The following is an 86,891-nucleotide window of genomic DNA, read 5'->3' as shown; positions in this document are numbered from 1 at the left end:
TCGCCTTTGCCGTTTGGCGCACCGGCAAACCGTTTGATCCGCAACGCATACCCCAGTCGCTTGACAACAAACCATAGAACCTTTGCCGGGCCACTCGCGCCGTCCCCACTCCAAGCGCCGCAGGCGCGCCAGAGAGGGGGGAAGCCGCGTCAGCGGCGCAGGGGGGAGTACCGAATTCAGCCGTGCAAGTCGTCCCGGCGCGCGATTTCCAGCAGGCGTTCCAGTTCGTGCGGGTGTGTGCGTTGGTTGTGGCGGTGCCACAGCGCAATTACGCCCATGAAGCCGGCCACCAGCACGCCGAAGGCGGTGATGGCCATGAAGGCCGACCAGCCCATGGCAGTGGAGAAGCTGTAGAGCGCGCCCAGCAGCAGAATGCAGGCCTGTTCGTTGAAGTTCTGCACCGCAATCGAACGGCCGGCGCCCATGAGGTTGTGGCCCCGGTGCTGCAGCAGGGCATTCATGGGCACCACCAGGAAGCCGCCCAGGCCGCCCAGCAGCACCAGGAACGGCGCGGCGACCCACACGTTGTCGATGAAGTTCATCAATATGACCAGCACGCCCATGGCGATGCCCAGCGGCATGACCCGGGTGGCCTGGTCCAGCCGCATGCGCATCGACGCCACTACCGCACCTACCGCCGTGCCCAGGGCCACCACCCCCACCAGCGAGGAGGCTTGCGTGGTGCTGTAGCCCAGCGCGGCGCCGGCCCACGCCAGCACGATGTAGCGCAGGTTGCCCGACACGCCCCAGAACAGGGTGGTGGTGGCCAGTGAGATCTGGCCGAGGCGGTCGCGCCACAGGCGCGAGTTGCAGCGCCAGAAATCGGGCAGCAAGGCCAGCGGGTTCTTCGGCATCATCCGGGGCGTGACGCCGGTCAGCGGAATGCGGGTGTTGAACCAGGCCGCCAGGGCGTACACACCCACCAGAGCGGCCACCGCAGCTTCGGCCGGTGTGGCGATCCCGGTGTCAACCCATGGCACATTGATGGACAGCAGCAAGCCCGACAGCCAAGGACCCACCAGCTGCCCACCCAGCAGCACGCCCAGAATGATCGACGCAATGGTCAGGCCTTCGATCCAGCCATTGGCCTTGACCAGTTGGGATGGCGGCAGCAATTCGGTGAGGATGCCGTATTTCGCCGGCGAGTACGCCGCAGCCCCCAGCCCCACCAGGGTGTAGGCCAGCAAGGGGTGCACCCCGGTGAGCATGAGCAGACAGCCCACCACCTTGATGGCGTTGCTGATGAACATGACCTGGCCCTTGGGCCTGGCGTCCGCAAACGCCCCCACAAACGGCGCCAGCACCACATAGAACAGCGCAAACAGCGGCACCAGGGCCGCGCTCTGCCATTCGGGCGCCCCGCGTGTGCGCAGCAGTTCGATGGCGGCCACGAACAGCGCGTTGTCAGCCAGGGAGCTGAAAAACTGCGCCGTCATGATGGTGTAGAAGCCGCGCTTCATGGCGATGAATTTAGGGCCCGGGTGGGTGGGCAGAGGGGGTGTGCGGCGGCGCTTTTGTGCGAAAGTTCGACGTCTGGTCTCCAGCGATGGCGGGTTATAGCACGCCAAATGTGACAGCTTGTAAGCGCGGGTGTGCCGAAATGGACATCTGCGCAGGCCTTTTGTCTGAAGCAGGTCACGATCCGTCCGGCATTGAGACTTTTCCAACAACCCCGGTTCCATCTACCCACCATGCCGCGTCCCATTCTGGCCACCGTGCACCCCGAGGCCCTGCGCCACAACCTGCAGCGTGCACGCGATTGTGCGCCCGACGCCCGGGTGTGGGCGGTGGTAAAGGCCAATGCCTACGGTCATGGCATCGAACGCTGTTTTGACGCGCTGCGTTCGGCCGACGGCTTTGCGCTGCTGGACCTGGCCGAAGCCGAACGCCTGCGCGCATTGGATTGGCGCGGTCCGGTGCTGTTGCTGGAGGGCGTTTTTGAGCCCCGCGATCTGGAACTGTGCTCGCGGCTGCACCTGTGGCACACGGTGCACTGCACCGAGCAGATCGACTGGCTGGCGGCGCACAAGACCCAGGTCCCCCACCGTGTGTTTCTCAAGCTCAATTCGGGCATGAACCGCCTGGGCTTCAAGCCGGCCGCCTTCCGCGCCGCGTGGGCACGTCTGAACGCACTGCCCCAGGTGGACGAAATCTCGTTGATGACCCACTTCAGCGACGCAGACGGCGCCCGCGGCATTGCCCACCAGCTGGCGGCCTTTGAGGCAGCCACCGCCGACCTGCCCGGCGAGCGCAGCCTGTGCAACAGCGCGGCCATCCTGCGCCATGCCGCCGTCGCGTTGAAGAGCCGTTCCGGTGAAGCCGCCACCGAGGTGCTGGCGTCCGACTGGGTACGCTCCGGCATCGCCACCTACGGCGGTGCCCCTGACCATCCGAACCGCACCGCCGCCGACTGGAATCTGCAGCCTGCCATGACCCTGAGCAGCCGCCTGATCGGCGTGCAGGAACTGGAGACCGGCGACACCGTGGGGTATGGGTCGGCCTTCACCGCAGACCGGCCCATGCGCGTGGGGGTGGTGGCTTGTGGATACGCCGATGGGTATCCGAGGCACGCGCCCACCGGCACGCCCATCCTGGTGGACGGGGTGCGCACGCGGGTGGTAGGGCGGGTGAGCATGGACATGATCACGGTCGACCTCTCGCCGTTGGACGAAGCGGGTCACGCCTGCGGTGTGGGCGAGGAAGTGGTGCTGTGGGGACGCAGCGAGAGCGGGGCGGTGCTGCCGGTGGACGAGGTGGCGCATGCGGCGGGCACGATTTCTTATGAGCTGCTTTGTGCGGTGGCGCAGCGGGTGCCGTTTGCGGCGGGAGAGGGCTGAGGGGGCTGGAAGGAAGTCCCCCCGCGCCGCCTTCGGCGTGCCTTGCAGGCCGCGACATCGTCAGAGCCGATATCTCTTCGGGCTGTCCAAGTCTGCGCAGGCAGACTTGGAGCCGCAGCCCTCAGCCCCTGGAAGGGGGCGCACCCAGTGGCCCGGCAAGCCGGTTCCACGGGTGCCCTGGAAGAACACCTCCTCGCCGTAGGGCGCTATGCCACGTCCTCCCCCAGCGGGGATGAGAGAGAAGCCACCTGTGTTCCCGGTGACGCCCATTTCTGCGCCCTCCATGGACGCCCCCCAGTCTGCACATCACGACCATCGGAGATCTCCATTACTGGGTCCCGAAACGCTGCTTGAATCGCCACTGACTTGTACCCCTAGGGGTATACGTGTATACTCCTGACTGTACAGGAGAACACCATGTCCAGCCCCGCGCATTTCCCTCTCAACGGCCTACTCCCCAGCGCAGTTCGGGCGTTCACGCCCAACGTGTCGCGCACTTTCGTGTCTGGCGCCTTGTCGCTCGCGCTGTTGTCTGGTGTGCTGCTCTCGATGGGTGGCATGGCGCATGGAGCCGATCAGGCCAGGGTGGTGGAAAGCGCGCAGGTACCGGTGGTCACACTGGGCTCGCGTGCCGTGGGCTCGGGGTTGGCACTCGACGGCAGCCTGCAGGCGGTGCGGCAGAGCACCCTGTCGGCCCAGGCCAGTGGGCGCATCGCCGAACTGCGGGTGAAGGCGGGCGATCGTGTCAAGGCCGGGCAGGTGCTGGCGGTGGTCGATGACCGCGCCACGCAGGTCGGTGTGGCGCAGGCCCAGGCGGGGTTTGCGCAGGCCGACGCCCAGTTGGCCAACGCCCGTGCCCACTTTGAGCGCACCCGCGAGCTGCGGGAAAAAGGCTTCATGGCCCAGGCCGCGCTGGACACGGCACAAGCCCAGTTGCGCGCCGCCACAGCGGGGGTGGCAGCCGCGCGCGCTGGCCAAGCACAGTCGTCGCTGGCACAGGGCTTTACCCGACTGACCGCGCCTTACGATGGCTGGGTGCTGCAAACGCATGCCGAAGCCGGCACGCTGGCCATGCCAGGTTCGCCGGTGGTCACGGTCTACGCGCCGCAACCGATCCGCGTGGTGGTGCATGTGCCAGCGTCCCAACAGGCGCTGGCGCTGGTCGCTCAGCGCGTGGAAGTGCTGCTTCCCGGTGCCGAGGGCCGTTGGGTGACGCCAGAGAAACGCACCAGCCTGCCGGCGGCCGACGCCGTGTCGCAAACCGTTGAATGGCGGCTGGACCTCAGCGAGGCCGACGGTGCCGACCAGGTCCCCGGGCGCAATGTGCAGGTGCGCTTTGTGGGTGCAGCAGTGGCCAATGCGCCGCAACGGCTTCTGGTGCCCGCATCGGCGGTGCTGCGTCGCGGCGAATTGACGGCCGTGTACCTGGCCATCGCAGAAGGACAACCCACCGCCTTCGTGCTGCGCGCGGTGCGCCTGGGTGCGGACCATGGCGACGCGGGTGTGGAAGTGCTTTCAGGCCTGCGCCCCGGTGACCGGGTCGCGCTCGATCCGGTGCGCGCCGGGTTGAGTAGCGCGCAGGTGGCCCAGTGAGTTCGATCACACCTGAGAACACGGCCATGAACCACTCCAACGCCACATCCACCGCACCTGAAAAGCTTGGCTTTTCCGGCTCGGTGGCGCGCATGTTCCAGAGCAACGCCATCACACCGCTGCTGGCGTTGGTGGCACTGTTGCTGGGCCTGTTCGCCGTGATGGTCACGCCACGCGAGGAAGAGCCTCAGATCAACGTGACCATGGCGAACGTGCTCATCCCGTTCCCCGGCGCGTCGAGTGCCGACGTCGCACAGATGGTGGCGGTTCCGGCCGAACACGTGTTGTCGCAGATCCAGGGTATTGAGCACACCTATTCGGTGGCCCGCCCCGGCATGGCGGTGCTCACCGTGCAGTTCCAGGTGGGGGTGCCCCGCACCGAGGCGCTGGTGCGCCTGTACGACGTGCTCAATGCCAACCAGGACTGGCTGCCCCAGGGCCTGGGCGTGATGGCGCCGATCGTCAAACCCAAAGGCATCGACGATGTACCGGTACTGGCCGCCACGCTGTGGAGCCCCGACGCCGACAGTGCGCACGACCTGGAGCGTGTGGCCCACGCCTTGGAGAGCGAACTCAAGCGCGTGCCAGGCACGCGAGAGGTCGAAACCATTGGCGGCCCGGGCCGTGCGGTGCACGTGTGGCTGGACCCGGCTCGACTGCGCGAACGTGGCGTGAGCGTGCAGGCCCTGCATGGCGCTGTTGCGTCGGCCAACCAGGCCATGCCAGCGGGCACCGTGGCCAATCCGGACGCCGCTGCGCGAGAGCCCGGCATGCTCAGCGTGCAGACGGGCGACTTCCTGCAGAACGAGCAGGATGTGGGCGACATCGTGGTCGGCGTGAGCCAGGGACGTCCTGTGTACCTCCGTGAGGTGGCGCGGGTGGAGGCCGGGGCGAAGCTGCCCCAGAACTATGTGTGGTTCACGCCTGGTGCGGCCGCCGACCCGGAACAGGCCGCACAGGCCGGCCAGAGGTACCCGGCCGTCACGATCACCGTCACCAAGAAGCCCGGTGAAAACGCGGTCGACGTGGCGCAGGGTGTGCGCGAGCGCCTGGACAACCTGAAGAACAGCGTGATCCCCGACAACGTCGAGGTCAGCATCACGCGCGACTACGGCCAGACGGCCGCCGACAAGGCCAACAAGCTGATCCAGAAGCTGATCTTTGCCACCGGCAGCGTGATCATTCTGGTGGGCCTGGCGCTGGGCCGGCGCGAAGCCATCATCGTGGGCGCGGCCGTGATCCTCACCCTGACCGCCACGCTGTTCGCCAGCTGGGCCTGGGGCTTCACGCTGAACCGCGTGTCGCTGTTCGCGCTCATCTTCTCCATCGGCATCCTGGTGGACGACGCCATCGTGGTGGTGGAGAACATCCACCGCCACCGCGGCCTCACGCCCGACGCGCCGCTCGCCGAGATCATTCCGCGCGCGGTCGATGAAGTGGGCGGCCCCACCATCCTGGCCACCTTCACGGTGATCGCGGCCCTGCTGCCCATGGCTTTTGTGAGCGGGCTGATGGGCCCGTACATGAGCCCGATCCCGATCAATGCCAGCATGGGCATGGCGATCTCGCTGGCCATTGCGTTCACCGTCACGCCATGGCTGGCCTTGAAATTGACCAAGACGTCGGGCAGCAACGCCCATGCGCACGGCCCGAGCAAGTTGAACAGCGCCCTGCAGCGGCTGTTCACCCGCGTGCTCACGCCGTTCCTGCAGAGCGCGAAAAAGCGCTGGTTGCTGATGGCGGGCATTCTGGTGGCGCTCATGCTTTCCGTCGGCCTGACCCTGGTGCAGTGGGTGGTGCTGAAGATGCTGCCCTTCGACAACAAGAGCGAGTACCAGGTGGTGCTCGACATGCCAGCCGGCACACCGCTGGAAGACACCGCCGCCGCGCTGCAGGACATGAGTACCTGGCTGGCCACACAAAAAGAAGTGGCGAATGTGCAAGGCTACGCCGGCACCGCCAGCCCCATCACCTTCAACGGCCTGGTGCGACAGTACTACCTGCGTGCCGACGCCGAAGGTGGCGACCTGCAGATCAATCTGGTGGCGGCAGGCGAGCGCAGCGAACAAAGCCACGCCATCGCCCAGCGCCACCGCATTGAACTGGAGAAGATCGCCGCAGCACACGCCGCCCGCATCAAGGTGGTCGAAGTGCCACCAGGCCCGCCCGTGCTTTCGCCCATTGTGGCCGAGGTGTACGGGCCCGACGAAGCCGGCCGGGCCGAACTGGCACGCCGCGTGGCCAAGGCCTTTGGCGACACGCCAGACATCGTCGGCATCGACACCACGTTGAAAGAAGACGCACCGCGCGCCTTCCTGCGCATCCAGCGCCAGCGCGCCGAATCGCTGGGCATCCCGGCGCAGGTGATCGCGCAGACGGTGCACGCCGCGCTCTCCGGCACCGACGCTGCCTACTTGCACGACGGTCAGTCGCGCTACCCGGTGCCGGTGCGTCTGCAGCTGCCGCGTGATGCCCAGGTGGGGCTGGACAGCTTGCTGGCCCTGCCCATGCAGGCCGCGGGCGGACGCATGGTGCCCTTGTCTGAACTGGTGCAGGTGGAGCGTGGCGTGACCGACCAACCCCGCTTCACCAAGAACCTGTTGCCGGTCACTTATGTGATGGGCGACATGGCGGGCGCGCAGGACTCACCCCTGTACGGCCTGTTCGCCATTCGCAGCCAGCTCGACGCTGCTGCCTTGCCCAACGCTGGTGAGCTGGGCGAATACTGGATCAGCCAGCCCGATGACCCCTACCGCCAGTACGCCATCAAGTGGGACGGCGAATCGCAGATCACGTACGAGACCTTCCGCGACATGGGCGCCGCCTACGGCGTGGGCCTGATCCTGATCTACCTGCTGGTGGTGGCGCAGTTCCGAAGCTACATCACGCCGCTGGTGATCATGGCGCCCATTCCGTTGACGATTATTGGCGTGATGCCCGGCCATGCATTGTTGGGTGCGCAGTTCACCGCCACCAGCATGATCGGCATGATCGCGCTGGCCGGCATCATCGTGCGCAACTCCATCCTGCTGGTCGACTTCATCGAGCTGGAGACCGCGCGCGGCCTGGCCTTTGCGGACGCGGTGGTGCAGTCTGCCGCGGTGCGCGCGCAACCCATTGCGCTGACCGGCCTGGCCGCCATGATGGGCGCCTTCTTCATCCTGGACGACCCGATCTTCAACGGCCTGGCCATCTCGCTGATCTTCGGCATCGCCGTGTCCACCCTGCTCACCCTGGTGGTGATTCCCGTTCTTTACTTCACTGTTTACAAGCGATGACCCCCTGCGCCGCTTCGCGTCTTCCCCCTGGAAGGGGGACCACACCAGCAGCCCGGCAAAGCCGGTTCTGCGGTGTGCGCTTGACCGAAACCCCTCACCCTTTTTTTACCTCAACAAGGAGTTTTCTTATGACCGTCGAACGTTACATACGCATCATGGCCGGCTTTGTCGTCATGCTCTCGCTCGCACTGGGCTTTGAAGGCAGCCCCATCTTCGTGAACCAGTGGTTCCTGGCCCTGACCGCCTTTGCCGGCTTCAACCTGTTCCAGTCCGGCATCACCGGATTCTGTCCACCCGCTTTTCTCTTCAGGTGGCTGGGGGTACCGGAGGGTGGCAGTGCATGTAGGAAGTGAGGCCCCCCTGCGCCGCTTCGCGTCTTCCCCCCAAAGGGGGGACGCACCCCGTGGCCTGGCAAAGCCAGTTCCACGGGTGCCCTGGAGGGGGCGCGCGCTCCGGAGAAGTGAAGCCCCCCTGCGCCGCTTCGCGTCTTCCCCCCGGAGGGGGGACGCTCCCAGTGGCCCGGCAAAGCCGGTTCCACGGGAGCCCTGGAGGGCTTCCCCTCGCTGCCGTCGCTTGGGTGGTGCTCTGCTACCTTTTTGCCTTGCTGAAGTCACCGCTGTCTTCTCTGTCCAAGGATCGACATGTCCCACCCTGCACCTTTGAAATTCCTCATGCCCGGCTGGTTCGCGCTGGTCATGGGTTTGTGTGGGCTGGCGTTGGCCTGGCACCGTGCGCAGTTCGTGCTGGGCGACATGGCTGCAGGCGTGGCGTTGTTGGTGGGTGGTGTGGCTGCTGTGGTGTTTGTTGTTCTGGCGGGGGCTTCGTTGCTGCGCGCCTCGCGCCATGCGGATGCTCTGGCCGAAGATCTGCGTCACCCTGTGCGGCATGCCTTTGTGGCGGCCGTGCCGGTGTCCTTGCTTCTGCTGGCCACAGTGGGCGTGGCGCTCGATGGCGCCAATGGTCCGCTGGCGCTGTTGTGGCGTGTGCTCTGGTGGGTGGGCAGCCTCACGCAGGTGTGGGCGACCTGGTGGGTGCTGAGTCGCTGGATCGCCCCTGCCGCCAATGCCGCGCCCGCTCAGGCGCCGGGGCAGACCGGGCTGTGGCCCGGGGTCACACCGGTGTTGTTGATTCCCGTGGTGGGAAATGTGGTGGCGCCACTGGCGGGCCTGCCCTTGGGCATCGAAGGCTGGTCTGCCGCGCAGATGGGTGTCGGGGCCTTTTTCTGGCCGGTCGTGGTGACCCTGATGCTGGTGCGGCGCCTGTCGCACAGCCCTTTGCCCGAGCGCCTGGTCCCCGCCTGGTTCATCACTGTGGCACCGCCGGCGGTGATCGGTCTCGTGTTGCTGCAGATGGGGGCGGCGTTGCCGCTGGTGCAGGCGCTGTGGGGGCTGGCGCTGTTCTTCCTGGCCTGGGTGCTGCCGCTGATCCCGCGCATCATGGCGCAGCCGTTTGGCGTGGCGTTCTGGGCGCTGTCGTTTCCGCTGGCTGCGTTCACCACGCTCACGCTGCGCCTGGCCGAACACCAGCCTGAAAGCGCCTGGCATGACGGGCTGCAGGGCTTGGGCCTGGTGTTGCTGGCGGTCACTTCCATGGCGGTGCTCTGGCTGTGTCAGGCCACCATTCGTGGCCTGCGCAGAGGATCGCTCCTGGTGCCCGAGCCGGTGGCGCAGATCGTACCGCCTCCATCTGCCTGAGGATGCAGCCCCAACCGCCGATGGGTCGCGACGGTCAGTCGCGGCTTTCCGGCACCTGGCGCCAGCTGAAGGCGAGGGTGTCGAGCATGTCGACCTCGCCGTCAGCCAGATGTCCGTCGGCGCGGGCAATGGCTTCGCAAAGGTGCCACACCCGTTCCTGCAGTTCGGGGTCCTGAACTTCGGCAATCAAACGCTGGCGGGTGGTGTCGGCCAGGTGGGTGGAACTGGTCCACTCACCGCCGGCGTCGGCCAGCAGGTCGGTGCAGAAGTCGTTGATCACGGTCTGCATCGCCGAGGGGGAGAGGCCGAGCTGGGTCGGCGCATTGTGCCGGTCCAGCGCCTTGATTTCGGCCATGGAATAGCGGCCATCGGCCACCAGCACCATGGCCAGCAGGCGCGCGGCAGCTTCGGGGCTGTTGAGGGAGTAGGGACGCATCAAAGATTTCCTTGGCTGAGAGGCTGAGACACGGCCAACCTCGGGATCAGGCCGGTTGGAGCCTGTGGGCGCTCAAGGGTTCACGCCATCTGGACGAAGGTCGCACAGCCACCAAGGGTTCGCTGTGCTAACGGGGGGACACCGGGGTGCTCCCGGGCGGACAGGTGAACTGGCAGCCGGGTGGCTTGCGGCCGACCCAGTCACCGTTGGAACACTGGATCACATCCATGGTGCAGGCCACGCCTTCGACCCCGGGGGGCAAGGCAGGCGAGGGCGCTGGCGCCGGAGCCGTAGCGGGCGGTTCGGCTGGCGCGGTGCCCGCAACCTGGGGTGCACAGGCGCCGAGCAGGTTGGCGAAAGCGATCAGGGCGGCGGACCCGGCAAGCCTGAGAGCCCGGGATGATCTGTGCGGTCGCCGGACGGGGCAGGCTGGGGAAATCATGGGGGCGTGAGAACCGTTCATGGTCCCGATTGTGCGCACAAATTGGCGCCAGAGCCCGGCGCATTGTGTCGCAAGATGTGCCCTCTGAGACTCGTTTTTTGTCCCCCTGGTCGGGGCTCGTCTGATCTGATCACGTTGATGCCGATGCACGAATACACCCCCGCAGGGGCGATGCCATGGACCGTGGCCAGCCCGTTTCGCATGCGCCCCGGGCTTGCCCACCTGACGGCAGAGGCCGTTCCCCCGGCCTTGTTTCTGCGCGATGCGCTGGCGCCCACCTATGCCAGGCAAAAGGCCAGGGTGCTGGCCACCAGGCGGTCGCAGGCCGTGCTGGGTGAGCCCGATGCCGCCGTGTTGCGGGCCGTGGCCGAAGCCTACGCCGCACAGACCGGCGTGGCGCTGGCGCCCGATCCCGACGCGCTGGCCCTGGGCATGCAGGAGGATTTCGTCGTGCTGCACGACGAGCCAGGTGAGCCAGCGAGCGCTCAGGCGCCCACCACCCTGCGCACCCGCTTCCTGTCGGTGTGCTTCCCATCCAACTGGAACCCCGCCCACAAGCTGGGCCTGGACTTCGCCGCCATCCACGCCCCCGTGGCCGACAACGCACTGCTGCAGGCGGGCGCGAGAGGCATCGTCGACATGGCGTTTCGCCAGGCGCCCATGCTGCGCCATGTGTGGCTGCTCACCCCCAGCGCGGAGCTGCCGCAGCACCCCGACACGCGTCGCCTGCGCTGGGACGATGCGCTGGCCCAGGCCGATGCGCCCAACGCCTCTGGCCGCCTGATCGACCAGCTCTGTTTTCGCGTCGAACGCCAGACCACGCTGCCATTGCCAGCACTGCGGCGGGGCGTGTTCTTCATCCGGGTGATGGTGTGCCCGCTGAACGAGTCGCTGGCCGTGGCACCGGGCCGTGCCGCCGAACTGCACGCGGCGCTGGCTTCCATGAGCGAAGCGGTGTTGGCCTACCGCGGCATGACGGCCGTGCGTGAAAGGTTGCTGGTCGAATTGGTGAACAATTTTTAGCCGACGCGCGACACGAACCGAACGAAGAAACCGCCCATCCAGAGACATCAAGGATCCGGCTATGCCGGTCCAAGATGTCGCCCCCTTCAGGGGGCCGGCGCCGACGGCGACGCAGGGGGTGGTCCATAGGCCAGCGGCAAGGTCACCGAAAAACACGAGCCCCGGTCCACGTCGGCATGCACTTCGATGCTGCCTCCGTGCAGCTCGGCGATCTGCCGGCTGATGGAAAGCCCCAGTCCGGTGCCTTCGAAGTCCTTGCGCAGGTGCAGGCGCTGGAACGGCTGGAACAGTTTGGAGAGGTGTTCAGGAGCGATGCCGATGCCGTTGTCGCTCACAGTGATACGCGCCATGTGCCCCTCTGTCTTCACCGTTACCTGCACCTCGGGCGTGCGCCCATTGGGCATGAATTTGAGGGCGTTGGCCAGCAGGTTCTGGAACAGCAGCGAGAGCAGGCTGGCGTGGCCCATCACCTTGGGAAGGGGCGCGATATGCAGGGCGCCACCGCTGTTCTGCAGCCGGGCGGCGAGCGCGTCGCGCAAGTCGTTGAGGATGGTGTCGAGCGCCACCGGCGTGTGTGGTTCGGCTTCGCCTGCCTGCTGCAGCCGCGCGTAGCGCACCACGTCGTCGAGCAAGGTGCGCATGCGCTGCCCGGCCTTGAGCACCAGTTGCAGGTAGCGCTGGGCATCTTCTGGCAGGGCCTGCGCGTGGTCTTCCACCACCAAGCCGGTGAACTGAACCATGGTGTTGAGGGGTTCGCGCATGTCGTGCGAGGCCATGCGCACGAACTGCAGCAAGCCTTGGTTGGCCAGGGCGAGATCGTCGGCGGTCTGCTTCAGCCGGGTGTGGCTGGCGCGCAGGTCGTTCATGGCCTTGGCCAGTTTGCGGCGGTCTTCTGCCGACATCTGGCGCAACTCGTCGTTGGCCAGCTTCAGGCGCAACTGGGTGCGCACCCGTGCCTGCACGATGGCGGGGCGCAGGGGCTTGGCAATGAAGTCGGCGGCGCCCTTCTCCAGCCCGGCCTGTTCGATTTTTTCTTCAGTGCAACTGGTGATCATGATCACCGGCAGATCGACCAGCAGGGCATCGAGTCGCATGGCATCGAGCACCTCGAAGCCCGAGATCCCGGGCATCTGGGCGTCGAGCAGCACCAAGTCGGGTGGCGTCTCTTGCATCAACCGAAGCGCGTCGGCGCCGTGCGTGGCAAAACGAAGTCGGCCCAGGCCCTGCAGGGTCTTGGCCAGTGCCTGGACCATGCCGGGGTCGTCGTCAACGATGAGGATGCTGGGCAGGGGGGCGGTGTCACCCGCGTCCGGCGAAGGCGCGCCGCCCATGGGCGAGGCGGCCCCAGTGGACCCGATGGACTCGGGAAAGGCGGTGTCGGATGAGGTGGTCATTTGGCAATCTCGTCGGCCAGCAGCGCAGCGGCACCGGCAAAGTCCAGGTCATTGAGTTGTCGGTTCAGTCGTTCATGCAAGGCATCGCCCAGCCGTTCGCGCAGAGCCGGTGCATGGCGCTGCACCCACTCCAGCGCGGCCAGATCCTGCTGGGCCAGCAGCGCACTGAATTCAACCAGGTCTTCTCCGGTCAAGGGGGCGTGTTCGGCAGCCGACGTCGCCGCCGGGGACAGGACATCGGTTTCCAGAAACGGGGCCGCGGCCACAGACAGGTTGTGAAGCGCACGCCCGATCACCAGCCAGTGCGGCAGCAGTTGGTCCACGGCTTCGCCGCCGCGCAGACAATTCTCGAATTCGCCGGCCGACTGGTGGAGCGCTGTGGCGGCCATCAAGCCGGCCGCGCCGCGCAACTTGTGTGCCTTGCTGGCGAAGGCGGTGCGTTGTTCAGGGCTGATCGGGTCGGGCAGCGTGGTTTGTGTCCATTCGCCAAATTCATTGAACAGGCGGCGCAGCGAGGAATGCAGCAGTGCCGGGTCGCCACTGAGGCGCTGGGCAGCGAGCCCGCTGTCGATGCCTTCGATGTCGGGCCAGTTCGCCGATGCGGTGGCGGAAGCGACCGGGTCGGCCTGCCGCACGGCGAGGGCCTGACCGGTGGCGGCTTCGATCACCTCGCGCACGGTGCGCACCAACAGCTGAGGCTCCAGCGGCTTGGTCAGGAACGCGTTCATGCCGGCGTCGATCGCGCGTCGGCGCTCCTCGGCCAGCGCGCCTGCCGTGAGCGCGATCACGGGCAATTGAAGCAGAGCGGTGTGCTGGCGCAAGCGACGGGTCGCCTCCAACCCATCCATGTCGGGCATCTGCACGTCCATCAACACCACGTCAAAAGCGTCAGGCATGGCCTCCAGCTTTTGCAGCGCCTGTCGCCCCGAACTGGCCGTCACCACGGCCGCGCCTTCGCGGCTCAGCAGGTGCGAGGCGATTTCCAGGTTGATGTCGCTGTCGTCCACCAGCAGCACACGCACATCGGGCAGCCACAGCGTGTGCTGACCCGGCATGGTGCGCAGCGGCATCACCCGATCGCTGTTGCCTTGCCGCGTGACCACGCCGTGGTTCACGGCGTTGAACAGCACCGACGCGTTCACCGGCTTGGTCAGGATGTCGCTGGCCAGTTGCCGGGTGTCCAGCTGCATCAGTTGTTCGCGTTCCGAAGCCGACACCATCAGGGCGGCCGGCAATTTCTTAAGTCCGATGCGCTCGGTCAGTTCGGCCAGCGCCTGCAGGCCGTCGATGCCGCCCATCTGCCAGTCCACCAGCATGGCGTCAGGCAAGGGCTGGCCCGATGCCGCCCGCTGCGTCATCCATTGCACCAGTGCTTCGCCCGAATCGCACACGTCGGTGCGCCAGCCGAAGGCACGTGCCATGTCGACCAGCGCGCGCCGGTCGTCTTCGGCGTCGTCCACCACCAGGATTTCCAGGCTCGCCTGGCGTCGTTCGCCAGGGATGGCGCCATCGGCCTCGGGCAGGCTCAGCGGGAGTTCGAACCAGAAACTGCTGCCTTCACCGACCACGCTGTGCAGGCCCACGCTGCCGCCCATGGCCTCGGCCATCTGCCGCACGATGGAGAGGCCCAGGCCGGTACCACCGAACTGTCGTGTGGTGGAGGCGTCGGCCTGGGTGAACGGCGTGAAGAGCCGGGCCTGCACTTCCGGCGAAATGCCCACCCCGGAATCCTGTACTTCGCCACGCAGCCGCACGCTGCCCGGTGGGTCATCTGCCTTGGCCGGCACGCCGCTCAACCGCACGCGTACACTGCCGTGCTGTGTGAACTTGAAGGCATTGCCCGTCAGGTTGTTGAGGATCTGGCGCAGTCGCATCGCGTCACCCACCAGCACGGCGGGCAGTGTCTCACTGCGCTCAACCACCAAGTGCACGCCCTTGGACTTCGACTGTTCTCGGAAGAGGTTGTCGAGGTCGTTGACCAAGCTGTCGAGGAGGAAGGGTTCCGGCAGCAGGGTCAGTTCGCCGGCCTCGATCTTGGCGAGATCGAGCACGTCGTTGACGATGCCCAGCAGCGAGCGGCTGGCCATGAGGGACTTGTCCAGCAACTGTTGCTGGTGCGCGCTGAGCGGCGTGTCGGCCAGCAGATGGGTCAGGCCGATGACCGCGTGCAAAGGGGTGCGGATCTCGTGGCTCATGTTGGCCAGGAATTCGCCCTTGGCCTGTGAGGCGGCCTCGGCCGCATCGGTGGCGCGCACCAGGTCGGTGATGTCGATGCGGAAGCCCACCGTGTGACCGTCGGGGAGCTGCCGTTCGATGACGCGCACCACCCGTCCATTGGACAGGCGCTGCACGAAGTACGCGTCACCCGAGCGGTGGGCCGCCATGCGTTCGGCAATCCAGTCGTCAAGACTCTCGTCACCCAGGACCTGAAATCCGCGCTCGGCGGAGGTGCGGATGATGTGCTCAAACTGCTGGCCCGGCAGAAGAACGTCGCGGATGCCCTCATAGAGGCTGCGGTACTTCTCGTTGCACAGCACCAGTCGGTCATCCGGGTCGTACAGCACGAAGGCCTCGTCGACGGCTTCAATGGCGCCGCGCAGCAGCGCCTCGCTGCGCGCGATGTCCTGCTCGGCGCGCTTGCGCTCGCTCATGTCGGTGTAGGTGGTCACGAAACCGCCGCCCGGCATGGGTGTGCCGCGCACCTCCAGTGGCGTGCCGTTGGGGCGCACGCGCTCGAAACGGTGGGGCACTGGGTGGCGTGCGCGCTCCAGCATTTCCTGGATCTTGGGTTCAACCGGACCATCGCCGTACTCGCCGCGCGAGGCATTGAGGCGCAGGATGTCCTCGAAGGACGGGACACCCTTCTCGAACAACGACTCCAGACTGAGCAGGCTCACGAATTGCTGGTTCCAGGCCACCAGCCGCAAATCGGCGTCGAAGGCGCTGAGCGCGCAGGGCATGTTCTCCAGAATGCTCAACTGCAGCTCGTTGATGCGGCGCATCTCGGCGTCCATGGCGTGGCGCGCGGTCACGTCCTGCAACGCACCCACAACACGGATCACCTCGCCTGTGGTGTTGCGTATGGCCTCACCCACGAAACGCACCTGGAGATGGCGGCCCTGCGCGGTGACGAAGGGCACTTCCATGTCAAAGGGCGTGCCTTCCTTGCGAACGGCCCGGAGCGCCGCCACCACACGGGGGAGTTCGCTCTCAGCAAAGAAGTCGAGCGGCCCGTTCGGTTCCGGCTGGTAGTCGGGATAGACCTCGCAGATGTCGTACATCGGTGGGGTCCAGGTCACGCTCCAGGTCGCCAGTTCGAACTGCCAGCCGCCGATACCGGCCACCCGGCCCGTGCGATCCAGCAACTCCTCGTTGCTGGCGAGGCGTTCCTGTGCCTGGTGTGCCTGTGTCACGTCCGTGTGGGTGCCGTGCAGCCATTCGGGCCGGCCATCGGCGGTGCGGCTGGTGAGGCGACCCCGGTCGAGGATCCACACCCAGTGGCCATCCTTGTGGCGCATGCGCAATTCGCATTCGTACTGATCGGTCACACCATTGAAATGGCTTTGCAGCCGGGCGTCTGCGCGCTTCTGATCTTCGGGATGCGCCAGGGAAAGCCAGATGTCGTGCGAGAGGGTGCCCAGCTCGGCCAGGGTGTACCCCAGCATTTCTGCCCAGCGCTCGTTGTAGAGCTTTTCGCCTGTCTGCACGTTCCATTCCCACGTGCCTGCGTGGGTGCCGCGAAGAATGTTGTCCAGCCGCTGCCGCTCTGCCTGCAGGCTGGCCGTGCGTTCCTGCACCTGCTGCTCCAGGTGGGTATTGAGTTCGACCACGCGCCGCTGCGCCGCGCGCTCTTCGGTGATGTCACGAACAATGGCGGCTGCACCCGCCACTGTGCCGTCGTTGCCCGTCAGTGGCGAAAGCGTGATCGAGACCTCCACCCGCCGGCCGTCGCGGGTGCGGCGCCAAACCTCCAGGGGTGCGCGGTCCAAGGCCGCGGAGGAGCGCCCGAGGATCGGGCGTGCATCCGGTTCAGCGTCTTCGGGCAAGGTCAGCGCGTCCAGGTGCTGGCCAATGGCTTCTTCAGCCGTGTAGCCAAACAGCTGCTCGGCGCCGCGGTTCCAGGACAGCACCACACCGGCGGTGTCCAGGCCGATGATGGCGTCGGTGGTCTGGTCCACGATCGCGGCCAGACGCAGCCGCTCGCTGCGGGCCTGCAGCGCACGTTCCATGCTCACCCAGTACAGGTAGAGCATCGTGACACCGGCCAAACCGATGATCAGCAGCAACAGCGCCGTGTTTCGGACATCGGCCCATGCCGCCTGGTACAGCCGGGACACGGGCACCGTCACCATGAAATGCAGCGTACCGACATTGCCCAGGCCACTGCCCTGCAGCACGGCCTGTGCGCCGAAGACCTTGCCGTTGGGTCCGCTCCATCGCGTCAACGCCCTCTCTCCGACGTTGTTGTCTGTGCCCCCTTCGACGACAGCGCGGAATTCGTCGGTCCATTTGTGAGGCAGGCCGAACTCGAACCCGAACACTTTGCTGGCGTCGGGGTGCACCAGGTAGTCGCCCTGTGCATTGGTCATGTAGATGTCCAAGCCAGACGCGTTTCTCTGCACAAACCCATCCAGAGCGCCGCGGACGTCAACGTCCAGCACGATCGCACCGATCGCCCGACCCTGCTCGTCAAACACCGGCGTGGCGTAGCGGACGGTGGGCCAGTGAGGCACGGAGAGCGCGCCGTGCTGGCGGTGGAGTTCAATGTCGGAAACCAGCACCCCGCCTGGTGGCTGCCGCAGTGCCCCTGCCAAAAACGCCGTGTCGTGGGCCGACAGGCTTCCGGCCGGTACCTGGATGCTCATGGCGGCGCTGTCGCGCTGCTCCACACGGACCAGCTCTTTTCCGTTGTCGGCCGCATGAAGAAAGCGCAGCCTGCGCACCTCGGGCGAAGATCCCAGGTAGCCCGTGAAAATCTGTTGCAGGCGCTGCTCCCATTCGGCGGATGTTGAACCCCCGGTGGGGTCGATTCCCTTGTTCTGCAGCGCACGAACCAGGCCTTGCACCGGTGGCGTGCTCGCCAGGAAGCGCAGGCTCCTGCTGCGAAATTCACGCCTTTCTTCCGTGAACTGGGCCATGCCGTTGACGACCCGCCCCAGGTCGGCATCGGTGGACCGAAGCTGCTTGTCGAGCTGGTACTGGTATTGCCAGACGCCCAGTGCGACCACCCCCAGCCCGTAGACCAGCAGCGACCGGATGGCGAGCGGGCTGCGCGCAAAGGCCAGCGGCGACAGGCTGCGTTGTCCACGCGACAGCGAGCCGAATTCGCGCTGCCGCAGTGCCGCTTCGCGCGTCCGGCGGTTCTGGCCGACCATGAAGAGCAGCAGCGCCAGCACGCTGGTGACTCCCGCACCACCGAGCCCCACTTCAATCGGCGACGTCAGGTGGCTGGCCCGCACCAAGGCTGGCGTGGCGTTGGCGGTGAGCGTCCAGGCCTGGCCGTAGACGTTCAGGAACATGCTCGCAGGCGCGATCTGCATGTTGTCGACCTGACCATGCACCGAGGTGAAGAACGGCGTGTTGCCTTCGAACTCCGACACGCTCAGGTTCAGTTCGTGTGCGCGCGAACCCAGGTCGGCCAGCACGTCGTCGAGCAGAAGCGGGGCATACACCCAGCCCACCGTGGCCGCTTCGCGCGCGCCGGGTGAGGTCGGAACCTGCCCGGTGGCGTACACCGGCAGCAGCATCAGCAGCCCCTTGCCGGGCTCGCCGCTGGCCTGTACCAGCGTGATGGGCGCCGTGATGCGTGCCTGAGCCGCACGCGCCGCGATCAAGGCCGCTTCGCGGCGATGGAACTCGGAGGCAATGTCCAGCCCGCTGGTCCCCTCATTGCCCTGTTCAGGGTAGATGTATTGAATGACAAAACGGTCGGCCTCGTTCGGTGCGAGTTCGCTGATCGTGAAGTCGGGTCGTCCATCCGCCCGTGCAGCGGCAAGGAAGGCCGCTACGTCGGCCTTGGGCACACGCCGGATGAAGCCGAATCCCCGGGCGCCGGGGAATTCGGTGGTGGCGTCGCGGCTGTCCATGTAGGCCTCGAACTGCTGGCGGGTCACGGCCACGCCCCCTGATGCAGCTATCGCGCCGCGTGCACCGCGCAGTCCATATTCATAGAGCGCAAAGCGCTCCTGTATCTGTTCGGCGATTTCAGCGGAGACACCGCGTACGCGCTCGTCCAGCGTCACCTGGTTGGCGCGCTGGATGGACCAGGCTGCCCAGCCGCTGAGCAGCAGGCCAACACACCACAAAAGGATGGACCCCGCACGAAAAGGGTCGGAAAAAGGCTTCAAGGGTCGCTTCTCCAGGCACTGTGTGCCTCGTTGTTCCCCCCCTCCGGATCGGTTCACCTCTCGCATGGACGGCACCCGGATGAGGGGTCGGCGCCTGCCATGAGCGTGGGTTCATTGCACTCTAGCAGTGGGCACCGCCCGCCAAACGTGAAATAAGGCAGCAAACGCGAGGGCAATTGCGGGTCTGGTGCCGTCTGGAGGCGGCAGATCACCGCTCAGGGTGCTTGGCCCTGAAGCGCAGACCACGAAGGGCGCCTGGCCGCTCAGTCGGGGATGAGCGCTGCCAACTGGGCCGCTTCCGACCGACCCAGCGGTTTGGTCAGGAAGCCCCGCACGCTGGGAAAGCGGGCGGCGCGTTCCCGGTCGAGTGCATCGCGCGACGATGAGAGCAGGGCCACCACGGTCTGCCCCCGGTGCTCGGGGGCAAGGGCCTCAAAGGCCTCGAGAAAATCGAAACCGTTCATCACCGGCATGTTGATGTCCAGCAGGATCAGGTCCACCCCGTGATCGGGTGTGCTGCTCAGGTAGTTCAGCGCGTCCTGCGCCTTCTGGTGCATGTGGATGTCGTACTCGACGCCACAACGTTTGAGCGCGATCTGGGTGAACATCAGATCGTCTTCGTTGTCATCGATCATCAGGATTCGCAGCGGCATTCGGCATCGCCTACAGGTGGAGAAAGGGATTCGCGTGGGATCGTCCCGTGCATGACCATCCGGGAACTTCCTGGCATATACCCCACGCGCTGCGTCACGACAACGACTCTATCGGGTTTCCGGCCCACGGGCGAGCGCGATAACCCTACTCATCAGTCGTGCACCATCGGCACCCGTACCTCGGCACGCAATCCCCCCCAGGGCGAAGTGGCCAGGCGCAGCGAGCCGCCATAGAGGTCGAGCAGTTCGACCACGATGGACAGCCCCAGGCCCGATCCGGGCCGGCTTTCATCCAGCCGTTTGCCGCGTTGCATGGCCGCCTGGCGCGCATCGGGCGCAATGCCGGGGCCGTCGTCGTCGACCTGGAGCAGGGCGTGGATGCCTTCTTTTTCCCAGGCCAGTGCCACGCGGGCGTTGGCCCATCGGCAGGCGTTGTCCAGCAGGTTGCCCACCACCTCCTGCAGGTCGTGCGCGTCCATCCGAACCACCAGCGGCGGGCTGTCGCGCTGTGTGAGCACCAAACCCTTGTGCAGCGTGCCCAAGGTGCTAACCAGCGGCGGCATGAGCGCGTCCAGCGCCGCGCGGCTGCGCCCGCCGTGGGCACTGGCGCCCGCCCTGGCCCGCATCAGGTGAAGATCGATCTGGCGCTGCATCTGTGCCACTTCTGCCTGCAACACCTCCTTGTGCCTGGTATCGGCCTGTTGCGACAGGTTGTTCAGCACCGACAGGGGCGTCTTGAGCGCGTGGGCCAGGTTGCCGGCCTGCGCCTGGGCGCGCGTCACCAGCGCCTGGTTGTCGGACAGCAGGCGGTTCAGGTCGTCCACCAGAGGCTGCACTTCTGCCGGAAAGTGGCCTTCCAGTCGCTGACGCTGGCCCGCACGCAGCTCGCCGAGGGCGGACCTCAGCTGCGCGAGCGGCGTGAGACCGAGCTTCACCTGCAGCGTGACGGCCAGGATCAGCACGGCCGCCAGCAGCAGCAAGGACAGCGCCAGACTGCGTGCAAACGAGCTGCTGGCCTGGGCCAGGTGGCTGGCATCGGCGCCGGCCGCGAACACCACGTCGCCGTCGAGCCCTGGCAGCTGCACGCGGCGCATCCAGATCGCCAGGGGCTCGCCGCGTGGTCCGGTGTGGGTCATGCGCGCCAGCTGGCCCACCCCGAGCTCGTCGACCGCGGGGGGCTCGAAGCCGGGCTCCTGGTCCCACCAGGAACGCGACTTCATCACCTCGCCGTCGGGCAGGAAGATGAGCCAGTACAGCCCGCTGGCGGGTTGGCGGAACAGCGGGTCGGCCGGTTCGCGGCGCAGGCGGATCGCCGCGGCGGGTTCGGAAGGCGCGCCTGCGGCAGCAGGCAGGGGTTCCACGCTGGCACTGGCCGCGCCGATCAGGTCGTCCAGATGGCGCTGCATGCGCTGCGCCAGATCAACTTCCACATAGCTGCGAAACAGGCCATTGATGCCAAGCGCGGCCACGGTCAGACCGATCACGATGAGCCCGCTGGCGGCCCACCAGAGGCGGCCTTGCAGCGAGATGCGCGGCAACAAGCGGGAGATCGCGGGCCGCGCCGGGCCTTCATGGCCCACGGCGCCGGGCGGGGTAGGGGGGTCGTCGGGAACGATGCGCAGCGGCATGACTCAGGGCGCAGCGATGCGAAAGCCGAGGCCGCGCACGGTGGTGATGAAGCCTTCCGGCAGCTTGCGGCGCAGGCGCCCGATGAACACGTCGATGGTGTTGCTGTCGCGTTCGGCGTCCTGTTCGTAGAGGCGCTCTGAGAGTTCGGTGCGCGAGAGCACGGAGCCGGCGTGGTGCATGAGCACGCTGAGCAGTCGGTATTCGTGCGAGGTGAGGTCCAGCGGCCGGTCGCCCACGCTCACGGTGCAGCTGCGGGTGTCGAGCTGCACTGCGCCCACCGTGATCACCGGGTGTGCCTGACCGGCCGAACGCCGCAGCAATGCGCGTACCCGCGCCAGCAGTTCTTCCATCTGGAACGGCTTGGCCAGGTAGTCGTCGGCCCCGGCGTCGATGCCGTGCACCTTGTCCTGCCACGAGCCCCGCGCGGTGAGGATGAGCACCGGCATCTGCAAACCCTGCTCACGCCAGTTGCGCAGCACGCTCAGTCCATCGCGCCCGGGCAGGCCCAGATCGAGCACCACGGCATCGGGCGCAGCTTCGCGACCCAGGTGTTCGGCGTCCACGCCCTTGTCGGCCAGGTCCACGGCGTAGCCGGCGCCCTGCAGGGCATCGCCCAGCTGGATCAGCAGGCGGGGGTCGTCTTCGGCCACGAGAATGCGCATGGTGGAGTGGGGTGGGTGATCGATGGGCTCAAGGGCTCAAGGGCTCAAGGGCTCAAGGGCTCAAGGATAGGGCCGGCCGTCGCGACCGAACACGGTTTCCAGGCGATGCCCCTCCACCTCCAGCAGCGTGCCTGTGCCGGCGTCGTAGCTCAGTTCCACCACGCGGCCGTCTTCCAGCAGCAGCTCCAGTTCGTAGCGCGCGCCCTGGCGTTTGCGTTCCAGCTCGACCTCGATCACGCGGCCGCCAAAGTGCTTTTTTGCGTGGTCCGTGATGTGGGTGAGCGGCAGTATTTCACCGTTGCGCACCGCTTCCGCCAGACCGTGGTGGTGATCGCGCGGCTGCGCCGTGATCGGCCACAGCAGGCACAGCAGCGCCGTGACCAGTGCAAGGGTGGCGCGCCCCGGACCGGACGATCGAGTCTGATGGGGCTTTGAAGAAAGAAGCGTGACAGCGAGCATCCGCTCAGCATCGCACAGCGGGCGTGAACGGCTCGTGAACGCGGTGTTCACAATGCGTTCAGCATGGGGTGGGCAAACTTCACTGCATTCACACCCGCCACAGGAGTTCACCATGCGACACACCCCGGTTTCCACCCGTTTCCTTCCCAAGACCCTGCAGGCCGCCACGCTGGCCAGCCTCATTGCGCTGGGTGCGGGTACCGCACTGGCACAGACCGCCGCCACCACCACTAGCGGCGGCGCGAACATGAACTTTGGTCAGATCGCCGAAGCGGTGCAGAAACAGGGCTTCACCGAGATTCGCGAAATCGAGCGCAAGAGCGACAAGCTGTTCGAGGTCGAGGCGCGTGATGCTTCCGGCGCCAAGGTCGAACTCTATGTGGACGCCCGCAGCGGCGAAGTGCTCAAGACCGAAGTCAAAGGCAAGCGCAAGTAAGTCACTGCGTCTTGCGCTGCACGAACAGGTTGCGCTTGGCGTCTTCGGGGTAGGCAAAGGTGACCGCCCCGTTGCGCACCAGTCCCATCACCAGCATGTTCTCGGTCACGGCGTCCTTGCTGGCGGTGCTGAACGGTTTGTCGTAGGTGGCCACGACACCGTAGTACACGCGCTTGATGTCTTCCAGCTGAGCCTTGATCGCCGGGCCGGTGAGGCGGCCGTCGCGAATGCCGAACAACGAATACGTCAGCAGATACACCGCGTCGTAGCCCTGCGCAGACGCCATGGGTACGGCCATGCGGCTGTCCTTGTGCATGCGCTTGTAGGCACTCAGAAACGCCACGCGCCGTTCGTTGCTGGGTTCGGCGATGAAGGTCTGCACCGTCATCGTGCCTTCGGCTGCCGGGCCCGCCGTGTCGATGAAATTGGGGAACGAAAGCGTCCATGGCCCCACCAGCGGCGCAGTCCATTTCACGGCTGCGCGGCTGCGCGCGATCACGGCGTTCTCAGGCCCGACGGTGTAGGCAATGATCACGTTCGCACCGGCGGCGCGCGCGGCCTCCATTTCGGTGCTAAGGTCCTTCACGCCGAGCGGGAACGAGGTCACGTGCACCGGTTTGAGGTTGGATGCAGCCAGTGCCTTGACCACGTCGTTCTTGCCGGACTCGCCATAGGGCGTGGCATCAGCAAAGATCGCCACCTTGTTCAGACCACGGCGCAAGATGTCTTTCACCATGAACGGCGCCTTGATGTCTTCGCTTGGCGAGACGCGGAAGATGTAGCTCGCGGCAGGCTCCACCTGCTGGGTCACTGGCGAGCCTGCAGCACAGGGAACGATCAAGGGACTCTGGTTGGACTGGAACACCGGAATCGCCTTGATGGCGACACCGGTGTTGCAAAAGCCAATGGTGGAAACCACTTTGTCCACCTTGACGAGCTCTTCGCTCATCTTCAGTCCGGTTTCCGGATCACCCTTGTCGTCCTTGACCACCAGCTCAATCGGCCGCCCCAGGTAGCCACCCACCGCGTTGATTTCCGACACCGCGATCTCGATGCCGTTGAGCATGGCCTGGCCGAAGTCGGCCGAGCCACCGCTCATGGGCCCGATGATGCCCAGTTTCAGTGGCCCCGGGCTTTGAGCCATGGCGCCCAGCGAACACAGGGCGGCAAGCGAGAAGACGCAGGCAGGTGCCTGGCGCTTGAGGATGGTCATCAGGGTGGGGAGCATCGCGTCTTGCCTCGGGTAGAGCCTTGGAGAGGCCCCTGTTGAAAGTGCGCGGATGGTCGCATTTGCGACACCGCTTGCCCATGGGCACTAACCCGATTCACCCCACAAGTTCACCGAAACCGTGCGATTCGCCACGTCGGCACCGGCACCGGCACCGGCACCGGCACCTGGTCTGGGCCGTTTGCCCATCAGGCCGCAGACAGAGCGCCAGAGCGCAGCAGGCAATACCCATTCAGATGCCAGGTAGATTCCAATTGGAATCCATATGGATTCCAATTGGCGTATATTCAGGTCTTCGTTCAAACCCACCAGCCGCCATGCCACTGCCCATCACCGAACCCAGACCCCGCGTGGGCGACACCGAAAAAATGACCATCAACATGGGTGTGGTCGACCTCGGGCAGATCGACCTGCTGGTGCAGGAGGGTTTTTATTCCAACCGGTCCGACCTGATCCGCACGGCGGTGCGCAACCTGCTGGCCGTTCATTCAGACACTCTGCGCCAGACCGTGGCGCGCCGCACCCTCACGCTCGGGCTGCAGCAGCTTGGCCGCGCGGAGCTGGAGCGTGCGGTGGCGGCGGGCGAGCGGCTGAAGATCCAGGTCGTTGGCCTGGCCCGCATTGATGACGATGTGACGCCCGAACTGGCGCGGGCCGCCATCGAATCCGTCACGGTGCTGGGTGCGTTCCAGGCCAGCCCGGCGGTGCGAAAGGCGCTCTCCGACAGGATGACATGACCCCCCGCAGCGCTTCGCGCTACCCCCCAAGGGGGGCGATACCTGTGGCCCGGCGAAGCCGGTTCCGCGGTATCTCTGGACCAAGTCATTTCGCTCCGGGTAGCGCGCTTTTCATTTTCTTCCCCTACCCACACGACCCCCTGCTGAGACCCATCCATTGAAACTTCCACACGCCCACACGGGCACGCTCGCCATGAACATCCAGGACACCATTGAGCAGGCGCTTGCCAGCGCCGGGCTCGACACCAGAGGTGGCCCCATGCAGGGGGTCACCGAGACCATCCGTCAGGCGCTGGCTTCTGCCGGTCTGGTGGCAGGGGCTTCCACGGTGCCGTCGGCCCGCGCTGCCAACGACGATGAGGCGCGCACCTTTGACGTCGAGGCCCGCGATCTGGGTGCTGTGCCCGTCAGGCCCGCGGCCAGGCCCGGCCCGCGCACGCAGGGACAGTTCCTCACCCGCAGCCACACCGGCCCTGCCGGCAGCCGTGCCTACAAGCTCTATCTGCCGCCGCAGGCATCGCAGGGGAACGTCGAGCCAATGCCGCTGGTGGTCATGCTGCATGGCTGCACCCAATCGCCCGACGACTTCGCCGCCGGCACCCGCATGAACCGCCTGGCCGACGAGCACGGCTTTCTGGTGGTCTACCCTGAACAACCCACCGGCGCCAATCCGTCGCGCTGCTGGAACTGGTTCCGCAGCCAGGACCAGGTGCGCACCGGGGGCGAACCCGAAATCATGGCCGGCATCGTGCGGGCGGTGCAGGCGGAACATGCGGTCGCACCGGGCCGCGTGTATGTGGCGGGGCTTTCGGCCGGTGCTGCCATGGCGCTGGTGCTGGGCGAAACCCATCCCGAAGTCTTCAGCGCCGTGGGCGTGCATTCCGGCCTGCCGTATGGCTCAGCCAGCGACATCCCTTCGGCCCTGGCCGCCATGAAGGGGCGCAGCGCGCAGGGTGCTGCCCGCGCTCGGCAGGCCGTGCCCACCATCGTCTTTCACGGCGACCGCGACCACACGGTGCAGCACCGCAATGGCGAACACATCGTGCAGCAGGCCGTGGCCTTGCATGCGGCACAGACGCCACTCAACATGCGCACCGAAACCGGTGTGTCCACCGGCGGGCGCCGCTACCAGCGCACCACCCATGCAGATGCCACCGGCAGGCCTGTGGTTGAGGCGTGGACGCTGCACGGCGCCAGTCACACCTGGGCTGGCGGCGATGCCAGCGGCAGCCACACCGATTCCACCGGTCCGGATGCATCGGCGGCCATGCTGGCGTTCTTCATGGCGCACACAGGGGCCAGCTGAAGACCGCCTGAAGCGGGGATGGGGCAGTGCCCGTCAGTTCGCTCAGCCAGGCGAACCGCTTGTGCCCATTGGGGCGACCGGCAGCGTCACCCGGAAAGTGGTTCCGGTGCCCAACTCGGTGGCCACGTCGATGCGGCCATCGTGCGCCTGGACAATGCCATAGGAGAGTGACAGGCCCAGCCCGGTTCCTTTGCCCACGGGCTTCGTGGTGTAGAACGGATCAAAAATGCGCGTCAGGGTCTCCTGTGCAATGCCGCACCCCGTATCGCTCACCTCAAACCAGACGCCCTGCACATCGTTCGCGTCGCCCTCAATGCCTGTTCGTACCGTGATCGTGCCGCGCTCCGTTCCGATGGCATCGGCCGCATTGATCAACAGGTTCATGATCACCTGATTCATCTGCGATTCGATGCACGCGACTGGCGGAATGTCACCGTACTGTTTGACAACATCAGCCCTGTACTTGATTTCGTTGGCGAGGATATTGAGCGTCGAGTCGAAGCAGCGATGCAGGTCGGCGACCCCCCAATCTGAAGCGTCATCGACGCGGGAAAAATCCTTGAGGTCCTGGACGATCTTCTTCACGCGCGTGAGGCCCTCCCGGGTCTCTGCCATCAACGCGCGACTATCGCCCAGCATGTCATCGAGATCAACTTTTTTGCGCAGACTGTCAAGCCGCGCGACAACGAGCGGATCGCCAATAAGGTGCTGGGCGTCGAGGAAGGCGGCGATCAACTCATGAAAAGACGTCATGTACGCGTCGAGCGTATTGAAGTTTGAAAAGATGAACCCGAGTGGATTGTTGATTTCGTGCGCAACGCCGGCGGCGAGTTGCCCGATGGCTGCGAGCTTCTCCGATTGCATGAGTTGTTGCTGCGCCCTGGAGAGTTTTTGATTCACCTCGGCCAGTTCTGCATTGCGCAGCCGAAGCTCGGCCTCAAAACGCTTGCGCTCGGTGATGTCGCGCGCAAGCCCGACCAGCCCAGTCACCCGCCCTTCGGCATCCCACAGCGGCACCTTCGTCGTCTGCAGCCACCCTGTCTCGCCGGTCTCCAGGTTGGGAACCAGCTCTTCAAAGGCAATCAGAGGCTCACCAGTTCGCAACATCGCTTGCTCGACCTCGAAATAAGCGGACGCGATTTCTTTGGAATAGAAATGGAAATCGTCCTTTCCAATCAATTCTTCCGGGTGGGCCTTACCCATGAGCCTGGCCACGGCCTTGTTGGCCAGGATGAAGCGGCTCTGCGCGTCCTTCGCGTAAATCCGGTCCGGCATGATGTCGATGAGCGCCTGAAAAACGCGCTCCTGTGTGTCTGGAGGCGCATCGTCTCGTTCCGCACTGTCATCCGCTCGAACGGCCTCTTCGCGCGTTTCACGGTTGCTGGGTGTTGACACAACAAGTTCCTCCGCCGAATGGTTGATGCGGCATCTCCTGGTCAAGACTCAGGAAATGCAAGCCCATGCAGGTCAGTATGGCACGGGTGTGGGGTATCCGAACCCCCGGATCCCCACCGCCAACGCCAACGCCATCGGACCCTTGTCCCCATATTGCTTCGATGCCGTCTGCCGCGCGGACGCCTCGCCGATCGAGTTGAACCCCTTATCAACCCGCCTGGGTATACAGCGCCCGCGTCGCCGCCAGCTCGCCCAGCACGCGCTGGCGCAGCGCTGCGGGCGCCAGCACCTTCACCTCGGCACCATAAGACAGCAGGCGCCGCGCCCCATGCTCGATGGACTCGATCGGCAGCACCACACACACCCAACCCTCGCGCCCTGCTTCGGGTGGTGCCGCCTCATCGTCCACCCGCGCGAACGGCGTGCGCGCATTCACCAGCCAGCCCATGGCGCGTGGCGACACCAGCACCCGCGCCTGCAGCCGCTGCAGCTCCGCCTCAAAGCGTGCCGCCGATGCCTGCCAGTAGCGCGCCAGATCAAAAGTCGCCGGGCGCCTGAATCGCGTGTTCAGGGTGCGCAGGGCCTGCACCGCAGCCAGTCGGTAGGTGCGCACCTCGGGCTGCCCCTGGGTGCGTGCCGCCATGTACCAGGTGCCCGCCTTCAGCACCAGGCCCAGCGGCTCCAGCTCGCGCTCGGCCTGGCCGCGCCAGCTCTCGTAGCGAACGGCTAGGCGCCGCGCGTTCCACACCGCTTCGGCCACCTCGCGCAGATGCGCCGGTGTCTCTTGCGCGCGGTACCAGTCCACCGGGTCGATGTGCAGGCGCGCACCCACGCGGTCGGCCTGCACACGCCATTCGGCCGGCAGGCTCGCCACCATCTTCAGCCGCGCCGAAGCCGCCGCCGCGCCCAGGCCCAGGTCGGTCGCCGCGCCTGGCAGCCCGGCCAGCAGCAAGGCCTGCGATTCCGGCTCCGTCAGCCCCGTGAGCTGCGTGCTCCAGCCTTCGCGCAACTGAAACCCACCCTGGCGTCCGCGCTCGCCCCACAGCGGCACGCCCGCCGCCGAGAGCTGGTCAATGTCGCGCAGGATCGTGCGCACCGACACCTCCAGCGCACGCGCCAGCGCCAGCGCCGGCGCCGTCTGGCGGCCATGCGCTTGCAACAGCATCAGGATCGACAGCAGGCGGCTTGCTTTCAACTCAGGTCTTTCAGTCTTTTTGAGTGGCGGGTTTTATACATGACAGAGGGTGGCATGTTAAGGGGAGCAAGCTCTCCCCATCGCAACTTTCACCCGCACACCCCATGGACTGGCTCAGCTTCCCCCTCACCCATACGGCCCACCTCTGGCTCTTTTTTCTGCTCGTTTTCGGCATCATCGCGCTGCCCGGCCTGGACATGGCCTTCGTGCTCGGCAGCTCGCTGGTGGATGGCCTCAAAGGCGGTGTGGCCGCGTTGTCGGGCGTGGTCGTCGGTGGCGTGGTGCACACCGCCATGGCCAGCCTCGGCGTGGGCCTGGCCTTGCAGACGATGCCGCAGCTGTTCAATGCCATGCTCTTTGCGGGCGCGCTTTATATCGCGTGGATCGGCTGGCAGCTGGTGCGCGGCGCCGCTGCGCTGGGCGAAGTGAGTGCGCAGGCCTCTCGCCCGCTGGCCGCCACTTTCCGGCGCGGCTTGTTCACCTGCCTGCTCAACCCCAAGGCCTATCTGTTCATGATCGCCGTGTTCCCTCAGTTCGTGCGCACGGACCATGGCTCCCTGGCTGTGCAGGCTGTGGCCTTGGGCGCCATCATTGCGGTCACCCAGATCGGCGTGTATGGCGCCGTGGCGCTGGGTGGCGTGCGCGTCAAGGCCTGGCTGCGCGGCAGCGGGCGCGCCCAGGTGCTGGCCGGGCAGAGCCTGGGCTGGCTGCTGGTGATGGGTGGGGGGTGGACGCTGTGGCAGGGTTGGCAGACCGCGGGGGGGTGAACTTCACACCGGCGATGGCCCACTGATGGAATGGCCGACCCGCCAACGCTGCGCTTCAGTGCGCAAGCGAATCGCTGCGAGATGGAGCAACGGGACAGTCGCTCAGACGCTGCCGCCACGCGCGGCGCACCCTTGCTGGTAGGCCTCATGGATTTCTTTGGTCCTGGCCTCAGCGATCGCCATGAAAGCCGGCCCCAGGCCCGCCATCTTGTCTGGGTGGTAGAGCTGGAGCTTTCGCTCGTAGGCCTGCATGAGCTCCTCCGGCGAGGCCCCGGCATCCACCTCGAGCACCTGGTGCCAGTGAAGAGGTGCGTCACCGGGGGTGCTGGCGACGGCGACGCTCCGTGCGCTGTTTTCCTTGTGGTGGACCTCCGGGCCAGCTGGTGCGCCTGCCTGGTTGTGAGACGAATTGCCCGGCAGCTTGTCCATGAAATGTTTGACTGTCAGGTATCCGACGAACGCAGCAATGCCCAGGAACCACCAATCGCTGACCTTCAGATCGTCAAACATGACCTGGCCCTCTGAATCCATTGCTGCGTGGTGCTGAGGTGAATCAACGCTGCAGCCCCCAGTGAACCGAGGTCGCCCGCCCTTGTGTCCACAGGGTCCGTTACCTGAGGCGCATGCTCGTCCTCCGCGACCTCATAACCCTGGGTCATTTCCAGCATGTCCAGTCGATTCTTCATCTTCAGCGTGAATGCCATGCGCTCGTCCTCGTCCTGCATGCGCTTGAGCTCGCGCAGCCCGAGTCCAAGGGCCGAGACCGCCACCCGCTTTTTGTAGATGAGGCGTTTGCCGAGGTTCATCAGGTAGGCGGGTACAAAAAAGGCCTCGACCGCAGAGGAAAATGCCTCGGAGCGTGTGAGCTGCAGCCGCGAGCGCCACAGAATGAGCGCGCTCGTGGCGATGGACCAGACGAGAACGTGGAGACCGACGAAGGCCACCAGAGCCGGTGTGAATCCGATCTGGAAGGACAGGGCCGCCAGGAAGACGACCAGCACCAGGTAGGCGTAGCCCAGTGACGAAAAGGCATTGAGGGTGGGTAGGGCGGCGCTCACCAGGGTGCGGGTTCTGCGCCACTGGCGAGGGTCAATGTCGCCGAAGCACCTGGTGGTCACCAGGCCTCGGTCGAAGAGGTTCAATGGGTTGAGCAGAACCACTTCCCTGCCGGCGGCCGTCAAGCGCCCGGAAGCGTCGTACCGCAGTTGACCTCGCCGACCGAACCTCAGCAGGTCGCAACCGTGGGGAACGATGATCAGGTTGTCAAAAAAGAAGAATGCCGCCACCACCAGCCAGAAGAGGGCTGCCTCACTGGGCATGGTGTGCCGTCATTGGGATTCTTTCTTGCGGCCGAGAAATTTCTTGATACCCCCCCACAAGGCAGCAATGCCGGCCAGGAGGGCGATGCCAATGGCCTTGAAACCGCCCTTGCTGGTGGCCACGGCGGCGGCGCCACCCAGCACCAGTGCGCCAAGGCCGTAGGCGGCAACCTTGTCGCCTTGCTTCCAGTCGCTGTACTTCTCGCCATCGACGTAGCTGAAATTGGCCATGGCCAGTTTGAAGTCAGCGAGGTCCTTCTCCACGTTCTCCGGCGAGCTGGCGACCAGCGTGACGTTCATGTAGCCGCTGCGTCCCAGAATCTTGGTGCTCACATTGGCCAGGATGGACTGGTCGGCTTCATCACGGAGAAGGGTGGCCCACTCCAGGCGGTTGTTGGCGGTGTCGTACCGAGGGGGGATGGCCCAGCCCGTGATGGTGAGGGCGTTGTAGCCGGCCTTGCGTCTTCTTTCGGATTCGGCCGCGTTGCCTTCCTTCAGGGAAGCCAGCAGCGCATCTGCATCGATCTTCTCGTCATCCTTGATGTATCCCTCTGCGGAAAAGCTGAGGATGGCAAACCAATCGTCTTCAGTGGGGGCCACCGTGTAGGCCGAACCGCGGGGTGGGTTGCCGTTGAGGGTCAGGAATTTGTCGGTGTTGGCCGCGTTCAGGAACGTGTGGTTCTGTGTGGCGACAAACGTGGCTTTGCCTGCAATGTCACCTTTCTGGCCAAGCTTGTACCAATCCAGCGACTGGAACTGACGTGCCAACTCTTGCTGCTCTTCTGTGGCCTGCGCGAACGACAGGGTTGGTGTCGTGACCGCCGCTCCCAATGCACAGCACAGCAGCGCTGCGCCCACGACGGATTTGTACCTGAGCTTCATGGAATTTCCCTCCCGATAGTTATTGACCAGACTTGCGTGGAACGTGTGTCTGAATGTATGTCGCATGGACCCCTCGTTTATCGAAGCCTTGTTGGTCCGCGTCAAGGGGAAGTGAGAAGATGACCATGCAAGTGTTGCAAGACGGCGCAGTTGAACGCCATGGCTGAGAGAAATGCCGCAGCTTTTCCCCCAAATTGGGGATGGAGTATTGGGGAGATGTGCGAAATGGCGACGGCGGCCAAAGCGCAGGCGAATCACGAATGGGCTGCCGTCCCATTCGCCAACACTAATTCAAGGATCAGCGAAAGTGATCCCGGTCTCAGCCACTTCCGCGCATGGAAGCGACAGAGGCTTCAGCATCCTGTCGTTTGGCAATGGCTGCCACTTCCTTTGAGACGATGGTTTTCCCAATCGGTGAAAGGGCAATGCCTGCCAGCTTGAGGTGTTGAATCCCGAATGGAATGCCGATGATGGTGATGAAACACGCGAGGGCAGAGATCACATGCCCGATGGCCAACCAGACGCCTGCAAATACGAACCAGATGATGTTGCCGACCATCCCAGCCCCTCCGGTACCGATATCGCCTTTGCTGGTGAGCGTTTTCCTGTCGATTGCCTCTTTCCCGAATGGGAAAAAAGAGAATTGACCGATGACAAAGCAGGCCCGCCCCCAGGGAATGCCGACGATGGTCACAAAGGCCAACAGCCCAACGAGCCACCAGCCCAGCCCCATGAAAACCCCGCCGAGGATGAACCAGAGAAAGTTGCCAATAGCGCTCATATTCCACTCCCTTGTCGATTGACCAAAATTATCTTGCGGCCGATCTTACGAGTTCTGAGCCTTTGCGTAGCGAGTGGAATTTCCCCACAGGCAACCAGCGCAGCCCGCGTCCTGCGGATGCCCATGAAGCGCATGGCTGGGTGGGCAATGAACGCGGCAGATGCCGGTCAGAGTGTGGCCATCAGGCGGGCCACGCCCGCCAGGGCTGCGTCACGAGCGGCTGCAGGCGCCGTGCTTTCCGCCAGGTAGGCGCTCACCAGCAAGGGCGCCCGCCCAGGGGGCCAGGCGATGCCGATGTCGTTCGCGTCGGTGCGGTTGGTGCCGGTCTTTTCACCGATCGACCAGTCTGTGGGAACGCCTGCCCGCAAGCGCTTGTCGCCGGTGGTGTTGGCCTTCAGCCATTCGATCAACGTCGCACGCGAACCTGCCGTGAGCGCATCGCCCACCAGCAGCTTGTGCAGCGTCTGCGTCATGGCGCGCGGTGTGGTGGTGTCCAGCATCTGTGCGCCAGAAGGCAGATTGAGTTCGGGCTCGGTGCGGTCGAGTCGGGTGACGGTGTCACCCAGGCTGCGGACATAAGCCGTGAGTGCGGCTGGCCCGCCGTAGCTGGTCAGAATCAGGTTGGCCGCCGTGTTGTCGCTGGTGGTGATGGTGGCTTCGCAGAGTTGGGCCAGTGTCAGCCCTTCACCGCCCACGTGCTCTTCCGTCACCGGTGACCAGGTCACCAGGTCTTCACGCGCGTAGCGGATGCGGCGCTGCAGTGATTCCTGTCCCTGTTCCACCCGCGCCAGCACCAGCGCACTGGCCAGCAGCTTGAACGAGCTGAGCATGAGGAATCGCTCGTCTGCGCGGTAGCCGAATTCACGGCCGGTGGCGGTGTCGATGATGCAGACCCCCAGGCGAGCCTGGGCGGCGGCCTCGAGTGCCGCAACCTGCTTTCGAAAGCCACCATCGTCTGCCTTACCCCAACTATTCGTTGGGAATGCGGCCAGCATGTGTGCCAGCGAAAAAGCGGTGGCGATGCCGAAGTGTCGTCGTTGAATCATGGGTTCCTTCCTTTGATGAAGCGCTGATGGTAGGGATGCATGGCTTTTGATTCAAACGGGAATAATCTGCCTTTGACCCAAGAAAAACTCATGCCATCATGGACCTGCCACTCAACGCCCTGCGTGCCTTCGAAGTCTCTGCCCGCCATCTGAGCTTCACCCGCGCCGCGGAGGAACTGCACCTCACGCAGGCCGCCGTGAGCCAGCACGTGAAGAACCTCGAGCAGCGACTGGGCACACCGCTGTTCCGCCGTGTGCCTCGCGGGCTCGCCCTCACCGACGAAGGGCAGGCCTTGCTACCGGTGTTGATGGAATCGTTCGAGCGCATGGCAGCCACACTGGCCACCTTCAAGGGGTCGCAGAAACGCGAGGTGCTGTCCGTGGGCGTGGTGGGCACGTTTGCCGTGGGCTGGTTACTGCCGAACCTGAAAGACTTCCAGCGCCGCCACCCCTTCATCGAACTGCGGCTGTTCACCAACAACAACCGGGTCGACCTGGCCGGCGAAGGTCTGGACTGTGCCATCCGCTTCGGCGACGGCCACTGGCACGGCACCGAGGCCACACGCTTGCTGCACGCGCCGCTGGCGCCGGTGTGCGCGCCTGCGGTGGCGGCACGCATTCGCAGCATTCGCGACCTGGGCCGCGAAACCCTGTTGCGCTCGTACCGGCCCGAAGAATGGGTGGACTGGTTCCAGGCGGCTGGCGCACCACCGCCCTTGCTCACTGGCCCGTTGTTTGATTCATCCCTGGTGCTTGCCGACGCCGCCGCACAAGGTACGGGCGTGGCCCTGCTGCCGGTGAAGCTGTTCGCGCGCGATTTGCAGAGTGGGCGGCTGGTGCGCTTGTTCGACGTGGAGGTGGACGCCGGTGGCTACTGGCTCACGAGGCTCAAGCGCAGGCGCATGAATGTGGCGATGCGCGCGTTCAGTGAGTGGTTGGTGCAGCAGAGCTTGCCTGCTTGAGGGCAGGGTCATTGACCCCTTGTGGCGCTCGAGTCCGCGAGCCCGGGTCCCATGCCGGCGGCGGCCTCGCGCAGCAGCGCGCGCAGCCAGATCAAGCCGGGATCGCGGGTGCGGTACTTGTGCCACTGCATGGCCTGATGGAGGTTTTTCATTGGCAAGGGTACTGGCCGTGTTTCGATGGGCAGTAGTTCGCGGAGCCTGTCGGCAAGCCGCCAATGCACGGTGGCGATCAGGTCGGTACCGATCACGAGGTAAGGCATGACACTGAAGCTGTAGGTGGTGAGCGCGATCTCGCGCGTTACACCGTGGTCGTTCGCCAGCCAGGTGTCGAACACCGGCAAGCTGCCATCGGGCGGACACATGGAGACATGGCGCGCCTGGACATAGCGCGCCCTCGTCAACTCGCCCTTCGCCAGCGGACTTTCCCGCCAGACCACGCAAACAAACCGATCTTCGAACAGCTGGTCCAGCGGATGGTCCGGTGAACAGAAGTTCTCCGGAATGATCAGCAGATCGGCCTCGCCGCGTTCCAGGTGGCGATAGGGTTGGCTCACCTGCGGCTTGAGGTTGAATCGCACCTGGCAGCCTCGCTGGTGGGCCAGCGCCAGCATGCCCGGCACCAGCACTTCCATGGAGTAGTCGGACACGAACAGCGTGAACTCGCGGTCCGATGCCGTCGGGTCGAAGGCGGGTCGCGCGGCCACCGTGGTGTCGATGCGCACAAGCACATCGCGCACCGCCTCGTGTAGCAGCTCGGCACGCGGCGTCAGCTCCATGCGGCCTCCCACCTGCACCAGCAGCTCGTCGTCGAAGTATTGGCGCAGCCGCGAGAGCGCATTGCTCATGGTGGACTGGCTGAGGAACACGCGCTCGCCGGCCCGCGTGACGTTCTTTTCGGTCAGCAGGGCGTCCAGCGCAACGAGCAGGTTGAGGTCGAGTTTCTTGAATCGCATGGCGGGGGTTGTGCAGAGCATCCCCAGTGTGCATCAGCCTTGGCGAGGTGGCGGTCGGGGCCCACAGGGTTCTAGGGTTTGCCCTGATATTTCAAAAGTCGATGGAAAGGATTCGCACAACCCATTTCCCAGGGCATGTCCTTCTCCCTAAAGTCGCGGCTCGTTTGATCTGGATCAAGTTGCCCGGATCGACGAGGACCCACACCTACAAGGAGACAAGCCATGCCCGTTCGAGCGAATGCCCGAAAAGCCCCCGCGCGCAGGTCCGCCGCACGCCCCGCGTTTTCCTGCCTCTTTCTGGTGCTGTTGACGGCCCAGCCGGCCTCGGCGATCGAGATCGACACCGGCAACCCGGACTGGAAACTGCGGTGGGACAACACCGTGAAGTACAGCCTGATGCAGCGCTTGAAGGACCCCTCGCCCGCGCTGTCGGCGCAGCCACCGCTGACCGTCAACCAGGACGACGGCGACAACAACTTCAAGAAAGGCCTGGTGTCCAACCGCCTGGACCTGCTGAGCGAGCTGGACTTGGCCGGCCCGGGCTACGGCGCCCGCCTCAGTGGCGCGGCCTGGTACGACAGCGTCTACAACGGCAAGACCGACAACACCGGCTTCACCGCCAACCATCGGCCCGGCACCGCGTTCGCCACCGAGACCCGCGACCTCATGGGCCGCAAGGCCGAGCTGCTCGACGCCTTCGTCTACGGCAAGTTCGACGTGGGTGAGCGCCCGGCTTCGGCCCGCCTGGGTCGCCACACGCTGTTGTGGGGCGAGAGCCTGTTCTTCGGTGCCAACGGCATCGCAGGTGGTCAGGCGCCGCTGGACCTGATCAAGCTGCTGTCGGTGCCCAACGCCACCTTCAAGGAAGTGGCGCGCCCCACCGGCAAGCTCTCCGGCCAGGTGCAGCTGACGCCCGACGTGTCCCTGGGCGCCTACCTTGCCTACGAATGGGAGAAGACCCGCCTGATGCCGGCGGGCGCCTACCTCTCGAGCAGCGACTCGCTCGGCCCCGGCGCCGAGCGCATCCTGGCCGGCCCCACCGCCAGCTTCGAGCGCCAGCCCGACCTGGACGCCAAGGACAGCGGGCAGGGCGGTGTGCAGCTGCGTTTCCGTGCGCCGTCGATCGACACCGACTTCGGCCTCTACGCGATCCGCTACCACGCCACCACGCCGAGCAACATCAACACCGTGCTCAACGGCGTTCCGCCCGCGCTGGTGCCCAGCAGCTACCGCTGGATGTACCACGAGGGGGTGCGCGCCTTCGGCGCCAGCTTTGCCAAGTCGGTCGGCGAATGGGGGCTGGCGGGTGAGGTCTCGGTGCGCCAGAACACGCCGCTGGCCAGCTCGGGCCAGGCCACGCTCTCGACCATCCGCGTCAACAGCGGCCTGAACAACAACAGCAACCCCGGCTACGCGGTGGGCGAGACGGCGCACGCCCAGGTCTCGTGGATCGCCTCGCTCGGCCCGTCCTTCCTGTCCAGGGAGGCCTCGTTTGTGGGCGAGGTGGCGTGGAACACGCGGCTGAAGGTCACGCGCAACGAGCAGATGCTCAACCCCAACGCCGACAAGTCGGCCGTGGGCACGCGCATGGTGTTCTCGCCCAGCTACCGCCAGGTGCTGCCCGGTCTGGACCTCTCGCCGTCGATCGGCCTGGGCTACACCAAGGGCAAGTCCTCGGCCGTGGGGCCGGGCTTCGGCGTAGACGGTGGCGGCGACTTGAGCCTGGGGCTGAACGCCGTCTACCTCGGGTCCTGGAACCTGGCCATCAACTACGTGCACTTCCTGGGCAAGGCGGCGCCCACGCTGGACGCCGCCAACAACGCCGTGTACCGCCAGGCGCTGAAAGACCGGAATTACCTGACCGTGTCGCTGCGCACCACTTTCTGATCGAGGAGACCCCCATGAAACGCATATCCCATTGGGCACCGGCGCTGTTGTGCGCCCTGGTGGCCACGACCGCCGCGCACGCCGGCGTGACCGACCCGGAGGCTGCGCGCCTCAAGACCGACCTCACCCCGCTGGGCGCCGAGCGCGCTGGTAACAAGGATGGCAGCATCCCGGCCTGGACCGGGGGCTACACCACTGCGATTCCCGGCTTCAAGAACGGTGGCCGCCGTGGCGACCCGTTTGCGAACGAGAAACCGCTTTACAGCATCACGGCCGCCAACATGGCCGAGCACGAGGCCAAGTTGACCGAGGGCACGCAGGCCCTGCTCAAGAAGTACCCGCAGACCTTCCGCGTCGACGTTTACAAGACGCACCGCACCGCTGCCGCGCCGCAATGGGTCTACGACAACACCTTCAAGAACGCCACCAGCGCGAAGATCGAAGGCGGTGTCGTCGCCGGCGCCTTCGGCGGCATTCCGTTCCCGATCCCCAAGACCGGTGAAGAGGTCATGGCCAATCACGAACTGCACTGGCGCGGCGAGGCCTGGCAGGCCGATTTCCGGGGCTACCTCGGCACGGCCAGTGGCCAGCGTGTGCTGTCGGTCGAGGGCCGGGGCGACTTCCAGATGCCGTACTACGCCAACGGCGAGGCCGACAAGTTCAATGGTGGGTACTGGTCGATCCGGCTGGTCAACAGCGGCCCGCCGGTGCGGGCCGGCGAGGCCATCACCGGGGTTCTGAACCTCGACCAGGACAAGAGCGCCTCGTGGGTCTACCTGACCGGCCAGCGCCGCGTGCGCAAGCTGCCCAACGCCTGCTGCGACACGCCCACCCCCGCCAGCGCCGGCGTGGCCAGCTTCGACGAGGTCGACGTCTTCGCCGGCCGCAACGACCGCTTCGACTGGAAGATCGTCGGCAAGCAGGAAATGCTGATTCCCTACAACAGCAACCGCCTGCACACCCCGGCCAAGGACAGCGACGTGCTGCTGGCCAACCACCTCAACCCGGACCATGTGCGCTGGGAGCTGCACCGTGTCCACGTGGTCGAGGCCACGCTGAAAGCTGGCCAGCGCCACCAGGCGCCCAAGAGCCGCTACTACGTGGACGAAGACACCTGGGTGGCCGTGCTGGGCGACCGCTGGGACGCCAAGGGCCAGCTGTGGAAGACCATCTGGTCGCACCCGGTGGTGATGCCCGACCTGCCGGCCACCACGCCGCAACAGCAGTGGGGCTTCAACGACCTGATCTCGGGCGCCTGGTACGCCAGTGGCGTGGTCAACGAGCGCAACCAGCACTACAAGATCGTGCCGCGCCGTCCGGACAGTTACTTCACGCCCGAGGCCATGGCTGGCGACGGCGTGCGCTGAGCGGACCCCACCATGCGTCTGCCCCGACCCCTCGCTGCGGCCTTGCTCGTGACCACCCTCGCGGTGGCCGGGCCGAGCCTGGCCCAGACCCCGGTGGGCGATGCGCTGCAACGGCCTGCCCTCGCGGTCAAGGCGCCGCAGCGCGCCGTGCTGCTCGCGGCGGCCCAGGCCGGCGCGCGCATCGTGGCGGTGGGCGAGCGCGGCATCGTGGCCCTGAGCGACGACCGCGGCGCCAGTTGGCGCCAGGCCCCGAGCCCGGTGAGCGTGACGCTGACCATGGTGCGCTTCGCCGACGAGCAACATGGCGTGGCGGTGGGCCACGGCGGCACGGTGCTGACCACCGACGACGCGGGTGCCAGCTGGCGCCTGCGCCTCAATGGCCGGGGCCTGGCCGAACTGGCCAAGGCCGCCGCCACCACGCCCGCCGCGCAGCAGGACGCCGACCGCCTGCTCGCCGACGGGCCCGACAAACCCTTTCTCGATGTGCTGCAGTGGGACGCCAAGCGCCTGCTCGCGGTCGGTGCCTACGGGCTGGCTTTCTACAGCGCCAACGGCGGCGAGAGCTGGACCCCCTGGATGGATCGCCTGCCCAACCCCAAGGCCCTGCATTGGTACGTGGCGCGCCGCGGGGGCAACACCCTGCTGCTGGCCGGTGAGCAGGGCCTGCTGGCCCGTTCCGACGACGGCGGCCAGACCTTTCAGACCATGAACTCCCCCTACAAAGGCAGCTGGTTCGCCGGCGAGCTTCGCGCCGACGGGCAGGCCGTGCTGGCCGGGCTGCGCGGCAATGTGTGGCGCTCCACCGATGGCGGCGCGCAGTGGACGCAGCTGGCCTCGCCGGTGCCGGCCACCATCACCGCCATGGCGGTCGACGCCAAGGGCGGGCTGCTGCTCGCCAGCCAGGCCGGCGTGGTGCTGCGCCTGCAGGGCGATGCGCTGCTGCCGCTGAAGGCGCCCCCTGTGCCCATGCCCTCGGCCCTGCTGCCGCTGCAGGATGGACCGCTGCTCACGCTGGGCGTGGCCGGCGTGGTGTCTGTCGATGCAGGAGCGCTCCAATGAACGCTCACGCATTCGATCCCCGCTCGGGCTCGCTGGTCGAACGCGCGCTGTTCAACCACCGCGCCATCGTGGTGCTGCTGTGCGCGCTGGTCACGCTGCTGCTGGGCTGGCAGGCCACGCGCCTGCAGCTCAACGCCAGCTTCGAAAAGACCATCCCCACCAGCCACCCCTACATCCAGAACTACCTCGCGCACCAGGCCGAACTGAGCGGCCTGGGCAACGCGGTGCGCATCGCGGTGGCGCGGCCCGAAGGGAGCATTTATGACGCGAAGTACCTCGACACCCTGAGGCGACTGAGCGACGAGGTCTTCCTGCTGCCCGGCGTGGACCGCGCGCGCATGAAGTCACTCTGGACCCCGACCACGCGCTGGGTCGGCGTGACCGAGGACGGCCTCGAAGGCGGGCCGGTGATCCCCGACGGCTTCGATGGCTCGCCGGCCAAACTGCAGCAGCTCGCCGCCAACGTGGCGCGCTCGGGCGAGATCGGCCAGACCGTGGCGCGCGATGCGAAGTCGTCGGTGATCTTCTTGCCGCTGCTCGCCAGGGACGCCGAGGGCCAGGCCATCGACTACGCCCGGCTCTCCACCCAGCTCGACCTGCTGCGCTCGAAGTACGAGGCCGAAGGCGTCATGGTGCACATCACCGGCTTCGCCAAGATCGTGGGCGACCTGATCGACGGTGTGCGTGCGGTCCTGGTGTTCTTCGCCGTTGCCGTGGCCATCGCCACCGCCATGGTGTTCTGGTACACGCGCTGCGTGCGCTCCACGCTGCTGGTGGTGCTGGCCTCGTTGGTCGCGGTGGTCTGGCAGCTCGGCCTGTTGCCCTTGCTGGGCTATGCGCTGGACCCGTACTCCATCCTCGTGCCCTTCCTCGTCTTCGCCATCGGCATGAGCCACGGCGCGCAGAAGATGAACGGCATCATGCAGGACGTGGGCCGGGGTGTGCACAAACTGGTGGCCGCGCGCTTCACCTTCCGCCGGCTGTTCCTCGCGGGGCTCACGGCGCTGCTGGCTGATGCGGTGGGCTTCGCGGTGCTGCTGGTGATCGACATCCAGGTCATCCGCGAGCTGGCGATTGCCGCGTCCATCGGTGTGGCGGTGCTGATCTTCACCAACCTGATCCTGCTGCCCATCCTGCTGAGCTACACCGGTGTGAGCGCGAGCGCCGCCGCACGCAGTCTGCGCGCCGAGCAGGCCGACGCGGCCGGCGCGGCCAGACACCCGATGTGGGCGTTGCTCGACCGCTTCACCCAGCGCCCCTGGGCCACGGTGGCGGTGGTGGCTGGCCTGCTGATGGGACTGGGCGGTTTTGTCGCGAGCACGCAGCTCAAGATCGGCGACCTCGACCCCGGCGCACCCGAGCTGCGCGCGGACAGCCGCTACAACCGCGACGTGGCCTTCATGAACGCGGCCTACGGTGCCGGCAGCGACGTGCTGGCGGTGATGGTCAAAACGCCCGAGGGCCAGTGTTCTGCCTACGACACGCTCAACAAGATCGACGCGCTCGAATGGGAGCTGCGTCAGATCGACGGCGTGGAAAACACCAACACGTTGGCGTTGCTGAACCGCCGCGTGCTCTCGGGCCTGAACGAAGGCAACCCGCGCTGGTACGAGTTCCTGTCCAACCAAGACATGCTCAACACCGTGACGGCCAGTGCGCCGCGCGGCCTCTACAACGACGCCTGCGGCCTGCTCACGGTCTACGTCTACCTGCGCGACCACAAGGCCGACACGCTGTCCCGCGTGGTGGACCACGTCGAGGCCTTCGCCCGGGTCAACAACACGGCCGACACGCAGTTCCTGCTCGCCGCCGGCAGCGCCGGCATCGAGGCCGCGACCAACATCGTGGTCAAGGACGCCTGGCGCACCATGCTGCTGATGGTCTACGGAGCCGTGGTGCTGCTGTGCTTCATCACCTTCCGCTCCTGGCGCGCGGTGGTGGTGGCGGTGCTGCCGCTGGTGGTGACTTCGTTCCTGGCCGAGGCGCTGATGGTGGCGCTGGGCATGGGCGTGAAGGTGGCCACGCTGCCGGTGATCGCGCTGGGCGTGGGCATCGGCGTGGACTACGCGCTCTACATCCTGTCGATCACGCTGGCCCAGCTGCGCGAGGGCAAGAGCCTGTCCGAGGCCTACTACCGCGCCCTGCTGTTCACCGGCAAGGTGGTGATGCTCACCGGCATCACGCTCGCGGTCGGCGTGATCACCTGGGTCGCCAGCCCCATCAAGTTCCAGGCCGACATGGGCCTGCTGCTGGCCTTCATGTTCCTCTGGAACATGCTCGGCGCCCTGGTGCTGCTGCCCGCGCTCGCGCACTTCCTGCTCCGGCCCGCGCCCGTGCGCGCCGCCGCGGCCTCTCCCCTTTCCAACCCCCTCCCGGCCCACTGATCCCATGTTCAAGTACTTCCCCACCAACTACGTCTGGAACCTCTCCGTCAATCTCGCGATCGAGATGGGCGCGCGCATCGGCGAGATCGAGCAGATGTGCGCCCCGCTGCAGGAGGCCGCCAAGGCGCCCGACGCCGCTGGCACCGCGGCTTTCCGCGAGACCTGGGTGAGCATGGCCGACCGGCTCTGCGGCCTGGCCGAAGAAGACGAGGCCAGGGGCCGCCTGCTCTCGGCCGGCGAAAAATACCGCCGCGCGTCCGGCTACCTGATCACCGCCGAGCGCCTGCAGGCGCACAACGCGCCGGGCCGGCTGGCGATCTACCAGCGCGCGCTGGCGCTGTTCCTCCAGGGCTCGCGCCTGGCGGGCGACCGCGTGCAGCGCGTGGAGATTCCCTACGAGGGCAAACACCTCGCGGCCCTGTACTACCCCGCCGACGGCCTGAAGCCCGGCGAGCGCGCGCCGCTGTGCGTGCAGCTCAACGGTCTGGATTCGAGCAAGGAGATGAAGGTGCTCGTGGGCCTGCCGGCCTGGCTGGCCAAACGCGGCGTCTCCTCTCTGGTGGTCGACCAGCCCGGCACGGGCGAGGCGCTGCGCCTGCAGGGCCTGACCGCGCGCTTTGATGCCGAACACTGGGCCAGCCGCGTGGTCGACTGGCTGGAACAGCAGCCCGACGTGGACCCCAAACGCATCGGCTGCGAAGGCGTGTCGCTGGGCGGCTACTACTGCCCGCGCGTGGTGGCCATGGAGCCGCGTTTTGCCTGCGGCGTGGCCTGGGGCGCCAACCACGACTGGCGCGACGTGCAGAAGCGCCGGCTGGAGAAGGAAGGCGACTTCCCGGTGCCGCACTACTGGGCCCACGTCTGCTGGGTCTGGGGCGCCAAGGATGTCGACGACTTCATGCGCATTGCCGAGGACGTGCACCTGGACGGCGTGGTCGAGAAGATCAAGGTGCCGTTCCTGGTGACGCACGGTGAAAAGGACTCGCAGATTCCGCTCAAGTGGGCGCACCGCACCTACGAGCAACTGGTCAACAGCCCCAAGCGCGAACTCAAAATCTTCACCGACCGCGAAGGCGGCGTGCAGCACGCGAGCTTCGACAACAGCATCAACGCCGGTCATTACATCGCCGACTGGCTGGCCGAAACCCTGGGTGGCCGCACGGCCGCCTGAACCATCACTACGAAAGAAGGGAATCCCTCATGAACATCATCGGACTCGACGCCCTGGTCTTTGGCGTGGACGACCTCGCCGCCTGCCGCCAGTACCTCATCGACTACGGGCTGCGCGACGCCGGTAACGGCCGCTTCGAGGCGCTCGACGGCACCGCAGTGATCATCCGCGCCAAGGATGACCCGGCCCTGCCGCCTGGTCTGGGCACCGCCAGCCTGCTGCGTGAAACCGTCTACGGCGTGGCCGACGAGGCCACGCTGCAGGCGATCGCCACCGAGCTGTCGCGCGACCGCACGGTGACGCACGAGCACGGTGTGGTGCGTGCACAGGACGACATGGGCTTTGCGCTGGCCTTTCAGGTCAGCGTGCGCCGCCCGCTGGCCCTGCCCGCCGAAACCGTGAATGCGCCGGGGGCTCCGGCCCAACGGCCAGCGAACACGGTCGGCGTTGACCCCAGCGCGCCGACCCTGCCGCGCACGCTGTCGCACGTGGTCTATTTCGTGCCGGACACAGCCCAGGCGGAAGCGTTTTACGTGAAGCGCCTGGGTTTTGTCTGCACCGATCGCTTCACCGGCGTAGGCCCCTTCCTGCGCCCGGCCGGCACGCTGGAGCACCACACCTTCTTCATGATCCAGACGCCACCCTTCATGAAAGGCTGCGAACACTTCACCTTCCACCTGGGTGGCCCCACCGAGCTGATGCTGGCTGGTGCACGCTTCGTGGAGAAGGGTTACCAGAGCTTCTGGGGACCGGGGCGCCACAAGTTCGGCAGCAACTGGTTCTGGTACTTCAACTCGCCGCTGGGCTGCCACATCGAGTACGACGCCGACATGGACCTGCATGACGACAGCTGGACCGAACGCGAAGTGCCCATGAGCGCCGACGCCTCGCAGCTGTTCCTGTTCCAGCACCGCGAAAACTGGGCGCCGTCGGGGCCGCCGCCCGGCACCGGAAAACCCGCCGTCGGCGCGGACCACTGAGGCGATGACCACCATGCGGCTGTGCCATCTGAACGAGCTGCCCGAGGGCGGTGCACGTGGCTTTGACCCGAAGCGCCGCGGGCAGGACACTGTGTTCATCGTGCGCCAGGGCGAACGGCTGTTCGCCTGGGCCGACCGCTGCCCGCACCACGGCACGCCCATGGCCTGGCGCAAGGACGCCTACCTCAACGCTGCGGGCGACCGCATCGTCTGTGGCGCGCACGGCGCGCAATTTGCCATCGACACCGGGCTGTGCACACTGGGTCCCTGCCTGGGAGATTCGCTCACTGCCTTGGCGCTTCAGGTCCAGCCCAATGGCGACATTCACCTCAAGACCACAGAAGAACAGGAGACATCCACATGAACCCCTCTCGAATCCTCATCGTCGGCGGCGGCTTTTCTGGCATGTCTGCCGCTATCCAGCTGCGCCGACAAGGCCATGCGGTCGATCTCGTCGAGATCGATCCCGGCTGGCGCAGCTACGGCGCCGGCATCAGCCTGGGCGGCGCGACCCTGCGCGCCTTTCGCACGCTCGGCATCCTGGACGCCTTCCTGGCGCAGGGCAACGCCGCCGACGGCGTGCAGCTGTTCCTGCCTCAAGGCCCCAAGGTCGCCGACCTGCCCACGCCGCGCATCGCCGGTCCGGACGTGCCCGGTGGCGGCGCCATCATGCGGCCGGTGCTGGCCCGCATCCTGGCCGACGCCACGCGGGCCAGCGGCACCCAGGTGCGTCTGGGCTGCACCTTCACCTCCATCGAGCAGGACGCCGACGGCGTGGAGGTCTCTTTCACCGATGGCAGCCGCCAGCGCTACGACCTCGTAATCGGTGCCGATGGCCTGTATTCCAAGGTGCGCGAGGCGATGTTCCCACAGGCGCCGAAGCCTCAGTACAGCGGGCAAGCCGTCTGGCGCGCCGTGCTGCCGCGACCGCCCGAAATCGCAACCGCCACCATGTGGATGGGGCCGCGCATCAAACCCGGCGTGAATCCGGTCTCGAAGACGGAGATGTACCTCTTCGTCACCGAGCCGCGCCCCACCAACGAGCACGTCGACCCGGCCACCTTCGCCACCCACCTGCGCAGCCTGCTGACCGACTTCCCGGCACCCGCGCTGCAGGCCATCCGCGAGCAGATCGGCCCCAACTCGCAGATCGTCTACCGCCCGCTCGAAGGCCTGCTGATGCCGCGCCCCTGGTCCAGCGGCCGCGTGGTGCTGATCGGCGACACAGTGCACGCCACCACACCGCACCTGGCCTCGGGCGCCTGCATCGGCATCGAGGACGCGCTGGTGCTGGCTGAGGAGCTGGACCGCACGGACGCGCTGGACGCAGCCCTGGCCGCCTTTGAGGCCCGGCGCTGGGAGCGCTGCCGCATGGTGGTGCAGAACTCGGCCCGCCTGGGCGAGATCGAGGTCGCCGGCGGCGACAAGGAAGAACACGCCCGCATCATGCGCGAGTCGCTGATGGCGCTGGCCCAGCCCATCTGACCCGGAGAGCACGATGAACACACGCTCCACAAGCACGCTGGGTCACGTGGCCCTGATCGTGGCGCACTGCGCCGGCATGGTCGACCTGGTGGCGCTGCCGGTCTGGGTCGGCACCCTGATCCAGCACTACCAGCTCGACCCGCAGCAGGCCGGCGGCCTGGCCACGCTGTTCCTGATCGGCGCGGTGGTCTCCAGCGTTTTTCTGGCCTCGCGGTTCCAGCGGGTCAAGGGGCGCTGGGTGGCGGTGGGCGGCTACGCCCTGGCGGCCGCCTGCTTCGGCGCGCTGTCGCAGCCGCAGGACTACGCCACCATGGCGGTGCTGCACGCGGTCGGTGGCCTGGCCGCCGGGGCCGCGCTGAGCGTCACCCACGGCACCATCGCGCGCAGTTTCAACCCGCACCTGAAATTCGCCATCGTCGGCATCGGCCTGGGGGTGTTCGCGGTGCTGTTCCTCGGTGCTTCACCCAAAGTGATCGAGGCGGCCGGTGGTTACATGCTGTTCGCCATCTTTGGTGCGGTGATGCTGCTGGCCTCACTGGTCTGCGCGGTCGGCTTTCCGCAGCCCGAGCGCGAGGCCACGGCGGTGGGCACGCCCGCCACCCGCATTCCACGCGCCGTCTGGTTCGGCATCGTGGGCATCAGCGCCATGGCCCTGGTGCAGTCGATGACCTTCAGCTTTCTGGAGCGGGTCGGCTCCGATCGGGGCTACAGCCTGACCCTGATCACGGGCGTTCTGGTGGTGCTTGGCATGGTCAACCTGTTGCCCGCCGGATTGGCGGCGATGCTTGAAAAACGCTGGCATGCGCGCCGCGTGCTGCTGGCCGGCCCGGTGATCCAGGCGCTGCTGGCCGCGACGATCATGAACGCGCCCAGCTTCTACGCCTATGCCGCGGCAGCCTCGGTGTTCGCCGCCGTGATGATCTTCACCCACACGTTCGCCTTCGGATTGATGGCGCGGCTGGAACCCAGCGGCCGCGCCATGGCCGCCACGCCCGCGATGCTCATGGTGGGCGCCGCCATCGGCCCGGTGCTCGGCGGCACCTTGGTGAAGACCGCCGGCTACGGCAGCCTGGGTCTGGCGGCGGTGCTGATCGGTGGCGTGGCGGTTTTCTGCATGTCTCGGCTCCCGGGGTCAGCTGCTTCGCCCGTTGCGCAGGCGCCCGCATGAAGCCGCAGCGCCGTTTTGTCGACCTCTCCATCTATCTGGAGAACGACGTGCTCTCCGATCCGCCACCGCTGGCGCCAAAGATCACCTACCAGAAGCACGCCGACACGCTGCCCGAGTTCATGGCCATGATCCCCGGCACCACGCTTGCGGACTACCCCGACGGCGAGGCCGCCGCCGCCGAGTGGGTGACCTTGACCACGCACAACGGCACCCACCTCGACGCGCCCTGGCACTTCCATTCCACGCAGGACGCGAAGAACGGTGGCAGCAGGCCGTCGATCACCATCGACGAAGTGCCGCTGCAGTGGTGCTTTCAGCCCGGTGTGAAGCTGGACTTCCGCCACTTCCCCGACGGCTACGTGGCCACCGCAGCCGATGTCGAAGCCGAACTTCAACGCATCGGCCACACCCTGGAGCCGCTGGACATTGTGGTGGTCAACACCCGTGCCGGCTCGCGCTACGGACAGCCCGACTTCCTGGGCGCGGGCTGCGGCATGGGCTACGAGGCCACCATGTACCTGCTGGAGCGCGGCGTTCGCCTCACGGGCACCGACGCCTGGAGCTGGGACGCGCCCTTTTCCTACACCGCTCAGCGCGTGGCCGAGACCGGCAACAAGGCGCTGATCTGGGAAGGCCACAAGGCCGGCCGCGACATCGGCTACTGCCACCTGGAAAAGCTGCACAACCTCGAGGCCTTGCCGCCCACGGGTTTCACCATCAGCTGTTTCCCGCACAAGATTCGCGGCGCCTCGGCCGGCTGGACGCGCGCGGTGGCGATTTTTGAAGACTGAACTGAAAACCGATTTGAAGACGGACACGCCATGAGCCTCCCACCCATCCACCGCGTCGTCACCGGCCATGACGCCGACGGCAAAGCCATCATCGCGAGCAGCGGCCCGCTGCCCACCGTGGTCGAGATCACCGCGATCCCGGGCACAGTCTTCCACGAGGTCTGGAGCACCACCGGCGCCCCGGCACCGGTGGACAACGCCGCCGACCCGACGCTGGGCCCGCTGATGCTGCCCCCGCCCAAGCAGGGCACACGCATCCGCTTCGTCGACATCCCGCCCGACACCCCCGAGTTCCTGGCCCAGGGCGCCGGCAAGATGAAAGATGCCTTCGCCCAGATCGGCGACGAGGCGGCGTCGACCGTGAAAGCCCATTCACCCCACCCGCTGATGCACCGCACCGAGTCGGTCGACTATGGCATCGTGATCGAAGGTGAACTGACGCTGGTGCTCGACGACAGCGAGGTGCAACTCAAGCCCGGCAGCGTGGTCGTGCAGCGCGGCAGCAACCACGCCTGGGCCAACCGCTCAGGCCAACCGTGCCGCATGCTGTTCGTGCTGGTCGATGGTGCTTACGAACCGTCCCTCGCTGCTGCGCTGGCCGCACGCTGACATCTCCCTCATTCCCGGGCACCTCCCCATGAAATTCGCCACCCTCAAAGACGGCACGCTCGACGGCTGCCTCGTTCTGGTCTCGCGCGATGGTCATCGCGCCGTGCGCGCCGGTGCCGTCGCACCCAGTCTGATCGACGCCCTGCAACGCTGGGACGAGGTCCACCTGCCGCTGTGCGATCTGTTCGAATCACTCAATGTCGGCAGCGCGCCCGGCGCCTTCGACTTCGACCCCACCGCCTGCGCGGCCCCTTTGCTCCGCGGCCCGCAGTGGCTCGACGCTTCCGCCTTCCTCAACCACGGCCGGCTGATGGAACAGGCCTTCAACACGCCGCCGATTCCGCTGTTCGACAGCGTGCCGGTGATGTACCAGGGTGCCAGCGACGACTTTCTGGGGCCGAGCGACGACGTGCCTTTGCCCAGTGAGGCCGACGGTATCGACTTTGAAGGCGAGTTCGGCGTGGTCACGGGGCCCGTGCCCATGGGCGCGTCGCCCGAGGCCGCGCTGGCCTGCGTGCGACTGGTGGTGCAGCTCAACGACTGGAGCCTGCGCGCGCTGGGCCCGCACGAGATGAAGACCGGGTTCGGCTTTTTGCAGGCCAAGCCTTCCACGGCTTTCGCGCCCGTGGCCATCACGCCCGACGAGCTGGGCAGCGCCTGGTGCGACGGCAGGGTGCAGATGCGCTTGCAGGTGCAGTGGAACGGCGAGCGCTTCGGCGAACCACATGGTGGCGAGATGAGTTTCCACTTCGGTCAGCTCATCGCCCACGCGGCGCGCACGCGCCGGCTGAGTGCCGGCACCATCGTGGGCTCAGGCACGGTGAGCAACGTGTCGCGGGCGGCGGGTTCGGCCTGTATCGCCGAACGCCGCGTGATCGAAAAGATCGACGTGGGCGAGATCCGCACCGGCTTCATGAAGTTCGGCGACCGCGTGCGCATGCAGGCCTGTTTTGACGATGGGCAGGCAGGCCCCTTCGGCGTCATCGATCAACGCGTGGTGGCCGCACCAGGCGCACGCTGATGCGCTGGCTGGTCACTGGCGCCAACGGCTTCGTGGGCCGCGCGCTGGTTCGGCAACTGCTGGAACACGGCCTGCCAGGTGGCCGCACGCTCACGCAACTGGCCATCACGGATCTGGCGCTGGACGACAGCCCGACAGACCCGCGCCTGCTGCCCCTGCCGGGTGACCTCACGCAGCCCAACACCTGGGCGCCAGCTTTCTCAACGCCGCTTGAGGGCATCTTTCACCTGGCCAGCGTGCCCGGCGGCACCGCCGAGGCGCAGCCGACCCTGGCGCGCGTGGTCAACCTGGATGCCACGCAGTCGCTGCTGGACCATTGCCGCGCCCAGACCGAGCGCGGCTGCGCGCCGCCTCGCCTGGTGTTTGCCAGCACCATCGCCGTCTATGGTGCGGCCTTGCCACCCGAGGTGAACGACGACACGCCCGCCGCGCCCCACATGGTGTACGGCGCACACAAGCTGATGGCTGAGATCGCTGTGGCCCACGCCAGCCGGCGCGGGTGGCTGGACGGCGTGTCCCTGCGCCTGCCCGGCATTTTGGTGCGCCCGCCCGCACCCACCGGCCAGCTTTCGGGCTTCATGAGCGACTTCATCCGCGAACTCTCCCATGGCCGCCCGTTCACCTGCCCCACCTCGCCCGGCGCCACCACCTGGGCGTCTTCGCTGCCCAACGTGATCCACAACCTGCTGCACGCCGCGGTGGTGGATGCCAAGCGCCTGCCGCCTTCACGCAGTCTGCTGCTGCCCACCCTGCGCTTCAGCATGGCCGAGCTGGCCGAAGCCATCGGCCGCGTGCATGCGGTGCCTGCTGCCGAGCGGGTGCGCTGGGCGCCCGATGAGCGCATCGAACAGCTGTTTGGCCGTTTTCCCCCACTGCGCACCTTCGCGGCCGAGCACGCCGGTTTTGTCAGCGATGGGGATGCAGAGACACTGGTGCGCCAGTCGTTGGCGCTGGCCTGAGCAAGAGGGTTCAGCCGTCCGATCCGGGCTTATGGGCTGTCCTCGATTTCGAATGCCTCAACGACCCGGCCATCGACATCGGTGAAGCCATACTCGCGCGCCAAATCGGCCACCCGCAGCACGCTGCCTGACTTCTGCATCACATTCGCATCGGCAGCCAACGCGGCAACGGCACGCCCCAGGTAGCGAGGTGACTCGGTGCGCGCCAGCGCGGGCCGTTCCTGCCAGTGCGCCTCGTCCGTCTGGTGGCCGGTCAGCACCAGTTCGGTTCGCATCCAGCCCGGGGACACGGCCAGCGATGCCACACCGTGCGGTCGCAGTTCCTGCGCCACGCCGAACGCCAGGCGATTGATCGCGGCCTTGGCCAGGTCGTAATAGAGGTTGCCACGCAGGTAGCGGTCACGGTCCCAGAAGGTGGTGGCCACGATCAGGCCATGGCCCTGGCGCACCAGCATCGGCGCCGCTGCGCGGCTGGCCAGCAAGTGATTGCGCACGCCGCGGTCCATCATGGCATCCCAGTGCGACAACAGGTGCTCCCAGAACGGCATCTCGAACTTGCCGTCAAAAGACTCGTGTCCGCCCCATGCGTTGTTGACCAGCAGGTCGAGTCTTCCATGGTCGCGTTGCACCTGCTCGAACAGGGCCTGTACCTCGTCTTCACGCGTGTGATCGCATCGCACGGCAATGCCCACGCCGCCTTCTCGGCTGACCGCCTCTGCGGTGGCGTCGATGGTGCCGGGCATGGTGTCCAGGCCAGACAGCGACATGATCTGCCCATAGGACTGTGCGGGCTGTTCCCGCGTGCTGCGGCCGGTCACATAAACCGTGGCACCGGCAGCGCCCAGCTCGATGGCGATCCCCCGCCCAGCGCCACGGCTTGCGCCCGTGACCACGGCAACGCGTCCCTTCAGACGACCCGGTTGGTGCTCATTGTTCATCGCTTGGTCCCTTCACTGGTGAAAGGCATCCACGTTAGCGGGCCTTCAGCTCGCCGTCTTGGAAGAACCCGAAACCGTGCGGTTGATGAACTCGGTGGGTGTCACGCCGCACAGCGATCGGAACTCATTGACCAGGTGCGACTGATCGTAAAAGCCGGTGTCGACCGCCAGCGCCGCCCAGCCATCCGCAGGACGCCTGCGCAAGGCGCGCAGGAGATGATGCAGCCGTGAAAGCCGCCCCATCGCACGCGGCGACAAGCCCACATGGGTGTGAAAGAGCTGCTGCAGTCGGCGCTCGCCCACCCCAATGGCGTCTGCCACGTCTCGCATGCGCGGGCGGCCACTTGTGGCGGTGATCACCCTGATGGCCTCGGCCACTTGTGCCGAAGCCGTGGTGGGGCGTCTCTGGAGCCGCTGCAGCAGCAGAGACCACAGCACCTCGACACGCGCCTCGGCACCAGAGGCCGTGGCCAGGCGCTCACACAGTGCGGCGGCATCGTCCTGCAGCAGCTCTCGGAGCGAGACCGCGGTGCCTGTGAACTCACCAGCCGGCAGGCCGAACAGATCCATGGTGGCACCGGGCAGCAGCGTGATGGACAGCCCGTGCATCTGACCCTGGAGCCGAACCATGGCGGCCGAGCTGGACGCGCCGATGATCAGGGCGCCGGTGGCTTCACCGGTTGCGGAGGGTGGTGTTGCGAGATTGAGCACCAGACGCACCGCGCCATCGGGCAAGACCCGCTCCAATACCTCGACGCCGTCGGCAAATGACTCGCGGTACATCAGGCCGTGCGCCACCTGCTGGCGCAGCGCAGCGGGCACCGGCAGCGAGCGCAGCGTGCCCGCAGGCGCCGCCGATTCAGGTCCTTGAGTGAGGTCTTCCTGGAGGCGAAGAAAGAGCCGTTCGGTCATTCGGATGCACTCCGCAGCCATGCTGCATGCAAGCTTATCAGCGGTTTGGGTGCGCTGAAAGGGCCACAGCATCACCCCAGGCCCAGCATCCGGGCCAGATCCTGCTGCGCGCTGGGCTTGTCCAGCATCAGGTGGCGCTCCAGGTCCAGCAGATGCTCGTCCATCAGGCGCACCGCCTCATCGGCGTCACCTTTTTCGATGCATTCCACGATGCGCTCGTGTTCATCGTGCTCGCAGGCCGCGTTGCCCGGCGGCTGGTGCACCGCCACGATGAGCGAGCAGCGCGAGACGATTTCCACCAGGTAGCGCTGCAGGATGGGGTTGCCCGAGAGTTCGGCCAGGCGCAGATGGTAGGCACTGGCCAGCCGGGCCCAGGCGGGCTGGTCGAAGCGGTGCATGGCCTGGTGTTCGTCGCGCAGTTGCTGGCGCAGGGCCTTGAGATTGGCCGGTGTGGCGCGCTCGGCCACCAGCCGAACGATGGCCGCTTCCAGCGCGCGCCGTGCCTCAAAGATCTGCTGGGTTTCTTCGCGGGTGGGCACCGCCACCATGGCGCCCTTGTTGGGGCGCAGCTGCACGATGTGGTCGTGCGCCAGCTTCTGCAGCACCTTGCGTACCACTGCGCGACTCACGCCGAACAGCTCGCACAGCGGTGCTTCGGGCAGCTTGGTGCCGGGCGCCAGCCGCTGGCTCATCACACCGTCGAACACGGCGCGGTAGATGCGCGTTTCCACATCGGCGTCGTCGGCCGGTGAGGGGGGTGGTTCGGACCGGTGCGCCGGCACGGCTGCGCGAGGGCGGCGTGCGGGCGCAGCAGCCTTGGCAGCAGCGGCCGTGTGGGGCTTGCGGGGTTTTCGAAGCGGCGAATTAGCGGAGTTCGGCATGCAGTTGTCCAGCCAGTCGGATCAGGGCCAGGTCGCTGCCTGCCGGTCCCAGCAACGACACCCCGAGCACGTCGCCCTGCAACGTGTTCACCGGCAGGCTGACCTGCGGCAAACCGGCCAGCCCGGCGATGCAGGTGATGGCCATGGTGCGCAGACGGACCGCGTCGACCACGGCGGGGTCGGCATCCCGGCGGGGTGCGAGGCTGGCGGCCGAGGGCAGCACAGCGACACCGTCGGAGCCTACCAGAGCGCGCACCGCTTCGCGGATCCGGGCCACCTGCTGCCAGGCGGCTGCGGCGGCTTCCGGCGTGACGGCGGCGGCCGCGCGCCAGCGCGCATCGATGGCGGCGCCAAACACGGGCCGGTGTTCGGTGATCCACGCGCCGTGTGCGCGCCACGCATCGTCTGCGCCTGCGGTGTTGTAGGTCTGGCGCCATTGGTCCAGCGGCGTGTCGCCCGCAGCGCGCACAGATTCAGGTGCCACCCCCAGGTGGGCCGCCAGCGCATCGCGCACGCGCGCCAGCGGCTCGGCGAACTCCGCATCGGCCAGTGCCCATGCGTCGGTGGGCACCATCACGCGGGCGGGTGCCCACGTGCTGGCAGGCAGCAGCACCTGGCCCACGCGCTCGAAGGTGTCGAAGCTGTGCGCCAGCCAGGTGGCGGTGTCAAAGCCCGGGCTCAGCGGCACCAGACCCTGCTTCGACACCAGGCCGTGGGTGGTGCGCAAGCCCCACAGGCCGCCGTAGCTGGCGGGCACGCGGGTGGAGCCGCCGGTGTCGGTGCCCAGGGCGAGGTCCACCAGCCTGGCACCTACCGCTGCAGCCGAGCCGCTGGACGAACCGCCGGGCACCCGGTCAGGGTAGCGTGTGTTGACGGGTGTGCCGTAGTGAGCGTTCTCGCCGTGCAGGCTGTAGGCGAGCTCGTCGGTGAGCACCTTGCCCATGAGCGTGGCCCCGGCGCCAAGCAGGGTGTCAATGACGGCTGCGTGGGCGGTGGGCAGCGGGTGGGTCGCCAGCCAGGTGGGGTTACCGCCTCCGGTGGGGTGGCCGGCCACATCGAACAGGTCTTTGGTGGCGAAGGTGAGCCTGCTCAAAGGGCCGGCAGCGGTTGGGTCGATCTGGAAGCGGCCATGCGGCACCCAGGCGCCAACGGTGTCATTGATGGGGAAGGTCATGGGGAAGGTCTTGGGTGAGGGCAGGCAGATGTCAGTCGAGCAGGGAGGGGTGGGTCTGTGCGAGCGTGTCCACATGGTCGCAGATGGCGCCGGGGGTGGTGAACCAGATGTCGCCCCGGTCGCGCGCGGCGGCCAGGTGTTGCAGTGCGCGGCGCAGGTGGCGCAGCCGGTAGGGCTGGCCCACCAGGTAGGGGTGCAGGGCCACGCCCATCACCAGCGGCTGGCTGCGCGCCTGATCAAGCATTTCGTCAAAGTGGTCGATGACCATTTGCGCAAAGTCCTTGCCGTCCATCTGGCGCGCCACGATCATGGGAATGTCGTTGAGCTCCTGGGGGTAGGGCACGGCCCACAGGCCCCTTCCGTTGCGGGTGCGCATGCGCAGGGGCTGGTCATCGTGGCACCAGTTCAGGGTGTAGCGGTAACCGGTCTCGCTCAGCAGGTCGGGCGTGGTGCGGCTCTCTGAAATCCAGGGCGAAAGCCAACCCCCCACCTCCGCGCCACTTTCGCTCTGCATGCGCTCGCGGCACCGCACCAGCAGCGCGCGTTCCGCCGCTTCGTCCAGCACACCCTGGCGTTCGGCGTTGGTGTGGCCATGGCCCACCAGTTCGTCGCCGCGCGCCATGAAGGCGGCCACCAGTTCGGGGCAGTGGTCGTACAGCGCGGTGTTGATCAGCGCCGCCGTGGGCAGGCCCAGCTGGTCGAACAGCTCCAGGCAGCGCCAGGCGCCCACGCGGTTGCCGTATTCGCGCCAGCTGAAGTTGAGCACGTCGGGCTGGGGCGATGCGGGGCCGATGCCTGCGCCCATGCCCTCGCCAAACGCGAAGTGTTCGATGTTGAAGCCCAAGTACACCGCCAGCCCCGCGCCGTTGGGCCAGCGATAGAGGGGCCGGCGCGTGATGGGCCGGTAGTCAAAGCGCCCGTGGTCGGGCAAGGGGCCGGGGTACTGGGCAGTCACGGTGCCTCCCGTCACAGCGTGGCTAGGCCAGCGCGCACCAGCAGCCATTCGGCACTGTCGTTCCACACCTCCATGTGTGTGATCAGCCCGTTGCTCACCACGTAACGGTCCACATAGCGGTTGCCTTCGAACGGCGTGCCGTCTGGCCATTCGCCGTGCAGGGTGCCCACGCTGTAGACCACGGTCTCTGCATCGCTGCCGCCGGCCACGGTGTCGGTGCGTTCAATGCGCTTCTTCACCCAGCGGTAGCGTGAGGCGTTGAAGGCTGCGCACTCTGAAGGGTCGCTCATGGCGCGCCCGCCGGTGAAGCGGATGCGCAGCGCGGGCGACACAAAGCGGCGCGCGCCGGCCGGGTCTGGAATCATGATCACGCGCAGAAATTCGTCGACCACTTCAGCGGGCGAGAGCGTTGTCACAGAGGGTTCGGCCATGGAGTTCTCCACAAAAAATGCACTGTTGTGAGGCTGTGTGCACCGCATTGGGTAGCGGCATGCACTCGATCCATGTGTGTGCAAGACATATGCCAGATTGTCAACAATACATATACATAAGTGAAAACATAAAAATACGATGTTTGTAGACATTGGCACGCGACTTGCAAACGGCAGAGACAGCAGGCGACAGGTCTGCCCCGTCTTCCGTCCAACCTCGCATCAGGAGCCTTGCCATGTCCCACCTTGCTTTTCTACCCGCCCGGCGCACCGTGCTGGCCGCCAGCCTCGCGCTCGCGTCTGCCGCCTTCAGTGGCCACGCGCTCGCTGCTGACCCCATCAAGATCGGTCTGGTCACGGCACTCTCGGGCCAGTCGGCACTGGCCGGTGAGGCCATCACCCGCGGCCTCACCATCGCCATCGACGAGATCAACGCCAAGGGCGGCCTGCTGGGCGGGCGCAAGCTCGAACTGGTGCGCCGCGACGACGAAGCCAACCCTGCCAAGGGCGTGGTGGCCGCGCGCGAACTCATCTTCCGCGAGAAGGTGGCGGTGGTGTTCGGCGGGCTGGACACGCCGGTGTCCATGGCCATTGTGCCGCTGATGAACCAGGAAAAAGTGCCCTTCATGGGCCCGTGGGCGGCCGGCACCGGCATCACCAAGAACGGGGCCGAGCCCAACTTCGCCTTCCGCGTGTCGGCGGTGGACGAGATCGTCGACATCGGCATGCTCGACTACGCACAGAAGAATTTCAAGACCGCCAAGCCCGGCTTGATCCTGGTGAACAACCCCTGGGGCGAGAGCAACGAACGCGGCCTGAAGGCAGCCATGCAGGCCAAGGGTGTCACGCCCGTCGGCGTGGAAAAATTCGAAGCCAACGACGTGGACATGGTGCCCCAGCTCACGCGCCTGAAGGCCGCAGGTGCCGACACGCTGTTCATGGTGGGTAACGTGGGCCCCTCCGCCCAGGTGGTGAAGTCCCTGGACCGCATGGGCTGGAAGGTGCCGATCGTGTCGCACTGGGGCCCGGCCGGTGGCCGCTTCACCGAGCTCGCAGGCCCGAACGCCAAGGACGTGCACTTCGTGCAGACCTACAGCTTCTTCGGCAAACAGTCGCCCGTGGGCGAGCGCGTGATTGCGGCGCTCAAGGCCAAGTACCCCGCCATCAAGGGACCGGAAGACATCACCCCTGCCGTGGGTGTGGCCAACGCATACGACGGCATGCACCTGGCCGCACTGGCCATTGCAGCAGCTGGCTCCACCCAGGGCGACGCGGTGCGTCAGGGCTTCTACAAGATCGGCAAGTACGAAGGTCTGATCAAGACCTACGAGCAGCCGTTCAAGGCCGGCGTGCATGACGCCGTGGGGCCGAGCGACTATGTGTGGGCGCAGTTCATTGACAACCGGATTGTCCCTGTCAGTTACTGAGCCCCCACGCTGGGATGGAGCCCCCACGCTCCGCCGCTGCGCGGGTCGCTGCCCCCCGAGGGGGCTGCACACCAGTGGCCCGGCGAAGCCGGTTCCACGGTGTGTGCTGGACCAACTTCCCTTCTTGCCTCGGCTGTCTTCGTTGAAGTGGCAACCACAGGCCATGCATGCACGCCTTCAGGACACATGAACCATGTTTGAAATTTCTGCGCTGATCAGTGGCCTGGGGCTGGGCAGCATGTATGGGCTGATGGCGCTGGGTTTTTATGTGACGTACGCCGTCTCTGGCACGGTCAACTTTGCGCAGGGCAGTTCCATGATGCTGGGCGCGGTGCTCACCTACACGTTTGCCCAGACCTTGGGCTGGCCGGGCTGGGCGGCGGTATTGCTGGCGCTCGCCTTGTGTGCGCTGTACGGCCTGCTTGTGGAGGTGCTGGCGGTGCGGCCGTTCGTGAACCGGGGGTCTGACGCCTGGCTCATGGCCACGGTGGCGCTGGGCATGGTGCTGGACAACGTGGTCATGTTCACCTACGGCAAGGAGCCGCGCAGCCTGCCGTCGCCACTGGCGCAGTCGTCGCTGGAAATGGGTGGCGTGAATCTGGGTGTGTATCCCTTGCAACTGGTCATTCCGGTGGTGGGCCTGGCGCTGGCGGCGGTGTTGCACCTCCTGTCGCGCCGCACCCGCTGGGGCACGGCCATGCTGGCGGTGGTGCAGAACCGTGCTGCCGCGCGCCTGATGGGCATTCCCATCCGCCGCGCCGTGGCACTGGCGTTCGCGCTGTCCACCCTGTTTGCCGGCGTGGCCGGCGTGTTGATTGCGCCATTGTTCAACGTCGCGTCCGACATGGGCACACTGTTTGGCCTCAAGGCCTTTGCTGTCGCCATTCTGGGTGGCATCACCAGTGCCTGGGGCGTGATGATCGCCGGCCTGTTGTTTGGCGTGGTGGAAGCGCTCATCACCTCCACGCTGGGCTCGGGCTACACGCAGATCCTCACGTTTGCGCTGGTGATTGCCGCGCTGGCCTGGCGGCCCAACGGTCTGTTCGGCCGTGCCGAGGTGAAGAAAGTATGAGCGCAGTGAACACCGCCTCCAACCGCTCATGGTTCGGCCTGGGCACGCCCGGCCAGATCGCCACCGTGCTGCTGCTCCTGGGCGTGGGCGCCGTCATGGCACTCACCGTGAACGGCTACTGGGTCTTCGTGCTGGCCAACGTGGCCTTGCTGGCCGTGGTGGGCATCGGACTGAACGTGCTGCTGGGCCTGAGCGGGCAGGTGTCGTTCGGCCACGTGGGCTTCTTCGCCATTGGCGCCTACACGGTGGCCATCCTCACCACCAAGGCGGGCTTCAGCTTCTGGCTGGCCTGGCCAGTCGCCGCTTTGCTGGGCGGCCTGGCCGGTGCGCTGCTGGCCTTGCCGGCGCTGCGGGTGAAGGGGCCGTACCTAGCCATGATCACCATCGCCTTCGGCTTCATCGTGGAACACGGCATCGTGGAAGCCAGCGGCCTCACCGGTGGACAGAACGGCATCATGGGGCTGCTCGCGCCTTCGCTGGGTTTTGCCCAGGGCGAACGCGCGGTGGCCCTGCTGGCCATTGTCACGGTGGGGGTAGCGCTGGTGCTCTTCACCTGGTTGTCACGCGGCACCTGGGGCGCGACCATGCGCGCCGTGCGCGACGCCGAAACCGCCTCCGAATCCGTAGGCCTGAACCCGCTGGTGATCAAGACCGTGGCCTTCGCCATTTCCGCCGTGTTTGCTGCCGCTGCGGGCGCGCTGTTTGCGCCGCTCTCCGGCTTCGTCACACCGCACACCTTCGGGTTCTTGCAGTCCATCCTGTTTGTGCTGGTGGTCATGCTGGGTGGTGCCGGTTCGGTGGCCGGGCCGCTGGTGGGTGCGCTCATCGTGGGCCTGCTGCCGGAACTGCTTTCCGGCATGGAGGAATACCGCCTGCTGATCTTTGGTGTGTTGCTGCTGGTGGTGCTGTGGGCCGCACCCGACGGCGTGGCTGGCCTGGTGCGGCGCGTGCGTGATCGCCTGTGGCCGCCCAAGCCTGCAGCCGAAGTGGCCACGCCCGCCGCCTTGAACCTGCCGGCCCGCACACGCCAGCCCATGGAGGCCCAGGGCATCACCATGCAGTTCGGCGGCGTGCGTGCCGTGGGTGATCTGCATTTCACTGCGGCCACCGGCGCTGTGACCAGCCTGATAGGCCCCAATGGCGCGGGCAAGTCCACCGCGCTCAATGTGTTGGGTGGCTTCTACCTGCCCACGGCCGGCGCCTTCGCCCTGGGCACCCAGCCACTCACCGGCCGCTCGGCGATGCAGATCGCCCGCAGCGGCGTGGCGCGCACCTACCAGACGTCGCAGCTGTTTGGCTCGCTCAGTGTGTTGGACAACGTGGTGCTGGCCATGAACCGCGGCCGCCTGGGTGGCCTTCTCGGCGCCGCCCGCCGCACCGCGCCCACACGCCTGCAGCATGCACGCGAACTGCTGGCCTTCTGCGGCTACACCGGCAGCCACCACACTCTGGCGGCCGACCTGCCGCACGTGGACCGCCGCCTGGTGGAAGTGGCCCGCGCACTGGCCACCGACCCCGACGCCCTGCTGCTCGATGAACCGGCCGCCGGCCTCTCGCACGAGGACAAGACTCGCCTGGGCGCGCTGCTGCGCCGCATCGCCGATGCCGGTGTGGCCGTGCTGCTGGTGGAGCACGACATGGCGCTCGTCATGGGCATCAGCGACCACGTGGTGGTGCTCGACGCGGGTCAGCGGCTGGCGTTGGGCACACCGCTTGAAGTGCAAGCCAACGAAGCGGTGCAGAAGGCGTATCTCGGTGAGCAGATCGAAGGCGGCACTGCACCCAGAAGCACCAACACCCAGGATCGCCTGGAAATGCTCGGCGTGGGCCAGCTGGTCGCCGGCTACGGCGCAGAGCCGGTGCTGCACGGCATCGACCTGCAGGTGCGGCGCGGCGAAGTGGTGGCCTTGCTGGGCGCCAACGGCGCAGGCAAGTCCACCCTCATGAAAGCCCTGGCCGGCCTGCACCGGCCCATCACCGGCGGCATCCACCTCGAAGGGCGCGAGCTGAAAAACATGGAGGCCGAACAGGTGGTGGCACAAGGCGTGGTGCTGGTGCCCGAAGGCCGCCAGGTGTTCCCCGAACTCAGCGTGCTCGACAACATCCGCCTGGGCGCCTTCTTGCAGCCGGTCGACCGCGACGCGCGCGTGGAAGAACAGCTGCAACGCTTCCCGCGACTGCGCGAGCGCCTGCACCAGCGCGCCGGCTTGCTTTCTGGCGGTGAACAGCAAATGCTGGCGATCGCCCGCGCGCTCATGTCACGCCCACGCATCCTGCTGCTCGACGAGCCCTCGCTGGGCCTGGCACCCAAGGTCATCGCCGAACTGTTTGCCGCCCTGGATCGCCTGCGCCAGGAAGGCATGACGCTGCTGCTGGTCGACCAGATGGCCGCGCTGGCGCTGAGCCTGGCAGACAGGGCCTATGTGATGGAAGGCGGGCGCATCGTGGCGCAGGGCACAACGGCCGAAATTGCGGCGGACGGAGCGCTGGCGGAGGCTTACCTGGGTGGGGCGGTGGTCAGCTGACCCTTTCGCAAACCGGTCAGCGCTGGGCGCAACTCGGCCACGAACGGTTCGTTGAATGGGGTGGGCGCTGCTGTGGCAGAACAGAGCGCATGAGCCCTGCAAGGGCTCGGTGCACGGCGCCGGGTGCGAGAGCCGGGCGCCGTGGCTTCAGGACAGGTCAGCTCAGGTGCTTGCCCACCAGCCCGGTCATTTCGAACATGGTGACTTCGTCTTTGCCGAAGACGGCCTTGAGCTTGGCATCCGCCAGGATGTTGCGCTTGTTCTGCGGGTTCTGCAGGTTGTTGGCCTTGATGTATTCCCACATCAGCTTCACCACTTCGGTGCGGGGCTGAGGCGTGGCACCGATCACAGCGGCCAGCGCGGGGCTGGGAGTGAGGGCACGGTTGAAGGCAGTTTGTTTCTTTTCGGTGGTCATGTGTGGCTCTTCAGTTGAAACGAGCATTCTAGGCCGGGCTTCCGAGCCCTTTGTAACTGGCTGCCACCGAGCGGGCGGAGCCAGGGCTCTGGTACTTGCTCAAAGGATGCCTTTTGCAGGGTCTTGCGACGGCGATCGGCCAGAAGCAGTCAATGCTCAGCGCGGAGCCGGACGTTCAATGAGGGCGGCATTCTTGTTGCTGCGATGCGGCTTTAGATGCCAGAACACCAGATAGGTGGCAAGTGGCACGGCTGGTAGGTAGATGAACATGGGAGCGGAAACGACCGCCAAGGGTGCACCTACGGCAGTGCCAAGCAACGGCCACAGCCAACCACATCGGCGATCCTGCAACCAGCGGAGTGTCATCACAGCAAGCGAAGTCCACGCAACAAGAGAAGCAAGCGACAGAAGGTTTATGGCGGAGGAGTTGCCTCCGACTAGACTTGAGCCTGCGGCCATGGCCAACAAAAGGATTCCTGGCGCAGCCAAGATCCAAGATACGAGTGCGATAGCGAAGCGCCTCCCAGAAGCGTGGTGCCCCTCTTGCGCGAGAGAAACTTGATGCGGCGTATTCATAAAAAATCTCGAGTGTGCGACTTGAGTTAGCAGTAAACCACGAACTTCACAGCCTCTCGCCTCTCTGGCGCTTCAGCAATACCTGTGGCTCAGGGAGGGACCGGTATGCGGAATATGTTGAGTGACTTCTCCGGGTCGAGGCTGTGTGGAAACGTCGATAGCTGAGTTTTTCGGGGGTACCTCAACCCTTCTCTGCATCGAGATCGTGCGTTGTAGGCCGATCTGAGCGGTCGATTTTTGAGCATGCCTGCAAGTCAAGAACCTCACGCGCGTTTTCACACAGCCTCGGTCGATACGAGGCACACAAGCAGTCTCTCACTCCCAAACCGCATCCAACGCACCCCAAACCGCTTCAATCACCGGTCCCCCCGCGCGCTCGCTCAGACACACGAAACTCAGCTCACAAGCCAGCGACACCTGATCCGCAGTCACCAGCCCGCGCGCCTGTCTGTGCCTCGCGCGTGGCAATGGCGTCGCGCTCCAGGCTTATGCCCACGCCGTTTTCAGCATATCGAGCATGGCCGATTCGTTGATTCCTGAAATTCGCGCTTCTGCGAAATTGTTGTCCTGCTTCCCGCCTCTGCACTGGCGCTACAGCACCGAGAGGCATAAGCTTGAGTTCCGGCGGACGGCGAACCGGTGGTCTGGTGGCCGGGACAGGACCGGATTGAGAGAAAGGACTGCGTATGTTGTCCAATGCATCTGTCACAACGATGTTGCCGGTCAAGGACATGGACCGTGCCCGTGCCTTCTACGAGGGCTGTCTGGGCCTGAAGCCCAGTGGGTTCAGGCCTGATGGAAAGTTCATCTACACGGTAGGTGGCAGCACGCTTGCCCTGTTTCCCAAGCCGGAAGGAACCAAGGCCGACCACACGGCGATCAGCTTCCGGGTGGAAGACATTGCCGCCAGCATTGAAGCCTTGAAACACACGGGGGTGATGTTCGAGGACTACGATTTCCCAGGTCTGAAGACGGTGAACCACGTCTGCGTGCTGGGGGCCGAGAAGGCGGCCTGGTTCAAGGACACGGAGGGGAATTACCTCTGCATTCATGAGGATCTGCCGCAGGGTTAGCCTGCCTGCACAAGGTCGCCTGGTGGGTGGGTGCCTGCGAAGGGCTACGTGTTGCTGTGTTTCCCATGCGCCACCTGGATGCCGAACTTTGCCCTCAATTCGAACAGCGAGGTGTTCATGAACTGCTCGTTCTCAGCCCACGGCCAGCGTTGATGCTGACGGCTGCAACGCCATAGCGTGCGAGCAATGAGGTACGGTGCCGAAATCAACGCGAGCAGCGTGTCTGCAACGGGCAGACTTCGGTAGATGTCCAAGGACTCGTGATGCGTGTAGCCACGAAGGATCTGAATTCCCCCAGTGGTTCCAAACAGGCTGCAGAGCTTGACGACCGCTTCGTCTGGCATAGAAGTGCCGCATCCGTACAAAACGTGCACGATGTCATGTGAGCGGAAGAATTGTCGGGCCAGCGGCGACAGAAACTGGTCCTCGCGCTTCAGCAAAGGATTGAGTGAACAGTACTCGGCCAACCCCTCTGCAAGGGTCTGCGTGGAATGCTGCGACTCAAAGCTGTGACGAAAGGCTTTCATGTGGAACCTGTGTTGGCGCCGATTGAATATTGACTCACCGGGTGCGGACAAATACTTGGACTGGTTTATGCCGTAAGTCCAAGACTCTCTCGGTATTCGATGAGGCTGAGAGAGCCAAGGGATATCTTGATCCGCTTCTCGTTGTACCGGAGAGTCTCGGCGGCCGGGCGCCGCGTATCAGGCTGAGTTGCATTGTTTGCCTGCTGGATTTGACACAGCTCACCTGAACGCCCGCCTCACCCCCAAACCGCATCCAGCGCCCCCCAAGCCGCCTCAATCACCGGCTCCCCCGCCCGCTCGGCCAAACACACAAAACTCAGCTCACAAGCCAGCGACACCTGGTCCGCAATCACCAGCCCGCGCGCCTGGGCCTCGCGCATGGCAATGGCGTCGCGCACCAGGCTCAGGCCCACGCCGCTTTTCACCAGATCCAACATGGACGCTTCCTGATCCACCAGCGCCACGCGGTGCGGTGAGAGGCCAGTGAGCGAACCCGGGCCGAACACGCGGCGCTGCAGCCGGTGGTGGGCGCTGGCCGCAGGTGTGGCCAGCCAGGGCAGGGCGGCAAGGGCTTTCCAGTCTTTGCCCACCACCTGCGGCCCCCAGCCGGCGGGGGCCAGCACGCGGTAGGTGAAGCGGGTGAGCGGGCGCAGGCGGTAGCGGGGTTCGGGTGGGTCATCGGGCAGGTTCAGGAAAAAGCCCACGTCCAGGTCGCCGCGTTCCACCAGCGCCAGCACGTCGCCGCTCATGCCCTGGCGAAGCTCGGTGCCCACCTGGGGGTTCTGTGCCACCAGCTGTTTCAGGAACGCGCCCAGGCGGGTGAACTCCGGGTCCAGGATGGTGCCGATGCGCAGCGTGCCGCGCACCGTGTGGTGTAGGCCGGCGGCGGCCTGGCCGAAGTCGCCCAGCGCGGTCAGCGCCTTTTCGGCCACGGGCAGCAGGGCGGCACCGTCGGCCGTGAGCACCATGCCCTGCGGCGTACGCGTGAACAGCTGCAGCCCCGTGGCCTGCGCCAGTGATTTGAGCTGCAGGCTCACCGCTGGCTGGCTCAGGTGCAGCCGCAGCGCGGCGCGTGACACGCTGCCTTCGCGCGCCACGGCGGCAAAGGCACGCAGGGTTTGCGGGTCCACGGGGGGCAGGGGGGATGTCTTGGGCGGCATGGCAGGTCGGCAAAAAGCGTGAAGCGTTATTTGCCGTGCTTATACCCCTGTTCAGCCGATTTCATTGGATTTCTGCGCGCCAACGCGGCAGACTGCGCTCCATGCCCCACCCGCCCACCATCAGCTCAGCAAATACGCTGCCCCACCGCCGGGCCACGCGTGCGCCGCGTTGATCGGCCGGGCCCACCACCATGCACGGCGACAGCCCCTACGACCCTGAAGACGGCGACTGGCAGACGCTGGCCACGTTCTTCAATCCCACAGAGGCCTACCTGCTGCGCGGCTGCCTGCAGGCCGGCGGCGTGCCCGCCGTGGTGGCCGATGCCCACCTGGTGCAGACGCACAGCCTGCTGGCCGGCGCCATCCAGGTGCGCGTGCTGGTGCCCGCACGCCGTGTGGCCGACGCCGAAGCGGTGATGGCGGCCTACCAGCGCGGCGACTACAGCCTGCCCGACGACGAACTTCCTCCCGCCTGAATCCCCAGAAAAACAGCCCATGAGCCACACCACCTTTGATTACATCGTCATCGGCGCCGGTACCGCCGGCTGCCTGCTCGCCAACCGCCTCAGCACAGACCCGAAGCGGCGCGTGCTGTTGATCGAAGCCGGCCGCAAGGACGACTACCACTGGATCCACATTCCGGTGGGCTACCTGTACTGCATCGGCAACCCGCGCACAGACTGGCTCTACCAGACCGAAGCCGACGCCGGCCTCAACGGCCGCAAGCTGCGCTACCCGCGCGGCAAAACGCTGGGCGGCTGTTCGAGCATCAACGGCATGATCTACATGCGCGGCCAGTCGCGCGACTACGACCAGTGGGCCAGCCTCACAGGTGACGACGACTGGCGCTGGGACAGCTGCCTGAAAGACTTCAAGGCGCACGAAGACCATTACCGGCTCGACGCTGCGGCCGACCCGGCCTTCGCCGCCCTGCACGGCAACCGCCGCCAGGGCGGCGGCGGTGAATGGCGGGTAGAGAAACAGCGCCTGCGCTGGGACGTGCTCGACGCCTTCGCCCAGGCCGCGCAAGAAGCCGGCATACCGGCCACCACCGACTTCAATACCGGCAACAACGAAGGCGTGGGCTACTTCGAAGTGAACCAGAAAGCCGGCTGGCGCTGGAACGCGTCGAAGGCCTTTTTGCGACCTGTGCAGCACCGGCCCAACCTCACGGTGTGGACCGAAACGCACGTACAGAAGCTGACCCTGACGCGCGACGCCAGTGGCCAACTGCGATGCACCGGCGCCGAAGTGCTGCGCGGCGGCCAGACCGTGCAGGCGCAGGCCAGCCGCGAAGTGGTGCTCAGTGCCGGCGCCATTGGTTCGCCACAGATCCTGCAGCTCTCCGGCATCGGCCCGGCCGCGCTGCTGAACCAGATTGGCGTGCCGGTGCAACACAACCTGCTGGGCGTGGGCGAGAACCTGCAAGACCACCTGCAGATCCGCTCGGTCTACAAGGTCACCGGCGCCAAAACGCTCAATGCCCTGACCAGCTCCATCTGGGGCAAGGCCAGCATCGGCCTGGAATACGTGCTCAAGCGCAGCGGCCCCATGAGCATGGCGCCCAGCCAGCTCGGCGCCTTCACCCGCAGCGATCCTTCGCAGCCGTGGCCGAACCTGGAATACCACGTGCAGCCGCTCAGCCTGGAAGCCTTCGGAGAACCGCTGCACGCTTTCCCGGCCTTCACCGCCAGCGTGTGCAACCTCAACCCCACCAGCCGGGGCCATGTGCGCATCAAGACGGCGCGCGCGGCCGACGCCCCCGCCATCGCCCCGTGTTACCTCAGCACCGACGAAGACCGACACGTCGCTGCCGAGAGCCTGCGCGTGACGCGGCGCATCGTCGCCCAGCCCGCGCTGGCGAGGTACAAACCGGAAGAATTCAAGCCCGGCGTGCAATTCCAGACCGACGAAGAACTCGCCCGCCTGGCCGGCGACATTGCCAGCACCATCTTCCACCCGGTGGGCACCACCCGCATGGGCCGCGCTGACGACGGCATGGCCGTGGTCGACAGCCGCCTGCGCGTGCGCGGCGTGGCTGGCCTGCGCGTGGTGGACGCGGGCGTGATGCCCACCATCACCAGCGGCAACACCAACAGCCCCACGTTGATGATTGCGGAGAAGGCGGCGCGGTGGATCTTGACAGCACCCCCCGCGTCGCCTTCGGCGCCACCCCCCTGAAGGGGGGCGACACCTGAGGCCCGGCGAAGCCGGTTCCTCGGTGTCACTGGTACAAGTCATCGCCTCCGGATGACTTGCTGCCAAGGCGGCCGGGTTGAGGCTGCTTTGTATGGATTTATCGAATTCCGCCCACGTAGCGCAAACCCGGCTCGTCGTCTTCCGGTTTTTTCGCGGAGCCAAACACCGACGAAAGCGTCGATTCCAGGAAGCCGCTGGCGGGGACCGAGTCGGCGAAGCCGCTGCGACGCGAAGGGGCGGGCGCTGCAATCGGGGCGGAGGCAGGTGCGGTCTGTCCGCTGCGCAGCTTGTCGGCCGCCGCCTGCAGCAGTGGCTTGCGGGGCACCGTGCTCATTGAAGGAATCAGCGCCTCGAGCTTGTCGGCCAGTGGCAGCAGTTCGGTGTGCCCTTCGCTCGCCGCCTGTGCGCGTGCGTACGCGACCATGGCGGCGGCGTACTCCGCGTTGGTCGCCATCCACTCGGTGTCCGTCACCCGGCCGGTCTTGCGGCGCAAGACCACATGCAGATGCGCCGCAATGGCAAACAGATCGTTCGTGGTGCTCATGACAACCTCTTCATTCAAGCATCGTCAAGGACGGGTCGCATGCCATTCCGCCCATCCAGGGCAGCCGAGGATCTGGCTCTGCCAGTCCTCTGGGTGCGTCCCCCCATTGAGGGGGGAGGCGCCGCAGGCGCGCAGGGGGGTCAATTCAGGCTTTCGTTGTGCAACGCCAGGTCCAGTCCGGTGCGTTCTTCCACTTCGCGCACCCGCAGACGCGTGACACGCGAGGTGATCCACAGCACCAGCGCCGTCATCACCAGGCTGTAGGCCAGCACCGCCACGCAGGCAACAACCTGGGCCAGCATGCTGGCTTCCACGCCAGAGATCGCGGGGTCGGCCAGCAAACCCGTGAGCAGCGCACCCACCAGGCCACCCACGCCGTGCACACCGAACACATCGAGCGAATCGTCGGCACGCAGCTTGCGCTTGAGCACGGTGGCGCCCCAGTAGCAGGCCGCGCCCGCCACCAGGCCAATGACCAGCGCGCCGCGCAGCGTGACAAAGCCCGCCGCTGGCGTGATCGCCACCAGCCCCGCCACCACGCCGGAACACAGGCCCAGCAGCGAGGCGCGCTTGCGCGCGAGCCATTCCGCTGCCATCCATGAAACGGCACCAGCTGCTGCAGCGATGTGTGTCACCACAATGGCCAGGCCGGCCCGGCCGTCTGCCGCGAGTGCGGAGCCGCCGTTGAAGCCGAACCAGCCCACCCACAGCAGGCCGGTACCGGCCATGGTCATGCCCAGGTTGTACGGAATGAAGGGTTCTCGGCCGTAGCCTTCGCGTGGTCCCAAGGCGTAGGCACAGACCAGCGCTGCGGCGCCTGCGTTGATGTGCACCACCGCGCCACCGGCAAAGTCCAGCGCGCCCAGCTGGGCCAGCCAGCCGCCCGGTTCCCACACCCAATGCGCCACCGGTGCGTACACCAGCACCAGCCACAGGCTGGCAAACAGCAGCAGCGCACCGAAGTGCATGCGCTCCACCAGGGCACCCACCACCAGCGCGCAGGTGATGATGGCAAACGTGAGTTGGAACATGGCAAACACCGATTCGGGCAGGTGCTGGGCAATATGACTCACTGCCACCTGACCCGTGCTGCCCAGGTAGTCCAGCCCCGAAAAGCCCATGCGCTCCACGCCGCCCAAGAAGCCGCTCAGACCACCGTAGCCCGGCGTGAAGGCCAGCGAGTAGGCCAGCGCAAACCACAACAGGCTCACCACCGCTGCAATGCCGACCACGCTGGCCATGGTGTTGATGACGTTGAAGCGGCGCACCATGCCGCCGTAGAACAGGGCGATCCCTGGCAGGGTCATGAGCAGCACCAGCGCGGTGCTCACCATCAGCCATGCGGTGTCGGCGCCCTGCAGCGCACCGGTGGCCACCAGCCCTGGTGCAGTCAGCGGTGCAGCCTCGGCTGGGGCCGTTTGTGCCCACAGATTGGGGGACATCAGAAAGGCGGGCGCGCTCGCTACGCCCACGGGGAACCAGCGGTTTTGGTGCATTTTGTTACCTCAGCCAACGACAGACAGGCCAGTGCATTTCCTGTGCCAAGGGTTGTCCCGACCGAGGGAAAGCCCGAATGCACAGCGCTGGTGCGAGCAGATACAGTGCATGCACTCGCAAACAGCGCACTGCGCTGGTGACCGCGGGGGACCGAGGAGACAACCCAGTCCAACCAGAACAACCTGTTTCAGCGTCCCCAGAGATGCCAGAGATCAACAGCCAACCCTTCGGGGTTGGCTTTTTTTTGCTCTGCGCAGGTGTGCGCCTTTTGCATGACCTGCATGGTCGGCTCGGAGCCCCTCCGCCCAAGGCGACAATCCCCCGATGGATTTGCTGCTCGTCACCCTCGCTTCTCTTCTGGCCGGTTTTGTGGACTCGATCGTTGGAGGAGGCGGCCTGATCCTGGTGCCGGCGCTTTTTGCTGTTTTTCCCAACACCCACCCGGCCACGCTGTTCGGCGTCAACAAGGGGGCGTCCATCTGGGGCACAGCGGCGGCCACGCTGCAGTTCGCCCGCCGTGTGGCGTTGCCCTGGCGGGCCTTGCTGCCAGCCGCCGGCGTGTGTTTTGCGGGCTCCATGGTCGGCGCCTGGACCGTGACCCAGATATCACCGGACTTTTTGCGCCGCGTGCTGCCGCTGGTGCTGCTGGGCGTGCTGGCCTACACCCTGGCCCGCAAGGACCTAGGTCGCCACCACTTGCCCCGCTTTGAAGGCCCGCGCGAGGCCCTCGCTGCCAGCGTGCTCGGCGTCACCATCGGGTTTTACGACGGCTTCTTTGGCCCGGGCACTGGCAGTTTCTTCGTGTTCCTGTTCGTGCGCTGGCTCGGCTACGACTTCCTGCACGCCAGTGCCAGCGCCAAGCTGCTTAACACCACATCCAATCTGGCAGCGCTGATGCTGTTTGCCTGGAAAGGCCATGTTTGGTGGCACTTTGTGGTGGTGATGGCCGTGGCCAACGTGGCGGGCAGCCTGGTCGGCACCCGGCTGGCCCTCAAACACGGCAGCGGCTTTGTGCGCAGCGTGTTCATTGTGGTGGTCAGCGCACTCATCCTCAAGACCACCTACGACGGGTGGATGAGGTGACCCCGGGGGTTACACCTGCTGGCAGAGCGTCTGCGGGCTTTCCCAGCCGGTGCCGAAACGGGGCCATTCCACGAGCACGCCGTCGGCGGTGTGGGCCAGCACGCGTCCGTCCACGCGGTCAATGCTGCCGCGGTAGAAGCGGTTGACGCGCACGCCGGCAATGAACCTGGGGGTCTGGAAGAAGGATCGAATCAGTTTGAACATGGGGTGCTCCAATCAGTAAGTGCCGAAGCTGTGGTTCCCACGGTGGTCGCGGTCCCAGCGGCGCTGCATGTCTTCCAGCTGATGCAGGGAAGTGGCCGTGCTGAGGTAGGCCTCAAGGCCGGCGCTGGCGCCTTGCGCTGCGGGTTGAAACAGGTTGCGGACGGCGAGCGCCGTGCGGGAGAGGACTGCGACGAGGGCAGGGAAGAGGGTATTCATGATGTGTTGACCTAGGGTTAACCCTAATTTTAGCCGTGACACATCTGAACTTGTATTTTTATAAGTACATCTAATGGAGCATCAGGCGTGCGCGCCCATGTCGGACGAGGCCCGCGACGGTTTCAACCGCTAAGAAAATTGGTGGCCGGTGGGCCGCTTCCCCCAGGCGCCTAGGGGGCCGTGGCGGGTGAAGACAGGGGCTCCGGTGGCCACGGCAACGCGCTCGCCTTGAGCGGCGTGCCGATGGGGGCGCTGGCCTCGCCCCGCTGTACCGCGGCCAGGTCCTGGGCGTTGGGGTACTGGTCCAGCAGCAGGTAATCGAACACGCGCCTTGCGATCGGTGCGGCGTGGGCTGCCCCGAAGCCCGAGTTCTCCACCACCACCGCCAGCGCCACGCGCGGCGCCTCCACGGGTGCAAAAGCGATGTAGAGCGAGTGATCGCGCTGATGCTCTTCCAGCTTCTTGGCGTCGTAGCGGTCTTTCTGACCGATGGTGACCGCTTGCGCCGTGCCGGTTTTGCCGCCGCTGTTGTAGCCGGCCCCGGCAAACACCCGGGTCGAAGTGCCTTCGGTGGTGACCCCCTGCATGGCCTTCAAAATGATCTGGACGTTATCGGGCTTGAATCCCAGGTCCACGGAAGGGGCCACCTCGGGTGGGTGGGCGGTGCGGGTGACCGCATCTTCGATGGCCAGGGTCAGGCGTGGTGTGTGGCGCATGCCGCCTCCGGCCAGGGTGGTCATGGCGTGGGCCAGTTGCAGCATGGTGAAGCTGTTGTAGCCCTGGCCAATGCCCAGCGAAATGGTCTCGCCGGGGTACCAGCGCTGCTGGTCGGCCCGCTTGTAAGCGTTGCGTTTCCATTCCTGGCTTGGCAGCACGCCACGCAACTCACCGCGCAGATCGATGCCGGTGATCTGCCCGAAACCCAGCGGTTTCATGAAATCGTGCATGGCGTCCACGCCCATTTCGTTGGCCAGCGAGTAGTAGTAGGTGTTGCTGGACTTCACGATGCTCCGGTGCATGTCCACCATGCCCAGGGCGTGGTTGCCATAGCTGCGAAAGCGGTGGTTGCCGAACATCCAGAACCCCGGATCATTGACCAGAGTGTTCGCCGAGCGCGTACCGGTTTCGAGCGCCGCCAGCGACATGAACGGCTTGTAGGTGGAGCCCGGGGGGTAGGTGCCGCGAAGCGCGCGGTTGAGCAAAGGCTTCTCGATCGATTCGTTGAGGGCACGCCAGCTCTCGACATCGATGCCTTCAACAAACAGGTTGGGATCGAACGTAGGCTTGCTCACGAAGGCAAGCACCTCCCCGTTGCGCGGATCGAGCGCCACCAGGGCGCCACGCCGCTCACCGAACATGTCCTCGATCAGCTTCTGCAGTTGAATGTCGATGGACAGGCGCAGGTTGGAGCCTGGCGTGGCGGGGGTGTTGGCCAGCAGGCGCACGGCCCGACCACCCGCCGATGTCTCCACCCGCTCGAAGCCGGTGATGCCGTGCAGTTCCTTCTCGTAGGTCTGCTCAATGCCGAGCTTGCCGATGTGCTCGGTGCCCCGGTAGTTGGCCTGTTCCTCCTCGGGCCATTCTTCGATCAGCTCCTTCTCACGCTGGTTGATGCGCCCGATGTAGCCGATCACGTGGCTGGCCACCTCGCCATTCGGGTAGTGGCGGATCAGCCGGGCGCGCACGTCAACCCCGGGGAACCGGTAGCGCTGGGCCGTGAAACGGGCCACTTCCTCGTCGGTGAGGCGGGTGCGAATGGGCAGGGAGTCGAAACGGCGTGACTCGGCACGCAACTGGCGGAACCGGCGCACATCCCGCGGTGGAATCTCGAGAATTTCTGACAGGGCTTCGATGGTGGCGTCCACGTCGCCAACCCGGGAGGGGTTGATTTCCAGCGTGTAGGCAGAAAAGCTGGTGGCCAACACGCGCCCGTGACGGTCCAGAATCTCGCCGCGGTTCGGCACCACCGGCAACACAGCCGTGCGGTTGCTCTCGGCTTGGGCCAGCAATCGGTCGTGCTGCTGCACCTGCAGGTAGTACATGCGAGCTGCCACCAGCCCAAAAGCAAACAGCACCCCCAGCCCAGCCACCACCACCCGGTTGCGGAACTGGGCCAGATCGGCTTCAACGTTGCGGAGTTCGGTCATGTTGCTTCCCGCCATTCCAGCATCATCGATTCGGCAAGTTTGATGCCGCAATGAGTGTGCAGTAACGGAATGGACCCGCCAATCCGCGAATGGTTTCACCCGCATGCTCATCAAGACCGCCGCAGCCTGCAAGGCGAGACCCGAGCAAGCGGCGGGGCGGGAGGTTAGCGCGATCCGGCGCCGGGCCGCCCCAAGCCGGATCAGCCCCCTCGGGGGGCAGCGACCCGCGCCAGCGGCGGAGCGTGGGGGTCAACAAGCCCTGCGGCGGAGCGTGGGGGCTCGTGTTCACAATGGCCTGTTGTCGTCAGGGTTGGGTGCCCGCCGCTGGGGTGCGAGCAGGAGCACGCTCACCACAGGCCACAGCGCTGCCTCCAGCACCGGTGCCAGGAAATACGACCAGCCCGGAAACACCCCGCCCGAAATCAGGCGCACCAGCATCAGCAGCACATGCGCGGACACGAACAAGGGCAGCACCTGCACCGCCTGCGTTGGTACCGCGAACCAGAGCAGGCGGCGGTGCATGGAAATCGCAAAGAAACCCAGCACGGTGTAGGCCAGCGCGTGCTGTCCCAGCAGGGCACCCTGGTGCACGTCCATGGCGAGGCCGAACGCAAACGCGACCCCCACACCAATGCGCAGGGGCTGATGCACGCTCCAGAACACCAGCACCACCGCCAGCAGGTCGGGTACCCAGGCCGCACGTCCCCAGAGGCCCATGTTCAGGAACATGTTGATGGACAGCGCGCCCAGCAGGGTGAACCAGATGAAGACCGGGTTGGCAGGCAACAGCAGTTGCTGGCCGGGGCGCATGATCATGGCGCGGCGCCCCGTCTGCCAGGCAGGTCGCCCCGGCCGCCTTGCCCCGGCCGGCCACCCGGGGCCTCGGGTGCCGGTGGGGCGGGTTGTGTCAGGCCCACAGGGCTCAGCACCAGCACATGCAACGCGCCCTGCACCCGGGCCACCGGCTCACATTCCACCCGGTTGAAAGCGGATTCTGAGCGGCGTTCGATTCGGGTCACCCTGGCCACAGGCAGCCCAGCCGGATAGACGCCGTCGACGCCGCTGGTGGTGAGCAGATCGCCTTCTTCGATGTCGGCACTGGTCAGCGTGTAGCGCAATTCGAGACCATCTCCGCTGGCCGACGGTTGACCAAAGGCCACGCCCCGAACGCTGGTGCGTGCGTTGACGATCGGGATGGCCTGATCGCGGTCGATCAGCAGGGTGACTTCCGAGAGCAGGGGGTACACCCGGGTGACCTGCCCCAGCACGCCATGCTCGTCGATCACCGGCGAACCGGCGACCACGCCATGCGCCTGGCCGCGGTCAATCACCACTTTGCGTGAATACGGGTCGGCAGTGTCATACAACACCTGCGCGCCGGTGGCCACCGACTCGCTGCGCTCGCGCATGGTCAGCATTGCCCGGAGATGCTGGTTCTCCTGCAGGAGCTGTTCCACCTGCAGGCTGCGCGCTGCCTGGATGGCGAGCCGCTCCAGGGCCTCTCTTTCGGTGCGCTGGGCCTGGTGCAGCGAAGTGAGGTAGCCGCCCGCGGTGGCGGCAGCCTGGATGGGTTGCATCACCAGCCACTGAACAGGGTAGAGCACCGTGGCCATGGCCGAGCGCACCGGCCCGGTGACCTGAAAGCGCACGTCGGCCACCATGAGAAACAGCGCCACGGCGCTGAACACAATCAACTTGGACAGGGCCGACGGACCCTGCTTGAAGAAGGGCGGAGGTGTCCGGTCCAGGGTGCCAAGTGGCATAAGGCAATGGTCTCTTGAGCGGGCCCGGGGTCAGGCCGGCGACCGACTCACTCGCTGGTGAAGATCGTGCCCAGGCGCTCCATGCGCTCCAGGGCCATGCCGCAACCGCGCACCACACAGGTCAGCGGTTCTTCGGCCACCAGTACCGGCAACCCGGTTTCTTCGGCCAGCAGGCGGTCCAGATCGCGAAGCAGTGCCCCACCACCGGTGAGCATCATGCCGCGTTCGGCGATGTCGGCACCCAGTTCCGGGGGCGTGTGTTCCAGCGCCATCTTCACGGCGGAGACGATGTTGTTCAGCGGGTCGGTCAGGGCTTCGAGGATTTCGTTGCTGGAAATGGTGAAGCTGCGCGGCACACCCTCGGAGAGGTTGCGGCCCTTGACTTCCATTTCCTTGACTTCGGAACCGGGGAAGGCCGAGCCGATTTCCTTCTTGATGGCTTCAGCCGTGGGTTCGCCGATCAGCATGCCGTAGTTGCGGCGGATGTAGGCAATGATGGCTTCGTCGAAGCGGTCGCCGCCCACGCGCACGCTGCCCTTGTAGACCATGCCGCCCAGCGAGATCACGCCCACTTCGGTGGTGCCGCCGCCGATGTCGACCACCATGGAGCCCGAAGCGTCGGACACCGGCAGACCGGCGCCAATGGCTGCGGCCATGGGTTCTTCAATCAGGTAGACCTCGGAAGCGCCGGCACCCAGGGCCGATTCGCGGATGGCACGACGCTCGACCTGGGTGGAACCGCAGGGCACGCAGATGATGATGCGAGGGCTCGGCTTGAACATCGAGCGCGGGTGCACCATCTTGATGAACTGCTTGAGCATCTGCTCAGTCACTGTGAAGTCGGCGATCACACCGTCTTTCATGGGACGGATGGCCTCGATGTTGCCGGGTACCTTGCCCAGCATGGCCTTGGCTTCGTGGCCCACCGCCTGGATGGTCTTCTTCCCTTGGGGGCCACCTTCGTGGCGGATGGAGACCACCGAAGGCTCGTCCAGCACGATGCCCTTGTGTCGCACGTAAATGAGGGTGTTGGCGGTGCCGAGGTCGATGGCCAGGTCGGTGGAAAATTGCCGACGGAACGCTTCAAACATGGTGCAAAAATCCTGTGTGGCACGATCCGCCGCCTCGTGCGGTCGTCGCCAATATTGGGCGGTGTGGGCGGTGGCCGGTTCTAAGTATTTGATTCAATGGCAAATCAACCGCGCTTGCACGGGCACTGTCGCCAAACCTTGGATAATACCGTATCCCCCGTATACAACAGCCTGTGAAACGGGGCTAAATCAGCTGTTTACCTCCCGTTTCAGCCCGCTTTTTACGACATCGGGCAGGCTTTCGCTTTCCTTCCCGTCCACCCCATCCGCAAACGGTTTCCGTCATGTCCCTGACCCTGTCCGACATCGGGCGCATCGCCAACCTCGCCCGGCTAGAGCTTTCCGAGGCCCAGAGCGAGCGCATGCGCACCCAGCTCAACGGCTTCTTCGACATCGTCGAACAGATGAACGCGGTCGACACCACCGGCGTCGAGCCGCTGGCCCATCCCACCGCCGTGATCGACCACGTTTCGCTGCGTCTGCGCCCGGACGTGGCCAGCGAACCCAACAACCGCGAGGCCAACCAGCGAAGCGCCCCGGCCGTCGAGCGCGGATTGTTCCTTGTGCCCAAGGTGATTGAATGAACGCAGCGCAGAGCCGCCTCAAGCAAGTTCGCACCCCCCTGGGGGGCAGCGCAGTACACGAAGTGACCAGCGTGGGGGCCGACAAATGAATTCCAAGCAGATCCATGAAATGGGCGTGGCCGAACTGGCCGCAGCTATTCGCCACCAACAAACCTCGTCTGTCGAAGCCGCTCAAACCCTGCTGGCGCGCGCGAAACAGCACAGCAACCTGGGCGCCTACCTGGCCTTCAATGAAGAACTGACGCTCAAACAGGCCGAGGCTGCCGACGCGCGCATCGCCGCTGGCGAACGCGGCCCGCTGCTGGGCGTGCCGCTGGCGCACAAGGACATCTTCGTCACCCAGGGTTTCCCCAGCACCGCCGGCAGCAAGATGCTGGAGGGCTACCAGAGCCCGTTCGACGCCACCGTGGTCAGCCAGCTGGCCGCAGCCGGCGCCGTGACCCTGGGCAAGCTCAACTGCGACGAATTCGCCATGGGCGGCAGCAACGAGAACTCCGCCTATGGCGTGGTGCGCAACCCCTGGGACACCACGCGCGTGCCCGGCGGATCCTCGGGCGGCTCGGCCGTGGCCGTGGCCGCGCGCCTGGCACCCGCCACCACCGGCACCGACACCGGTGGCTCCATCCGCCAGCCCGCCAGCTTCTGCGGCATCACCGGCATCAAGCCCACCTACGGCCGCTGCTCGCGCTACGGCATGATCGCCTTCGCCTCCAGCCTGGACCAGGCCGGCCCCATGGCGCACAGTGCCGCCGATTGCGCGACGTTGCTGAGCGTGATGGCCGGGCCGGACATCGACCGCGACTCCACCAGCCTGGATCACCCGGCCGAGGACTACACCCGTCTGCTGGGCCAGCCGCGGGAAGGGGCGACTGCGGCGCAGCCGCTCAAGGGCTTGCGCATCGGGCTGCCACAGGAGTTCTTCGGTGCCGGCTGCGCGCCCGACGTGATTGCCGCCATGCGCGCCGCGCTGGCCGAGTACGAGAAACTGGGCGCCACGCTGGTCGACATCTCGCTGCCGCGCACCGAACTGGCCATTCCCGTCTACTACATCATTGCCCCCGCCGAAGCGTCGAGTAACCTCAGCCGCTTCGACGGCGTGAAGTTCGGCCACCGCGCCGCCCAGTACGACGACCTGATCGACATGTACAAGAAGTCGCGCAGCGAAGGCTTCGGGCCTGAGGTGCAGCGTCGCATCATGATCGGCACCTATGTGTTGAGCCATGGCTACTACGACGCCTACTACCTCAAGGCGCAGCAGATCCGCCGCCTGATCGCGCAGGACTTCCAGAATGCGTTTGAGCAGTGCGACGTGATCGCCGGCCCCGCCGCGCCCACCGTGGCCTGGAAGATCGGCGAAAAGAGCGACGACCCGGTCGCCAACTACCTGGCCGACATCTACACCCTGCCAGGATCGCTGGCCGGCCTGCCCGGGATGAGCGTGCCCGCCGGCTTTGGCGAGGGCGGCTTGCCGGTGGGGCTGCAACTGATCGGCAACTACTTCAAGGAGGCCGAGCTGCTGCAGGCTGCACACGCCTTCCAGCAAGCCACCGACTGGCACAAGCGCGCACCTGCGCTTTAATTGAAAACACCCCCGCGCCGCCCTCGGCGTCACCCCCTCAAGGGGGCGTCACCAGCGGCCCGGCAAAGCCGGTTCCGCGGTGACTCGCGAAAGAGGCACCTCGCGCTTGCATCGCGAATTGAAAGAGGTTTTTGAGATGAACACAGTCAAGAAAGAAGCGTCGCTGCTCGTGCAAGGCTACGAAGTCGTGATCGGCTTTGAAACGCACGCCCAGCTGGCCACGAAATCCAAGATTTTCAGCCGCGCGCCCACGGCCTTTGGCGCCGAGCCCAACACGCAGGCCTGTGCGGTGGATCTGGCTCTGCCGGGCACGCTGCCGGTGATGAACCGCGAAGCGGTGGCGCACGCGATTCGCCTGGGCCTGGCACTGGGTTCGCACATCGCCGAGCAAAGCGTGTTCGCGCGTAAGAACTACTTCTACCCCGATCTGCCCAAGGGCTACCAGATCAGCCAGTTCGAGATCCCGGTGGTGCAGGGCGGCGAGGTGAGCTTCTTCCTGGGCGACGAGAAGAAGACGGTGCGCCTGGTGCGTGCCCACCTGGAAGAAGACGCGGGCAAGAGCCTGCACGAGGATTTCATCGGGCAGTCGGGCATTGACCTGAACCGCGCCGGTACACCGCTGCTGGAGATCGTGACCGAGCCCGACATGCGCTCCAGCGCCGAGGCCGTGGCCTACGCCAAGGAGCTGCACAAGATCGTGACCTGGATCGGTATCTGCGACGGCAACATGCAGGAAGGTTCGTTTCGCTGCGACGCCAACGTGTCGGTGCGCAAGCCGGGTGAACCGCTGGGCACGCGGCGCGAGATCAAGAACCTGAACTCCTTCAAGTTCATGCAGCAGGCCATCGACTACGAGGTGCGCTGGCAGATCGAGCAGATCGAGGACGGCCTGGCGATCCAGCAGGCCACCGTGCTATTCGACCCCGACACCGGCGAAACCCGCGCCATGCGCACCAAGGAAGACGCGGCCGACTACCGCTACTTCCCCGACCCGGACCTGCCACCGCTGGTGATTGCGCGCAGTTGGGTCGACCAGGTGAAGGCCACCATGCCCGAACTGCCCCGCCAGATGGCCGAGCGCTTTGTACGTGAGTACGCACTGCCGGAGTACGACGCGACCACGTTGACCCAGAGTCAGGCCATGGCGGCCTATTTCGAGGTGGCGGCCAAGGCCAGTGGGCAGGCCAAGATGGCCAGCAACTGGATCATGGGGGAGGTTTCGCGGCGGCTGAACAACGAAGAGAAGGACATTGCGCAGGCACCAGTGAACGCCGAAACCTTGGCAGCCCTCCTCACGCGCATCGCCGATGGCACAGTGTCGAACAACGCGGCCAAGCAGGTGATGGATGCGCTTTGGTCTGGTGAAAGTCAGGACGTGGACGCCGTCATTGAAGCCAAAGGCCTCAAACAGATGAACGACAGCGGTGCGCTCGAAGCCATCATCGACGAGGTGATGGCCGCCAACGCGCCCATGGTCGAACAGTTCCGCGCCGGCAAGGACAAGGCCTTCAACGCATTGGTGGGCATGGTCATGAAGGCCAGCAAGGGCAAGGCCAACCCGCAGCAGGTCAACGACGTGCTGCGCCAGAAGCTGCAGTGATCGCTTGCCGGGTGCGGGTCAGCGCGACAGCGTGGCACTGCCCGAGGTGCTACCCGTGGCCCAGAGCTGGCGGAGCTTACCCAGCTCTTCTTCAAAGCGCGCATTGATGCGCTGTTTTTCCTTGGTCTGTTCGTCCAGGAAACGCTTCTGGACGAACACCTGCTCTTCATTGTCTTCGAGCTTGCGCCTAAGCCAGCTGGGCGCTTTTTCGCGATCCCCCTGGTAGAAGTCCAGCTCGGCATCGATCTGTTTGCGCTGCTCGGCCAACGTCTCCTCGCGCTTTTTTACCGCGCCCATCACCTCGTCCACCTGAGAGAGCGCTTCAGCACGCGCCCGGTCGTGCACGGCCTGGTTGGGGTAGCGGATCAGCAGGGCGCGTTCGCGACGCCGCTCTTCGTTGGCTCGGGAAATCTCCAGTTCCTCTGCCCGGCGCTGCGCAGCGATGCGCGCACGCTCTTCTGCGGTGTAGCTCGGTGGCACCACCCGGCGCACCGTGCCGCTGCTGCCGAGCTCGCGCTGCTCCCGGTCCAGGCATTCCTTGATCGGGCGGTCCGACGTGATGCGCCTGCCGTTGCCGTCCACGCAGGTGTAGATGCTCTGGGTTGAGCTCTGCCCCTGTGTCTGGGCACTGGCCACGCAGGTCACCCCCAGCAGCAGGCTCAGACCCAGCGCGCGCGACCGGTTTCGAGAGGAGGTGTGTTCAGCAAGTGGCACGTTGGAAATCTTCACGCAACACCGTAGCGCTCGCGGTATGCGAGCACGCGCTGGCGGTGCGCGTCGAGTTCCGCCCCGGTGTGAATTGTCAGATATTGCAACAAATCGGCCAGCCTCGCAATGGCGCAGACCTGCATGCCCAGTTGCTGTTGCACGTACTGCACGGCGCTGTGCTCCACATCACGCACCTGCCCGTCGGGCCCTGGTTCGGTGGCTTTTTCCTGGCGGTCCAGGGCAATGGCCACCGCGCTGGGTGTGGCGCCCGCCGCCCGGATCAGGGCGATCGACTCGCGCGCCGCGGTGCCGGCCGACATCACGTCGTCCACGATCAGCACCCGCCCCTTCAGCGGTGCACCCACGAGGGTGCCGCCTTCGCCATGGTCCTTGGCTTCCTTGCGGTTGTAGGCAAACGGCACGTTGCGACCCAGGCGGGCGAGTTCGATGGCCACCGCCGCACCGAGCGGGATGCCCTTGTAGGCCGGGCCAAAAATCATGTCGAACTCGATGCCGCTGTCGAGCAGGGCTTTTGCATAGAATTGCGCGAGCCGGCTCAGCTTGGCGCCGTCGTCGAACAGGCCGGCATTAAAAAAGTAGGGCGATAGTCGGCCGGCCTTGGTCTTGAATTCGCCAAACCGCAGCACGCCCGAGTCCACACAAAACTGCACGAAGTCCTGTGCCAGTGCACCGCCGGCAGCCAATTCTGCAGGGGCGCCCTTTGCGCCTGCTTCCAAAACCATGGGGATTTCCTTGTTCAAACTGACCAGCCTCAATCTCAACGGCATCCGTTCCGCCAGCAACAAGGGGCTGGTTCCCTGGTTGGCTGCACACCAGCCGGATTGTATTTGTGTGCAGGAAGTCAAGGCGCAGCCCGCCGACATGGCCGGGCGGTTCGAGGAAATCGGCGGCCTCAAGGGCTACTTCCATTGCGCTGAGAAAAAGGGCTATGCGGGCGTGGGCGTGTACACGCGGCACGAGCCCAGCGATGTGCGGGTGGGGTTTGATCGGGGGGAGTTCGATGGCGAGGGCCGATACCTTGAGCTGCGTTTCGACACACCGCAGCGCAAGCTCAGCCTGATCAGCGCCTACTTTCCCAGTGGCTCGTCAGGTGAACTGAGGCAACAAGCCAAGTACCGGTTCCTCGATCTGATTTACCCACACCTGACCGCACTCAAGGGCGAGCGCGATTTCATTCTCTGCGGCGACATCAACATCGCTCACCAGCAGATCGACCTGAAGAACTGGCGCAGCAACCAGAAAAACAGCGGCTTTCTGCCCGAAGAGCGCGCCTGGATGACCAAGCTGTTGAACGACGGCGGCCTGGTCGACGTGTACCGCCACCTGCAGCCCGACACCACCGACACCTGCTACACGTGGTGGAGCAACCGAGGCCAGGCCTACGCCAACAACGTGGGTTGGCGGCTGGACTACCACCTGGCCACGCCTGCAATGGCGGGGCTTGCGCGCACCGAGGCCATTTACAAGGGCGAGAAGTTCAGCGACCACGCGCCCATCACCATCGAATACGACTTCCAGATCTGAGCGGTCTGACCACAGGCGTCAGATGGCAGGGATATCGGGGGTACAGTTGCTCCAAGAACATTGGCATACTCTCGTTCGACGCTCTTTATACGACGCATGAATATCATCGGGACGGGCATTTACCCACTCCACCAAGCAGCAAAATTGGTGGATGCGGAGCCTCGCGCGATCCGCCGCTGGCTGCAAGGCTATTCGCGAAAGTACAAAGGTGGAAGCGTCCGTTCCGAGCCCTTGTGGAGAACTCAACTCCGAGATGAAGGGCTGCCCGACGAGGTCATAGGTTTCCGCGATCTGCTTGAGCTTCGAATGGTTGCGGCTTTCGTGCGTCATGGGGTCGACCTGAAGGTCATTCGCGCGACGGTTGATGCAGCGGCGCGCAACTTCGGGGCCGACTATCCGCTGACAAGCCGCAACTTCTTGACAGATGGCAAGCGGATCTTCCTTCAAGCTATTGAACAAGCGACTGGCGAACCTCGCCTGATTGATGTACTGCGCAAGCAATACGTCTTCTCGGACATCATCAAACCGTCTTTGTATGCCGGCATTGAGTACGGTCACGACGGTGCACTGCGATGGTTCCCCGTCAACAGGCGCAAGGCTATCGTGCTGGATCCTGCTGTGCAATTTGGCACGCCGGTACTAACCGAGGCGGGCATTCCCACCGACACAATCCATGCGTCGTTCCTAGCGGAAGGCCGAGACCGCGCAATGGTGGCACGGGTCTTCGACATCACGCCAGATATGGTGACGGCGGCCGTAGACTTCGAAGAAAGACTTGCCGCTTGAAGTTTTTCTTCGACAATAATCTTTCGCGCCACTTGGCTCATGGCATCAGGGAGTTGTCGGCACTTACGTCGGGTGTGGAAGAGGTCATTCACCTCACCGACAGATTCGAGAGAAACGCTCCTGATCTCAAGTGGATTGGCGAGCTATCCGATGATGGCCCCTGGTACATCGTTTCCATAGACCGATTCAAAAAGCAGCACGGCGCGGAGCGCGAGGCAATTCGGAGGGCGGGGCACACGGTTTTCGTTCTTGATAGCCAATGGTCGAAGCATGGTTTCTGGATGCAAACTGAACGGTTCGTGAGGTGGTGGCCGCAGATAGTCGACTATTCCGCCCGCGTCAGCGGTGGTGCGTATCGGGTGCCTTGGCAGCATTCTCCAGGCGCCAAGTTTCAAGCTATCTCGTTTTAGGCTTCGGGCCTGCGATGCAACTGGCAATCGTAGGCGCTTTGCCGCATTGACTACCGCTACGCCTGCCCTGACCCGTACGGCAGCCATCTACAAGGCCGAGTAGTTCAGCGACCACGCGCCCATCACCATCTAATACGGCTTCCAGATCTAAGCGTGAGCCACTGCCCCGCAATGGGGCCGGGCATCAGACCCACACCACACCTCCGGTAAGAAGTGCGTTTGCCGATCGCGTTCGCCGGTGGGCGGGGGCCGGTAGTGGGTGACTGCCGGTGCGGGTTGGCAAGAGAGGTTGATGGGTGCATTGGACGGTTTTCCAATCCATCTGTCCAATACAGATGATCGACGCTATCATCTGGTTTTCAGATGGATGAGGTCGCCGGGCATGGAACTGAGACAACTGCGCTATTTCGTCGCCATCGCCGACAGTGGCAGTTTCACCAAGGCGGCTGAGCGGGTGTTCGTGGCGCAATCAGCGCTCAGCCACCAGCTTGCTCAACTGGAAGGGGAGCTGGGTGCCGCGCTGTTCAACCGCTCGCGCAGGGGTGCGGAACTGACGGAGGCGGGTCAGCGGTTCTTCCCGCACGCGGTGTCGATCCTGCGCCAGGCCGAAGAGGCGCGCGCCAGTGCCCGGCAGGCAGACGAAGAGCCGACGGGCAAGGTGGTGTTTGGCATTCCCCACAGCGTGTCCCAGGCGCTGGCCTTGCCCCTGCTTCGTGAGGTGCGGCAGCGCTTTCCCCAGGTGGAACTGGAGCTGACCGAGGAGTTGACAGGCAACCTCAGCCGCCAGTTGCGCACAGGGCAGATTCAGCTGGCGGTGCTGTTCGACGATGGGCACCTGGCCGGCTTCGCGGTGACGCGGGTGTTAAGCGAGCAACTGTGCCTGATCGAACCGGCCACCGAACCCGTGCGCGGTGGCGGTCGCAGTGTGACGTTGAAGCAGGCGCTGGCGCAGCCGCTGATCCTGCCGGCCAGCCCGCATGGTGTGAGGCCCATCATCGAAAGCGCCGCTGCAGCCGCTGGCCTGCCGCCTCCCCAGGTGTTTGCCGACATCAGCTCCATCAGCATCCTGCGCACCACCCTGCTGGCCGGCCTGGGCCGCACCTTGCTGCCGGTGATGCCGCTGCAGCCGGAAATCGAGGCCGGCCTGCTGCGCGCCACGCCCGTGCGCAGCCCCCCGCTGGATCGCGTGCTCGCCATTTGTGCTTCCGCCCACATGCCGCGCTCGCATGCCTGTCAGGCGGTGAGCGGGCTGGTGGTGGGGTTGATGCAGCGTTTGTGCGCCAGCGGGCAATGGCTGGGGGCGAAACCGGTGGTGCACTGAGGATCGCAAGATTGCAACGTGCCGCCTTGTGCGAGCATTGAGGCGAACGGCGTGCTTGCGCCAGATTCGGATCGTTGAAAACCAGAGGAGACTTCCCGCATGCCTTCATCGTCGACACCGACCCCTTCAACCGGCCCGCTGCAGGGGCTGAAAGTGGTCGAGATGGGTCAACTGATTGCCGGGCCGTTTGCCGCCAAGACCCTGGGCGATCTGGGGGCCGACGTGATCAAGATCGAACCGCCGGAAGGGGGCGATCCCTTGCGCCAGTGGCGCTTGATCCAGGACGGCACCTCGGTCTGGTGGCAGGTGCAGTCGCGCAACAAGCGTTCTGTGGCGATTGACCTGCGCCAGCCTGAAGGCCAGGCCCTGGCGCGCGAACTGGTGGACCAGGCCGACATCCTTGTCGAGAACTTCCGCCCCGGCACGCTCGAAGGCTGGGGCATGGACTACGCCACCCTGTCAGCCACGAACCCTGGGCTGATCCTGTTGCGCATATCCGGCTATGGGCAGACCGGCCCCTACCGCGACAAACCAGGGTTTGGTGTGATTGGCGAAGCCATGGGCGGTTTGCGCCACCTCACCGGTGAGCCGGGGCGCGTGCCCGTGCGGTGCGGCGTGTCGATCGGCGACACGCTGGCCTCGCTGCACGGCGTGATCGGCATTCTCGCGGCGCTCAACCACCGCCATGCCACCGGGCAGGGGCAGGTGATCGACGTGGCGCTGCACGAGGCGGTGTTCAACGTGATGGAAAGCCTGCTGCCTGAATACAGCGCCTTTGGTGCGGTGCGGGAGCCGGCGGGCAGCGCCTTGCCGGGCATTGCGCCCTCCAATGCCTACCGCTGCCGCGACGGCCAGGTGCTGGTGGCCGGCAACGGCGACAGCATCTTCAGGCGGCTGATGACGGCCATTGGCCGAACCGACCTGGCCGAGCGGCCCGACCTGGCCACGAACTCGGGTCGCGTGGCATCGGTGGCGGAGGTCGACGCGGCCATCGAAGCCTGGACGCAGCAGCGCACAGTGAGCGAAGTGCTGGAACTGCTGGATGAAGCCAAGGTGCCCGTGGGGCGCATCTACACCGCCCGCGACATTGCCGAAGACCCGCACTACCGAGCGCGCGAGATGATCCTGACCCAGCACACCCGAGATGGGCATGTGGTGGAGGTGCCCGGCATTGTGCCCAAACTCTCGCTCACGCCGGGGGCGGTGCGCCAGGCGGCGCCACATCTGGGAGAAGACACGGAGGCCGTGTTGCGCGAACTGGGGCGCAGCCCGGCCGAGGTTGCCGCTCTGCGGGCACGAGGGCTCATTCGCTGATCATGTGTTCACGTTTCAGAGATCTTCCCGCGCCTCGATGAGCAGCTGATGCACGCTGGAGCCTCCCACGGCCGCCACGGCACGGATGCGCAACGCCCGGCCTGTTTCGAGCTGCACGTGGCAGTGGTAGTCCAGGCCGTCGGTCTGGCCGGGGCTGTGGCTGGACACGCGACGCTGCCATTGGCGTTTGCCGTCGAGCTCCACCGTGAGTTCGTGCCAGGGCGCTCGGTGTTCCAGGGGTGTGCGCACCACCAGCGTGACGTCCACATCAAAAGTGCGGCGCCGGTCCAGCGATGCGGGAATGTTGATGACCGCCACCGAAGCGGCGCCGACATCGCAGCGCCAGTGTTCGGCCACTGGGGGGTGTTCGGCTCGTCGTTTCATTTCGCCAGCAGTTCCTTCAGTTCACCGGAGGTCACGAGTCGGCTCAGGTCTTCGGCGCCGCCCACCAGCACGCCGCGAACGAACACCATGGGCAAGGTGGGCCAGCCGGTCCACATTTTCAGCGCGTTGCGGCGGCGCCACTGCGAGAGGTAGCTGCCGAACTCCAGGTACTGGAACGGCACTTCTGCCCGGGCCAGTGCCTTGCGGGCCTGGGCCACAAAAGGGTTGCCCGACATGCCGATCACCACCACAGCATGGCTGGCGACAGCCGTCTGCACCTGGTCCAGCAGATCGCGGTGCAGGTGGGCCACCTTGTCGCGAATGGCGGGGTGGAGGAAGGGCTCGGCGAGGACAGGTCGGGTCATGAAGATGGGTTCCAGCGGTTGGACGGTCGACTGTAGTGCCAACTGGAAAACCCGTTCGCATGGCTCGGCCTTCGGGATAATCTTTCCCACACCCCACCTTGCCCGAGACATGCTGAAGTACCAAACCGTTCCCGTCACGCCCTTCGCCCAGAACTGCTCCATCGTCTGGTGCGCCGAAACCCAGGATGCCGCCATCATCGACCCCGGCGGCGATCTGGAGCGCTTGCTGGCAGAGGTCAAGCGGCTGCAGCTGAACCTCAAGGCGATCTGGCTGACCCACGCCCACATCGACCACGCCGGCGGCACGGCCGAGCTGGCCGCCAAGCTTGACCTGCCCATCATCGGCCCGCACCCGGGTGACCAGTTCTGGATCGACGGCCTGCCCCAGCAAAGCGCCATGTTCGGCTTCCCGCCCGCCGGCCACTTCACCCCCACCCGCTGGCTGGCCGACGGCGACACGGTGCAGATCGGCCACAGCACGCTCAACGTGCGCCACTGCCCAGGCCACACCCCAGGGCATGTGGTGTTTCATTCACCCGAAGCGCAACGCGCCTTTGTCGGCGACGTGCTGTTCGCCGGCAGCATCGGCCGCACCGATTTCCCGCAGGGCAATCACGCCCAACTCATCAGCAGCATCAAGGAGCGGCTGTGGCCCATGGGGGATGAGACGGTGTTCATTCCCGGGCATGGGCCGGAGAGTTCGTTTGGGGAGGAGCGGCGGCTCAATCCGTATGTGAAGGGTTGAATGCTCAGCTCCGCTTGGCCGCCTCGTACAGCCCCTGCACCTTCGGCAGGTTCGCCTCCAGTTGCCGGATGCGGTTCGGGCCGCTGGGGTGGGTGGACAGAAAGCCGATGCCGGCACCCCCGCCGACGGTGCTCATCTTCTGCCACAGGCTCACGCTGGCGCGGGGTTGGTACGCCGCGCGCGCAGCCAGCTCAAGACCCACCAGATCGGCTTCGGACTCGTCTTCGCGGCTGAACCTGAGCGTCAACAGCTGTGCGCCCATGCCGGCGGCGAGGTCGCCGAGATCGCCCAGGCCGAGCAGCTGCGCGCCCAGACGCAAACCCAGGTTGGTGGCGCCACTCTTGGCCACGCGCTCACGGGCATGTTCGCGCAGCGCATGGGCCATTTCGTGCCCCATGATCATGG

At 65.9% G+C, this 86,891-nt stretch carries 79 protein-coding genes (1 of these 79 cut by a window edge); 40 read left to right on the top strand and 39 right to left on the bottom strand.

Translation table 11 applies throughout. The annotated features are described in order from the left end of the window. Positions 1–176: 176 nt before the first annotated feature. A complete protein-coding gene (gene lplT, locus J2W49_RS22975) occupies positions 177–1,460 on the bottom strand; it encodes a lysophospholipid transporter LplT (protein WP_310321592.1) in 1,284 nt (427 codons plus the stop codon). A 231-nt stretch (positions 1,461–1,691) separates the two neighbouring features. Here lplT and alr point away from each other — a divergent pair, with 231 nt between their 5' ends. From alr to J2W49_RS22950, 5 genes are all read left to right on the top strand, one after another. Then, positions 1,692–2,837 carry an alanine racemase gene (gene alr / locus J2W49_RS22970; protein WP_310321590.1) on the top strand — a complete coding sequence of 382 codons (1,146 nt, stop codon included), beginning with the start codon at positions 1,692–1,694 and terminating at the stop codon, positions 2,835–2,837. A gap of 417 nt (positions 2,838–3,254) precedes the next feature. Further along, positions 3,255–4,430: an efflux RND transporter periplasmic adaptor subunit gene (locus J2W49_RS22965; protein ID WP_310321588.1), complete on the top strand. Its 1,176-nt coding sequence runs from the start codon at positions 3,255–3,257 to the stop codon at positions 4,428–4,430. A 26-nt stretch (positions 4,431–4,456) separates the two neighbouring features. Beyond that, positions 4,457–7,708, top strand: a complete 3,252-nt coding sequence (locus J2W49_RS22960; protein ID WP_310321586.1) for an efflux RND transporter permease subunit — start codon at positions 4,457–4,459, stop codon at positions 7,706–7,708. Between the two features lie 128 nt (positions 7,709–7,836). Beyond that, positions 7,837–8,061, top strand: coding sequence for a YgaP family membrane protein (locus tag J2W49_RS22955; RefSeq protein ID WP_310321584.1), 225 nt, complete (start codon positions 7,837–7,839; stop codon positions 8,059–8,061). Between the two features lie 288 nt (positions 8,062–8,349). Then, a complete protein-coding gene (locus J2W49_RS22950; protein ID WP_310321582.1) occupies positions 8,350–9,402 on the top strand; it encodes an SLAC1 family transporter in 1,053 nt (350 codons plus the stop codon). Positions 9,403–9,436: 34 nt separating this feature from the next. Here the strand turns inward: J2W49_RS22950 and J2W49_RS22945 are convergent, their stop codons facing one another. Then, positions 9,437–9,838, bottom strand: a complete 402-nt coding sequence (locus J2W49_RS22945; protein ID WP_310321579.1) for a tellurite resistance TerB family protein — start codon at positions 9,836–9,838, stop codon at positions 9,437–9,439. A gap of 586 nt (positions 9,839–10,424) precedes the next feature. Between J2W49_RS22945 and J2W49_RS22940 the strand changes: the two genes are divergently transcribed. After that, positions 10,425–11,303: a heme-dependent oxidative N-demethylase subunit alpha family protein gene (locus J2W49_RS22940; RefSeq protein WP_310321577.1), complete on the top strand. Its 879-nt coding sequence runs from the start codon at positions 10,425–10,427 to the stop codon at positions 11,301–11,303. An 86-nt stretch (positions 11,304–11,389) separates the two neighbouring features. Here the strand turns inward: J2W49_RS22940 and J2W49_RS22935 are convergent, their stop codons facing one another. The 6 genes from J2W49_RS22935 to J2W49_RS22910 all read right to left on the bottom strand — a co-directional run bounded on the left by J2W49_RS22935 (position 11,390) and on the right by J2W49_RS22910 (position 22,447). Beyond that, entirely contained in the window at positions 11,390–12,697 is a 1,308-nt protein-coding gene (locus tag J2W49_RS22935; protein ID WP_310321575.1) for a sensor histidine kinase, read from the bottom strand. Further along, positions 12,694–19,044 carry a PAS-domain containing protein gene (locus J2W49_RS22930; RefSeq protein ID WP_310321572.1) on the bottom strand — a complete coding sequence of 2,117 codons (6,351 nt, stop codon included), beginning with the start codon at positions 19,042–19,044 and terminating at the stop codon, positions 12,694–12,696. The genes J2W49_RS22935 and J2W49_RS22930 overlap by 4 nt, the downstream gene beginning before the upstream one ends. Positions 19,045–19,307: 263 nt before the next feature. After that, positions 19,308–19,697 carry a response regulator gene (locus J2W49_RS22925; RefSeq protein WP_310321569.1) on the bottom strand — a complete coding sequence of 130 codons (390 nt, stop codon included), beginning with the start codon at positions 19,695–19,697 and terminating at the stop codon, positions 19,308–19,310. Between the two features lie 152 nt (positions 19,698–19,849). Further along, complete coding sequence (locus J2W49_RS22920) at positions 19,850–21,325, bottom strand: sensor histidine kinase (RefSeq protein WP_310321567.1); 1,476 nt, start codon at positions 21,323–21,325, stop codon at positions 19,850–19,852. A gap of 3 nt (positions 21,326–21,328) precedes the next feature. After that, complete coding sequence (locus J2W49_RS22915) at positions 21,329–21,988, bottom strand: response regulator (protein WP_310321566.1); 660 nt, start codon at positions 21,986–21,988, stop codon at positions 21,329–21,331. 60 nt (positions 21,989–22,048) lie between these two features. Beyond that, positions 22,049–22,447, bottom strand: coding sequence for a PepSY domain-containing protein (locus J2W49_RS22910; protein ID WP_310321564.1), 399 nt, complete (start codon positions 22,445–22,447; stop codon positions 22,049–22,051). Positions 22,448–22,559: 112 nt separating this feature from the next. Between J2W49_RS22910 and J2W49_RS22905 the strand changes: the two genes are divergently transcribed. Next, positions 22,560–22,883, top strand: coding sequence for a PepSY domain-containing protein (locus J2W49_RS22905; protein ID WP_310321562.1), 324 nt, complete (start codon positions 22,560–22,562; stop codon positions 22,881–22,883). Between the two features lies 1 nt (position 22,884). Here J2W49_RS22905 and J2W49_RS22900 read toward each other — a convergent pair whose 3' ends face one another. Continuing rightward, complete coding sequence (locus J2W49_RS22900; protein WP_405001072.1) at positions 22,885–24,111, bottom strand: ABC transporter substrate-binding protein; 1,227 nt, start codon at positions 24,109–24,111, stop codon at positions 22,885–22,887. Between the two features lie 317 nt (positions 24,112–24,428). Here J2W49_RS22900 and J2W49_RS22895 point away from each other — a divergent pair, with 317 nt between their 5' ends. Together J2W49_RS22895 and J2W49_RS22890 are read left to right on the top strand one after the other, a co-directional pair. Next, a complete protein-coding gene (locus J2W49_RS22895) occupies positions 24,429–24,848 on the top strand; it encodes a CopG family transcriptional regulator (protein WP_310321560.1) in 420 nt (139 codons plus the stop codon). Between the two features lie 157 nt (positions 24,849–25,005). Further along, the gene (locus tag J2W49_RS22890; RefSeq protein WP_310321558.1) at positions 25,006–26,154 is read left to right on the top strand and encodes an extracellular catalytic domain type 1 short-chain-length polyhydroxyalkanoate depolymerase; all 1,149 of its coding nucleotides are present in this window, start codon (positions 25,006–25,008) and stop codon (positions 26,152–26,154) included. Positions 26,155–26,196: 42 nt separating this feature from the next. Here the strand turns inward: J2W49_RS22890 and J2W49_RS22885 are convergent, their stop codons facing one another. Further along, on the bottom strand, positions 26,197–27,549 hold the full coding sequence (locus J2W49_RS22885) for a sensor histidine kinase (RefSeq protein ID WP_310321555.1): 1,353 nt from the start codon (positions 27,547–27,549) through the stop codon (positions 26,197–26,199). A 208-nt stretch (positions 27,550–27,757) separates the two neighbouring features. After that, positions 27,758–28,744: a helix-turn-helix transcriptional regulator gene (locus tag J2W49_RS22880; protein ID WP_310321553.1), complete on the bottom strand. Its 987-nt coding sequence runs from the start codon at positions 28,742–28,744 to the stop codon at positions 27,758–27,760. A 104-nt stretch (positions 28,745–28,848) separates the two neighbouring features. On the opposite strand from J2W49_RS22880, the gene J2W49_RS22875 reads away from it, so the two are divergent. Continuing rightward, the gene (locus tag J2W49_RS22875) at positions 28,849–29,511 is read left to right on the top strand and encodes a LysE family translocator (RefSeq protein ID WP_310321550.1); all 663 of its coding nucleotides are present in this window, start codon (positions 28,849–28,851) and stop codon (positions 29,509–29,511) included. A gap of 102 nt (positions 29,512–29,613) precedes the next feature. On the opposite strand, the gene J2W49_RS22870 is transcribed toward J2W49_RS22875, so the two are convergent. The 5 genes from J2W49_RS22870 to bla form a co-directional block, all read right to left on the bottom strand. Continuing rightward, the gene (locus J2W49_RS22870) at positions 29,614–30,021 is read right to left on the bottom strand and encodes a J domain-containing protein (protein ID WP_310321549.1); all 408 of its coding nucleotides are present in this window, start codon (positions 30,019–30,021) and stop codon (positions 29,614–29,616) included. After that, on the bottom strand, positions 30,006–30,830 hold the full coding sequence (locus tag J2W49_RS22865) for a hypothetical protein (RefSeq protein ID WP_310321548.1): 825 nt from the start codon (positions 30,828–30,830) through the stop codon (positions 30,006–30,008). Before J2W49_RS22865 ends, J2W49_RS22870 begins: the two co-directional genes overlap by 16 nt. 9 nt (positions 30,831–30,839) lie before the next feature. After that, a complete protein-coding gene (locus J2W49_RS22860; RefSeq protein ID WP_310321547.1) occupies positions 30,840–31,712 on the bottom strand; it encodes a DUF2167 domain-containing protein in 873 nt (290 codons plus the stop codon). A gap of 319 nt (positions 31,713–32,031) precedes the next feature. Further along, positions 32,032–32,493: a YccF domain-containing protein gene (locus J2W49_RS22855; RefSeq protein WP_310321546.1), complete on the bottom strand. Its 462-nt coding sequence runs from the start codon at positions 32,491–32,493 to the stop codon at positions 32,032–32,034. Positions 32,494–32,660: 167 nt separating this feature from the next. Continuing rightward, positions 32,661–33,539, bottom strand: a complete 879-nt coding sequence (bla, locus tag J2W49_RS22850; RefSeq protein ID WP_310321543.1) for a class A beta-lactamase — start codon at positions 33,537–33,539, stop codon at positions 32,661–32,663. A gap of 98 nt (positions 33,540–33,637) precedes the next feature. On the opposite strand from bla, the gene J2W49_RS22845 reads away from it, so the two are divergent. Next, positions 33,638–34,501 (top strand): LysR family transcriptional regulator, encoded by an 864-nt coding sequence (locus J2W49_RS22845; RefSeq protein ID WP_310321541.1) that lies wholly within the window; start codon positions 33,638–33,640, stop codon positions 34,499–34,501. A gap of 8 nt (positions 34,502–34,509) precedes the next feature. Here J2W49_RS22845 and J2W49_RS22840 read toward each other — a convergent pair whose 3' ends face one another. Further along, positions 34,510–35,454 carry a LysR family transcriptional regulator gene (locus tag J2W49_RS22840; RefSeq protein WP_310321540.1) on the bottom strand — a complete coding sequence of 315 codons (945 nt, stop codon included), beginning with the start codon at positions 35,452–35,454 and terminating at the stop codon, positions 34,510–34,512. Positions 35,455–35,676: 222 nt separating this feature from the next. Here J2W49_RS22840 and J2W49_RS22835 point away from each other — a divergent pair, with 222 nt between their 5' ends. From J2W49_RS22835 to J2W49_RS22775, 13 genes are read left to right on the top strand one after another with little or no spacing between them, the layout of a single operon-like run. Next, complete coding sequence (locus tag J2W49_RS22835; RefSeq protein ID WP_310321539.1) at positions 35,677–37,341, top strand: DUF1302 domain-containing protein; 1,665 nt, start codon at positions 35,677–35,679, stop codon at positions 37,339–37,341. 14 nt (positions 37,342–37,355) lie between these two features. Then, on the top strand, positions 37,356–38,708 hold the full coding sequence (locus J2W49_RS22830; protein WP_310321538.1) for a DUF1329 domain-containing protein: 1,353 nt from the start codon (positions 37,356–37,358) through the stop codon (positions 38,706–38,708). A 12-nt stretch (positions 38,709–38,720) separates the two neighbouring features. Next, the gene (locus J2W49_RS22825) at positions 38,721–39,767 is read left to right on the top strand and encodes a WD40/YVTN/BNR-like repeat-containing protein (RefSeq protein ID WP_310321536.1); all 1,047 of its coding nucleotides are present in this window, start codon (positions 38,721–38,723) and stop codon (positions 39,765–39,767) included. After that, positions 39,764–42,151 (top strand): efflux RND transporter permease subunit, encoded by a 2,388-nt coding sequence (locus J2W49_RS22820; protein WP_310321534.1) that lies wholly within the window; start codon positions 39,764–39,766, stop codon positions 42,149–42,151. The genes J2W49_RS22825 and J2W49_RS22820 overlap by 4 nt, the downstream gene beginning before the upstream one ends. A gap of 4 nt (positions 42,152–42,155) precedes the next feature. Next, a complete protein-coding gene (locus tag J2W49_RS22815) occupies positions 42,156–43,322 on the top strand; it encodes an alpha/beta hydrolase family protein (protein ID WP_310321532.1) in 1,167 nt (388 codons plus the stop codon). A gap of 29 nt (positions 43,323–43,351) precedes the next feature. After that, a complete protein-coding gene (locus J2W49_RS22810) occupies positions 43,352–44,302 on the top strand; it encodes a VOC family protein (RefSeq protein ID WP_310321531.1) in 951 nt (316 codons plus the stop codon). A 13-nt stretch (positions 44,303–44,315) separates the two neighbouring features. Beyond that, on the top strand, positions 44,316–44,666 hold the full coding sequence (locus J2W49_RS22805; protein ID WP_310321602.1) for a Rieske (2Fe-2S) protein: 351 nt from the start codon (positions 44,316–44,318) through the stop codon (positions 44,664–44,666). Beyond that, entirely contained in the window at positions 44,663–45,787 is a 1,125-nt protein-coding gene (locus tag J2W49_RS22800) for an FAD-dependent oxidoreductase (protein ID WP_310321530.1), read from the top strand. Before J2W49_RS22805 ends, J2W49_RS22800 begins: the two co-directional genes overlap by 4 nt. Before the next feature lie 13 nt (positions 45,788–45,800). After that, on the top strand, positions 45,801–46,955 hold the full coding sequence (locus J2W49_RS22795) for an MFS transporter (RefSeq protein WP_310321528.1): 1,155 nt from the start codon (positions 45,801–45,803) through the stop codon (positions 46,953–46,955). After that, positions 46,952–47,746 carry a cyclase family protein gene (locus tag J2W49_RS22790; RefSeq protein WP_310321525.1) on the top strand — a complete coding sequence of 265 codons (795 nt, stop codon included), beginning with the start codon at positions 46,952–46,954 and terminating at the stop codon, positions 47,744–47,746. Before J2W49_RS22795 ends, J2W49_RS22790 begins: the two co-directional genes overlap by 4 nt. A gap of 30 nt (positions 47,747–47,776) precedes the next feature. Then, a complete protein-coding gene (locus J2W49_RS22785) occupies positions 47,777–48,355 on the top strand; it encodes a cupin domain-containing protein (RefSeq protein ID WP_310321523.1) in 579 nt (192 codons plus the stop codon). Positions 48,356–48,383: 28 nt separating this feature from the next. After that, a complete protein-coding gene (locus tag J2W49_RS22780) occupies positions 48,384–49,376 on the top strand; it encodes a fumarylacetoacetate hydrolase family protein (RefSeq protein WP_310321521.1) in 993 nt (330 codons plus the stop codon). Continuing rightward, positions 49,376–50,335, top strand: coding sequence for an NAD-dependent epimerase/dehydratase family protein (locus J2W49_RS22775; RefSeq protein ID WP_310321518.1), 960 nt, complete (start codon positions 49,376–49,378; stop codon positions 50,333–50,335). The genes J2W49_RS22780 and J2W49_RS22775 overlap by 1 nt, the downstream gene beginning before the upstream one ends. Positions 50,336–50,364: 29 nt before the next feature. On the opposite strand, the gene J2W49_RS22770 is transcribed toward J2W49_RS22775, so the two are convergent. From J2W49_RS22770 to J2W49_RS22745, 6 genes are all read right to left on the bottom strand, one after another. Then, the gene (locus J2W49_RS22770; RefSeq protein WP_310321516.1) at positions 50,365–51,273 is read right to left on the bottom strand and encodes an SDR family oxidoreductase; all 909 of its coding nucleotides are present in this window, start codon (positions 51,271–51,273) and stop codon (positions 50,365–50,367) included. Between the two features lie 45 nt (positions 51,274–51,318). Continuing rightward, on the bottom strand, positions 51,319–52,185 hold the full coding sequence (locus J2W49_RS22765) for an AraC family transcriptional regulator (RefSeq protein ID WP_310321514.1): 867 nt from the start codon (positions 52,183–52,185) through the stop codon (positions 51,319–51,321). Positions 52,186–52,256: 71 nt separating this feature from the next. Next, on the bottom strand, positions 52,257–53,066 hold the full coding sequence (locus J2W49_RS22760; protein ID WP_310321513.1) for a GntR family transcriptional regulator: 810 nt from the start codon (positions 53,064–53,066) through the stop codon (positions 52,257–52,259). Continuing rightward, on the bottom strand, positions 53,050–54,240 hold the full coding sequence (locus tag J2W49_RS22755) for an amidase (RefSeq protein ID WP_310321512.1): 1,191 nt from the start codon (positions 54,238–54,240) through the stop codon (positions 53,050–53,052). Before J2W49_RS22755 ends, J2W49_RS22760 begins: the two co-directional genes overlap by 17 nt. 31 nt (positions 54,241–54,271) lie before the next feature. Further along, a complete protein-coding gene (locus J2W49_RS22750; protein ID WP_310321511.1) occupies positions 54,272–55,195 on the bottom strand; it encodes a polysaccharide deacetylase family protein in 924 nt (307 codons plus the stop codon). Positions 55,196–55,206: 11 nt separating this feature from the next. Further along, entirely contained in the window at positions 55,207–55,626 is a 420-nt protein-coding gene (locus J2W49_RS22745) for a nuclear transport factor 2 family protein (RefSeq protein ID WP_310321509.1), read from the bottom strand. 236 nt (positions 55,627–55,862) lie between these two features. On the opposite strand from J2W49_RS22745, the gene J2W49_RS22740 reads away from it, so the two are divergent. The 3 genes from J2W49_RS22740 to J2W49_RS22730 all read left to right on the top strand — a co-directional run bounded on the left by J2W49_RS22740 (position 55,863) and on the right by J2W49_RS22730 (position 60,650). Next, positions 55,863–57,053, top strand: coding sequence for an ABC transporter substrate-binding protein (locus J2W49_RS22740; RefSeq protein WP_310321508.1), 1,191 nt, complete (start codon positions 55,863–55,865; stop codon positions 57,051–57,053). 193 nt (positions 57,054–57,246) lie between these two features. Next, positions 57,247–58,125, top strand: coding sequence for a branched-chain amino acid ABC transporter permease (locus J2W49_RS22735; protein ID WP_310321507.1), 879 nt, complete (start codon positions 57,247–57,249; stop codon positions 58,123–58,125). Further along, complete coding sequence (locus J2W49_RS22730) at positions 58,122–60,650, top strand: branched-chain amino acid ABC transporter ATP-binding protein/permease (protein WP_405001071.1); 2,529 nt, start codon at positions 58,122–58,124, stop codon at positions 60,648–60,650. The genes J2W49_RS22735 and J2W49_RS22730 overlap by 4 nt, the downstream gene beginning before the upstream one ends. A gap of 157 nt (positions 60,651–60,807) precedes the next feature. Here the strand turns inward: J2W49_RS22730 and J2W49_RS22725 are convergent, their stop codons facing one another. After that, the gene (locus J2W49_RS22725; protein ID WP_310321506.1) at positions 60,808–61,065 is read right to left on the bottom strand and encodes an SWIB/MDM2 domain-containing protein; all 258 of its coding nucleotides are present in this window, start codon (positions 61,063–61,065) and stop codon (positions 60,808–60,810) included. Between the two features lie 1,262 nt (positions 61,066–62,327). Between J2W49_RS22725 and J2W49_RS22720 the strand changes: the two genes are divergently transcribed. Beyond that, the gene (locus J2W49_RS22720) at positions 62,328–62,714 is read left to right on the top strand and encodes a VOC family protein (protein WP_310321505.1); all 387 of its coding nucleotides are present in this window, start codon (positions 62,328–62,330) and stop codon (positions 62,712–62,714) included. A gap of 44 nt (positions 62,715–62,758) precedes the next feature. On the opposite strand, the gene J2W49_RS22715 is transcribed toward J2W49_RS22720, so the two are convergent. Further along, the gene (locus J2W49_RS22715; RefSeq protein ID WP_310321504.1) at positions 62,759–63,241 is read right to left on the bottom strand and encodes a hypothetical protein; all 483 of its coding nucleotides are present in this window, start codon (positions 63,239–63,241) and stop codon (positions 62,759–62,761) included. A 236-nt stretch (positions 63,242–63,477) separates the two neighbouring features. Further along, complete coding sequence (locus tag J2W49_RS22710) at positions 63,478–64,401, bottom strand: LysR family transcriptional regulator (RefSeq protein WP_405001070.1); 924 nt, start codon at positions 64,399–64,401, stop codon at positions 63,478–63,480. Between the two features lie 191 nt (positions 64,402–64,592). On the opposite strand from J2W49_RS22710, the gene J2W49_RS22705 reads away from it, so the two are divergent. Beyond that, complete coding sequence (locus J2W49_RS22705) at positions 64,593–64,877, top strand: putative signal transducing protein (RefSeq protein WP_310321502.1); 285 nt, start codon at positions 64,593–64,595, stop codon at positions 64,875–64,877. A 19-nt stretch (positions 64,878–64,896) separates the two neighbouring features. Continuing rightward, positions 64,897–66,582, top strand: a complete 1,686-nt coding sequence (locus tag J2W49_RS22700) for a GMC family oxidoreductase (RefSeq protein WP_310321501.1) — start codon at positions 64,897–64,899, stop codon at positions 66,580–66,582. A gap of 115 nt (positions 66,583–66,697) precedes the next feature. Here J2W49_RS22700 and J2W49_RS22695 read toward each other — a convergent pair whose 3' ends face one another. Together J2W49_RS22695 and J2W49_RS22690 are read right to left on the bottom strand one after the other, a co-directional pair. Further along, positions 66,698–67,144 (bottom strand): hypothetical protein, encoded by a 447-nt coding sequence (locus J2W49_RS22695; protein ID WP_310321607.1) that lies wholly within the window; start codon positions 67,142–67,144, stop codon positions 66,698–66,700. A gap of 140 nt (positions 67,145–67,284) precedes the next feature. After that, positions 67,285–68,586, bottom strand: a complete 1,302-nt coding sequence (locus tag J2W49_RS22690; protein ID WP_310321500.1) for an ammonium transporter — start codon at positions 68,584–68,586, stop codon at positions 67,285–67,287. A gap of 379 nt (positions 68,587–68,965) precedes the next feature. On the opposite strand from J2W49_RS22690, the gene J2W49_RS22685 reads away from it, so the two are divergent. Next, positions 68,966–69,724, top strand: coding sequence for a TSUP family transporter (locus J2W49_RS22685; protein WP_310321499.1), 759 nt, complete (start codon positions 68,966–68,968; stop codon positions 69,722–69,724). A gap of 9 nt (positions 69,725–69,733) precedes the next feature. On the opposite strand, the gene J2W49_RS22680 is transcribed toward J2W49_RS22685, so the two are convergent. The 6 genes from J2W49_RS22680 to J2W49_RS22655 all read right to left on the bottom strand — a co-directional run bounded on the left by J2W49_RS22680 (position 69,734) and on the right by J2W49_RS22655 (position 75,145). After that, entirely contained in the window at positions 69,734–69,928 is a 195-nt protein-coding gene (locus J2W49_RS22680; RefSeq protein WP_310321498.1) for a hypothetical protein, read from the bottom strand. Positions 69,929–69,940: 12 nt separating this feature from the next. Further along, a complete protein-coding gene (locus J2W49_RS22675; RefSeq protein WP_310321497.1) occupies positions 69,941–70,144 on the bottom strand; it encodes a hypothetical protein in 204 nt (67 codons plus the stop codon). Positions 70,145–70,314: 170 nt separating this feature from the next. Beyond that, entirely contained in the window at positions 70,315–72,291 is a 1,977-nt protein-coding gene (mrdA, locus tag J2W49_RS22670; RefSeq protein ID WP_310321496.1) for a penicillin-binding protein 2, read from the bottom strand. A gap of 285 nt (positions 72,292–72,576) precedes the next feature. Beyond that, on the bottom strand, positions 72,577–73,107 hold the full coding sequence (mreD, locus tag J2W49_RS22665) for a rod shape-determining protein MreD (RefSeq protein ID WP_310321494.1): 531 nt from the start codon (positions 73,105–73,107) through the stop codon (positions 72,577–72,579). Further along, positions 73,104–74,054, bottom strand: a complete 951-nt coding sequence (mreC, locus tag J2W49_RS22660; protein ID WP_310321493.1) for a rod shape-determining protein MreC — start codon at positions 74,052–74,054, stop codon at positions 73,104–73,106. Before mreC ends, mreD begins: the two co-directional genes overlap by 4 nt. A gap of 47 nt (positions 74,055–74,101) precedes the next feature. Further along, positions 74,102–75,145 (bottom strand): rod shape-determining protein, encoded by a 1,044-nt coding sequence (locus J2W49_RS22655; protein ID WP_310321492.1) that lies wholly within the window; start codon positions 75,143–75,145, stop codon positions 74,102–74,104. Between the two features lie 284 nt (positions 75,146–75,429). Between J2W49_RS22655 and gatC the strand changes: the two genes are divergently transcribed. The 3 genes from gatC to gatB all read left to right on the top strand — a co-directional run bounded on the left by gatC (position 75,430) and on the right by gatB (position 78,908). Next, positions 75,430–75,729, top strand: a complete 300-nt coding sequence (gene gatC, locus J2W49_RS22650; protein ID WP_310321491.1) for an Asp-tRNA(Asn)/Glu-tRNA(Gln) amidotransferase subunit GatC — start codon at positions 75,430–75,432, stop codon at positions 75,727–75,729. 85 nt (positions 75,730–75,814) lie between these two features. Then, positions 75,815–77,308 carry an Asp-tRNA(Asn)/Glu-tRNA(Gln) amidotransferase subunit GatA gene (gene gatA / locus J2W49_RS22645; RefSeq protein ID WP_310321489.1) on the top strand — a complete coding sequence of 498 codons (1,494 nt, stop codon included), beginning with the start codon at positions 75,815–75,817 and terminating at the stop codon, positions 77,306–77,308. A gap of 136 nt (positions 77,309–77,444) precedes the next feature. After that, positions 77,445–78,908 carry an Asp-tRNA(Asn)/Glu-tRNA(Gln) amidotransferase subunit GatB gene (gene gatB, locus J2W49_RS22640; protein WP_310321487.1) on the top strand — a complete coding sequence of 488 codons (1,464 nt, stop codon included), beginning with the start codon at positions 77,445–77,447 and terminating at the stop codon, positions 78,906–78,908. Positions 78,909–78,926: 18 nt separating this feature from the next. Here the strand turns inward: gatB and J2W49_RS22635 are convergent, their stop codons facing one another. Continuing rightward, positions 78,927–79,622, bottom strand: a complete 696-nt coding sequence (locus J2W49_RS22635; protein WP_310321486.1) for a DUF4124 domain-containing protein — start codon at positions 79,620–79,622, stop codon at positions 78,927–78,929. An 11-nt stretch (positions 79,623–79,633) separates the two neighbouring features. Next, the gene (gene pyrE, locus J2W49_RS22630; RefSeq protein ID WP_310321483.1) at positions 79,634–80,359 is read right to left on the bottom strand and encodes an orotate phosphoribosyltransferase; all 726 of its coding nucleotides are present in this window, start codon (positions 80,357–80,359) and stop codon (positions 79,634–79,636) included. 10 nt (positions 80,360–80,369) lie between these two features. On the opposite strand from pyrE, the gene J2W49_RS22625 reads away from it, so the two are divergent. The 5 genes from J2W49_RS22625 (at position 80,370) to J2W49_RS22605 (ending at position 84,992) form a co-directional block, all read left to right on the top strand. Then, entirely contained in the window at positions 80,370–81,161 is a 792-nt protein-coding gene (locus J2W49_RS22625) for an exodeoxyribonuclease III (protein WP_310321481.1), read from the top strand. A 96-nt stretch (positions 81,162–81,257) separates the two neighbouring features. Beyond that, entirely contained in the window at positions 81,258–81,947 is a 690-nt protein-coding gene (locus tag J2W49_RS22620; RefSeq protein ID WP_310321479.1) for a DUF433 domain-containing protein, read from the top strand. Then, positions 81,944–82,357: a PIN-like domain-containing protein gene (locus tag J2W49_RS22615; RefSeq protein ID WP_310321477.1), complete on the top strand. Its 414-nt coding sequence runs from the start codon at positions 81,944–81,946 to the stop codon at positions 82,355–82,357. The genes J2W49_RS22620 and J2W49_RS22615 overlap by 4 nt, the downstream gene beginning before the upstream one ends. A 382-nt stretch (positions 82,358–82,739) precedes the next feature. Next, positions 82,740–83,678: a LysR family transcriptional regulator gene (locus J2W49_RS22610; RefSeq protein ID WP_310321476.1), complete on the top strand. Its 939-nt coding sequence runs from the start codon at positions 82,740–82,742 to the stop codon at positions 83,676–83,678. 99 nt (positions 83,679–83,777) lie between these two features. Next, complete coding sequence (locus tag J2W49_RS22605) at positions 83,778–84,992, top strand: CaiB/BaiF CoA transferase family protein (RefSeq protein WP_310321474.1); 1,215 nt, start codon at positions 83,778–83,780, stop codon at positions 84,990–84,992. A 15-nt stretch (positions 84,993–85,007) separates the two neighbouring features. Here J2W49_RS22605 and J2W49_RS22600 read toward each other — a convergent pair whose 3' ends face one another. Together J2W49_RS22600 and J2W49_RS22595 are read right to left on the bottom strand one after the other, a co-directional pair. Further along, on the bottom strand, positions 85,008–85,376 hold the full coding sequence (locus J2W49_RS22600; RefSeq protein WP_310321473.1) for a hypothetical protein: 369 nt from the start codon (positions 85,374–85,376) through the stop codon (positions 85,008–85,010). Beyond that, on the bottom strand, positions 85,373–85,741 hold the full coding sequence (locus J2W49_RS22595) for a glutaredoxin domain-containing protein (protein ID WP_310321471.1): 369 nt from the start codon (positions 85,739–85,741) through the stop codon (positions 85,373–85,375). Before J2W49_RS22595 ends, J2W49_RS22600 begins: the two co-directional genes overlap by 4 nt. A 109-nt stretch (positions 85,742–85,850) precedes the next feature. Between J2W49_RS22595 and J2W49_RS22590 the strand changes: the two genes are divergently transcribed. After that, a complete protein-coding gene (locus tag J2W49_RS22590; RefSeq protein WP_310321468.1) occupies positions 85,851–86,486 on the top strand; it encodes an MBL fold metallo-hydrolase in 636 nt (211 codons plus the stop codon). 4 nt (positions 86,487–86,490) lie between these two features. On the opposite strand, the gene J2W49_RS22585 is transcribed toward J2W49_RS22590, so the two are convergent. After that, positions 86,491–86,891, bottom strand: partial view of a M48 family metallopeptidase gene (locus tag J2W49_RS22585; protein WP_310321464.1) — the final stretch only. It continues 466 nt past the right edge of the window; only the last 401 of its 867 coding nucleotides appear in the window; its start codon lies off the right edge, out of view; the stop codon is at positions 86,491–86,493.

It is taken from the genome of Hydrogenophaga palleronii (assembly GCF_031457455.1).
GTDB classification, from domain to species: domain Bacteria; phylum Pseudomonadota; class Gammaproteobacteria; order Burkholderiales; family Burkholderiaceae_C; genus Hydrogenophaga; species Hydrogenophaga palleronii_A.
Note: the sequence above shows the minus strand (reverse complement) of the source record. Positions and strands in the feature narration are given on the sequence as shown.

Coding starts and splice junctions, on each gene's coding strand:
- lplT (WP_310321592.1), bottom strand. CDS start 1,460: ATGAAGCGCGGCTTCTACACCATCATGACGGCGCAGTTTTTCAGCTCC.
- alr (WP_310321590.1), top strand. CDS start 1,692: ATGCCGCGTCCCATTCTGGCCACCGTGCACCCCGAGGCCCTGCGCCAC.
- J2W49_RS22965 (WP_310321588.1), top strand. CDS start 3,255: ATGTCCAGCCCCGCGCATTTCCCTCTCAACGGCCTACTCCCCAGCGCA.
- J2W49_RS22960 (WP_310321586.1), top strand. CDS start 4,457: ATGAACCACTCCAACGCCACATCCACCGCACCTGAAAAGCTTGGCTTT.
- J2W49_RS22955 (WP_310321584.1), top strand. CDS start 7,837: ATGACCGTCGAACGTTACATACGCATCATGGCCGGCTTTGTCGTCATG.
- J2W49_RS22950 (WP_310321582.1), top strand. CDS start 8,350: ATGTCCCACCCTGCACCTTTGAAATTCCTCATGCCCGGCTGGTTCGCG.
- J2W49_RS22945 (WP_310321579.1), bottom strand. CDS start 9,838: ATGCGTCCCTACTCCCTCAACAGCCCCGAAGCTGCCGCGCGCCTGCTG.
- J2W49_RS22940 (WP_310321577.1), top strand. CDS start 10,425: ATGCACGAATACACCCCCGCAGGGGCGATGCCATGGACCGTGGCCAGC.
- J2W49_RS22935 (WP_310321575.1), bottom strand. CDS start 12,697: ATGACCACCTCATCCGACACCGCCTTTCCCGAGTCCATCGGGTCCACT.
- J2W49_RS22925 (WP_310321569.1), bottom strand. CDS start 19,697: ATGCCGCTGCGAATCCTGATGATCGATGACAACGAAGACGATCTGATG.
- J2W49_RS22920 (WP_310321567.1), bottom strand. CDS start 21,325: ATGCCGCTGCGCATCGTTCCCGACGACCCCCCTACCCCGCCCGGCGCC.
- J2W49_RS22915 (WP_310321566.1), bottom strand. CDS start 21,988: ATGCGCATTCTCGTGGCCGAAGACGACCCCCGCCTGCTGATCCAGCTG.
- J2W49_RS22910 (WP_310321564.1), bottom strand. CDS start 22,447: ATGCTCGCTGTCACGCTTCTTTCTTCAAAGCCCCATCAGACTCGATCG.
- J2W49_RS22905 (WP_310321562.1), top strand. CDS start 22,560: ATGCGACACACCCCGGTTTCCACCCGTTTCCTTCCCAAGACCCTGCAG.
- J2W49_RS22900 (WP_405001072.1), bottom strand. CDS start 24,111: ATGCTCCCCACCCTGATGACCATCCTCAAGCGCCAGGCACCTGCCTGC.
- J2W49_RS22895 (WP_310321560.1), top strand. CDS start 24,429: ATGCCACTGCCCATCACCGAACCCAGACCCCGCGTGGGCGACACCGAA.
- J2W49_RS22875 (WP_310321550.1), top strand. CDS start 28,849: ATGGACTGGCTCAGCTTCCCCCTCACCCATACGGCCCACCTCTGGCTC.
- J2W49_RS22870 (WP_310321549.1), bottom strand. CDS start 30,021: ATGTTTGACGATCTGAAGGTCAGCGATTGGTGGTTCCTGGGCATTGCT.
- J2W49_RS22865 (WP_310321548.1), bottom strand. CDS start 30,830: ATGCCCAGTGAGGCAGCCCTCTTCTGGCTGGTGGTGGCGGCATTCTTC.
- J2W49_RS22860 (WP_310321547.1), bottom strand. CDS start 31,712: ATGAAGCTCAGGTACAAATCCGTCGTGGGCGCAGCGCTGCTGTGCTGT.
- J2W49_RS22855 (WP_310321546.1), bottom strand. CDS start 32,493: ATGAGCGCTATTGGCAACTTTCTCTGGTTCATCCTCGGCGGGGTTTTC.
- bla (WP_310321543.1), bottom strand. CDS start 33,539: ATGATTCAACGACGACACTTCGGCATCGCCACCGCTTTTTCGCTGGCA.
- J2W49_RS22845 (WP_310321541.1), top strand. CDS start 33,638: ATGGACCTGCCACTCAACGCCCTGCGTGCCTTCGAAGTCTCTGCCCGC.
- J2W49_RS22840 (WP_310321540.1), bottom strand. CDS start 35,454: ATGCGATTCAAGAAACTCGACCTCAACCTGCTCGTTGCGCTGGACGCC.
- J2W49_RS22835 (WP_310321539.1), top strand. CDS start 35,677: ATGCCCGTTCGAGCGAATGCCCGAAAAGCCCCCGCGCGCAGGTCCGCC.
- J2W49_RS22830 (WP_310321538.1), top strand. CDS start 37,356: ATGAAACGCATATCCCATTGGGCACCGGCGCTGTTGTGCGCCCTGGTG.
- J2W49_RS22825 (WP_310321536.1), top strand. CDS start 38,721: ATGCGTCTGCCCCGACCCCTCGCTGCGGCCTTGCTCGTGACCACCCTC.
- J2W49_RS22820 (WP_310321534.1), top strand. CDS start 39,764: ATGAACGCTCACGCATTCGATCCCCGCTCGGGCTCGCTGGTCGAACGC.
- J2W49_RS22815 (WP_310321532.1), top strand. CDS start 42,156: ATGTTCAAGTACTTCCCCACCAACTACGTCTGGAACCTCTCCGTCAAT.
- J2W49_RS22810 (WP_310321531.1), top strand. CDS start 43,352: ATGAACATCATCGGACTCGACGCCCTGGTCTTTGGCGTGGACGACCTC.
- J2W49_RS22805 (WP_310321602.1), top strand. CDS start 44,316: ATGCGGCTGTGCCATCTGAACGAGCTGCCCGAGGGCGGTGCACGTGGC.
- J2W49_RS22800 (WP_310321530.1), top strand. CDS start 44,663: ATGAACCCCTCTCGAATCCTCATCGTCGGCGGCGGCTTTTCTGGCATG.
- J2W49_RS22795 (WP_310321528.1), top strand. CDS start 45,801: ATGAACACACGCTCCACAAGCACGCTGGGTCACGTGGCCCTGATCGTG.
- J2W49_RS22790 (WP_310321525.1), top strand. CDS start 46,952: ATGAAGCCGCAGCGCCGTTTTGTCGACCTCTCCATCTATCTGGAGAAC.
- J2W49_RS22785 (WP_310321523.1), top strand. CDS start 47,777: ATGAGCCTCCCACCCATCCACCGCGTCGTCACCGGCCATGACGCCGAC.
- J2W49_RS22780 (WP_310321521.1), top strand. CDS start 48,384: ATGAAATTCGCCACCCTCAAAGACGGCACGCTCGACGGCTGCCTCGTT.
- J2W49_RS22775 (WP_310321518.1), top strand. CDS start 49,376: ATGCGCTGGCTGGTCACTGGCGCCAACGGCTTCGTGGGCCGCGCGCTG.
- J2W49_RS22770 (WP_310321516.1), bottom strand. CDS start 51,273: ATGAACAATGAGCACCAACCGGGTCGTCTGAAGGGACGCGTTGCCGTG.
- J2W49_RS22765 (WP_310321514.1), bottom strand. CDS start 52,185: ATGACCGAACGGCTCTTTCTTCGCCTCCAGGAAGACCTCACTCAAGGA.
- J2W49_RS22760 (WP_310321513.1), bottom strand. CDS start 53,066: ATGCCGAACTCCGCTAATTCGCCGCTTCGAAAACCCCGCAAGCCCCAC.
- J2W49_RS22755 (WP_310321512.1), bottom strand. CDS start 54,240: ATGACCTTCCCCATCAATGACACCGTTGGCGCCTGGGTGCCGCATGGC.
- J2W49_RS22745 (WP_310321509.1), bottom strand. CDS start 55,626: ATGGCCGAACCCTCTGTGACAACGCTCTCGCCCGCTGAAGTGGTCGAC.
- J2W49_RS22740 (WP_310321508.1), top strand. CDS start 55,863: ATGTCCCACCTTGCTTTTCTACCCGCCCGGCGCACCGTGCTGGCCGCC.
- J2W49_RS22735 (WP_310321507.1), top strand. CDS start 57,247: ATGTTTGAAATTTCTGCGCTGATCAGTGGCCTGGGGCTGGGCAGCATG.
- J2W49_RS22730 (WP_405001071.1), top strand. CDS start 58,122: ATGAGCGCAGTGAACACCGCCTCCAACCGCTCATGGTTCGGCCTGGGC.
- J2W49_RS22725 (WP_310321506.1), bottom strand. CDS start 61,065: ATGACCACCGAAAAGAAACAAACTGCCTTCAACCGTGCCCTCACTCCC.
- J2W49_RS22720 (WP_310321505.1), top strand. CDS start 62,328: ATGTTGTCCAATGCATCTGTCACAACGATGTTGCCGGTCAAGGACATG.
- J2W49_RS22715 (WP_310321504.1), bottom strand. CDS start 63,241: ATGAAAGCCTTTCGTCACAGCTTTGAGTCGCAGCATTCCACGCAGACC.
- J2W49_RS22710 (WP_405001070.1), bottom strand. CDS start 64,401: ATGCCGCCCAAGACATCCCCCCTGCCCCCCGTGGACCCGCAAACCCTG.
- J2W49_RS22705 (WP_310321502.1), top strand. CDS start 64,593: ATGCACGGCGACAGCCCCTACGACCCTGAAGACGGCGACTGGCAGACG.
- J2W49_RS22700 (WP_310321501.1), top strand. CDS start 64,897: ATGAGCCACACCACCTTTGATTACATCGTCATCGGCGCCGGTACCGCC.
- J2W49_RS22695 (WP_310321607.1), bottom strand. CDS start 67,144: ATGAGCACCACGAACGATCTGTTTGCCATTGCGGCGCATCTGCATGTG.
- J2W49_RS22690 (WP_310321500.1), bottom strand. CDS start 68,586: ATGTCCCCCAATCTGTGGGCACAAACGGCCCCAGCCGAGGCTGCACCG.
- J2W49_RS22685 (WP_310321499.1), top strand. CDS start 68,966: ATGGATTTGCTGCTCGTCACCCTCGCTTCTCTTCTGGCCGGTTTTGTG.
- J2W49_RS22680 (WP_310321498.1), bottom strand. CDS start 69,928: ATGTTCAAACTGATTCGATCCTTCTTCCAGACCCCCAGGTTCATTGCC.
- J2W49_RS22675 (WP_310321497.1), bottom strand. CDS start 70,144: ATGAATACCCTCTTCCCTGCCCTCGTCGCAGTCCTCTCCCGCACGGCG.
- mrdA (WP_310321496.1), bottom strand. CDS start 72,291: ATGACCGAACTCCGCAACGTTGAAGCCGATCTGGCCCAGTTCCGCAAC.
- mreD (WP_310321494.1), bottom strand. CDS start 73,107: ATGATCATGCGCCCCGGCCAGCAACTGCTGTTGCCTGCCAACCCGGTC.
- mreC (WP_310321493.1), bottom strand. CDS start 74,054: ATGCCACTTGGCACCCTGGACCGGACACCTCCGCCCTTCTTCAAGCAG.
- J2W49_RS22655 (WP_310321492.1), bottom strand. CDS start 75,145: ATGTTTGAAGCGTTCCGTCGGCAATTTTCCACCGACCTGGCCATCGAC.
- gatC (WP_310321491.1), top strand. CDS start 75,430: ATGTCCCTGACCCTGTCCGACATCGGGCGCATCGCCAACCTCGCCCGG.
- gatA (WP_310321489.1), top strand. CDS start 75,815: ATGAATTCCAAGCAGATCCATGAAATGGGCGTGGCCGAACTGGCCGCA.
- gatB (WP_310321487.1), top strand. CDS start 77,445: ATGAACACAGTCAAGAAAGAAGCGTCGCTGCTCGTGCAAGGCTACGAA.
- pyrE (WP_310321483.1), bottom strand. CDS start 80,359: ATGGTTTTGGAAGCAGGCGCAAAGGGCGCCCCTGCAGAATTGGCTGCC.
- J2W49_RS22620 (WP_310321479.1), top strand. CDS start 81,258: ATGAATATCATCGGGACGGGCATTTACCCACTCCACCAAGCAGCAAAA.
- J2W49_RS22610 (WP_310321476.1), top strand. CDS start 82,740: ATGGAACTGAGACAACTGCGCTATTTCGTCGCCATCGCCGACAGTGGC.
- J2W49_RS22605 (WP_310321474.1), top strand. CDS start 83,778: ATGCCTTCATCGTCGACACCGACCCCTTCAACCGGCCCGCTGCAGGGG.
- J2W49_RS22600 (WP_310321473.1), bottom strand. CDS start 85,376: ATGAAACGACGAGCCGAACACCCCCCAGTGGCCGAACACTGGCGCTGC.
- J2W49_RS22595 (WP_310321471.1), bottom strand. CDS start 85,741: ATGACCCGACCTGTCCTCGCCGAGCCCTTCCTCCACCCCGCCATTCGC.
- J2W49_RS22590 (WP_310321468.1), top strand. CDS start 85,851: ATGCTGAAGTACCAAACCGTTCCCGTCACGCCCTTCGCCCAGAACTGC.